General features: G+C 72.5%; 102 protein-coding genes, 1 pseudogene and 1 riboswitch (2 of these 104 running past the window's edge). Of the genes and pseudogenes, 45 read left to right on the forward strand and 58 right to left on the reverse strand.

Features of this window, described 5'->3' with window-relative positions; translation table 11 throughout:
- Window positions 1-757: the 5' portion of an alpha/beta hydrolase gene (locus ACH4UK_RS00285; RefSeq protein ID WP_398353843.1), read on the reverse strand. The gene continues 371 nt to the left of window position 1, outside the view; 757 of the gene's 1128 nt are visible here — the first part of the coding sequence; its start codon is at window positions 755-757; the stop codon falls past the left edge of the window.
- 311 nt (window positions 758-1068) lie between these two features.
- Entirely contained in the window at window positions 1069-1728 is a 660-nt protein-coding gene (locus ACH4UK_RS00290; RefSeq protein WP_398353844.1) for a class II aldolase/adducin family protein, read from the reverse strand.
- Between the two features lie 277 nt (window positions 1729-2005).
- Between ACH4UK_RS00290 and ACH4UK_RS00295 the strand changes: the two genes are divergently transcribed.
- From ACH4UK_RS00295 to ACH4UK_RS00325, 7 genes are all read left to right on the forward strand, one after another.
- Window positions 2006-3271, forward strand: a complete 1266-nt coding sequence (locus tag ACH4UK_RS00295; protein WP_398353845.1) for an anion permease — start codon at window positions 2006-2008, stop codon at window positions 3269-3271.
- Between the two features lie 12 nt (window positions 3272-3283).
- A complete protein-coding gene (locus tag ACH4UK_RS00300) occupies window positions 3284-3514 on the forward strand; it encodes a hypothetical protein (RefSeq protein WP_398353846.1) in 231 nt (76 codons plus the stop codon).
- A 149-nt stretch (window positions 3515-3663) separates the two neighbouring features.
- A riboswitch (cobalamin riboswitch) is annotated at window positions 3664-3796 on the forward strand.
- 137 nt (window positions 3797-3933) lie between these two features.
- A complete protein-coding gene (locus ACH4UK_RS00305; RefSeq protein ID WP_398353847.1) occupies window positions 3934-4899 on the forward strand; it encodes a cobalamin biosynthesis protein in 966 nt (321 codons plus the stop codon).
- A 40-nt stretch (window positions 4900-4939) separates the two neighbouring features.
- On the forward strand, window positions 4940-6721 hold the full coding sequence (locus tag ACH4UK_RS00310; RefSeq protein WP_398353848.1) for a cobyric acid synthase: 1782 nt from the start codon (window positions 4940-4942) through the stop codon (window positions 6719-6721).
- Window positions 6718-8808 (forward strand): putative cobaltochelatase, encoded by a 2091-nt coding sequence (locus ACH4UK_RS00315; protein ID WP_398353849.1) that lies wholly within the window; start codon window positions 6718-6720, stop codon window positions 8806-8808. The genes ACH4UK_RS00310 and ACH4UK_RS00315 overlap by 4 nt, the downstream gene beginning before the upstream one ends.
- Window positions 8808-9407: a cob(I)yrinic acid a,c-diamide adenosyltransferase gene (gene cobO, locus ACH4UK_RS00320; RefSeq protein ID WP_398353850.1), complete on the forward strand. Its 600-nt coding sequence runs from the start codon at window positions 8808-8810 to the stop codon at window positions 9405-9407. Before ACH4UK_RS00315 ends, cobO begins: the two co-directional genes overlap by 1 nt.
- Window positions 9401-10753: a cobyrinate a,c-diamide synthase gene (locus ACH4UK_RS00325; RefSeq protein ID WP_398353851.1), complete on the forward strand. Its 1353-nt coding sequence runs from the start codon at window positions 9401-9403 to the stop codon at window positions 10751-10753. Before cobO ends, ACH4UK_RS00325 begins: the two co-directional genes overlap by 7 nt.
- 55 nt (window positions 10754-10808) lie before the next feature.
- Here the strand turns inward: ACH4UK_RS00325 and ACH4UK_RS00330 are convergent, their stop codons facing one another.
- Window positions 10809-11531: a ZIP family metal transporter gene (locus tag ACH4UK_RS00330; protein WP_398353852.1), complete on the reverse strand. Its 723-nt coding sequence runs from the start codon at window positions 11529-11531 to the stop codon at window positions 10809-10811.
- Window positions 11532-11697: 166 nt separating this feature from the next.
- Between ACH4UK_RS00330 and cobC the strand changes: the two genes are divergently transcribed.
- Window positions 11698-13299: an Rv2231c family pyridoxal phosphate-dependent protein CobC gene (gene cobC / locus ACH4UK_RS00335; RefSeq protein WP_398353853.1), complete on the forward strand. Its 1602-nt coding sequence runs from the start codon at window positions 11698-11700 to the stop codon at window positions 13297-13299.
- A gap of 72 nt (window positions 13300-13371) precedes the next feature.
- Here the strand turns inward: cobC and ACH4UK_RS00340 are convergent, their stop codons facing one another.
- Window positions 13372-14355, reverse strand: coding sequence for an SCO1860 family LAETG-anchored protein (locus ACH4UK_RS00340; RefSeq protein ID WP_398353854.1), 984 nt, complete (start codon window positions 14353-14355; stop codon window positions 13372-13374).
- 338 nt (window positions 14356-14693) lie between these two features.
- Window positions 14694-15794, reverse strand: coding sequence for an amidohydrolase family protein (locus tag ACH4UK_RS00345; protein WP_398353855.1), 1101 nt, complete (start codon window positions 15792-15794; stop codon window positions 14694-14696).
- Between the two features lie 117 nt (window positions 15795-15911).
- On the opposite strand from ACH4UK_RS00345, the gene ACH4UK_RS00350 reads away from it, so the two are divergent.
- From ACH4UK_RS00350 to ACH4UK_RS00375, 6 genes are all read left to right on the forward strand, one after another.
- Window positions 15912-17018 (forward strand): pyridoxal-phosphate-dependent aminotransferase family protein, encoded by a 1107-nt coding sequence (locus ACH4UK_RS00350; RefSeq protein WP_398353856.1) that lies wholly within the window; start codon window positions 15912-15914, stop codon window positions 17016-17018.
- Window positions 17019-17327: 309 nt separating this feature from the next.
- Window positions 17328-17858: a diaminobutyrate acetyltransferase gene (ectA, locus tag ACH4UK_RS00355; protein WP_398353857.1), complete on the forward strand. Its 531-nt coding sequence runs from the start codon at window positions 17328-17330 to the stop codon at window positions 17856-17858.
- Between the two features lie 152 nt (window positions 17859-18010).
- The gene (gene ectB, locus ACH4UK_RS00360; RefSeq protein WP_398353858.1) at window positions 18011-19273 is read left to right on the forward strand and encodes a diaminobutyrate--2-oxoglutarate transaminase; all 1263 of its coding nucleotides are present in this window, start codon (window positions 18011-18013) and stop codon (window positions 19271-19273) included.
- Between the two features lie 86 nt (window positions 19274-19359).
- Complete coding sequence (locus ACH4UK_RS00365) at window positions 19360-19758, forward strand: ectoine synthase (protein ID WP_398353859.1); 399 nt, start codon at window positions 19360-19362, stop codon at window positions 19756-19758.
- A gap of 6 nt (window positions 19759-19764) precedes the next feature.
- Window positions 19765-20658, forward strand: coding sequence for an ectoine hydroxylase (gene thpD / locus ACH4UK_RS00370; RefSeq protein ID WP_398353860.1), 894 nt, complete (start codon window positions 19765-19767; stop codon window positions 20656-20658).
- Window positions 20659-20747: 89 nt separating this feature from the next.
- On the forward strand, window positions 20748-21782 hold the full coding sequence (locus ACH4UK_RS00375; RefSeq protein WP_398353861.1) for a VOC family protein: 1035 nt from the start codon (window positions 20748-20750) through the stop codon (window positions 21780-21782).
- Here the strand turns inward: ACH4UK_RS00375 and ACH4UK_RS00380 are convergent.
- A complete protein-coding gene (locus tag ACH4UK_RS00380) occupies window positions 21758-22828 on the reverse strand; it encodes an alkene reductase (protein WP_398353862.1) in 1071 nt (356 codons plus the stop codon). The two genes, ACH4UK_RS00375 and ACH4UK_RS00380, sit on opposite strands and share 25 nt — an antisense overlap.
- A 152-nt stretch (window positions 22829-22980) precedes the next feature.
- Between ACH4UK_RS00380 and ACH4UK_RS00385 the strand changes: the two genes are divergently transcribed.
- On the forward strand, window positions 22981-23487 hold the full coding sequence (locus ACH4UK_RS00385) for a MarR family winged helix-turn-helix transcriptional regulator (RefSeq protein WP_398353863.1): 507 nt from the start codon (window positions 22981-22983) through the stop codon (window positions 23485-23487).
- Window positions 23488-23565: 78 nt separating this feature from the next.
- Here the strand turns inward: ACH4UK_RS00385 and ACH4UK_RS00390 are convergent, their stop codons facing one another.
- The 3 genes from ACH4UK_RS00390 to ACH4UK_RS00400 all read right to left on the reverse strand — a co-directional run bounded on the left by ACH4UK_RS00390 (window position 23566) and on the right by ACH4UK_RS00400 (window position 27079).
- A complete protein-coding gene (locus tag ACH4UK_RS00390) occupies window positions 23566-24624 on the reverse strand; it encodes an aminotransferase class V-fold PLP-dependent enzyme (protein ID WP_398353864.1) in 1059 nt (352 codons plus the stop codon).
- A 92-nt stretch (window positions 24625-24716) separates the two neighbouring features.
- The gene (locus tag ACH4UK_RS00395; protein ID WP_398353865.1) at window positions 24717-25433 is read right to left on the reverse strand and encodes a DsbA family oxidoreductase; all 717 of its coding nucleotides are present in this window, start codon (window positions 25431-25433) and stop codon (window positions 24717-24719) included.
- A gap of 125 nt (window positions 25434-25558) precedes the next feature.
- Window positions 25559-27079, reverse strand: a complete 1521-nt coding sequence (locus ACH4UK_RS00400) for an aldehyde dehydrogenase (NADP(+)) (protein ID WP_398353866.1) — start codon at window positions 27077-27079, stop codon at window positions 25559-25561.
- 193 nt (window positions 27080-27272) lie between these two features.
- Here ACH4UK_RS00400 and ACH4UK_RS00405 point away from each other — a divergent pair, with 193 nt between their 5' ends.
- From ACH4UK_RS00405 to ACH4UK_RS00430, 6 genes are all read left to right on the forward strand, one after another.
- Window positions 27273-28043: an IclR family transcriptional regulator gene (locus ACH4UK_RS00405; RefSeq protein WP_398354900.1), complete on the forward strand. Its 771-nt coding sequence runs from the start codon at window positions 27273-27275 to the stop codon at window positions 28041-28043.
- A gap of 172 nt (window positions 28044-28215) precedes the next feature.
- On the forward strand, window positions 28216-29301 hold the full coding sequence (locus tag ACH4UK_RS00410; protein ID WP_398353867.1) for a hypothetical protein: 1086 nt from the start codon (window positions 28216-28218) through the stop codon (window positions 29299-29301).
- Window positions 29298-30569: a sensor histidine kinase gene (locus ACH4UK_RS00415; protein WP_398353868.1), complete on the forward strand. Its 1272-nt coding sequence runs from the start codon at window positions 29298-29300 to the stop codon at window positions 30567-30569. The genes ACH4UK_RS00410 and ACH4UK_RS00415 overlap by 4 nt, the downstream gene beginning before the upstream one ends.
- A complete protein-coding gene (locus tag ACH4UK_RS00420; RefSeq protein WP_398353869.1) occupies window positions 30566-31228 on the forward strand; it encodes a response regulator in 663 nt (220 codons plus the stop codon). The genes ACH4UK_RS00415 and ACH4UK_RS00420 overlap by 4 nt, the downstream gene beginning before the upstream one ends.
- A 90-nt stretch (window positions 31229-31318) precedes the next feature.
- On the forward strand, window positions 31319-32770 hold the full coding sequence (locus ACH4UK_RS00425) for a peptidoglycan D,D-transpeptidase FtsI family protein (protein WP_398353870.1): 1452 nt from the start codon (window positions 31319-31321) through the stop codon (window positions 32768-32770).
- A gap of 128 nt (window positions 32771-32898) precedes the next feature.
- Window positions 32899-33822, forward strand: coding sequence for an alpha/beta fold hydrolase (locus tag ACH4UK_RS00430; protein ID WP_398353871.1), 924 nt, complete (start codon window positions 32899-32901; stop codon window positions 33820-33822).
- A 64-nt stretch (window positions 33823-33886) separates the two neighbouring features.
- On the opposite strand, the gene ACH4UK_RS00435 is transcribed toward ACH4UK_RS00430, so the two are convergent.
- The 5 genes from ACH4UK_RS00435 to ACH4UK_RS00455 all read right to left on the reverse strand — a co-directional run bounded on the left by ACH4UK_RS00435 (window position 33887) and on the right by ACH4UK_RS00455 (window position 38713).
- Entirely contained in the window at window positions 33887-35044 is a 1158-nt protein-coding gene (locus ACH4UK_RS00435) for an LLM class flavin-dependent oxidoreductase (RefSeq protein ID WP_398353872.1), read from the reverse strand.
- Window positions 35045-35130: 86 nt separating this feature from the next.
- Entirely contained in the window at window positions 35131-36303 is a 1173-nt protein-coding gene (locus tag ACH4UK_RS00440; protein ID WP_398354901.1) for an SfnB family sulfur acquisition oxidoreductase, read from the reverse strand.
- Between the two features lie 69 nt (window positions 36304-36372).
- Window positions 36373-36927, reverse strand: a complete 555-nt coding sequence (gene ssuE / locus ACH4UK_RS00445) for an NADPH-dependent FMN reductase (protein WP_398353873.1) — start codon at window positions 36925-36927, stop codon at window positions 36373-36375.
- A gap of 92 nt (window positions 36928-37019) precedes the next feature.
- Complete coding sequence (gene sfnG / locus ACH4UK_RS00450) at window positions 37020-38126, reverse strand: dimethylsulfone monooxygenase SfnG (RefSeq protein ID WP_398353874.1); 1107 nt, start codon at window positions 38124-38126, stop codon at window positions 37020-37022.
- A 263-nt stretch (window positions 38127-38389) separates the two neighbouring features.
- Window positions 38390-38713, reverse strand: a complete 324-nt coding sequence (locus ACH4UK_RS00455) for a putative leader peptide (protein ID WP_398353875.1) — start codon at window positions 38711-38713, stop codon at window positions 38390-38392.
- On the opposite strand from ACH4UK_RS00455, the gene ACH4UK_RS00460 reads away from it, so the two are divergent.
- Window positions 38636-39553, forward strand: a complete 918-nt coding sequence (locus ACH4UK_RS00460; protein ID WP_398353876.1) for a LysR family transcriptional regulator — start codon at window positions 38636-38638, stop codon at window positions 39551-39553. The two genes, ACH4UK_RS00455 and ACH4UK_RS00460, sit on opposite strands and share 78 nt — an antisense overlap.
- Window positions 39554-39642: 89 nt before the next feature.
- Window positions 39643-40878: an MFS transporter gene (locus ACH4UK_RS00465; RefSeq protein ID WP_398353877.1), complete on the forward strand. Its 1236-nt coding sequence runs from the start codon at window positions 39643-39645 to the stop codon at window positions 40876-40878.
- A gap of 255 nt (window positions 40879-41133) precedes the next feature.
- Here the strand turns inward: ACH4UK_RS00465 and ACH4UK_RS00470 are convergent, their stop codons facing one another.
- A complete protein-coding gene (locus tag ACH4UK_RS00470) occupies window positions 41134-42309 on the reverse strand; it encodes a hypothetical protein (RefSeq protein ID WP_398353878.1) in 1176 nt (391 codons plus the stop codon).
- A complete protein-coding gene (locus ACH4UK_RS00475) occupies window positions 42306-43280 on the reverse strand; it encodes a 5-dehydro-4-deoxyglucarate dehydratase (RefSeq protein ID WP_398353879.1) in 975 nt (324 codons plus the stop codon). The genes ACH4UK_RS00470 and ACH4UK_RS00475 overlap by 4 nt, the downstream gene beginning before the upstream one ends.
- A gap of 208 nt (window positions 43281-43488) precedes the next feature.
- Between ACH4UK_RS00475 and ACH4UK_RS00480 the strand changes: the two genes are divergently transcribed.
- From ACH4UK_RS00480 to ACH4UK_RS00490, 3 genes are all read left to right on the forward strand, one after another.
- Entirely contained in the window at window positions 43489-44298 is an 810-nt protein-coding gene (locus ACH4UK_RS00480; RefSeq protein WP_398353880.1) for an NAD-dependent epimerase/dehydratase family protein, read from the forward strand.
- 62 nt (window positions 44299-44360) lie between these two features.
- Complete coding sequence (locus tag ACH4UK_RS00485) at window positions 44361-44582, forward strand: hypothetical protein (RefSeq protein WP_398353881.1); 222 nt, start codon at window positions 44361-44363, stop codon at window positions 44580-44582.
- A 106-nt stretch (window positions 44583-44688) separates the two neighbouring features.
- On the forward strand, window positions 44689-45921 hold the full coding sequence (locus ACH4UK_RS00490; protein ID WP_398353882.1) for a TerD family protein: 1233 nt from the start codon (window positions 44689-44691) through the stop codon (window positions 45919-45921).
- Window positions 45922-46029: 108 nt separating this feature from the next.
- On the opposite strand, the gene ACH4UK_RS00495 is transcribed toward ACH4UK_RS00490, so the two are convergent.
- Together ACH4UK_RS00495 and ACH4UK_RS00500 are read right to left on the reverse strand one after the other, a co-directional pair.
- The gene (locus ACH4UK_RS00495; protein WP_003969918.1) at window positions 46030-46260 is read right to left on the reverse strand and encodes a hypothetical protein; all 231 of its coding nucleotides are present in this window, start codon (window positions 46258-46260) and stop codon (window positions 46030-46032) included.
- Window positions 46261-46344: 84 nt separating this feature from the next.
- Window positions 46345-46569, reverse strand: a pseudogene (locus ACH4UK_RS00500) (TROVE domain-containing protein); the annotation flags it as partial.
- A gap of 124 nt (window positions 46570-46693) precedes the next feature.
- Between ACH4UK_RS00500 and ACH4UK_RS00505 the strand changes: the two are divergent.
- Together ACH4UK_RS00505 and ACH4UK_RS00510 are read left to right on the forward strand one after the other, a co-directional pair.
- Window positions 46694-49267: a PQQ-binding-like beta-propeller repeat protein gene (locus ACH4UK_RS00505; protein WP_398353883.1), complete on the forward strand. Its 2574-nt coding sequence runs from the start codon at window positions 46694-46696 to the stop codon at window positions 49265-49267.
- Complete coding sequence (locus ACH4UK_RS00510; protein WP_398353884.1) at window positions 49264-51834, forward strand: protein kinase; 2571 nt, start codon at window positions 49264-49266, stop codon at window positions 51832-51834. The genes ACH4UK_RS00505 and ACH4UK_RS00510 overlap by 4 nt, the downstream gene beginning before the upstream one ends.
- Before the next feature lie 13 nt (window positions 51835-51847).
- Here ACH4UK_RS00510 and ACH4UK_RS00515 read toward each other — a convergent pair whose 3' ends face one another.
- From ACH4UK_RS00515 to ACH4UK_RS00525, 3 genes are all read right to left on the reverse strand, one after another.
- Window positions 51848-53377 (reverse strand): hypothetical protein, encoded by a 1530-nt coding sequence (locus tag ACH4UK_RS00515; RefSeq protein ID WP_398353885.1) that lies wholly within the window; start codon window positions 53375-53377, stop codon window positions 51848-51850.
- A 317-nt stretch (window positions 53378-53694) separates the two neighbouring features.
- Window positions 53695-54417 carry an antibiotic biosynthesis monooxygenase gene (locus tag ACH4UK_RS00520; RefSeq protein WP_398353886.1) on the reverse strand — a complete coding sequence of 241 codons (723 nt, stop codon included), beginning with the start codon at window positions 54415-54417 and terminating at the stop codon, window positions 53695-53697.
- Window positions 54418-54521: 104 nt separating this feature from the next.
- A complete protein-coding gene (locus ACH4UK_RS00525; protein WP_398353887.1) occupies window positions 54522-55172 on the reverse strand; it encodes a DUF4232 domain-containing protein in 651 nt (216 codons plus the stop codon).
- A gap of 160 nt (window positions 55173-55332) precedes the next feature.
- On the opposite strand from ACH4UK_RS00525, the gene ACH4UK_RS00530 reads away from it, so the two are divergent.
- Window positions 55333-56214 carry a 4-hydroxy-tetrahydrodipicolinate synthase family protein gene (locus ACH4UK_RS00530; RefSeq protein WP_398353888.1) on the forward strand — a complete coding sequence of 294 codons (882 nt, stop codon included), beginning with the start codon at window positions 55333-55335 and terminating at the stop codon, window positions 56212-56214.
- Between the two features lie 97 nt (window positions 56215-56311).
- Here the strand turns inward: ACH4UK_RS00530 and dapD are convergent, their stop codons facing one another.
- Window positions 56312-57310, reverse strand: a complete 999-nt coding sequence (gene dapD / locus ACH4UK_RS00535) for a 2,3,4,5-tetrahydropyridine-2,6-dicarboxylate N-succinyltransferase (RefSeq protein ID WP_398353889.1) — start codon at window positions 57308-57310, stop codon at window positions 56312-56314.
- A 10-nt stretch (window positions 57311-57320) separates the two neighbouring features.
- On the reverse strand, window positions 57321-58559 hold the full coding sequence (locus tag ACH4UK_RS00540; RefSeq protein ID WP_398354902.1) for an MFS transporter: 1239 nt from the start codon (window positions 58557-58559) through the stop codon (window positions 57321-57323).
- Between the two features lie 132 nt (window positions 58560-58691).
- Here ACH4UK_RS00540 and ACH4UK_RS00545 point away from each other — a divergent pair, with 132 nt between their 5' ends.
- On the forward strand, window positions 58692-59570 hold the full coding sequence (locus ACH4UK_RS00545; protein WP_398353890.1) for a winged helix-turn-helix transcriptional regulator: 879 nt from the start codon (window positions 58692-58694) through the stop codon (window positions 59568-59570).
- Between the two features lie 85 nt (window positions 59571-59655).
- Here the strand turns inward: ACH4UK_RS00545 and ACH4UK_RS00550 are convergent, their stop codons facing one another.
- Both ACH4UK_RS00550 and ACH4UK_RS00555 read right to left on the reverse strand, forming a co-directional pair.
- Window positions 59656-60234, reverse strand: a complete 579-nt coding sequence (locus ACH4UK_RS00550; RefSeq protein ID WP_398353891.1) for a TetR/AcrR family transcriptional regulator — start codon at window positions 60232-60234, stop codon at window positions 59656-59658.
- Window positions 60234-60560 carry a multidrug efflux SMR transporter gene (locus tag ACH4UK_RS00555; RefSeq protein WP_097967761.1) on the reverse strand — a complete coding sequence of 109 codons (327 nt, stop codon included), beginning with the start codon at window positions 60558-60560 and terminating at the stop codon, window positions 60234-60236. Before ACH4UK_RS00555 ends, ACH4UK_RS00550 begins: the two co-directional genes overlap by 1 nt.
- Window positions 60561-60861: 301 nt before the next feature.
- On the opposite strand from ACH4UK_RS00555, the gene ACH4UK_RS00560 reads away from it, so the two are divergent.
- Window positions 60862-61851, forward strand: a complete 990-nt coding sequence (locus tag ACH4UK_RS00560) for a hypothetical protein (protein WP_398353892.1) — start codon at window positions 60862-60864, stop codon at window positions 61849-61851.
- A 21-nt stretch (window positions 61852-61872) separates the two neighbouring features.
- On the opposite strand, the gene ACH4UK_RS00565 is transcribed toward ACH4UK_RS00560, so the two are convergent.
- The 9 genes from ACH4UK_RS00565 to ACH4UK_RS00605 form a co-directional block, all read right to left on the reverse strand.
- Window positions 61873-62238, reverse strand: a complete 366-nt coding sequence (locus ACH4UK_RS00565) for a VOC family protein (protein ID WP_398353893.1) — start codon at window positions 62236-62238, stop codon at window positions 61873-61875.
- Window positions 62239-62291: 53 nt separating this feature from the next.
- On the reverse strand, window positions 62292-62630 hold the full coding sequence (locus ACH4UK_RS00570) for a metal-sulfur cluster assembly factor (protein WP_007448467.1): 339 nt from the start codon (window positions 62628-62630) through the stop codon (window positions 62292-62294).
- The gene (gene sufU / locus ACH4UK_RS00575) at window positions 62627-63082 is read right to left on the reverse strand and encodes a Fe-S cluster assembly sulfur transfer protein SufU (RefSeq protein WP_063886126.1); all 456 of its coding nucleotides are present in this window, start codon (window positions 63080-63082) and stop codon (window positions 62627-62629) included. Before sufU ends, ACH4UK_RS00570 begins: the two co-directional genes overlap by 4 nt.
- Before the next feature lie 10 nt (window positions 63083-63092).
- Window positions 63093-64361, reverse strand: a complete 1269-nt coding sequence (locus ACH4UK_RS00580) for a cysteine desulfurase (protein ID WP_398353894.1) — start codon at window positions 64359-64361, stop codon at window positions 63093-63095.
- Window positions 64358-65149, reverse strand: a complete 792-nt coding sequence (gene sufC, locus ACH4UK_RS00585; protein ID WP_398353895.1) for a Fe-S cluster assembly ATPase SufC — start codon at window positions 65147-65149, stop codon at window positions 64358-64360. The genes ACH4UK_RS00580 and sufC overlap by 4 nt, the downstream gene beginning before the upstream one ends.
- A gap of 7 nt (window positions 65150-65156) precedes the next feature.
- Window positions 65157-65474: a bifunctional 3-phenylpropionate/cinnamic acid dioxygenase ferredoxin subunit gene (locus ACH4UK_RS00590; RefSeq protein ID WP_018555702.1), complete on the reverse strand. Its 318-nt coding sequence runs from the start codon at window positions 65472-65474 to the stop codon at window positions 65157-65159.
- A complete protein-coding gene (gene sufD / locus ACH4UK_RS00595) occupies window positions 65474-66655 on the reverse strand; it encodes a Fe-S cluster assembly protein SufD (RefSeq protein ID WP_398353896.1) in 1182 nt (393 codons plus the stop codon). Before sufD ends, ACH4UK_RS00590 begins: the two co-directional genes overlap by 1 nt.
- A 98-nt stretch (window positions 66656-66753) precedes the next feature.
- Window positions 66754-68175: a Fe-S cluster assembly protein SufB gene (gene sufB / locus ACH4UK_RS00600; protein ID WP_030568051.1), complete on the reverse strand. Its 1422-nt coding sequence runs from the start codon at window positions 68173-68175 to the stop codon at window positions 66754-66756.
- A complete protein-coding gene (locus ACH4UK_RS00605; RefSeq protein ID WP_398353897.1) occupies window positions 68172-68915 on the reverse strand; it encodes a helix-turn-helix transcriptional regulator in 744 nt (247 codons plus the stop codon). Before ACH4UK_RS00605 ends, sufB begins: the two co-directional genes overlap by 4 nt.
- A 136-nt stretch (window positions 68916-69051) precedes the next feature.
- On the opposite strand from ACH4UK_RS00605, the gene ACH4UK_RS00610 reads away from it, so the two are divergent.
- The 3 genes from ACH4UK_RS00610 to ACH4UK_RS00620 all read left to right on the forward strand — a co-directional run bounded on the left by ACH4UK_RS00610 (window position 69052) and on the right by ACH4UK_RS00620 (window position 71807).
- Window positions 69052-69978: an ABC transporter ATP-binding protein gene (locus ACH4UK_RS00610; protein WP_398353898.1), complete on the forward strand. Its 927-nt coding sequence runs from the start codon at window positions 69052-69054 to the stop codon at window positions 69976-69978.
- Entirely contained in the window at window positions 69975-70742 is a 768-nt protein-coding gene (locus ACH4UK_RS00615) for an ABC transporter permease (RefSeq protein WP_398353899.1), read from the forward strand. Before ACH4UK_RS00610 ends, ACH4UK_RS00615 begins: the two co-directional genes overlap by 4 nt.
- 78 nt (window positions 70743-70820) lie before the next feature.
- Window positions 70821-71807, forward strand: a complete 987-nt coding sequence (locus ACH4UK_RS00620) for a heme A synthase (RefSeq protein WP_398353900.1) — start codon at window positions 70821-70823, stop codon at window positions 71805-71807.
- 67 nt (window positions 71808-71874) lie between these two features.
- Here the strand turns inward: ACH4UK_RS00620 and ACH4UK_RS00625 are convergent, their stop codons facing one another.
- From ACH4UK_RS00625 to ACH4UK_RS00635, 3 genes are all read right to left on the reverse strand, one after another.
- Window positions 71875-73002, reverse strand: coding sequence for an amidohydrolase family protein (locus ACH4UK_RS00625; protein WP_398353901.1), 1128 nt, complete (start codon window positions 73000-73002; stop codon window positions 71875-71877).
- Between the two features lie 90 nt (window positions 73003-73092).
- Window positions 73093-73470 carry a hypothetical protein gene (locus ACH4UK_RS00630; protein ID WP_398353902.1) on the reverse strand — a complete coding sequence of 126 codons (378 nt, stop codon included), beginning with the start codon at window positions 73468-73470 and terminating at the stop codon, window positions 73093-73095.
- Window positions 73471-73565: 95 nt separating this feature from the next.
- Entirely contained in the window at window positions 73566-74519 is a 954-nt protein-coding gene (locus ACH4UK_RS00635) for a heme o synthase (protein WP_398353903.1), read from the reverse strand.
- 285 nt (window positions 74520-74804) lie between these two features.
- On the opposite strand from ACH4UK_RS00635, the gene tkt reads away from it, so the two are divergent.
- The 6 genes from tkt to ACH4UK_RS00665 all read left to right on the forward strand — a co-directional run bounded on the left by tkt (window position 74805) and on the right by ACH4UK_RS00665 (window position 81880).
- Window positions 74805-76907, forward strand: coding sequence for a transketolase (gene tkt / locus ACH4UK_RS00640; RefSeq protein ID WP_398353904.1), 2103 nt, complete (start codon window positions 74805-74807; stop codon window positions 76905-76907).
- A 34-nt stretch (window positions 76908-76941) separates the two neighbouring features.
- Complete coding sequence (gene tal, locus ACH4UK_RS00645) at window positions 76942-78060, forward strand: transaldolase (protein WP_398353905.1); 1119 nt, start codon at window positions 76942-76944, stop codon at window positions 78058-78060.
- A 5-nt stretch (window positions 78061-78065) separates the two neighbouring features.
- Window positions 78066-79598, forward strand: a complete 1533-nt coding sequence (gene zwf / locus ACH4UK_RS00650; protein WP_398353906.1) for a glucose-6-phosphate dehydrogenase — start codon at window positions 78066-78068, stop codon at window positions 79596-79598.
- Window positions 79595-80635 carry a glucose-6-phosphate dehydrogenase assembly protein OpcA gene (gene opcA / locus ACH4UK_RS00655; RefSeq protein WP_398353907.1) on the forward strand — a complete coding sequence of 347 codons (1041 nt, stop codon included), beginning with the start codon at window positions 79595-79597 and terminating at the stop codon, window positions 80633-80635. The genes zwf and opcA overlap by 4 nt, the downstream gene beginning before the upstream one ends.
- The gene (gene pgl / locus ACH4UK_RS00660) at window positions 80632-81414 is read left to right on the forward strand and encodes a 6-phosphogluconolactonase (RefSeq protein WP_398353908.1); all 783 of its coding nucleotides are present in this window, start codon (window positions 80632-80634) and stop codon (window positions 81412-81414) included. The genes opcA and pgl overlap by 4 nt, the downstream gene beginning before the upstream one ends.
- A 103-nt stretch (window positions 81415-81517) precedes the next feature.
- Window positions 81518-81880 (forward strand): VOC family protein, encoded by a 363-nt coding sequence (locus tag ACH4UK_RS00665; RefSeq protein ID WP_398353909.1) that lies wholly within the window; start codon window positions 81518-81520, stop codon window positions 81878-81880.
- A 27-nt stretch (window positions 81881-81907) separates the two neighbouring features.
- On the opposite strand, the gene ACH4UK_RS00670 is transcribed toward ACH4UK_RS00665, so the two are convergent.
- The 14 genes from ACH4UK_RS00670 to ACH4UK_RS00735 form a co-directional block, all read right to left on the reverse strand.
- On the reverse strand, window positions 81908-83419 hold the full coding sequence (locus tag ACH4UK_RS00670; protein WP_398353910.1) for a PH domain-containing protein: 1512 nt from the start codon (window positions 83417-83419) through the stop codon (window positions 81908-81910).
- Window positions 83416-83922, reverse strand: a complete 507-nt coding sequence (locus ACH4UK_RS00675; protein WP_398353911.1) for a PH domain-containing protein — start codon at window positions 83920-83922, stop codon at window positions 83416-83418. Before ACH4UK_RS00675 ends, ACH4UK_RS00670 begins: the two co-directional genes overlap by 4 nt.
- A 4-nt stretch (window positions 83923-83926) precedes the next feature.
- Window positions 83927-85594, reverse strand: coding sequence for a glucose-6-phosphate isomerase (gene pgi / locus ACH4UK_RS00680; RefSeq protein WP_398353912.1), 1668 nt, complete (start codon window positions 85592-85594; stop codon window positions 83927-83929).
- Window positions 85595-85802: 208 nt separating this feature from the next.
- Window positions 85803-86138 (reverse strand): RNA polymerase-binding protein RbpA, encoded by a 336-nt coding sequence (locus tag ACH4UK_RS00685; RefSeq protein ID WP_073217477.1) that lies wholly within the window; start codon window positions 86136-86138, stop codon window positions 85803-85805.
- Between the two features lie 110 nt (window positions 86139-86248).
- Window positions 86249-86485, reverse strand: a complete 237-nt coding sequence (secG, locus tag ACH4UK_RS00690; RefSeq protein ID WP_398353913.1) for a preprotein translocase subunit SecG — start codon at window positions 86483-86485, stop codon at window positions 86249-86251.
- Window positions 86486-86600: 115 nt separating this feature from the next.
- Complete coding sequence (gene tpiA / locus ACH4UK_RS00695; protein ID WP_398353914.1) at window positions 86601-87377, reverse strand: triose-phosphate isomerase; 777 nt, start codon at window positions 87375-87377, stop codon at window positions 86601-86603.
- A 6-nt stretch (window positions 87378-87383) separates the two neighbouring features.
- Window positions 87384-88595, reverse strand: coding sequence for a phosphoglycerate kinase (locus tag ACH4UK_RS00700; protein WP_398353915.1), 1212 nt, complete (start codon window positions 88593-88595; stop codon window positions 87384-87386).
- Window positions 88596-88772: 177 nt separating this feature from the next.
- Complete coding sequence (gap, locus tag ACH4UK_RS00705; RefSeq protein WP_398353916.1) at window positions 88773-89783, reverse strand: type I glyceraldehyde-3-phosphate dehydrogenase; 1011 nt, start codon at window positions 89781-89783, stop codon at window positions 88773-88775.
- Between the two features lie 262 nt (window positions 89784-90045).
- A complete protein-coding gene (gene whiA, locus ACH4UK_RS00710) occupies window positions 90046-91035 on the reverse strand; it encodes a DNA-binding protein WhiA (RefSeq protein WP_032790781.1) in 990 nt (329 codons plus the stop codon).
- Window positions 91026-92060 (reverse strand): uridine diphosphate-N-acetylglucosamine-binding protein YvcK, encoded by a 1035-nt coding sequence (yvcK, locus tag ACH4UK_RS00715; RefSeq protein ID WP_398353917.1) that lies wholly within the window; start codon window positions 92058-92060, stop codon window positions 91026-91028. The genes whiA and yvcK overlap by 10 nt, the downstream gene beginning before the upstream one ends.
- Window positions 92057-93052 carry an RNase adapter RapZ gene (rapZ, locus tag ACH4UK_RS00720; protein ID WP_398353918.1) on the reverse strand — a complete coding sequence of 332 codons (996 nt, stop codon included), beginning with the start codon at window positions 93050-93052 and terminating at the stop codon, window positions 92057-92059. The genes yvcK and rapZ overlap by 4 nt, the downstream gene beginning before the upstream one ends.
- On the reverse strand, window positions 93049-95097 hold the full coding sequence (uvrC, locus tag ACH4UK_RS00725; protein WP_398353919.1) for an excinuclease ABC subunit UvrC: 2049 nt from the start codon (window positions 95095-95097) through the stop codon (window positions 93049-93051). Before uvrC ends, rapZ begins: the two co-directional genes overlap by 4 nt.
- A 121-nt stretch (window positions 95098-95218) precedes the next feature.
- A complete protein-coding gene (locus tag ACH4UK_RS00730; RefSeq protein WP_398353920.1) occupies window positions 95219-96136 on the reverse strand; it encodes a hypothetical protein in 918 nt (305 codons plus the stop codon).
- Between the two features lie 4 nt (window positions 96137-96140).
- Complete coding sequence (locus ACH4UK_RS00735; RefSeq protein WP_398353921.1) at window positions 96141-96749, reverse strand: papain-like cysteine protease family protein; 609 nt, start codon at window positions 96747-96749, stop codon at window positions 96141-96143.
- 228 nt (window positions 96750-96977) lie between these two features.
- Here ACH4UK_RS00735 and ACH4UK_RS00740 point away from each other — a divergent pair, with 228 nt between their 5' ends.
- Window positions 96978-97904 (forward strand): hypothetical protein, encoded by a 927-nt coding sequence (locus tag ACH4UK_RS00740; protein WP_398353922.1) that lies wholly within the window; start codon window positions 96978-96980, stop codon window positions 97902-97904.
- Between the two features lie 79 nt (window positions 97905-97983).
- Here ACH4UK_RS00740 and ACH4UK_RS00745 read toward each other — a convergent pair whose 3' ends face one another.
- Both ACH4UK_RS00745 and uvrA read right to left on the reverse strand, forming a co-directional pair.
- On the reverse strand, window positions 97984-98412 hold the full coding sequence (locus ACH4UK_RS00745) for a Rieske (2Fe-2S) protein (protein ID WP_398353923.1): 429 nt from the start codon (window positions 98410-98412) through the stop codon (window positions 97984-97986).
- A gap of 272 nt (window positions 98413-98684) precedes the next feature.
- The gene (uvrA, locus tag ACH4UK_RS00750) at window positions 98685-101717 is read right to left on the reverse strand and encodes an excinuclease ABC subunit UvrA (protein WP_398353924.1); all 3033 of its coding nucleotides are present in this window, start codon (window positions 101715-101717) and stop codon (window positions 98685-98687) included.
- Window positions 101718-101892: 175 nt separating this feature from the next.
- Between uvrA and ACH4UK_RS00755 the strand changes: the two genes are divergently transcribed.
- Window positions 101893-102582, forward strand: coding sequence for a maleylpyruvate isomerase family mycothiol-dependent enzyme (locus ACH4UK_RS00755; RefSeq protein ID WP_398353925.1), 690 nt, complete (start codon window positions 101893-101895; stop codon window positions 102580-102582).
- Between the two features lie 10 nt (window positions 102583-102592).
- A complete protein-coding gene (locus tag ACH4UK_RS00760) occupies window positions 102593-103249 on the forward strand; it encodes an MBL fold metallo-hydrolase (RefSeq protein WP_398353926.1) in 657 nt (218 codons plus the stop codon).
- A 114-nt stretch (window positions 103250-103363) separates the two neighbouring features.
- Here ACH4UK_RS00760 and ACH4UK_RS00765 read toward each other — a convergent pair whose 3' ends face one another.
- From ACH4UK_RS00765 to ACH4UK_RS00785, 5 genes are all read right to left on the reverse strand, one after another.
- A complete protein-coding gene (locus tag ACH4UK_RS00765; RefSeq protein WP_398353927.1) occupies window positions 103364-104383 on the reverse strand; it encodes a TerC family protein in 1020 nt (339 codons plus the stop codon).
- Window positions 104384-104622: 239 nt separating this feature from the next.
- Entirely contained in the window at window positions 104623-106584 is a 1962-nt protein-coding gene (locus ACH4UK_RS00770; RefSeq protein WP_398353928.1) for a TerD family protein, read from the reverse strand.
- Between the two features lie 197 nt (window positions 106585-106781).
- Window positions 106782-107360, reverse strand: coding sequence for a TerD family protein (locus ACH4UK_RS00775; RefSeq protein WP_398353929.1), 579 nt, complete (start codon window positions 107358-107360; stop codon window positions 106782-106784).
- A gap of 213 nt (window positions 107361-107573) precedes the next feature.
- The gene (uvrB, locus tag ACH4UK_RS00780) at window positions 107574-109703 is read right to left on the reverse strand and encodes an excinuclease ABC subunit UvrB (protein WP_398353930.1); all 2130 of its coding nucleotides are present in this window, start codon (window positions 109701-109703) and stop codon (window positions 107574-107576) included.
- A gap of 39 nt (window positions 109704-109742) precedes the next feature.
- The gene (locus ACH4UK_RS00785; RefSeq protein ID WP_398353931.1) at window positions 109743-110573 is read right to left on the reverse strand and encodes an MHYT domain-containing protein; all 831 of its coding nucleotides are present in this window, start codon (window positions 110571-110573) and stop codon (window positions 109743-109745) included.
- Window positions 110574-110804: 231 nt separating this feature from the next.
- Here ACH4UK_RS00785 and ACH4UK_RS00790 point away from each other — a divergent pair, with 231 nt between their 5' ends.
- Together ACH4UK_RS00790 and ACH4UK_RS00795 are read left to right on the forward strand one after the other, a co-directional pair.
- Window positions 110805-111680, forward strand: coding sequence for a glycerophosphodiester phosphodiesterase (locus tag ACH4UK_RS00790; protein WP_398353932.1), 876 nt, complete (start codon window positions 110805-110807; stop codon window positions 111678-111680).
- A gap of 75 nt (window positions 111681-111755) precedes the next feature.
- A protein-coding gene (locus tag ACH4UK_RS00795; protein ID WP_398353933.1) for a methylated-DNA--[protein]-cysteine S-methyltransferase crosses the window boundary here: on the forward strand, window positions 111756-111924 show its 5' portion. Its footprint extends 389 nt past the window's final position; the window shows 169 of its 558 coding nt (coding positions 1-169); its start codon is at window positions 111756-111758; its stop codon lies beyond the right edge, outside the window.

Below are 111924 nucleotides of genomic sequence, written 5' to 3' on the forward strand. Positions count from 1 at the left end.
GGTCGCGGAGCGGGGATTCGACCGCGGCGTACAGGGCCATGGTGGCGCCGGTGGACCAGCCGTGGACGATCACGTTCCGGGCGCCGTTGCGCAGTGCGTGGCGGAGGGCGGCGTCGAGGTCGCGCCACTCGGCGGCGCCGAAGTGGCCGAGGCCGTCGGCGGGGCGGGGGGCTCCGTGGTCGCCCCGGTAGGCGAGGTCGAGCACGGGGAAGCGCTGTTCGCGCAGGAACGCCATCAGGTTCATCGGGTGGGCCCGGGTGGTGCCGAGGCCGTGCACGGTGATGACCCAGGTGTCGCGCGCGCCGGGGACGTACCAGGCGGGCAGGGTCCCCAGTTCGCCGGGGATCTCGACCTCCTGATGGTCGAGGCCCAGGTCGCCGGCCGGGTCGCCGCCGTACAGCGCGGGGGTGAGCCGGACCTTCATGCCCGGTTCGAGGAGCCCCTGGCCGACGCTCTCCAGCCTGCGGACGACGGTGTCGGCGGCCGGGGACGCCCCTTCGACGACGGGTCCGACGACCGCGTGGACGCCGGGGCCGGCCAGCCCGTAGACGCCGGGCCGGAGCGCCGAGAGGGAGCGGGTCAGGGTGACCTGTCCGGCCGCCGTGGCGTGCACGGTGAGTCGGCGGTCGGCGGGGAGGGGACGTCCGGGCGCCGCCTTGAGGGCGACGTCGCTGGCGTACCGGCCGGCCGCGACCGCTGCCGCGCCGACGCCGAGGATCGAGGTGACGGCCGCTGCCGTCGCGGTTACCGGGCGCACCGCTTCAGTGTCGTGGGGCGGGAGACGGACGGCCAGTGGGCGGGGGCCGTCCGGGGCGGAGGGGGCGGGGCCACGGGCCCGGGGCCGGAAGCTGGGAGCCGGGGCCGGGAGCCGGGAGCCGGGATCCAGGGCCGGGAGCCGGGGCCGGGAGCCGGGAGCCGGGATCCAGGGCCGGGAGCCGGGGCCGGGAGCCGGGAGCCGGGATCCAGGGCCGGGAGCCGGGGCCCCGGGGCTCGGTCCGGCGGTTCCGGGCGCGGCTGGGGAGCCGGGAGCGGTTGGGGAGCCCGGAGCGGCGATGTGCGGGCGCACGGTCAGCCGGGCTGGCCGTATCCCTTGAGCGCTTCGGTCACTTCGTCCAGCTGGGCCGCGTCGAGCAGGGCCGGGGTGCGGCCGGGCACGGAGCTCGCGGTGAGCCAGAGGCGGCACAGCCACTCCAGTTGGGCGGTGCGCTCGTAGGCCTGGTCGAGCGTGTCGCCGTAGGTGACGGTGCCGTGGTTGGCGAGCAGGCAGCCGGTGCGGCCCCGGAGGGCCCCGAGCATGGACTCGGCCAGTTCCGGGGTGCCGTAGCGGGCGTAGGCGGCGGTGCGGACGGGGCCGCCGAGAACGGCCGCCGCGTAGTGGACCAGCGGCACCTCGGTGACGAGGGTGGAGACGGCGGTGGCGTGCACCGCGTGGGTGTGGACCACGGCGGCGGCGTCGGTGCGGCGGTAGACCGCCAGGTGGAGCGGGAGTTCGCTGGTGGGCCGGAGGTCTCCGAGCACCTGGCGGCCGTCCAGGTCGACGCCGACCGCGTCATGGGGTCCGAGCCGGTCGTAGGGCACCCCGCTGGGCGTCACCAGAACCAGGTCGCCGACGCGGGCCGACACATTGCCCGAGGTGCCGACGACCAGGCCGTCGGCCGCGCTGCGGCGGGCCGTCGCGACGACGTCCCGCCAGGTCTCTCCGACAGATTCCGGGTGCTGCTCGCTCATGGGGCGAGCGTAGGTGTGAAGGCGCGCAACCGGAACGTCACACAGGGAGTGACGGGGATCTCTTCCGGGTGCCGAACGGCCGGTCAAAATGTTCGCCAACGGGCGGCAAAGGGCAGTCCACGCCGCACCCCACGAGCATCGCGCGGCCTCTCCCGCACACAAGCGGAAGGAGGTCACTCCGCTTGGGGTCACCGCAACGCCCTGCCCAGTTCATCTTCCGTTCACTCAGGTTGCCTACGGTCCACGAGCCACTGCCGTCGAACGATTGCCTGGGTAAATGGAACACATCACGCTGCTGCTTGCGATTGTGGTCGTAACAGCTCTCGTGTTCGATTTCACGAACGGTTTCCACGACACCGCCAACGCGATGGCTACCACCATCTCGACCGGCGCCCTGAAGCCCAAGACAGCGGTGGCGATGTCCGCCGTTCTCAACCTGATCGGCGCGTTCCTGTCGGTGGAGGTCGCCAAGACGATCTCCGGCGGGATCGTCAATGAGGACGGTCTCAGAACCGAGGTCATCTTCGCGGCGCTCGTCGGCGCCATCCTGTGGAATCTCCTGACCTGGCTGGTCGGACTGCCCTCCAGTTCCTCCCACGCCCTGTTCGGCGGTCTGATCGGCGCCGCGGTCATGTCGGCCGGCTGGTCCTCGATCAACGGCGGCACCGTCGTCACCAAGGTGCTGCTCCCGGCGATCGCCGCCCCGCTGGTGGCCGGGCTCGCCGCGATGCTGGCCACGCGGCTGACGTACCGGATCAACCGGAAGGTCACCGACGAGAACCAGCTGAAGTCGACGGCCAAGGGCTACCGGGCCGGACAGATCGCCTCCGCCGGTCTCGTCTCGCTCGCCCACGGCACCAACGACGCCCAGAAGACGATGGGCATCATCACCCTGGCCCTGGTCACCGGCGGCGTCCTCGCCCCCGGCTCCAACCCGCCGCTGTGGGTCATCGTCTCCGCCGGCATCGCCATCGCGCTCGGCACCTACCTCGGCGGCTGGCGCATCATCCGCACCATGGGCAGCGGCCTGACCGAGCTCAAGCCGCCGCAGGGCTTCGCCGCCCAGACCAGTGCGGCGACCGTCATCCTGGCCTCCTCGCACCTCGGCTTCTCGCTCTCCACCACGCAGTCCTGCTCCGGCGCCGTGATGGGCGCGGGCCTCGGCCGCAAGGGGGGCGTGGTCCGCTGGTCGACCGCCACCCGGATGTTCATCGCCTGGGGTCTGACGCTGCCGGCCGCGGGTCTGGTCGGCGCGGGCGCCGAGTTCCTGACCAAGCAGGGCACCTGGGGCATCACCGTCACCGCGATCCTGCTGGTGGGCGGCTCCTTCGCGATCTGGCTGGCCTCGCGCCGGCAGCCGGTCGACCACAACAACGTCAACGACACGGCCGGCGGTGACGACGAGCCCCAGGGCATCGTCACCACCGCCATCGCCGCGGTGTCGCCGCCGCCCGTCGGCGGTCCGGCCTCCGACCTCATGACCACCATCCCGGCCCCGGCCTCGGCGCCCGACGACCCGGCCCGGCCGCCGGCCAAGGTGTAAGGACAGATCCGCATGAAAATCGACTGGGCAGCTCTCGCCTCCGTCTTCGGTGTCAGTCTCGTGGTCACCATCGCGCTGGTCGGCCTCTTCACCGTGGGCATCGTCGCCCTCTCCAAGCAGTCCGCCACGGCCGGAAGCAGCGCCTCCGGCGGATCGGTCGCGCTGGCGCGCACCGGCGCGTACGCCTGCTTCGCGCTGTGCCTGGCGGCCGTCTCGTACGGGATCTATCTGATCGTCGCCTGACCCCGTATCCCCGCACTCCCTCGGGCCGGACACACCTCGTGTGTCCGGCCCGATGTGCGTCTGCGCACAGTGGAGCCCCGTAGGTCAACAGCAAGTTGACGGCTGTTCTCGCAGCGTGGTGGACTGCCGGAGCCATTTACGGCGACAGCAGAGGAAGCCGGTGCGAATCCGGCGCGGTCCCGCCACTGTCACCGGGGAGCACTCCCCCACACCGGACGTCACGGCCCGCGATACGCGGGCTGGAAGGCCGGGGGAACTGCGGATCCGGAAGCCAGGAGACTCTCGTCGCCGGTCACGTCGAACCAGGGCGCGGACCCTGAGTGAGGACCTACACCATGCCCGGCCGCCCTGCGCCGCCTTCCCTGACCCCCCGAACAGGCCCCGGTGCCGGAACGCCCTCTCCCACGACGGGCTGAGCCGTGCGTGCCGACCGCATCTTCGCGTACGGCGCCACGGCCGGGCTGATCGCCGACGCACTGCTCGGCGACCCCCGGCGCGGCCACCCCGTCGCCGGCTTCGGCCGCGCCGCCGCGCGGGCCGAGTCGCTCCTGTGGCGTGACGACCGGGGCGCGGGCGCCCTGCACACCCTCGTGTGCGCCGGAGGCGCCGTGGGGGCCGCCGCGCTGGCGGCCCGCGCCGTCCGGGGACGCCCCGCGCTCGCCGTCGCGCTGACCGCCGCCACCGCCTGGTCCGTCGTCGGCGGTACGTCGCTGGGCCGGGAGGCCCGCGCCGTCGGCGGTGCGCTGGTGGCCGGGGACCTGGCGGCGGCCCGGCAGCGGCTGCCGCATCTGTGCGGGCGCGATCCGCACTCCCTGGACGGTCCCGGGATCGCCCGCGCGGTCGTCGAGTCCGTCGCCGAGAACACCTCGGACGCCGTCGTCGGCGCGCTGGTGTGGGGCGCGATCGGCGGAGTGCCGGGGCTCGTCGGATTCCGGGCCGTGAACACGCTCGACGCGATGGTCGGCCACAAGTCGCCCCGCTACCGCCGTTACGGCTGGGCCTCGGCCCGCCTGGACGACCTCGCGGGGTGGCCCGGCGCCCGGCTGACGGCCGCGCTGGCCGTGGCGGCGGGCGGGCGGCCCCGGGAGGCCGCCCGCGCCTGGAAGGCCGACGCGGAACGTCACCCGAGCCCGAACGCGGGGCCGGTGGAGGCCGCGTTCGCGGGGGCGCTCGGCGTACGGCTGGGCGGAACGCTGGCGTACGCGGGGCGCGTCGAGCACCGGCCGGTGCTCAACGGGGCGGCCGGGCGGGACGTACGGAGCACGGACATCGAGCGCGCGGTACGGCTGTCGCGCCGGGTGAGCGTCCTGGCCCTCGGTGTGTGCGTGGCGGGCCGGACGGTCGCGGGGCGGCTGGCCACGGGGCGGAAGCGGGGGCGGTCATGAACGGTCCGGCACGGAGCGCGGTACGGGAACGGGAGCGGGCATGAGCGGCGGGCTGCTGGTCGCGGGGACCACATCGGACGCGGGCAAGAGCGTCGTCACGGCGGGCATCTGCCGGTGGCTGGTGCGCCGGGGCGTGAAGGTCGCGCCGTTCAAGGCCCAGAACATGTCCCTGAACTCCTTCGTGACCCGGGAGGGCGCGGAGATCGGGCGGGCCCAGGCGATGCAGGCGCAGGCCGCCCGGGTGGAACCGACGGCCCTGATGAACCCGGTGCTGCTGAAACCCGGCAGCGACCGGTCCAGCCAGGTGGTCCTGATGGGGAAGCCGGTCGGCGAGATGAGCGCCCGGGGGTATCACGGGGGGCGTCAGGAGGCGCTGCTCGGGACGGTGACGGACTGTCTGGAGCAGCTGCGGGCCACGTACGACGCGGTGATCTGTGAGGGGGCCGGGTCCCCCGCCGAGATCAATCTGCGGCGCACCGACATCGTGAACATGGGGATCGCGCGCGCCGCGCGGTTTCCCGTACTGGTGGTCGGGGACATCGACCGGGGCGGGGTCTTCGCGTCGTTCTTCGGGACCACGGCGCTGCTGAGTCCCGAGGACCAGTCGCTGGTCGCGGGCTATCTGGTGAACAAGTTCCGGGGCGATGTCTCGCTGCTGGAGCCGGGCCTGGACATGCTGTACGGGCTGACCGGGCGGCGGACATACGGGGTGCTGCCGTACGCCCACGGGCTCGGCATCGACGAGGAGGACGGCCTGCGGGTGTCCCTGCGGGGTGCGGTGCGGGAGTCGGTCGTGGCTCCCCCGCAAGGTGAGGACGTCCTGCGGGTGGCGGTCTGCGCGGTCCCGCTGATGTCGAACTTCACGGACGTGGACGCGCTGGCCGCCGAACCGGGCGTCGTCGTGCGGTTCGTGGACCGGGCGGAGGAGCTGGCCGACGCGGACCTGGTGATCGTGCCCGGGACGCGCGGCACGGTGAAGGCGCTGGCCTGGCTGCGGGAGCGGGGGCTCGCGGACGCGCTGGCACGGCGGGCGGCGGAGGGCCGGCCGGTGCTGGGGATCTGCGGCGGGTTCCAGGTGCTCGGTGAGCGGATCGAGGACGAGGTGGAGTCGCGGGCCGGGGTCGTGGACGGGCTCGGGTTGCTGCCGGTGCGGGTGCGCTTCGACCGGGCCAAGACGCTGGCGCGGCCGGTCGGTTCGGCGCTGGGCGAGCCGGTGGAGGGGTATGAGATCCACCACGGGGTGGCCGATGTGCGGGGCGGGGAGCCGTTCCTCGACGGGTGCCGGGTGGGGGCGGTGTGGGGGACGCACTGGCACGGGTCGCTGGAGAGCGACGGGTTCCGGCGGCGGTTCCTGGTGGAGGTGGCCCGCGCCGCGGGGCGGCGGTTCGTGCCGGCGCCGGACACGAGTTTCGGGGTGCTGCGGGAGGAGCAGCTGGATCGGCTGGGGGATCTGGTGGAGGAGCACGCGGACACGGAGGGGTTGTGGCGGTTGATCGAGGGGGGTGCGCCGGGGGGGTTGCCGTTCGTGCCGCCGGGGGCGCCGTCCGCGGTGGCGGGGGTGGGCGCTGGTGCGGCGGGCAGCCGGGGCGCTGACGCGACGCCCCAAGGGCTTGAATTCGCCGGGTCCGCTGAGTCAACGGACGAGGGGCTTGAGACGGGCCGGTCCGCTGGCGCGACGCCCCAGGGGCTTGATTTCGCCGGGTCCGCCGGGTCAAGGGACGGGGGGCTTGAGACGGGACGGTCCGCTGACGCGACGCCCCAAGGGCTTGATGTGGGCGGACACCCAGAAGCTGATGTTCATGTCGCCCAGGAGGCCAAGTGAGTACGCCGTATCCCTTCACCGCGATCGTCGGGCAGGACGACCTGCGGCTCGGGTTGTTGCTGAACGCGGTCAGTCCGGCTGTCGGCGGGGTGCTCGTGCGGGGGGAGAAGGGGACCGCCAAGTCCACCGCCGTCCGCGCGCTGGCCGCGCTCGTGCCCGAGGTTCCGGTCGTGCCGGGGTGCCGGTTCTCCTGTGACCCGGTCTCCCCCGACCCGGCGTGTCCCGACGGGCCGCACGCGGTGACGGGCGGGGTGTCGCGGGCCGCGCGGACCGTGGAGTTGCCCGTCGGCGCGTCCGAGGACCGGCTCGTGGGGGCGCTGGACATCGAGCGGGCGCTCTCGGAGGGCGTGAAGGCGTTCGAGCCGGGGCTGCTGGCCGACGCGCACCGCGGGATCCTCTACGTCGACGAGGTCAACCTGCTCCACGACCACCTGGTGGACCTGCTGCTGGACGCGGCGGCCATGGGCGCCTCGTACGTCGAGCGCGAGGGTGTCTCCGTACGGCATGCGGCGCGGTTCCTGCTGGTCGGGACGATGAACCCGGAAGAGGGCGAGCTGCGGCCGCAGTTGCTGGACCGGTTCGGGCTGACCGTCGAGGTAGCCGCGTCCCGGGAGACCGACGAGCGGGTGGAGGTCGTGCGGCGCAGGCTCGCCTACGACGACGACCCCGAGGGATTCGCCGCGCGCTGGGCCGAGGAGGAGTCCGCTCTGCGGGAGCGCATCGCCGCCGCGCGTGTCCTGCTGCCCCGTGTCGTGCTGGGCGACGGCGTGTTGCGGCAGATCGCCGCGACCTGCGCCGCGTTCGAGGTCGACGGGATGCGGGCCGACATCGTGATGGCGCGTACCGGCACCGCGCTCGCCGCCTGGGCGGGGCGCGAGGAGGTCACCGCCGACGATGTCCGGCAGGCCGCGCTGCTGGCGCTCCCCCACCGGCGTCGCCGTAACCCCTTCGACGCGCCGGGCCTGGACGAGGACAAGCTGGACCAGACCCTGGACGAGGCCGCCGGGGACCAGGGGCGGAGCGACGGGGGGTCGAACGACGGCGATCCCGATCCTGATCCCGATCCCGATCCTGATCCTGATCCTGATCCCGATCCCGATGGGGGTGGGAACGACGACGGCGGTGGTGGGGGCGGTGGCGTGCCGCCGCAGGCCGATGGCGACCGCACTCCGCCGGCCTCGGAGGGCGGCGACACGCCGTCCGGGGCCCCCGAGGACGGACCCGACGCGCCCGGCCGGTCCGCCGGGGCCGAGCAGCAGCCGGTGGCGTCCGCCGAGCCGTTCCGTACGAAGATGCTCAGCGTGCCGGGGCTGGGCGAGGGGGCTGCCGGGCGGCGCTCCCGGGCCCGTACCGAGCACGGGCGTACGACCGGCGCGCGTCGGCCGCAGGGTGCGCTGACCAAGCTGCATCTGGCCGCCACCGTGCAGGCCGCCGCCCCGCACCAGCGGGCGCGCGGGCGTTCCGGGCGCGGGCTCGTGGTGCGCCGGGACGATCTGCGGCAGGCGACCCGGGAGGGGCGGGAGGGCAACCTCGTGCTGTTCGTCGTGGACGCCTCCGGGTCGATGGCGGCCCGGCAGCGGATGAGCGCGGTCAAGGGGGCCGTGCTGTCGCTGCTGCTCGACGCCTACCAGCGGCGGGACAAGGTCGGCCTGGTCACCTTCCGGGGCAAGGAGGCGCAGGTGGCGCTGCCGCCGACCTCCTCCGTGGACGCGGCGGCTTCCCGTCTGGAGTCGCTGCCCACCGGGGGGCGCACCCCGCTCGCCGCCGGGCTGCTCAAGGCCCATGACGTGCTGCGGGTGGAGCGGCTGCGCGATCCCTCGCGGCGGCCGCTGCTCGTCGTGGTGACGGACGGCCGGGCGACCGGCGGTCCCGAGCCGGTGGCGCTCGCGGGACGGGCCGGCCGGCTGCACCGCTCCGAGGGGACGGCCTCGGTCGTCGTGGACTGCGAGTCGGGGTACGTACGCCTCGGTCTCGCCGGGGAACTCGCCCGGGAACTGGGAGGCACCGCCGTCACGCTCGACGAGCTGCGGGCCGACTCGATCGCCGGGCTCGTCAAGAATGTCACCGCAACCGGGAGGGCCGCTTAATGCCACAGGGACAGCCGACATCGGTGCCGGACGACGGGCTCACCACCCGTCAGCGGCGCAACCGCCCGCTCCTGTTCGTCCACACGGGCATCGGGAAGGGCAAGTCGACAGCGGCGTTCGGGCTCGCACTGCGGGCCTGGAACCAGGGCTGGCCGATCGGGGTGTTCCAGTTCGTGAAGTCGGCGAAGTGGAAGGTCGGCGAGGAGAAGGCGCTGAAGGTACTGGGCGCGAGCGGCGAGGGCGGCACCGTCGACTGGCACAAGATGGGCGAGGGCTGGTCCTGGGTCCAGCGCGACGGTCAGCTCGACAACGAGGAGAAGGCCCGCGAGGGCTGGGAGCAGGTCAAGCGCGACCTGGCGGCCGAGACGTACAAGCTGTACGTGCTCGATGAGTTCGCCTATCCGATGCACTGGGGCTGGATCGACACCGACGAGGTCGTCGAGGTGATGCGGAACCGGCCCGGCACCCAGCATGTGGTGATCACCGGCCGCAACGCGCCCGACAGGCTCGTCGAGGCGGCCGACCTGGTGACCGACATGTCGAAGGTCAAGCACCCGATGGACGCGGGGCAGAAGGGACAGAGGGGCATCGAGTGGTGAACGTCCCTCGCCTGGTCATCGCCGCTCCGGCCTCCAACAGCGGCAAGACCACCGTCGCCACCGGCCTGATGGCCGCCTTCGCCTCGCGCGGGCTCGCCGTCTCGCCGCACAAGGTGGGCCCGGACTACATCGACCCGGGCTACCACTCGCTGGCGACGGGGCGTCCCGGCCGCAACCTCGACGCGTACATGTGCGGGACGGATCTCATCGCCCCGCTGTTCGCGCACGGGTCCGCCGGGTGCGACCTCGCCGTGGTCGAGGGCGTGATGGGACTGTACGACGGCGCCTCGGGGCAGGGGGAGCTGGCGTCGACCGCGCAGGTCGCGAAGCTGCTCAAGGCCCCCGTGGTGCTGGTGGTGGACGCCTCGTCGCAGTCCCGGTCGGTGGCGGCCCTGGTGCACGGCTTCGCCTCCTGGGACCCGCAGGTGCGGATCGGCGGGGTGATCCTGAACAAGGTGGCGTCCGACCGGCACGAGGCGCTCCTGCGGGACGCGTTGGACGAGTCGGGCCTGCCGGTGCTCGGCGTGCTGCGCCGGGCCCCGGAGGTGGCCACGCCCTCGCGTCATCTGGGTCTGGTCCCGGTGGCCGAGCGGCAGGGCGACGCGGTGGACGCCGTGGCGGCGATGGGCGAGCGGGTGCGCGCCGGGTGCGATCTGGACGCGCTGATGGCGCTGGCCCGGACCTCGCCGGCGCTGCCGGACGAGGCGTGGGAGCCGCCTACGGCCCCGGCGGCGGGACCGGAGAGGCCCGTCGTCGCCGTGGCGGGCGGGGCGGCGTTCACCTTCGCGTACGCGGAGCACACCGAGTTGCTGACGGCGGCCGGTGCGGAGGTCGTGGTCTTCGACCCGCTGCGGGACGAGAAGCTGCCGGTCGGCACGGCGGGGCTCGTGATCGGCGGCGGGTTCCCGGAGATGTACGCCCCCGAGCTGTCGGCGAACGATCCGCTGCGCCGGGCGGTGACGGAGCTGGCCCTGAGCGGCGCCCCGGTGGCGGCCGAGTGCGCGGGGCTGCTGTATCTGGCGCGGGAGCTGGACGGGCGGCCGATGTGCGGGGTGCTGGACGCCGAGGCCCGGATGTCGGACCGGCTCACGCTCGGCTACCGGCAGGCGGTGGCGGTCTCGGACAGTGCGCTGGCGGTGGCGGGGACCCGGATGCGCGGCCACGAGTTCCACCGCACGGTGCTGGAGCCGGCGGCGGGGACCACACCGGCCTGGGGGATGCACCAGCCGGAGCGGCGGGTCGAGGGGTACGTCCAGCGGGGCGTGCACGCGAGCTATCTGCACACCCACTGGGCCGCGTCGCCCGGGGTGGCCCGGCGGTTCGTCGAGCACTGCGGGGCGCGGTGAGCCGCTCTCCCGGGGGCGCGTCCGTCGTGACGCGGCGTGCGGGCGTACGCACGGCTCACTCGGCGATGCCCACGACCAGCCAGATGAAGCCCACGCCCCCGATGGTGCAGAGAAGGGTGGAGCGGGCGGGATGGGTGTGGTGCGCCTCGGGAAGGATCTCCGCAGCGGCCAGGTAGAGCAGCGCTCCGCCGAAGAAGCCGAGATAGCCGCCGAGCAGTTCCTCCGGAAGGGTGAACAGCAGCGTCGTCGCGGCGCCCACGACCGGTGCCGCGGCAGCCGCGAACAGCATCAGGAGCGCCCTGCGGCGGGCGTTCCCGTACAGACTGGTGAGGGTGTACGTGTTGAATCCGTCGGCGAAGTCATGACTGATCACCGCCAGCGCGACGGCCACGCCCATGGCTCCGCTCACCTGGAAGGCGGCGCCGAGCGCGATGCCGTCCATCAGGCTGTGGGCGACCATCGCGGCCGCCGCCGTCAGCCCCACCTGCGGTACGCGTTCACCGCTCGCCCCGTGTGCCACCTGGCGTACGGCGAGCAGGCCCTCGACCAGATGGGCCACCAGGAAGCCGCCGACGAACAGCAGCAGCGCGGCCGGCACCCCGAACACCGGGGCGCCCGCGGCCTCGATCGCCTCCGGCAGCAGGTCGAGGCCGACCACGCCGAGCATCAGCCCGCCCGCGAAGCCGAGCACCAGGTGACGGCGGTCGGTGACGCGTTGTGCGACCCAGCCGCCGGCCAGAGTCATCAGGAACGCGCCGAGCGCGACGAACACCGCCATGGGGCCTTGCTAGCCGATCGGGCCCTCTCCGCGCATCTCAGGGTGTCCTTACCGGCGGCCTCCGCCGTACGCCTCCCGCCGCCCGGGTCCGTGCTTCGTCTACCGAACGGCCCCGCCTCTCCCCCGTACCACCGAGACGTTTGACCTGAAAGGCAGGACTCCGCCCATGACCGGAGCATCCGTCGGCCCCGGACCGGAGTCCGGCGCCCGCAGTCTGGTGGTCGGCATCGGCGCGCGCCGCGGCGTCCCCGGCGATGTGGTGTTCGCCCTGATCGAGGCGGTGTTGAGCGGGGCGGGGCTGGACGTGGCGGATGTCGCGGAGGTGGCGACGGTGGAGGCCAAGGGGGACGAGCCGGGGATCGTGGGGGCGGCGGCCCGCCTCGGGGTGCCGGTGCGGACCCATCCGGCCGGGGCGCTGGCCGCGGTCCACGTGCCGCACCCCTCGGGCGCGGTGGGCGCGGCGGTGGGAACGCCGTCGGTCGCGGAGGCCGCGGCGCTGATCGAGGCGGACGAACTGGTGGTGCCGAAGACCCGCGGGCCGGGCGGGAACGCCGCGGCCAAGGGGGCGGCGACCTGTGCGGTGGCCCGTCGGCTTCCGGCCGTCACCGGGACTTTCGATGTTTCCGGCAGGAAAACTTCCACCTCACCGGTGACGGCGGGCTCCCGCCCGTTCACCATGGCTGCCATGACTCCCCCCACACGGAACATCGAGAGCGCCGGGCCCGACCTGCGCCACCACGGCGACGCGGAGGTGCGCGGCGAGAATCTGACCGATCTCGCCGTGAACGTCCGTACCCACACTCCCCCGGAGTGGCTGCGCGAGCGGATAGCCGCGTCGCTCACCTCGCTGGCCGCCTATCCGGACGGGTCCTCCGCCCGCGCCGCGGTCGCCGGCCGGCACGGACTGCCGGTGGAGCGGGTGCTGCTGACGGCGGGCGCGGCCGAGGCCTTCGTGCTGGTCGCCCGCGCGCTTCCGGCCCGGTATCCGGTCGTGGTGCATCCGCAGTTCACCGAACCGGAGGCGGCGCTCCGGGCGGCCGGGCACGGAGTGGGGCGGGTGCTGCTGCGCGCCGAGGACGGCTTCCGGCTCGATCCGGCGGCGGTGCCCGAGGAGGCGGACCTCGTGGTGATCGGCAATCCGACGAACCCGACGTCCGTGCTGCACCCGGCGGCGCTGCTGGAGCGGCTGGCGCGACCGGGGCGGACCTTGGTGGTCGACGAGGCGTTCATGGACGTCGTGCCGGGCGAGCGCGAGGCGCTGTGCGACCGGACGGACATCCCGGGGCTCGTGGTGCTGCGCAGTCTGACCAAGACATGGGGGCTGGCCGGGCTGCGGATCGGTTATGTCCTGGCCGCTCCGGAGACCGTGGCGCTGCTGGCCGAGGCGCAGCCGCTGTGGCCGGTGTCGTCCCCGGCGCTGGCGGCGGCGGAGGCGTGCATGGAGCCGCGGGCGCTGGTGGAGGCGGCCGAGGCGGCGGACCGGATCACGGTGGACCGGGCCCATCTGCTCGCCGGGCTGGCCGAGTTCAGCGAGGTGGAGGCGGTGGAGACGGCCCGGGGGCCGTTCGTCCTGGTGCGTCTGGAGCGGGCGGCGGAGGTTCGGGAGCGGTTGCGGCTGCTGGGCTTCGCGGCCCGGCGCGGGGATACGTTCCCGGGGCTGGGGCCGCAGTGGCTGCGGCTCGCGGTCCGCGACCGGGCCACGACCAACCGATTCCTCCAGGCCCTGGACCAGGCCGTGCAGGCGCTGCCCACGAGATCGGCGCGCTGAGGAGTCCTGCGCGGAGGGGCGGCGTTCGTCGTACGAGCGCCGCCCCTCCGTTCCCCCCTCGGGCCGGGCGGGTCAGGCCTGGCTGCCGCGCCTGCGCGCCACCACCGTGGCGCCCGCGCCGACGGCCAGCAGCAGGGCCGCTCCGCCCGCGATGTACGGGGTGGTGGAGCTGCCGCCGGTCTCGGCGAGGTTCGGTGGGGTGGGGGCGGTGTCGGAGCCGGTCTGCGGCTTCACGTCGCCGCCGCTCGTGCCGTTGCCCTGGTCTCCGGTGGTGCCTCCGTCGCCCTGGTCGCCGCCTGTGGAGCCGCCGTCCGTGGTGCCCGGCTTCTCCGGGGTCTTCGGCTTCTTGGGGGTCTCGCAGGTCGCCTCGGCGAGGGTGACCTCGCCCTCCACCTCGGCGACGTTGAGCTTGAGGGGGTTGACCGACACCTTGAGCTGAAGTGCCGTCGCGGCCGCCGTGCGCTCGGTGGTGACCGTCTTGGAGAGGTCGAGGGAGACCTCGCCGACGCCCGGCACCGACACCCGCGTCGGACCGCCCGCGGTGAGGGTCACCTTCTTGCCGAGCACCGAGACATGGCCCAGCACGTTCGACTCGGCGACGGGCTTCCTGCCGGTCTCGCAGACCGCCTTGGAGGTGACCTTCTCGACCTCGACGAGCGAGAGCAGGGGCAGTCCGGGCACATGGATCCGGGCCTTGACCAGGTTCGTGTACCCCTCGGCCCGGTGCTCGTCGACGGTCGCGTTCGCGGTGGCCACGTCGGCGCGCAGGACGCTGACCGGGGCGCCGCCCTCCACTCCGTCCACGTTCACGCTGAGCGCGGTCTTCTCGGCGCTGGCCGGGGCCTTCACCTCGTTGAGGGTGACCTTGAGAGGGACCTGGACGGTCTTGTTGAGGAGCGAGACGTCGAGTCCGGTACGGAGCACGACCGCGCTCGCCCTGCCCTCGCCGCCGGTGGTGGGCGTCGCCGGGGCTGCGTGCGCGGGGACGGCGGCAAGCAGCGCGACGGGAGCGGCGGCGACCGCCAGGGCAGCGAGACGGAAGGTGTTGCTGTTCAAGATGGTGGAACCCCCACAAGAGACATGGAGCCACCGGCACAGTCCAATGGGGGACATCGCCCGTGCCGGCGGCCTCGACTCCGTGAATCTTTACGCACTGAGGGTGAACTGGCGGATACCTGACGTGAGTTCACCCCAAAGGGGGGTTTCCGTGCGCATATTCGAATCTTTCGGCACGCGCGTTCCCTCCGGTGCCCTTCTGTCACCCGTTTCACCGAGCGCGAGCCGTACGGCGGCCGATCGCGCCAGGGCATGTCCGGTGCGTGCGCAGAAGTGCTTCAACGAGCCGGGGACCTCATCGGTCACCGCCCGTCAACACCGTGCCCGCGCGGCCCGCCTCAGCCCACGAGCCGCCCGTTCAGCACGACGTGCCGAGGGGCCGCCAGCACCCGGACGTCCGCGCGCGGGTCCTCGTCGTACACGACGAGATCCGCCGGGGCGCCCTCCTCCAGCGCGGGCCGCCCCAGCCAGCGCCTGGCTCCCCACGCGGTGGCGGACAGCGCCTCCAGGGGCCCGATGCCCGCCTTGACCAGCTCGGCGACCTCGCCCGCGACGAGGCCGTGCGCCAGGGAGCCGCCCGCGTCGGTGCCGACGTAGACCGGGATGCCTGCGTCGTATGCGGCGCGGACGGTGTCGTAGCGGCGTTCGTACAGCCGCCGCATACGGGCCGACCAGCGGGGGAACTTGGCCTCGCCGCCCGCCGCGAGGTCGGGGAAGGTGGCGATGTTGACCAGCGTCGGGACGATCGCCACCCCTCGTTCGGCGAAGAGCGGGATGGTGTCCTCGGTCAGCCCGGTGGCGTGCTCGATGCAGTCGATGCCCGCCTCCACCAGGTCGCGGAGCGACTCCTCGGCGAAGCAGTGCGCGGTGACGCGGGCGCCGAGCCGGTGCGCCTCGGCGATGGCCGCCACCAGCTCACCGCGCGGCCAGCAGGCGGTCAGGTCCCCGGCGTCGCGGTCGATCCAGTCCCCCACCAGCTTGACCCAGCCGTCCCCGCGCCGGGCCTCCCGCGCCACGTACGCGACGAGGTCGCCGGGCTCGATCTCATGAGCGTAGTTGCGGATGTAGCGGCGGGTCCTGGCGATGTGCCGGCCGGCCCTGATGATCTTCGGCAGGTCCTCCCGGTCGTCGATCCAGCGGGTGTCGGAGGGCGATCCGGCGTCGCGGACGAGCAGGGCGCCGGCCTTCCGGTCGGTGAGCGCCTGTTCCTCGGCGGTCGCCGCGTCGACCGGGCCGTGCCGGTCCAGACCCACATGGCAGTGCGCGTCGACCAGACCGGGCAGCGCCCAGCCGGTGAGCGTCACCGCGCCGTCGGCGCCGGGTGGCCGCTCGTAGGTGATCCGCCCGCCCACGGCCCAGAGTTCGTCCCGCACCTCGTCCGGGCCCACGAGCACCCGGCCCTTCACCCGCAGCACCCGCTGCTCCTCCTGATCACTCATACGCGGCACTGTACGAGGCCGTCGGTAGGCTGCCGACGGGGCGTCGGCCGCGGGCAGGGCCCGCCGCCCGGCCGCCGGAAGCCCGACCGACCACGAACCCGAAGAGAGCACCGAACCGTGACGCACCCCTTCCTCGACCTCCCCCCGCTCACCGCCGCCCACTTCGCGGCGATCGAGCGACGCGTGGCCCGGCTCCTCGCCACGGAGCAGGACGTCGTCATCACCCAGGGCGAGGCGCTGCTGCCGCTGGAGGGCTGTATCCGCAGCGGCGCGCGGCCCGGCTCGACCGCGCTGAACGTGGTCACGGGTCCCTACGGACAGACCTTCGGCAACTGGCTGCGGGACTGCGGCGCCGAAGTCATCGATCTCACGGTGCCCTTCCACACCGCCGTGACGGCCGGCCAGGTCGCCGAGGCGCTCGCCGAGCACCCCGGGATCGACTTCGTCTCGCTGGTGCACGCGGAGGCGGCGACCGGCAACACCAACCCGGTCGCGGAGATCGGCGAGGTGGTCCGGGCGCACGGCGCGCTGTTCATGCTGGACGCGGTCGCCTCGGTGGGCGCCGAACCGCTGCTGCCGGACGCCTGGGGCGTCGACCTGTGCGTGATCGGCGCACAGAAGGCCATGGGCGGACCCGCCGGGGTGTCGGCGGTGTCGGTGAGCGCGCGGGCCTGGGAGCGGATCGCCGCCAACCCGGCCGCCCCGCGGCGCTCCTACCTCTCCCTCCTGGACTGGAAGGAGCGCTGGATCGACGGCGGCCGTACGGCGCTGCCGCACGCCCCGGCGCAGCTGGAGATGCTGGGGCTGGAAGCCTGCGTGGCGCGGATCGAGGAGGAGGGCCTGGACACGGTGATGGCCCGCCACGCCTCGGCCGCCGCGGCGACCCGGGCCGGAGCGGTGGCCCTGGGCGGCGGACTGGAGGGTTACGTCCACGAGGCGCGGGACGCGGCTCCGGTGGCGACGACGCTGCGGGCCCCGGCGGGGACGGACGCGGCCGCGCTGGTGGCGCGGGCACTGGCGGCGGACCCCGCGCTGCCTCTCGTCGCGGGCGGCGGGGCGCTGTCCAAGGAGATGATCCGGGTCAACCACTACGGGGCGGATGCGACGCGGGGCGCGGTGCTGTCCTCGCTCGCGGCTCTGGGGGCGGCGCTGGCCGAGGCGGGCCGGCGGGTCGATATCGAGGCTGCCCGCCGGGCCGTATCGGAAACCTGGCCGAGTCTCTAGATATCCATAATGCGGGGAGCTGCTTTACCGAAAGCAGCTCCCCGCATTCTTCTGCCCGCTTTCCCGCCCCCTAAACGCGGAAGTTTTCGCGGGCATCGAACCTCGTGATTCGGACACGTCTCACGAGAGTTACAACCCTGTGACCGACTCCACACGGGCGGCGTTATGCCCGAAAAATTCAGGACAAACAGCGGCAAATAGTACCTGGATCATGGTGAATCTCGCGCACGCCTGATAACACACAGGGCCTCTCCACCCAACCCTTCGCGTCGATGCAATTTCGAAATTTGCTGGGTAAATTCAATTCCCATGACCGCCGCACCAGCAGATTTTGCCCGTGCCCGAAGCGAATTCCTCAGTATCGATGCCCCACGAGTGGAGGACGGAGCCGCGATCTGGCGCATCGCCCGCGACTCCCAGGTTCTGGACCTGAACTCCTCGTACAGCTACCTGCTGTGGTGCCGTGATTTCGCCGCGACCTCCGCCGTCGCCCGTGGCGAGAAGGGCGAGCCCATCGCCTTCGTGACGGGCTACCTCAGGCCCGACCGTCCCCAGACCCTCGTCGTCTGGCAGGTGGCCGTCGACCAGGCCCACCGGGGCAAGGGACTGGCCGCCACCCTGCTGGACGCGCTGACCGCCCGGGTCGCCGCCGACCAGGGCCTGTCGTCCGTCGAGACGACGATCACCCCGGACAACACCGCCTCCGACCGGCTGTTCACGTCCTACGCCCAGCGTCACGACGTCGCGCTGGAGCAGGAGGTCCTCTTCGACGGCGGGCTGTTCCCCGAGGGAACGCACCTGCCCGAGGTGCTCTACCGGATCGGCCCGTTCTCCACCTGAGCCGTCCCGGCCACCACCCGGCGTACCCGACCCCTACGCCGGGACCCACGATCTTGCGCGCCGGCCGACCACCCGGTGCGATCCCGGCCGCCGTCGCGCGGCGGGAGCACGCGACCACCGCCCGTCACACCCCCTCACGCAGGAGATCCGCTGTGACCATCACCCCGCCCGCACTGAGCGTCTTCGAGACCCTGGAGTCGGAGGTGCGCAGCTACTGCCGCGGCTGGCCCGCCGTGTTCGACCGCGCGCAGGGCGCGCGGCTGACCGACGAGGACGGCCACTCCTACCTCGACTTCTTCGCCGGGGCCGGCTCGCTCAACTACGGCCACAACAACCCCGTGCTGAAACGAGCGCTGATCGACTACATCGAGCGCGACGGCATCACCCACGGCCTGGACATGGCGACCACCGCCAAGCGCGCGTTCCTGGAGACGTTCCAGAACGTGATCCTGCGCCCGCGCGACCTGCCGTACAAGGTGATGTTCCCCGGCCCGACCGGCACCAACGCCGTCGAGTCGGCGCTGAAGCTGGCCCGTAAGGTCAAGGGCCGCGAGTCCGTCGTCTCGTTCACCAACGCCTTCCACGGGATGTCGCTGGGCTCGCTGGCCGTCACCGGCAACGCCTTCAAGCGTGCCGGGGCCGGAATCCCGCTGGTGCACGGCACCCCGATGCCGTTCGACAACTACTTCGACGGCCAGGTCCCGGACTTCCTGTGGTTCGAGCGGCTCCTGGAGGACCAGGGCTCCGGACTGAACAAGCCCGCCGCCGTGATCGTGGAGACGGTCCAGGGCGAGGGCGGCATCAACGTCGCCCGCGCCGAGTGGCTGCGCGCGCTCCAGGACCTGTGCCACCGCCAGGACATGCTGCTGATCGTCGACGACATCCAGATGGGCTGCGGCCGTACCGGCGGCTTCTTCTCCTTCGAGGAGGCCGGCATCGTCCCGGACATCGTCACGCTGTCGAAGTCCATCAGCGGCTACGGCATGCCGATGGCGCTCTGCCTGTTCAAGCCGGAGCTGGACATCTGGGAGCCGGGCGAGCACAACGGCACCTTCCGCGGCAACAACCCGGCCTTCGTCACGGCCGCCGCCGCGCTGGACGCCTACTGGGCGGACGGCCAGATGGAGAAGCAGACCCTGGCCCGCGGCGAGCAGGTCGAGCAGGCGCTGCTGGCCATCTGCGCCGAGGAGCCGACCGCGCAGTTCCGCGGCCGTGGCCTGGTCTGGGGCATGGAGTTCGAGGACCCGGCGCGCGCCTCGGCGGTCTGCGCCCGCGCCTTCGAGCTGGGGCTCCTGCTGGAGACCTCGGGCCCGCAGAGCGAGGTCGTCAAGCTGCTGCCGTCCCTGACCATCACCACCGAGGAACTGGACGAGGGCCTGCGCACGCTGGCCCGCTGCGTCCGCGAGACGGCCTGACCCGGCACTGCCGGGGCAGGTGGAGAAGAGAGGTCCCGGGCCGCGAGGCCCGGGACGCTGCACCGAGAGAAAGGCAACCGCTCACCGTGATCGTCCGATCGTTCAGTGACATCGAGAACACCGACCGGCATGTGAAGTCCGCGTCCGGCACCTGGGAGAGCAAGCGCATCGTGCTCGCCAAGGAGAAGGTGGGCTTCTCGCTCCACGAGACCGTGCTGTACGCCGGCACGGAGACCTCGATGTGGTACGCCAACCACATCGAGGCGGTGCTGTGCACCGAGGGCGAGGCCGAGCTCACCAACGACGAGACCGGCGAGAAGCACTGGATCACGCCCGGCACCATGTATCTGCTGGACGGGCATGAGCGGCACACCATGCGGCCCAAGACCGACTTCCGCTGCGTGTGCGTCTTCAATCCCCCCGTCACCGGACGGGAGGATCATGACGAGAACGGTGTCTACCCACTGCTGACCGAGGAGGCCTGAACCACTATGACCACCGAAGTACGCGCCGATCTGTACCCATCGCGCGGCGCCGCCGAGATGACCACTCCCCGCCAGGACCCGGTCATCTGGTCCGCGCCGGGCGCACCGGGTCCGATCGCCGCCAAGGATCTCCAGGGGTATGAGCACGACGGGTTCCTCACCGTCGGCCAGCTGATCACCCCGGACGAGGTCGCCGTCTACGAGGCGGAGCTGAACCGGCTGATCTCCGACCCGGCGGTCCGCGACGACGACCGCTCCATCATCGAGTCGCAGTCGCAGAACGTACGGTCCGTCTTCGAGGTCCACAAGATCAGCGAGGTCTTCGCCGCTCTGGTCCGTGACGAGCGGGTGGTGGGCCGGGCCCGCCAGATCCTCGGCTCGGACGTGTACGTCCACCAGTCGCGGATCAACGTGAAGCCGGGCTTCGGGGCCTCGGGCTTCTACTGGCACTCGGACTTCGAGACCTGGCACGCGGAGGACGGTCTGCCGAACATGCGGACGGTGTCCGTGTCGATCGCGCTGACCGAGAACTTCGACACCAACGGCGGGCTGATGATCATGCCCGGTTCGCACAAGACGTTCCTCGGCTGCGCGGGCGAGACGCCGAAGGACAACTACAAGAAGTCGCTCCAGATGCAGGACGCCGGCACCCCGTCCGACGAGGCGCTGACGAAGATGGCCGACCGCCACGGCATCAAGCTCTTCACGGGCCCGGCCGGTTCGGCGACCTGGTTCGACTGCAACGCCATGCATGGTTCGGGCGACAACATCACCCCGTACGCGCGCAGCAACGTCTTCATCGTCTTCAACAGCGTGGAGAACGAGGCGCGGGAGCCCTTCGCGGCTCCGATCCGCCGCCCGGAGTTCATCGGGGCGCGGGACTTCACCCCGGTGAAGTAGCGGACGCACGGGCCGGGACGGGATGCCGTCCCGGCCCTGCGCGGGTAACTCGCTGGACCTGGGCGGGGTCACCGGGGAGGGTGTCCGCCATGAGTTCCCACGTGCGCCACATCACGATCGACTGCGCCGACGCCTACGCGCTCGGCAGCTTCTGGGCCCAGGTGCTGGACGCCCCGCTCTCCGACGAGGACCAGCCCGGCGATCCGGAGGCGCTGGTCGAGACCCCCGGCGCGGCGATCCTCTTCGTGCAGGTGGCCGAGGACAAGCAGACGAAGAACCGCGTCCATCTGGACGTCCAGCCGCAGGACCGCTCCCGGGACGAGGAGGTCGAGCGGCTGCTCGCGCTCGGGGCCACGCTGGTGGGCGACCACCGCAAGCCGAACGGGCGCGGCTGGGCGACGCTCGCCGATCCCGAGGGCAACGAGTTCTGCGTGGAGTGCGGCGCGGCCGAACGGGCGGCGCTGACCGGCGCCCGGCTGCCGGTGACCGCCGACGATGTCACCGCGTCCGTGCGGCTCGCCGTGGACGTGCTGGCCGGAGCCCCGGCGGAGCGCTGGGAGACGCCCGCGGGGAGCCTGACGTGGACCTGCTGGGAGACGGTGGAGCACCTGAGCGACGATCTGTTCGCGTACGCCGTGCAGTTGGGGCCGCGTACGCCGCCGCTGGACCACGACGTGCCCTACCGGTGGGCGCCCGATCGGCAGGGCGGGCCGTACAACGCGATCTTCGCCGACCGTGCCGCCGGGCCCGGCGGGCTGCTGGCCACGCTCGAGGCGAGCGGGGCGCTGCTGGCCTCGATGGTGCGGACGACGGGGCCCGAGGTGCGCTCGTACCACGGGTTCGGGATCTCCGACCCGGAGGGCTTCGCCGCGATGGGCGTGGTGGAGACCCTGGTGCACACCCATGACCTCGCCGAGGGCCTGGGGCTGGAGTGGTCGCCGTCCCCCGCGCTCTGCGACCGGGTGCTGGCCCGGCTCTTCCCCGACGCCCCGGCGGGCGGCGACCGGTGGACCGTGCTGCTGTGGGCCACCGGCCGCGCCGAGCTGCCGGACCATCCGCGCCGCACGTCGTGGCGGTGGGACGGGCGGCCGGTGAGCGTTCAGACGGCGTCGAGCGCCGGGTAGTCGGTGTAGCCCTTGGCGTCGCCGCCGAAGAAGGTCGAGGGGTCGGGGGTGTTGAACGGGCCCCCGGCCTTGAGCCGGGCGGGCAGGTCGGGGTTGGCGAGGAAGAGCGCCCCGTAGGAGATCAGGTCGGCGATGCCGTCGTCGATCACCGTGTGGTCCTCGGGTCCGGTGACGCCCTCGGAGTGCACGTTGATGACGAGGGTCCCGGAGAAGGCCTTGCGCAGCGCGAGGGTCAGCTCGCGGATCGGGGTGGCCTCCAGGATGTGCAGGTAGGCGAGGCCGAGCGGCTCGATCTCCCGGACCAGCGCGGTGTAGACGGCGTCCGGCGCGGGCTCGTCGATGTCGTTGTACGGGTTGCCGGGCGAGACGCGCAGCGCGGTGCGCTCCGGGCCGATCTCGGCGGCGACGGCCTTGACGACCTCGACGGCGAAGCGGATGCGGGCCTCGTCGGAGCCGCCCCACGCGTCGGTGCGCAGGTTGGTGTTGGGGGCGAGGAACTGGTGGATGAGGTAGCCGTTGGCGCCGTGCAGCTCGACGCCGTCGAACCCGGCGTCCACCGCGTTGCGGGAGGCGGCCACGAAGTCGGCGACGGTCGCGCGGACCTCGGCGTCGGTCAGCTCGTGCGGCTCGACGAAGTCCTTCGGGCCGACGTGGGTGTAGACCTGCCCCGCGGCCCTGACCGGGGAGGCGCTGACCGGGACCAGGCCGTCGGGCAGCAGGACCGGGTGGCCGATGCGGCCCGCGTGCATGATCTGGGCGAAGATCCGGCCGCCCTCGGCGTGCACCGCGTCGGTGACCGTGCGCCAGGAGGCGACCTGCTCGGCGCTGTGCAGACCGGGCGTGGTCGGGTAGCCCTGGCCCACCACGGAGGGCTGGATGCCCTCGGTGATCACGAGGCCGGCCGAGGCACGCTGGGCGTAGTAGGTGGCGGTGAGCTCGGTGGCGGTGCCGCCCTCACCGGCCCGGCTGCGGGTCATCGGGGCCAGCGCGATGCGGTTGGCCAGCGGGGTGCCGGACAGGTCGATCGGGTCGAAAGCGGTGGTCATGAAGGCTCCCAAGAAAGTATGTGGTCGGCCAAGCATCGGCGCCGACGGCAACTGTAACCCATTGATTGGCCGACCAAGGTAAAGTCGTGGGAAACCGTCGGGCATCATCGAAAGCCGCCGAACACAGCCCCGAGGACCCCCAGGAGCCCGTCATGATCACCGGCCACGCCACCCCCGCGGAAGACGCCTGTACCGACGCGCTGCCCACGGCGGCGCTCAGCGGGCCGGTGAGCCACGCCGTCTCCCGGGTGGCCCGGCTGCACCGGACCGCGGCGGGCAAGGCGCTCAAGGGGGTGGACCTCTACCCGGGGCAGGAACTGCTGATGATGCATCTGTGGGACCGGGGGGCGGTGCGTCAGACGGAGCTGATCAGGGCCCTGGACCTGGACCCGTCCACGGTCACCAAGATGCTCCAGCGGCTGGAGCAGACCGGGCATGTGCGCCGTCGCCCCGACCCGGCCGACCGGCGGGCCGTGCTGGTCGAGGCGACGGACGAGAGCTGCGCGCTGCACACCGCGGTCCAGGCCGCCTGGGGCAGCCTGGAGGAGCACACGCTCGCGGGTCTGGGCCCGGCCGAGCGCACGGAGCTGATCCGGCTGCTGGCGAAGGTCGAGGAGAACCTCTGCCGGGAGACCGCGGACTGCCCCGACCGGCACTGACGCACGGGCTCCGAAGCACGGGCTGCGACGCACGGGCACTGACGTACGGGCGCTGATCCCAGGCGTACGCGGGAGACCTCAGGCCAGGAACTCCAGCACCCGGTCCACGTCGGCCTCGGTGTTGTAGAGGTGGCAGGAGATCCGCAGATTCCCGGCCGGGGCCGAGACGGCGATCCCGGCCTTCACCAGCTCCGGCCGACGGCCGTCCAGTCCCGGCACGGCGACGATCGCCGACTCCCCGGGGACGGCTGCGTGCCCGAGCTCGGCGAGCCCCGCGCGCAGCCGGGCCGCGAGCCCGGTGGCGTGGGCGTACAGGGCGTCGGCGCCGACCTCCGCGAGCAGGTCCAGGGAGTGCTCGGCCCCGTGGTACGAGAGGAAGGCGGGCGGCTCGTCGAAGCCGCGGGCGGTGGGGGCGAGGCGCTCCAGCGGGCCGTAGTTGCTGTTCCAGGGGCGGCCCGCGGAGACCCAGCCGGCGAAGAGCGGCGGCAGGGTGTCCTGCGCCTCCTCGGTGACGGTCAGGAACGACGTGCCGCGCGGGCAGAGCAGGAACTTGAAGCCGCCGGTGACGGTGTAGTCGTACGCCCCGGCGTCCAGCGGGAACCAGCCGGCCGCCTGGGTGGCGTCCAGCAGGGTCCGGGCCCCGTGCGCGGCGGCGGCCGCGCGGACGGCGGCGAGGTCGGCGACCCGGCCGTCGGCCGACTGCACGGCGGAGAAGGCGACCAGCGCGGTCGAGGGGCGTACGGCCCCGGCGAGTTCCGCGAGCGGCGCGTACCGCATGCGCAGATCGCCGCGGAGCGCGAACGGGCTGACCACGGAGGAGAACTCACCCTCGGGGCAGAGGACTTCGGCGCCGGGCGGCAGCGAGGCCGCGATCAGCCCGACGTGGACGGTGACGGAGCTGCCGGTGGCGACCCGGTCGGGGTGGACCCCGGCGAGCCGGGCGAAGCCGACCCGGGCGGCCTCCACCGCGTCGAAGCTGCCCGCCCCCTCCCGCCGGCCGACGGCGTTCTCGTCGGCCAGGGCCTTGACGGCGGCGATCGTCCGACGGGGCAACAGACCCCAGCTGGAGGTGTTGAGGTAGGTGACCTCGGGGGCGAATTCGACGGCTGCCGCTTGGATGGGCGCGAGGATCGTCATACGCCCACCCTGGAGCCCCCTTAACCCAAAGTCAATTACGAAGAGTTAAGGGGTGCACCAAAGGATTACTTATGATCCGCGACGGGTGGGGCTCAGCTCCCCGGAACCTCGCAGGCCCCGTCCGCGTCGCAGGCCGCCGCGTCCCCGCCGACGGTGGTCAGCGCGGTGGCGGGGCGGTCCTTCCAGGCCTGCTCCAGCGCCTGCACGAAGACCTCCGACGGCTGGCCGCCGGAGATCCCGTACCGCCGGTCGAGAACGAAGAACGGCACGGCGTTGGCGCCCAGTTCGGCCGCCTCGCGCTCGTCGGTGCGGACGTCGTCCGCGTACGCCTCGGGGTCGGCGAGCACCGTACGGGCCTCGTCGGCGTCGAGTCCGGCCGCCACGGCGAGGGCGAGCAGCACCTCGTCGTCGAAGACGGAACGGTCCTCGGCGAAGTTCGCCCGGTAGGCGAGGGTCAGCAGCTCGTCCTGGCGGCCGCGGGCCTTGGCCAGGTGCAGCAGCCGGTGGATGTCGAAGGTGCTGCCGTGGTCACGGCCCTCGGTGCGATAACCGAGCCCCTCCGCCTGCGCGTTGGCCGCGACGTTGGCCTCCATCGCGGCGGCTTCCTCGCGGCTGCGGCCGTACTTCTCGGCCAGCATGTCGATCACGAGCGCGGTGTCGCCCTTGGCCCGCGAGGGGTCGAGCTCGAAGGAGCGGTGCACCACCTCGACCTCGTCCCGGTGGGGGAACTCCGCGAGGCCCTTCTCGAAGCGGGCCTTGCCGATGTAGCACCAGGGACAAGCGATGTCGCTCCAGATCTCGACGCGCATGACTCTTCTTCTCTCCAGGGGTCGCGGGGGTGTGCGGAGGGTCGCTCCGCACCGCAGGTCACCGGTGCGAACACGCCGGGGAGCCGGAGGATTCCCGTATCCCCGTCACCGCCCGTCGCGCGGGCTCATGCGCGGCGTCCGTCCACCCGGCGGGGCAGGCCGAGCGGGTTGTCCTCGCGCAGCTCCGGCGGGAGGAGCGCCTCGGGGGTGGACTGGTAGGTGACCGGGCGCAGCCAGCGTTCGACCGCCGTCGCTCCGACCGAGGTGGAGGTGGAGGTGGTGGCGGGATAGGGGCCGCCGTGGTGCTGGGCCGGGGCGACGGCGACGCCGGTCGGCCAGCCGTTGACCAGGATCCGCCCGGCGAGCGGGGTGAGGGCGGCCAGCAGGCGCGCCGCGTCGGGGTCGGCGTCCTCGGTGGCGATCTGGAGGGTCGCGGTGAGGTTCCCGGGCAGCCGGGCCAGGACGGCGGCGATCTCGTCGACGGAGGCGTACCGGGCGACCACGGTGACCGGGCCGAAGCACTCCTCCAGCAGGGCGTCGTGCGGGCCCTTCGCGGTCAGCCGGGCGGCCGGCACGGTGAGGAAGCCGGCGGAGACGGTGTGCTCGCCGGCCGCGCCGGGGGTGACGGGGGCCCCGACGTCCGGCAGCGCGGCCCGCTCCCGTACGCCCGCGACGAAGGCGTCGCGCATGCGGTGGTCCAGCAGGACGCCGGAGCCGGTGGAGCTGACCGCCTCGGTGAGGGTCTTCAGGAGCTGGTCGCCCGCCGCGCCCTCGGGGACGAGGACGAAGCCGGGCTTGGTGCAGAACTGGCCGACGCCCAGGGTCATCGAGCCGCCGAGCCCCGCGCCGATCTCCCCGGCGCGCTCGGCGGCGGCCGCCCCGGTGACGACCACCGGGTTGAGGGAGCCGAGTTCGCCGTGGAAGGGGATGGGGGCGGGGCGGGCGGCCGCCGCGTCGAACAGGGCGCGTCCGCCGCGTACCGAGCCGGTGAAACCCGCCGCGCTCACCAGCGGATGGCGGATCAGCTCGACGCCCGCGTCGAAGCCGTGCACCAGGGTGACCACGTCCTCGGGCAGGCCGGCGCGGGCGGCGGCCCGGCGCAGGACGGAGGCGCAGAGTTCGGAGGTGGCCGGGTGGTCGGGGTGCGCCTTGACGACGACCGGGCAGCCGGCCGCGAGTGCGCTGGCCGTGTCGCCGCCGGGGACGGAGAAGGCGAGCGGGAAGTTGCTGGCCGCGTAGACGGCGACGACCCCGAGCGGAATCTTGTAGCGGCGCAGATCGGGCCAGGGCGGGGTCCGGGAGCCGTCCTCGTGGTCGATGTGGATATCGAGATGGGCCCCTTCGTCGACGACCTCCGCGAAGGCCCTCAACTGGGCTGTGGTGCGGGCGAGTTCACCGGTGAGCCGGGCCGGGCCGAGAGCGGTCTCGGCGTCGGCGGCCTCGATGATGTGCTCGCCGGACTCCTCCAGCAGCTCCGCCGCCGTCCGCAGGAACGCGGCGCGCACCGCCCGGTCGGCGAGGGCGTCGCGGACGGCGTGGGCCGCCCGGACCGCGCGGCCCACCTCCTCGGCGGTAGCCTCCACGGCAACCTGCTCGCGCGGGTTCCCGGTTCGGGGGTCGACGCTCCAGACTGGTGCTGCGCTCACCGTGATTCCCTCCCATCGCCTGACCGTATCCGGCCGCACATCAGCAAGTGTTCGGTATTCTGAACAGAGTTCCTGATGGTGAATGTGCTGGGACTCTATTTCCGGGCGTTCCGTGTTGGCAATCGTGGTGGCGGGCTTTTCGGACGACGTGTCGGCCGAGGAGCCGAAGAGGCTGGAGAAGGGGGCGTGGGCGATGTCGGTCGCCGAGTCCGGTGGAGCACAGGTCAAGTCCGCGGTACGGACGGTGGAGCTCCTCGAATACTTCGCGGGGCGGCCCGGTATGCACTCGCTCGCCGCCGTCCAGGAGGCTGTCGGCTATCCCAAGTCCAGCCTCTACATGCTGTTGCGCACCCTGGTGGAGCTGGGGTGGGTGGAGACGGACGCGACGGGCACCCGGTACGGGATCGGCGTCCGCGCCCTGCTGGTCGGCACGTCGTACATCGACGGCGACGAGGTCGTGGCCGCCGCCCGGCCGACCCTGGACCGGCTGTCCGACGACACCACGGAGACCATCCACCTGGCCCGCCTCGACGGGACGAACGTGGTCTACCTCGCCACCCGGCAGTCCCAGCACTATCTGCGCCCGTTCACCCGGGTCGGCCGCCGGCTGCCCGCGCACTCCACCTCGCTCGGCAAGGCGCTGCTGGCCACGCACAGCGACGAGCAGGTCCGCAAGATGCTTCCCGCGGCGCTGCCCGCGCTGACCGAGCACACCATCACGGACCGCGAGAAGCTCATCGAGGAGCTGCGGCTGGTCCGCGAGCAGGGCTACGCGGTGGACCGCGAGGAGAACACCCTCGGGCTGCGCTGCTTCGGCGTGGCGATCCCCTACCGGACGCCCGCGCGCGACGCGATCAGCTGCTCGGTGCCGGTCGCCCGGCTCACCCCCGGGCACGAGCAGATGGTGAAGGACGCCCTGTTCGACGCCCGGGACCGGCTCACCCTGGCGACCCGGCGGCTCTGATGGCCACGGCCGCCGCCCGCGGGTCGGCCCGGGTGCGCGGCAAGGAGACCGACGAGGTCCCTCGCACGCCGCGGGACACCCCCGGGAGGCGGGGGCCTCTCCCCCGCGCGGCGGAGACGCATCGTCACCGGGCAGGACGTGCGGGGGCGGCCGGTACGGAAGGCTGAGTGCCATGACAGCGAACCGGCCCCCCGCGACGCCCCCGCCCGCACCGCACCGCACCGAATCGCCCGCGGCGCGCCCCGACCGCCTCGGCCGGGCGCGGTCCGTGCTGCGGGCGGTCGCCATGGTGTCCTGTCTGCCCTACATCGCCCTCAAGACGGCCTGGCTGGCGGGCAGCCATCTCGGCATCCCGGACGGCAGCGGACTGCTGGACGGCGGCACCGTGCTGCGCGTCACCAACGCGGCCGGGGTGCTGATGGACGGCGGCGTCATCGTCCTCGCCCTGCTGCTCACCCAGCCCTGGGGCAAGCGGGTGCCCTCCTGGCTGCTGGTGCTGCCGATGTGGGCGGCGAGCGGTCTGCTGCTGCCGATCATGACGGCCTTCCCGCTCCAGCTGGTCGTGCGGCTCCTCGGCGGTGACGGCGGGCAGCCGGCCGCCGATGGGGGCGCCGAGCCGTTCCTGGACCCGTGGGTCTTCGGCGTCGTCTACGGCGGCTTCATCGTCCAGGGCCTCACCCTGGGCATCCTCTTCGCGCTGTACGCCAGGGAGCGCTGGGGCCATCTGTGGCAGGGGCGGCTGCGGGATCTGCCGGACAGCCCGACCATGCCCGCCCAGCGCGTGACCGCCGTCGCCGTCGCACTGGTGGCCCTTCTCCCCGGCGTCGCGCACCTGCTGTGGGCCACCGGTTCGACCGTCGGACTCAACACGGGCCGGGCGGCGGACCGCACCAGCGACTTCTTCGTGGTGGAAGCCGTCAGCATGCTCTTCGTGGTGGTCACCGTGGCCGGGGTGCTCCTGCTCGTCTTCCGGCGCAACGGCCGCCTCTCCCTGCGGCTGCCGCTCGTTCTGGCCTGGGCCGGTTCGGCGGAGGTGGCCTGTTGGGGCGGCTGGTTGACCGCCGCCGCGCTGATGAGCACGGGCGACGCGGCGGATCGGCCGACGACGGCGATGGTGGTGACCTACGCTGTCCAGATGCTGGCCGGGGCGCTCGTCGTGACGCTGGGTGCGTACTTCTTCGCGGAGCGCGCGGCGGCTTCCACGCTGCCCGCGTCCGCCGGCGCTCCGGTCTCCGCCCCCGGCGACCGGGCGTCATGAGGCCGGTCGCCGCGCTGTTCGGACGGCAGGCGCGGCGGCGCTGGCTGCATCTGATCATCGGCGGCGCCCTGCTGATGCCGTACTTCCTGGCCGGCTCGGCCCTGGTCAGCATGGCGGGCGGCGGGATACCGCTCTTCTCCTCGCTGTCCGCCCAGTTCATCGCGTTCGCCATCGCCCTGCCGATCGCGGCTGCCACCGGCTTCTTCGCCCTCGTCCGGCCGCTGTGTGTGGCGGCCGCCCGCGCCCTGTGCGGGGTCCCGCCCGCCCTGCTGGCCGACGGGCCCGCCCGGACCGGGCAGGCCCGGGTGCGTACCGCCCTCTGGTACACCACGCATCTGGCGCTCGGCGGGATCGTCAGCGGGGCCACCCTGTCGGTGCCGCCGTTCGCGGTGGCGGTGGCCGCCCTGCCGTTCTCGGTGGCGGTGCGCGACTCCTGGCCGATGGAGGACCCCGGTGTGCTGCGGGAGCCGTGGGCCCTGGCCCTCGCGCCGTTCGCGGGGCTCGCGATGCTGACGGCGCTGGCGCTGGTCGCGGCGGGGGCCGGGGAGCTGCTGGCCCGGCGGGCCCCGGTGCTGCTGGGGCCGACGCCCGAGGACCGGCTGGCGGCCGCCGAGCGCCGTGCGGCGGATCTGGCGGTGCGCAACCGGCTCGCCCGTGAACTGCACGACTCGGTGGGGCACGCGCTGAGCGCCGTGACCCTGCAGGCGGGGGCGGCACGCCGGGTCCTGGACCGCGATCCGGAGTTCGTCCGCGAGGCGCTGACCGCCATCGAGGAGACGACGCGGCGGACGGTCGGCGAGCTGGACTCGGTGCTGGGGCTGCTGCGGCAGGACGGGGAGCCGGGCGAGGACACGGAGTACGGGCCGGGGCTGGATGCGCTCGGCGGACTGCTGGCGCACTGCGGGACGCCGGTGGCGTACGAGCGGGAGGGCGATCCGGGTGACCCGGGCGTGGTGGCTCCGGTGGTCTCGCGGGAGGCGTACCGGATCGTCCAGGAGGGGCTGAGCAACGCGTCGCGGCACGGCGGGGGCGCGTCCCCGGTGCGGCTGCTGATCGCGGTACGGGACGGGGAGCTGGAGATCGTGATGGAGAATCCGCTGGGCGAGCGGCCCGCCGTGGCGCGGCCCGGAGGCGGCCGCGGACTGCGCGGCATCGCGGAGCGGGCCGTCCTGCTGGGCGGCCGGACCGAGGCGGGGCCGGACGACGGCGTCTGGCGGCTGACGGCCCGGCTGCCGCTGGCGGCCGGGCGGACGGAGGAGCGGCGATGAGCGGGGCCCCGGTACGGGTGGTGCTCGCGGACGACGAGCGGATGGTGCGTACGGCGCTGCGCGTGATCCTGGAGGCCGAGGAGGGCATCGAGGTCGTCGGGGAGGCCGCCACCGGGGCGGAGGCCGTCTCCGTGGTGCGGGAGCTGCGGCCCGACGTGGTGCTGATGGACGTGCGGATGCCGGAGATCGACGGGATCCGGGCCACGGAGCAGATCCTCGCCACGCTGCGGGACCCGCCGCGGATCGTCGTCGTGACGACCTTCGAGAACGACGCGTACGTGTACGCGGCCCTGCGCGCCGGGGCGGCCGGGTTCCTGCTGAAGCGGTCGGCGGCCGAGGAGCTGGTGCAGGCGGTGCGGCTGGTGGCGTGCGGCGACTCGCTCCTGTATCCGGCGGCCGTGCGCACCCTGGCCGCCGAGCACGCCGGGCGGCGGGCGGCCGGGGCCCCGGCGTGGGTGGCGCGGCTGACCGGGCGGGAGGCGGACGTGCTGCGGCTGATGGCGGCGGGGCTGACCAACGCGGAGATCGCGGGGCGGCTCGCGGTGGGTCCGGCGACGGTGAAGACGCATGTGGCGGCGGTCCTCGCCAAGACCGGCGCCCGGGACCGCACCCAGGCGGTCATCGCGGCGTACGAGTCCGGTTTCATCACCCCGGGCTGAGCGTCACAGCAGGGTGGGCCGGGTGAGAAATCGGTGAGAAGCGGCACAACCGGGAACGGCCGGAGCGGGCCCGCTCGTCCCTCCAGCGGGATGAACAAGACAATCAGGCGCGCTTCGGTCTTCTGTCTGCTCATGGTGCTCGCCCTGCTGGTGCGGGCGACATGGGTGCAGGGCTACGAGGCCAAGGCGCTCGCAGACGACGAGAACAACCGGCGGAACACCATCGCGCAGTACGCGCAGCCGCTCGGGGACATCATCGTGGCCGGTTCGCCGGTCACCGGATCGAAGGGGACCAGTGGCGGCGACCTCCGGTACAAGCGCACGTACACCCAGGGCGAGCTGTACGCGGCCGTCACCGGCTACAGCTCCCAGGCCTACGGGGCGACCCAGCTCGAAGGCATCCACAGCGATGTGCTGGACGGCACGGACGACCGGCTGAAGAACCCGAAGGACCTGATCACCGGCGGGCAGGCCGCCCCGGGCAACGTGTTGACGACGATCGACCCGGACGTCCAGAAGGCGGCCTACGAGGCGCTCGGCGACGACAAGGGCGCGGCGGTGGCCCTCGACCCGAAGACCGGGCGGATCCTCGGCATGGTCTCCACGCCTTCGTACGACCCCTCGAAGATCAGCGGGACGGCGGACGGGGAGGCCTGGCAGGCCCTGCTGGACGACGAGGACAAGCCGCTGGTGAACCGGGCGCTGCGGCAGCCGCTGGCGCCGGGCTCCACCTTCAAGCTGGTGGTGGCGGCGGCCGCGCTGGAGAACGGGCTGTACGGCTCGGTCGACGAGCGCACCGACAGCCCCGACCCGTACACCCTGCCCGGCACCAGCACCGTGCTCCGCAACGAGAACGCGTCCGCCCCCTGCGAGAACGCGACCCTGCGCACCGCCCTCCAGTACTCCTGCAACAACGTCTTCGCGAAGGCCGCCGCCGACCTCGGCCAGGACGAGGTCAAGGCGATGGCGGACGCGTTCGGGTTCGACACCGAGAAGCTGGACGTCCCGGTGCGGGCGGCGAAGAGCGTCTATCCGACCGGGATGGACAAGGCGCAGACGGCGCTGACGGGGATCGGCCAGTTCGAGGTCACCGCGACCCCGCTCCAGATGGCGATGGTCACCTCGGCGCTGGCCAACGGCGGTGAGCTGGCCGCGCCGCACATGGTCTCCCAGGTGACCGACGGGGACGGCACGGCGCTGGAGGAGACCGGCGACGGCGACACGAAGCGCGTGGTGGAGGAGTCGACCGCCGAGCAGCTGCGGAGCGCGATGGTGACGGTCGTCGAGGAGGGCACCGGCGCCAACGCCCGGATCGACGGGGCCGAGGTGGGCGGGAAGACGGGCACCGCGCAGAACGGCGTGGACAACAGCAACACCCCGTATGCCTGGTTCACCTCGTACGCGAAGGACCGCGGGAGCGGCAAGGAGGTCGCGGTCGCGGTGATCGTCGAGGACTCCGGCTCGGCGCGCTCCGAGGTCAGCGGCAACGGGCTGGCCGCGCCGATCGCCCAGAAGATGATGAAGGCGGCGCTGGAGCGGTGAGCGCGGGGGCCGGCGGCCGGACGCGCACCGGCCCCGCCGATGAACCGCCACCCCGTTCAACTTAGGTTACCCTTCCCTTACTTGAGGCCCTTGGGGCTGCGTCCACGACCGAGTGCGGGAGGCGCGGGATGGATCCGGAAGAACGCGGAGCGGAGCGCGGTGGAGCCGCCGCCTCCGCCCACAGCCAGGGCGAGACGGACCGCGCCCGGACCCGCGACGGGCGGGAGCTGTACTACCAGCGGCTGGCGGGACCCGACGGATGGGACGGCCGTCCCACCGTGGTCTTCGAGGGCGGGCTCGCCGCCGGACGCTCCTACTGGGCCGGCGTCCAGGCCGCGCTGGCCGATGTCGCGACGACGGTGGTGTACGACCGCAGCGGGCTGGGACGCAGCCCGGCCGCCCCGGCCGGGGCCTCCCGCCGGCTGCCCGCGCTCGCCGACGATCTGGGCGACCTGCTGGACCACCTCGACCGGCTGGGCCCGCCGGGCCCGTACCTCCTGGTCGGTCACAGCTGGGGCGGGCCGCTGGTGCGGCTGGCGGCCGCCGCGCAGCCCGCCCGTGTGGCGGGCCTGGTGCTCGTCGATCCCACCGACGAGGCGTGCGAGCTGCTGTTCAAGCCCTCGATGCGGCGGGCCGAGCGGATCGGGCAGCTGGCGACGGTCGCGCTGGCCCGGCTCGGACTGCTGGGCCGCGCCTACCGCTCGCTCACCGCCGCGCTGCCGCCCGACGCCGCGGCCGACCTGCGGGCCGAGGGGTACTCCGTCGCCATGACCCGCACCCGGGGCCGGGAGCTGACGGACGCGGCGGGCGACCTGCGGGCCCTGAAGGAGAACCCGCCGGGCCTGGCGGGGCTGCCGGTGACCGTGGTGTCGGCGGGACGGGTGTCCCCCGGCATGCCGAAGTCCGTCCGGGAGCGGGCGACCCTCTCGCACGCGCATCGGGCCCGGCAGTCGCCGCACGGGCGGCATGTGGTGCTGCCGGAGGCGGACCACATGGTGCTGACCACCTCGGCGGCGGAACTCGCGGAGGAGATCCGGCGGTTGGTGGGCTGAGCCCGCCGGGCGGGGCGCCGGCGGGCTCCCTTGCCGCCCGGGGCCCCGCGGACTCCGCACGGAGTCACCGCGCGGCTCCGACGGCGAACGGGACGTCCGCGCCGCCGCCCGTGCGCACGGGGCCCGCCGGGTGCGTCCAGAGTCCCGCCTCGGCCAGCCGGGGCAGGACACCCTCGCCGAACCAGTACGCCTCCTCCAGGTGCGGGTAGCCGGAGAGCACGAACTCGTCGATGCCCAGGGCGTGGTACTCCCGGATCCGCTCGGCCACCTCGGTGTGGCTGCCGACCAGCGCGGTGCCCGCGCCGCCCCGGACGAGCCCGATGCCGGCCCACAGGTTGGGGTGGATCTCCAGACCGTCCCGGCCGCCGCCGTGCAGCTCCAGCATCCGCCGCTGCCCCTCGGACTCGCTGCGGGCCAGGCCCTCCTGGACCGCCCGCACGGTGGCCGGGTCGAAGCCCGCGAGCAGCCGGTCGGCCTCGGCCCAGGCCGCCTCGGAGGTGTCCCGGGTGATCACATGGAGCCGGATGCCGAACCGTACGGTACGGCCCTGTTCGGCGGCGAGGGACCGGATGCGGGCGATCTTCCCGGCGACCTGGGCGGGCGGCTCCCCCCAGGTGAGGTAGACGTCCGCGTGACGGGCCGCGACGCGACCGGCGGCCGGGGACGAGCCGCCGAAGTAGACCTCCGGCACGGGGTCGGGGAGCTGGGTCAGCCGGGCCTGCTCGACGTGCAGGTGCTCGCCCGCCAGGTCGACGGTCCGGCCGTCCCACAACTGCCGGACGATCTCCAGGAACTCGCCGGTGCGGGCGTAGCGGGCGTCCTTGTCGAGGAAGTCCCCGTACGCGCGCTGCTCATGGCTCTCGCCGCCGGTGACGACGTTCAGCAGCAGCCGTCCGCCGCTCTGCCGCTGGAAGGTGGAGGCCATCTGGGCGGCGAGGGTGGGCGAGACGAAGCCGGGGCGGAAGGCCACGAGGAACTTCAGCCGCTCGGTGTGCTGGCTGACCATCGCGGTGGTCAGCCAGGCGTCCTCGCACCACGCCCCGGTGGGGGTGAGCGCTCCGGCGAAGCCCAGGTCCTCGGCGGCGCGGGCGATCTGGGCGAGGTAGCGGACCGTCGGCGGGCGGTCGCCGCCGGCCGCCGTGACCGGGGTGCCGTGGCCGCCGCCGACGACATGGCGGCTGTCGCCGTTGGTGGGCAGGAACCAGTGGAAGGTCAGGGACATCGTTTCTCCGAAGGAATCCGTACGCGGGACAGAAGGGGAGGCCGGGCGGGAGGGGGGTCGGTCGGGAGGCCGGGCGGGCGGAGAGGTCAGAGCAGGCCGTGGCGGGGCGGCCGGGTTCCGTTCAGGACGTACCGCCCCAGGTGCTGGATCTTCCAGCGCGCCGGGTCGTGCAGGGTGTGGGTGCGGGCGTCGCGCCAGTGCCGGTGCAGGTTGAGGCCGTCGAGGGCGGCGCGCGTCCCGGACACCTCGAACAGCGCGTCGGCGATCTCCAGCGCCGCGCTCCCCGCGTACGCCTTCGCCGCCGCCACCGCGATCGACGCCTCGGCCGCGCTGTCGTCGTCCAGGTCGGCCCGCGCGGCGTCCACGGCCCGTGCGGCGGCGGTCAGCAGCGCGTCGGCGGCCCGGCGGCGCAGGGCCAGTTCGCCGAAGCGCTGGATGAGCAGCGGGTCCTCGGCGGCGCTCTCGTATCCGCTCTCGAACCAGGGCCTGCTGCGGGTCCTGACGAAGTCCACCGCCGCGTCCAGGGCGCCCGCCGCGATCCCGGCGTCGATGGCGGCGTGCAGCAACTGGGCGAGTGCGCCGTGGAGTTGGGGGCCGGTGAAGGTGAGGTGATGCGGCACCACCCGCACGGCGGGTACGGGCACGGCCTCCAGCGTCACGGTGCCGCTCGCGGTGGTGCGCTGCCCCATGCCGTCCCAGTCGTCGGTCACGGTGAGGCCCGGGGCGTCGGCGGGGACGTACGCGACATGGAGCAGGTCGTCCTCGGCACGGGCCAGGACGGGGATCCAGTCCGCGAAGAGGGCCCCGGTGGAGTAGTTCTTCACCCCGGTGAGGAGGTACGAGCCGTCTCCGGCGGCCGCCAGCCGGGTGCGGATGTCCTGGAGGTGCCTGGTCCCCGCCTCGGACTGGGCGTTGCCGAAGCGCCGCCCGGCCAGCACCTCCGCGAAGAAGAAGGCCCGCTGCTCCGGACTGCCCTGCTGCCGCAGCACGTTGACGTACGCGAAGTGGCTCTGCGGGATCTGCGCCAGGCTGGCGTCGGCCGAGGCGAGCAGCCGGAAGACCTCCGCCAGGGTGGCCGCGGAGACGTCCGCGCCACCGTGCTCGGCCGGCACCGTGACGGCGAGGAGCCCGGTGGCGGTGAGGCGGTCGAGCTCGGCGCGCGGCAGTTCACGGCGGGCATCGCGCCCGGAGGCCCCCGGACGGAATTCCTCGGCGAGTTCGGCGGCCGTGCGCAGCGCGTCGGCGTCGTCGCGGATCACCCGGGCGGTGATGAGTGGTCGTCGGGTCGGCGCGGTCACGGCCTGCCTCCAGTGGGGTGCGGAGAGGGGTCAGCGGTTGGCGGGGACGGGGGCGGTCCGGTCCAGGGCCGCGGCGAACTGGGCGACGACCTGGTCGAGCGGGGCGGCGGACGCGGGGTCGAGGACCACCGATCCGTCGTCGCCGGTCGTGATGTGCCGGTCGAGGACGAACCAGCCCTGGACGATGTGGGCCGCGCCCATCGAGGAGAGCACCGGGCGCAACGCGTAGTCGAGGGCGAGGACATGGGCGGTGGTGCCGCCGGTCGCGAGCGGGAGGACGGTCTTGCCGGTCAGCGCGTACTGGGGCAGCAGGTCCAGGAGCGACTTCAGCAGCCCGGAGTATGCGGCCTTGTAGACGGGCGTGCCGATGACGATGCCGTCGGCGCGGGCGAACAGCTCGGTGGCGCGGACGATCTCGGGATGCGCGAAGTCCGCGCCGAGCAGGGCGTCGGCGGGCAGGGTGCGGACGTCGAGCGGTAGCACCTCGTGGCCCTGGGCGACCAGGTCGGCGTCGAGGCGGCGGAGCAGGCGGGCGGTGCGGGAGGTGGCGGAGGGACTGCCGGAGACGGACAGGACGGTGGCCATGGGGACCTCATCTCTTGGGGCGGGCCGGGAGCACCCGGTGGGCTGCCGGACCTCTCGAAGACGGTTCGACGGTTGCCGGAGGGCGGGCGGGTCTACGGAAGCGGGGCCCGTTCCTCCAGCTCGCGGACGAGCGGCAGCACCTTCTTGCCGAAGTACTCGACCTCCTCGTGGTAGTGCAGGAAGCCGAGCAGCAGCAGGTCCACGCCGAGCCGCTTGTAGGCGACGATGCGCTCCGCGATCTGTTCCGGGGTGCCGATCAGCCCCGTGCGGAAGCCGTCGTTGTACTGGACCAGGTCCTCGAAGGAGGAGTCCTGCCACATGCCCTTGCCGTCCCCGGTGGACCGTCCGGCCTGCTGGACGGCCGAGCCGAAACCGCGGACGGCCTCCGTGTCGGCCTTGGCGACGATCTCGCGCAGGGTGTCGCGGGCCTCCGCCTCGGTGTCGCGGGCGATGAGGAAGCCGTTGAGGCCGAAGCGGGGCGGGGTGCGCCCGGCGGCCCCGGCGGCGGCGCGCACGTCCTGGATCTGTTCGGTGACGCCGTCGAAGTCCTTCCCGTTGGAGAAGTACCAGTCCGAGACCCGTCCGGCCATCTGCCGGGCGGCGGTGGAGTTGCCACCCTGGAAGATCTCCGGGTGCGGGCGCCCGGCCGAGGCGATCGGCTTGGGCTTCAGGGTGAAGTCGCGGATGCGGTAGAAGTCCCCGGCGAGTTCGGCGTGGTCCTCGGTCCAGACGGCGCGCAGGGCCCGGATGAACTCCTCGGAGCGGCGGTAGCGCTCGTCGTGTTCCAGCCAGGGCTCTCCGAGGGCGGTGAACTCGTCCTTGAACCAGCCGCTGACCACGTTGACGGCGAAGCGTCCGTTGCTCAGGTGGTCGGTGGTGGCGCCGAGTTTGGCGAGGACCGCGGGGTGCCAGAGGCCGGGGTGGACGGCGGCGATGACCTTCAGCCGCTGGGTGGCGAGCAGCAGGGCGAGGCTGAAGGAGGTGGACTCGTGCTGGTACTCGGCGCCGTAGCCGGCCATGTAGCGGACCTGGGTGAGGGCGTAGTCGAAGCCGTTGTTCTCGGCCAGGACGGCGAGTTCGCGGTTGTAGTCGTACCCCCAGTCGGTGCGCTGTTCGATCGTGCTGGTGACGAGGCCACCGCTGACGTTGGGGACCCAGTACGCGAAGCGCACCGGATCGGCGGAGGGCGGAGGGGGCATGGGGTTCTCCCGGAACAGGAAGGCGGGTGGTGGCGCGGTGGGGTGGGGTGGGCACGGCGCGGGGCCCGGTGATCGTGAAACCCGATCAGCGGCGGCGCGTACGGAAGGAGGTGCGGCGATCGGCGCGTGCGAGGTGCTCCCGCACGGAGGGATGCGCAGACACACTCGGACCGGCGCACATGCGTACGGAGGTACGCAGACGTGTGCGGGACCGCGCGGGAGCGCGAGGATCGCGAAGGAGGAGGTCTCTCCTCAGACTCCGCTCAGACTCCGCGACAACAGAAGGCGCTGGAAACGCGGCCGAGGTCGATGTGGCGGCGACGGGTCAGGCGGCGCACATCCCTCTCCTTACGCGTTCCGTGACGCGTGCCCGGCTGCTCCGGGCGCGTCCTCGGGATCCAGAGTAGGGCGGCGGGGCCCCGCGGGTCGAGAAGGCATCCGCGAAGGAGCGATAGGGTTTCCCTTTCACCGAGTCGAGGCGGGGAACCGCGGGAGGACGGTCCGGCGGCATGCGCATCGAGCAGCTGGAGTACATCGAGGCCGTCACCCGGCTGGGCTCGCTGCGCCGGGCGGCGGACGAACTGCACCTGTCCCAGCCCGCGTTGAGCGAGACCGTACGGAATCTGGAGCGTGAGCTGGGCGTCGCCGTGCTGGACCGGAAGCGGTCGGGGGCGACCATCAGCGAGGCGGGCCGCGAACTGCTGCCGCACATCATCGGGGTGCTGGACGCGGTCGACCGGCTGCGCCGGGCCGCCGACGAGCAGCACCGCACCAGCCGCACGGTGCGGCTCGGCACGGTGTTCGCGGCGACGGTTCCGCTGCTGGTCCCGGCGATCCGGGAGTTCCGCGCGCTGCACTCGGCCACCGAGGTGGAGGTGATCGCGGCCCAGCAGTCCGTGATCCACCGCTCCCTGCTGGAGGGCGGGGTCGACCTCGGACTGGTGAACTACCTGGACGGCGACGACATCGCGCCCGACCTGGACACCACGGAGCTGATCCGGGGCCGTCCGGTCGTCTGTCTGCGCCCCGACAACCCGCTGGCCGCGCGGGAGTCGGTCGGCGTGGACGATCTCTTGGGCGAGCCGCTGATCGTCATGCGTTCGGGCTATCTGATGCACCGCTTCACCCACCGGCTGCTGAAGGGCCGGGTGCCCTCGTTCTCGTACTCCGCCGACGGTGCGGAGATGGGCAAGCTGATGGTGGCGGAGGGGCTGGGGGTCACGGTGCTCCCGGACTACAGCGTCGTCGGGGATCCGCTGGAGCGCACCGGGGCGATCACCTGCCGGCCGCTGACGAACGATGCCACCACGGTGCTGCTGGTGGTGCAGCGCAGCCGTACGGGCTCGGTGTCCCGGGCCGCCCGCGACCTGCACCGGATCTTCGTGGGGCGCGCCGAGGCGCACCGCACCGGCGACCGGAGGCCCTAAGGCATCCGCCCGATGCCGCCGGACCGCCTTACTCCGCAGCATGGGCCGCACGGCACGGATGCGGAGCACGGGGCGGGGAGCGGGGCGGCATGGGCGGTTCGGCGGCGGTGCGGGTCCTGCGGGACCGGACGGCGGGGCGATATCTGGCGGGGGTGGTCGTCTCCGGGTTCGGTACGTCGGCGATGTGGCTCACGGCGGGGATCTGGGTCAAGTCGCTGACCGGGTCGAACAGTCTGGCGGCGCTGACGGTGTGCGCGATGTGGGCCCCGGTGCTGGCCGGGCCGTTGCTCGGCGCGCTCGCGGACCGGATGGGCCGCAAGGCGCTGCTGGTCCGGGTGAATCTGGCGATGGCCTGCCTGCTGGCCACGCTGACGCTGGTGGACTCGAGCACCATGGTGTGGCTGGTCTTCGTGGTGCTGGTGCTCTACGGGGCGAGCGGCGTCCTGCTCGACGCGGCGGAGTCGGCGCTCGTCGCGGGGACCGTGGACGCCTCGCTCCTTGCGGACTTCAACGGGCTGCGGATGACGGCCAACGAGGGCATGAAGCTGGTCGCCCCGCTGGCGGGCGCGGGACTGTACGCGCGCTACGGCGGGCCTGCCGTGGCACTGCTGGACGCGGCGACGTGCGCCCTGGCAGCCCTGATCTTCGCCCGTCTACGGGTACGGGAGGCTCCCCGGCCCCCGGCGGGTGCGCGTCGCGGCGAACTCACCGCCGGGCTGCGCCGGATACGCGCATCGGCCGTGCTGCGCCCGCTGGTGACGGCCGGGGCGGCGACGATGCTGCTGGCGGGGGTGAACGGGGCCGCGACCTTCGCGTACGTCGATGATGTGCTCGGCCGGGCGCCGGCCTACGCGGGAGTGCTGTACGCGGTGCAGGGCGCGGGTTCGGTGGCGGTGGGGCTGCTGGTGGGGCCGCTGCTGCGCCGGCTGCCCGAGCGGGTGTTCGCGGCGGGCGGGACGGCCTTGTTCGCGCTGGCGTTGGGGGCGCGGACGCTGCCGCTGGAGCCGGTGGCCCTGGCGGCGAGCGCGGCGATCGGGTTCGGTCTGCCGTGCGTGCTGATCGCGGCGATGACGGCGGTGCAGCGGGAGACGCCGGACGCGGAGCTGGGGCGGACGGCGGCGACGGCGAGCTCGCTGATGACGGCCCCCAACGCAGTGGCCCTGGCGGTGGGGGCGGGGCTCGTCGCGGTGGTGGACGTGCGGGTGCTGACGGCGGGGGCCGGGGCGGCGGGGGTGCTGGTCGCGGTGGCGCTGGTGACGGGGGCGCGGGGCCGCCGCGACACCCCCGCGAGCCCGGCGTCCGACGCCGGGCCGCACCGGTCGTGAGGCCGCCGTTCCGCCCGGCTGTGATGCCTCCGCGCCGCACCGGCCGTGAGACCGCCGTTCCGCCCCGGCCGTGATGCCTCCGTTCCACCCCGGCCGTGAGACCGCCGCTCCACCCCAGCTGTGATGCCGCCGTTCCACCCCGGCCGTGAGGCCTCCGCCCCGCCCCGGCCGTGAGACCGCCGCTCCACCCCAGCTGTGATGCCGCCGCTCCGCCCCGCCGTCGGGCTTCGGCCACGCCCCCCGGAGCCCTGCTCCTCAGCCCGTCCGGGAGAGCGCGGCGGCGACCGCCTCCAGGTCCGGGCCCGAGGCGAGTCCCGCGTGGTACAGGCGCAGTTGGTTCGCCCCGAGCGAGGCGGCGTGGGCCGCATCGCGCGCCAGGGTGCGGGGGCTGCCGCCCATCCCGGTGACGATCCCGAAGGTGGCGGCGCGCACTCCGCCCCGGCCGGCGAACGGCCCGAGGACCGCCTCCCGGGCGCTGTCGGACCCGGTGCAGGGCAGGACCACGCCGTCGGCCACGGCGAGGATGTGGTCCGGCTCGACACCGGCGTTGGCCCCGGTGCGGTACGGGGCGGGGTCGGCGTGCAGCAGGACCTGGAAGCCGGGCGGGGCCGCGGCCCGCACGGCGGCGACCGCCGCTTCCTGGAACGTACGGGCGACGCTGCCGCGCCGGCGCAGGGTGGCGTCCGCCGCTGCGGGCCCGAGCAGCTTCTCGATGCCGTCGCGGCCCGACTCGGCGGATCCGGCCCCGGACCAGGCGGGTTCCAGGGCGCGACGGACGGTGGCGGCCAGTTCGCCGGGGTCGACGCCCGCCTGCCCGTACCCCTCGCGGCAGTCGGCGCAGAAGCACAGCGACATCAGGAACTGCGCCGCGTCGCCGAGGCCCACGCCGGCGACCTTGTCGTGGGCGTGCAGATGGGCGAAGCCGTACCAGCCGCAGGACTCCAGTTCGACGCCGCGCGTTCCGGGCCGGGCGGCGGCCTCCGCCGCCAGGTCCACGAGGTAGGCGCGCACGGCGGGCCGGGCGATGCAGGGGGCCCAGGGGTAGCGGTCCCCGTAGGCGTTGACCACCGAGGTGTCCGGGTGCTCCGCGCCGAGCCGGGAGCTGTGCGCGAGGACCACCCAGCTGTGCACCTCGAGTCCGGCGGCGGTCAGCGCCCCGGCGGCCTCCCCGAAGGGATCGTCGCCGGCCACCCAGCTCTGGCGGTACGGGGCGAGGGCCCGCCCCGCCCAGCGGGCCGGGTCCGGCGGGTAGAGCACGGCGGCGTGCTCGGCGGTGACGACGCGGTGGGCGGGGTGGCGGGGGGTGAGGGCCCGGGTGGAGTGGTAGGCGGAGGCCAGGGTGACCTGCCGGACGCCGAGGTCTGCGATCCGGGCGGCGGCGTCCGGGTCCCCGACGACGTCCCACGGGTAGAGGAAGACCCCTGCCTTCACGCCCGCTCACCCGCCGCCCGCTGCTCCGTCGCCTGCTCTGCCAGCAGGGAGCGGCCGCTCGCGATGATCTCGATGAGGTCCTTGACGTGTGCGGCAGGCGGTTCGGTGAGCGGGGTGCGCACCTCGCCGACGTCCAGGCCCTGGAGCCGGACTCCGGCCTTGACCAGGGAGACGGCGTACCCGCGGCCCTTGGCGCGCAGTTCGACGAGCGGCCGGTAGAAGTGGTCGAGCAGCGCGTTGACCAGGGCGTCGTCGCCGGAGTCCAGGGCCCGGTAGAAGGCGAGGGCGATGTCCGGGGCGAAGGCGAAGACGGCGGAGGAGTAGAGGGTGACGCCGATGCCCCGGTAGGCGAGGCCGGTGAGCTCGGCGGTGGGCAGTCCGTTGAAGTAGAGGAAGTCGTCGGCGGGCCGGTGGGTGCGGACCGCGCTGACGATGCGCTGCATGAGGTCGAGGTCTCCGCAGCCGTCCTTGAGCCCGATGATTCCGGGGGTGCGGGCGAGGGCCACGACGGTTTCCGGGGTGAAGACGGCGTTGTCGCGCTGGTAGACGATCGTCTCCAGGCCGGTGGCCGCCGCGAGGGCCGCGTAGTGGTTCAGCAGTCCTTCCTGGTCGGCGACGACGAGGTAGGGCGGCATGGCGAGGAGCCCGTCCGCACCGGCCTCCTCGGCCGCCCGCGCGAACTGGACGGCGAGCGCCGTGCCATAGCCGGCCCCGGCGACGACCGGGATCTGTCCGGCGGTCTCCTCGACGGCGGCGGCGACCGCGAGGCGGAACTCCTCGAGGGTCAGCGCATGGAACTCGCCCGTGCCGCAGCAGGCGAACACCGCGGCGGCTCCGGCGTCGATCCCGGCCCGCACATGGGCCCGGAAGACGTCGAGGTCGACGGCGCCGTCCGGCCCGAACGCGGTCACGGGGAAGAAGAGCGGCCCGGCGACTTCGCTGAGCCGGGCGGCAAGGGGGGCTGAGGTCACGGGCGCTCCCTGAGCAGATTCAGGCGTGCACAACTCTGATCGGTGTCCATATTTCTGAACACCGCAACGCTAAGGCAGCCTCCAAGGGCAGGTCAAGGCAGACGGGGCCTCTTGACGCACCCGATCTCCCCTCCCTAGCTTGTCCATGCATGTGAATGCCAGCCAGGATTTGGCACAGCGCCCGCGTACGCCCCGAGGAGACCCCCGTATGACCGCTCCCCGTACCGTCCTGCTCACCGGCGCCGCAGGCGGCCTCGGCACCCTGATGCGGGGGCTGCTGCCCGCGTACGGATACGACCTGCGGCTGTTCGACCTGGTCCCGGTGGACGGCGCGCCCGACGCGGTCACCGCCGATCTGAACGACCGGGAGGCGCTGCGCGAGGCCGTGCGCGGGGTGGACGCGGTCGTCCACCTGGCGGGCATCTCCCTGGAGTCCACGTTCGACAAGATCCTGCACGCCAACATCCAGGGCACCCACCACCTCTACGAGGCCGCCCGCGAGGAGGGCGTCCGGCGCATCGTGTCCGCCTCCTCCAACCACGTCATCGGCCACACCCCGCGTCCGACCGCCGGTGATCCGCTGATCCCGCTGGACACACCGCGCCGCCCCGACACCTTCTACGGGCTCTCGAAGTGCTTCGGCGAGGACCTGGCCCAGCTCTACTGGGACCGGTACGGGCTGGAGACGGTCTCGGTACGGATCGGATCCTGCTTCCCCGAGCCCACCTCGGTGCGGATGCTGTCGGTCTGGATGAGCCCCGGCGACGGCGCCCGGCTGCTGCACGCGGCCCTCACCGCCGAGGACGTGGGGCACACCGTCGTCTACGGCTCCTCCGCCAACACCCGGCTGTGGTGGGACCTCGCCCCGGCGAGGGCACTGGGCTACCGGCCGCTGGACGACTCGGAGCCGTACGCGGCGAAGCTCGTCGCCGAACAGGGCGAGCTGGCCCCGGACAATCCGGCGCACGCCCGCGTGGGCGGCCACTTCGTGACCGACCCGCCGATCTGGCCGCACTGAGAGCCGGCGGCCGGCGGAAATCGGGGCGACGCGGGAGCGACCGGGCGGGCAGGATGGCCGCCATGCCGAGACCTTCCGGATTCCAGTACGAACAGCACGGCGACCAGAGCGTCACCATCACCCACCAGGGCCGCCCGGCGGGCACCCTGCGCGGCGGGCGGGCGGAGAAGTTCCTGGCCGAGGTGGCGTCGGGCGACGCCCAACTGGTGATGGCGCGCTGGACCGGCGCGTACAAGCACGGCAACGAGCGCACCGCCCGCAACCACCCGCGCAACCGGCGCTGAGGCGCTGCCGAACCGCGGCCGAGCGCGTGCCGGGGGCCGCGAAAGCGGCGTTCCGGACAGCCGAGGGTAAGGGAACGGCAAAGCGGGGTCGTTCGTTACCCCGTGCATGACCGCAATGACCCCCGGCTCGAACATCCCTCTCTCCGTCGCCCGCGTGGCGGTGGACGTCGCCGCTCCGGTGCGGCTCGACGTCTCGGGCCTGCTGCTCACCGCCGACGGCAAGGTGCGCTCCGACGACGACTTCATCTTCTACAACCAGCCCTCGGGCCCCGGCGTGACCTACCGCGCCGGCGGCGGCTCCGCGCCCGACGCGATCGTGGTGGACACCGCCGCCGTCCCGCCCGGCATCGAGAAGATCGTCGTCACCGCGAGCCCGGACGCCGCGGGCCAGACCTTCCAGGGCGTCGAGCCCACCGCCACCGTGCGCAACGCGGACGACGGCAGCGCGCTCGCCACCTTCACCCCGCCGCAGCTGGGCGCCGAGACGGCGCTCGTGGTCATCGAGGTCTACCGGCGCAACGGCGCCTGGAAGGCCCGCGCGGTCGGCCAGGGGTACGCGAACGGGCTGGCCGGGATCGCCACGGACTTCGGCGTCTCGGTCGAGGAGCCCGCGGCCCCCGCCGCCGCGCCGGTGCCGGTCGCGGCTCCGGTCGCCCCGGTGGCGCCGCCGGTCGCCGCCCCCGTCGACCCCCGGATCGCCCCGCCGGCCCCGCCCGCACCGCCCGCTCCCCCGGCGGCCCCCGCCGCGCCCGCCGGCTCGGGGAAGATCAACCTGGACAAGGGCCGGGTCACCCTCCAGAAGAACCAGACCGTGTCCCTCGTCAAGGGCGGCGCCCCGCTGCTCTCGCGGGTCAGGATGGGGCTGGGCTGGGAGCCCGCGTTCCGGGGCAAGGACATCGATCTGGACGCGTCGGTGATCGCGTACGGCCCCAACCGCAACCACCTGGACAGCTGCTACTTCGGCAAGCTGACCATCCTGAACGGGGCGATCAAGCACTCCGGCGACAACCTCACCGGTGAGGGCGCGGGCGACGACGAGGTGATCGTCGTGGACCTGGGCCGGATCCCCGCCGATGCGACGGGCCTGGTCTTCACGGTGAACTCGTTCACCGGTCAGAAGTTCAACGAGGTCGCCAAGGCCTACTGCCGGCTGATCGACGACGCGTCCGGGGAGGAGCTGGTCCGCTTCGACCTCACCGGCGCCGAGCCGCAGACCGGCGTGATGATGGCCAAGCTCATCAAGCAGTTCACCGGCGAGTGGGAGATGACCGCGATGGGCGAGTTCGTGAAGTCACGCACCGTGCGGGGCATGGTCAAGCCCGCCGCCCAGTCCCTGTAGCCGCCGTGGGCCCCCGCCCGGGGGCCACAACGGATTCCGGGGCGCCTGAAGTGATTCAGGCGCCCCGGGTCCGGAGAAGGCGGACGCTGCTCGTGCTCGTCTCGCGTCTCAGAGCTTGGTCAACTTGGAGTACGGGCTCAGGATCCTTCCCTGACGCCCCGAGAAGTCGATGAGGACTGCGTCGTTGTCGCCCTCGACAGCAAGGATCCTGCCGAGCCCGAACTGGTCGTGCGACACCCTGTCGCCCACATCGAAGCATTCGACCGGTGGGGCCTCCTGGGCCGGGCGGTTGAAGGGACTGGAAGGCAGGTGACGCCGGGATCCGGCTGACTGTTTCATTACGTCGAGTATGCGCCCTGTGAAGGCCCGACGCCATGCCCGCCGGGGCCGGGGCCCCAGAAGTGCCGGATTCGTAATCAGCGCTCACCACGGCCGGTCAGCGCTTCCTCCCGCCCCCAGCAGCGGAACCACGCGGAACGCCGCGTCGGAAAGACCCCCGAACGTGTGGCGGTTTCCGCCACCGGACGGGGCGTGGCCGAGCCGGTGTCCGGTCGGATTCCCGGTGCGGACGGGCACCGTGCCCGAAACGCTCCGGGTCGCGTCGCCACGGCGCGTGTACGGGGTGTCCTCGTCGGTGACGACGAGGACACCGAAACGCGAGGGGGCGCAACCGAAACGGTGGGCGGGGGCGTCGCACAGAAGGGTCCCGGGGTGATCGTCCCCCGGCCCGGACAAGGCCCGGCGCGGCGGCACGAGGGGGGACGCACACGGTATGGAGCAGCTCGCGGAGTACCGGCTCGTGGCGCTGCTCGGCGAGGGCGGCATGGGCCGGGTCCATCTCGCCCGGACGGCGTCGGGCCGGCTGGCGGCGGTGAAGACCGTCCACGCCCATCTCGCCGCCGACCCGCAGTTCCGGGAGCGGTTCCGGCGCGAGACGCTGGCGGCGCGGGCGGTCGCCGGTCCGTTCACGGCGGCGGTGCTGGACGCCGACCCCGATGCCGTACGGCCGTGGCTGGCGACCGAGTTCTGCGCCGGGCCGACGCTCGCCGAGACCGCCGGGGCGCTCGGGCCGCTGGGCGCGGGGCCGCTGGCCGGGCTGGGGGCGGCGCTCGCGGAGGCGCTGGCGAGCATCCACCGGGCCGGGCTGATCCACCGCGACCTGAAGCCGGCGAACGTGGTGCTCACCCGGGGCGGCCCGAAGGTCCTGGACTTCGGCATCGCCCGGCGGGCGGCCGACGAGACGCTCACGGACACCGGGGAGGTCATCGGCTCGCCGGGCTTCATCGCACCCGAACTGCTGACGGCCGACGACGAGCCGTCCCCCGCCACCGATGTGTTCGCCCTCGCGGCCCTGCTGGCACGGATGGCGACGGGCCGGGCTCCCTTCGGCTCCGGCCCCGCGCACCAGGTGCTGTACCGGACGGTGCGGGGCGAAGCCGATCTGGACGGGGCGCCGACCGACGAGTGGCGCACGTTCCTCGCCGCCGCGCTGACGGGCGACCCGGCGGACCGTCCCACGGTGGCCGAGGTACTGAGCTGGTGCGCGGAGCGGTCCCCGGCCGACACGTGGTGGGAGCGGGACCCGGTGTCCGGCCTGGTCCACGCCCACGAGAACAGGGTCGCGGCGCTGGTGGCGGGCGAGGCGGGCGGCCGGGGCGGCGCGGGTGGCCGGGGCGGCACGGGTGACGCGGGTGCCCCGGGCGGCGCGGATGACGCGGGTGCCCCGGCCGGCACGGGTGACACGGGCATCCCGGCAGGCACGGGTGACACGGGCATCCCGGCAGGCACGGGTGACGCGGACGACGCGGGTGCCCCAGCCAGTGCGGATGCCGCGGGCATCCGGGTCGACGCGGGCACCCCGGCCGGCACGAGTGCTCCGCCCAGCGCCGCCGGCGCGAGTGCCCCGCCCGGCGCGGCGGACGCCGGTCCCGCTCCGGCCGATGCCGTACCCGCCCTCACCCGCGCCACCCGCACCCCGGCGGACGCCGTCCCGTACCGGGCCCGTCCCGTGGTCGCGCCGCGGGATGCCGTCCCGGACGACGGGGAGCGGGGCCGGGGCCCGACCAGGCGGCGGCTGCTCGCGTTCGGCGGGGCCGCGCTCGTGGCGGGGACCGGCATCGCCGGGGTGACCGTGCTCGGCCTCACCGAGAAGGACCGCCCGACCGGCTCCCCCGCCACCACGCCGCCGAAGACCCGCTGGACCCGGGGACGGCTTCAGTGGACCCGGACCGTCGGCGACCTCGGCCCCTCCGGCCGGGTGCTGCGCCACGGCAGCGCGCTCCTCGTCACGGACGCGGCCGCGGTGACCGCGCTCGACGCGGCCACCGGTGCGGTGCGCTGGCGGCATCCCGCGCAGGACGTCACGGCCGTCCGGCCGCTCGGGGACCAGGTGCACCTGCTGCTCTCCGGGCTGCTCTTCGCACCGGAACTCCTCACCCTCGACGCCCGTACGGGCAACCGGCGCTGGTCGGCCGTGCCGGTCCGGCCGCCCGGCGCCGGGACGTCCACCGCTCCCGACGGCCAGTCGGCGTTCTTCACGGTCGACGGCGCGACGACGGCCCTGGTCACCTACGCCTCGGACGCCAGCCTGTGGGCGAAGCGGACCCTGGGCGAACGCCCCTGGCGCGCCTACGGGTTCGATTCCCGTACGGGGAAGGCTCTCTGGTTCCACGAGGGGACACGGGCCGCGGTGACCGGCATCGACGCGGCGGGCGGGCGGCTGGCCGTCGGGCTCCGCCTCCCCACCCCTTACGGGGCACCCCCCGAGGAGCCGTTGTTCGTGCTGCGGACCTCCGGCGCGGCACCGTGGCCGGAGCCGGAGATACCCGGCGGCGCCCCCTATCCGCACGCCCACCCCGGCGCCTCCGGCACCCGCTACTACACGCGTGGCGGCCGGATCCTCGCGGTCGATCTGGCGACCCGGCGCACCGCCTGGCGCCGGAAGCTCGAAGGTTCGCCCACGGTCACGCCCGTGGCGACCGGTGGCGTGGTGCACGCCGCGTCGGCGGGCGGGGTCACCGCGCTCGACGCCCGGAGCGGGCGGGTCCGCTGGAGCCGTACGGACGTCGGGCGGCTCGCCTCCGACGACGGCAGCGTCATCGCCCCCGGGCCGCCGCTGGTGACGGACGGCACGCTGTACGCCACCGGGCCGCAGCCGAGCAGCGGCGAGGAGGCCGGGGAGGGGGCGCTCTGGGGGGTGCACGCCCTCGACGCCCTCCGCGAGCGCCGCCTGTGGTCGGCCCCCGTCGAGGCCGACGGGGCTCTGCTGGCCGCCGCGGGCGGAGGCCTCCTCCATGTCTGCGCCGACGGGACCGTGCAGACGTTCACCGGACCGGACTCCGCGTGACGGGCCCCCTGCTTCCCGGCGATCCCGAACGGCTCGGCTCCATCCGCCTGCTGGGCCGGCTCGGGGCGGGCGGCATGGGCACCGTCTACCTGGGGCGGACGCCCGGTGGGCTGACCGTCGCGGTGAAGACGGTGCACGAACACCTGGCGGCCGACCCGCACTTCCGTGAACGGTTCCGCCGCGAGGCCGCCGCCGCCCGCGCGGTGACCGGCGCGCACACGGCCGCGGTGCTCGACGCGGACCCGGAGTCGCCCCGGCCGTGGCTCGCCACCGCGTATCTGCCGGGCGTCACGCTGCGGCACGCGGTGGCGGCGACCGGACCACTGGCGCCCTCCGCCGTACGGTCCCTGGGCGCGGCCCTCGCCGAGGCCCTGGCGGCCGTCCACCGGGCGGGGCTCGTCCACCGCGACCTGAAGCCGTCGAACGTGCTGATCACCGCCGACGGGCCCCGGGTCATCGACTTCGGGATCGCCCGCGCGATCGGCGACCACGGGCTGACCGGCGCGGGCGACGTCATCGGCACCCCGGGGTTCATCGCCCCGGAACAGATCACCGGGGCCATCGTCACCGGGGTCGCGGTGACCCGGGGATCGGTCACCGGGGCGGCCGACGTGTTCGCCCTCGGGGCGGTGCTGGTGTTCGCCGCCACCGGAGGCAGCCCCTTCGGCTCGGCGACCCCGGCGGTGCTGCTCTACCGGGCCGTCCACGAGGACCCTGACCTCTCGGACGTGCCCGAGGACGTACGGGAGGTGGTGACGGCCTGCCTGGAGAAGGACCCCGGCCTGCGGCCGACGGTGGACCAGGTCCTGCGGGCCACCGCGGATCCGCATCCGGCGCTGTGGTGGCGCACGGAGCCGCTGCGCTCGCTGGTCCTGGGCGAGGCGGCGGGGCACGCCCCCGAGGAGCCACCCGAGGACGACGGCACGCCCGCCACCGACCGGACCACGGACCGGGACCCCGGGCAGAGCGCCGGGCGCGCCACCAGCCCGACCACGGACCAGGACACCCCGCCCAGCGCCGGGCACGCCACCAGCCCGACCAGAGACCGGGACCCTGGCCCCAGCACCGGGCACGCCACCGTCCCAACCAGAGACCAGGACCCCGGACCCAGCGCCACGCCCGCCGCCACCAGCCCCGCCGAGGCTCCCCGTGCAGGCACCGCGACCCGTCCGGCCCCCGCGCCCGGCCGCACCCGCCCCCTGCCCTCCCCGCCCGCGCCGCCCACGCCGAGGGGGCCGGCGCGGCGCGGGGAGCTCGCCCGACGCGGTCTTCTGCTGGCCGGAGGCGGCGGGCTCGCCTCGCTCGTCACGTATGCCTTCCTCCGGGGCGGCGGGGCCGGCGGTCGGGAGGAGCGGGGCGAGGATCCTCTGAAGCTCCGGGCGGGGAGCGCCCAGCCGGGCGACCTGCGCTGGACCCTGTCCCCCGCCCGCGACAGCACCACCGTCGACGCCCTGCGGCCCACCGGGAGTTCACTGCTGGTGCACGGTGTCGCCGTGCCCGATGTCGGGGACGCCGGCAGCGGCGGCGGATACGTCACCGCGCGGCGGAGCCTCGACGCCGGGCGCCGGTGGCTGGTCGGCGCCGCGGAGGACACCCCGGCGCAGTGGGGCGTGTCCGGTTCCGTGCTCGTGGCGGCCGACCTGGGGCTCGACGCCCTCGATCTGGCGACGGGCGAACCGCGCGGCAAGCCCGCGGAGCACCCGGTCCCCCTCTGGTTCGCCGTCGCCGCGGGCACCCTGGTCTCCGGTTTCGCGGCGGACGGCGACGCGCCGACGCTGACCGCCGTGGACCTGCGCACGGGTGCGAAGCGCTGGAGCGGGGGCACGGCGGAGGTCCGGTCGCCTGCCGTGCTGGACCGGTCGGTGCTGCTGGCCGACGAGGACGGCGAGAACATCCGGTGCGTCGACGCGGTCAGCGGTGAAATCCGTTGGGCGTACGAGGAGTTCGAGGGTCCGGTGGCCGCTCTGGCGGCGGTCCCGGAGGCGGGCTGTTTCGCCCTGCTCGGCGTCGGGGGCGACCTGCGCTTCCTCCGGGCACGGGACGGCGGCGGCCTGGCATCCGCCGTGCTGGAGGGCGGGCCGAGTTCCGGATCCAGTGCGCTGGCCGCCGTCGGCTCCACCGTGCTGCTGACCACCGGGGGCCGGGTCCACGCCTACGCACCCGCCACCGGCCGGAAGCTCTGGTCGGCGGGGACGGTGGGACTGGACACCAGCTGGCCCGCGGGCACGGGCGGTGTCCGGACCCCGGTGACGGTCGGCGGATCGCTGCTCCACTGGGCGCGGGCGGGGGTCCTCCAGTCCCTCGACCTCCGCAGCGGCGAGGAGCGCTGGGCCGCCACGCTCGGCGGGGTCGGCCAGGTGCCGCCGACGGTGACGGGGGGCACGGTGTACGCGGCGACCGGTGAGCTGTGCCGGGCCCTGGGCGTGAACGGGGGTGCGGTGCAGCGCGGTTGGGCGGTCACCGACGTCCGGGACCTCGCCGCGGACCCCTCCGGCTGGTACGCCCGCATCGGCACGAAGGCGATACGGGCGTACAACCACACGGCTGCGCCGGTGCGGGGCTCCTGAGCGGCCCGGCCGTTCAGGCCCCTCGGCCGCCCGCGCGCGAACGGGCCTTGAACGCCGCCTTGCGGGCGTCCTTGGCGGCCCTCTTGTCGCTGTGCAGCCGGCCGATGGCCTCCAGCACATCGGCGGTGGCCGGGTGGTCGACGCGCCAGACCTCGTCGAAGAAGCCGCTGTGCTGCGCGGAGAGCCCCTCGACCAGGCCCTGGAGCTCGTCCAGCTCGCCGTCCGCGTCCAGTTGGGCGGCGATGGTGTCGATGGCCAGCCAGAAGATCATGTCCTCCGGCGGGGCGGGGACGTCGGCCGCGCCGCGCTCCGCGAGCCAGACGCGGGCCAGGCCGCCGAGTTCCGGGTCGCCGAGCACCCCGCGTACGGCGGGTTCCGCCTCGGGGCCGGCCAGGGCGAGGGCCTGCTGACAGTGGAGGCGGCGCAGCGGCGCACCCTCGTCCGCGCCGTGGGCGGCGGCCAGCAGCTCGGCCGCCGCCGCCACCGCGCCCTCGGCGCCGTACCCCGCGAGCCAGAGCTGGATCTCGGCGCGGGCGGCGGACTCCGCGTAGTGGGCGATGCCGTCGAGGAGGACGTCGGCGCCCTTGCCCGCGAGGTCGCCGACGGCGGGGGCGTCCACCCCGGCCTCCAGCATCCGGGCCCGGATGCCGTACAGGCCGAGGGGGGTGAGCTTGACCATGCCGTAGCGGGTGACGTCCTCGTCGTCGGCCCCGGCGACGGAGCCGTCGGCGGCTTCGCCCTCCTCGACCAGCAACGCCTCGTCGACCGGCCGGTATTCGACGATCCCGATGGGTTCGAGGAGCCGGAACTGGTCGTCGAGGCGCATCATCGCCTCCGACACCTGCTCCAGGATGTCGTCGGTGGGCTCGCCCATGTCGTCGGGGACGATCATCGACGCGGCGAGGGCGGGCAGCGGAACGGGTTCCTCGCCCGCGCCGGTGCCCGCGAGGGTGAGCAGATAGAGGTTGCCGAGGACCCCGTCGAGGAACTCCGCCTCGGCCTCCGGGTCCCACTCCAGGGCGTCGAAGTCGATCGAGCCGTCCTCGCCGACGAGATCCGCGAAGTCGTCCAGGACGGGCGCGGTGGCATCGGCGTGCACGGCGTCCAGGCCGTCGAGCCAGATGCCCAGGACGTCCTGCGGGGAGCCACCGGTGAGCAGGGCCAGGTTCTCGCCCGCGGCGACGGTGCCCCCGGCCTCCGAACCGTCCGAACCGTCCGAACCGTCCGAGCCCTCCGCGTCGTCCGCCTCCTCGTCCCCCTCCTCGGGGTCCGTGACGTCGAGGAGGCCGGTGTCGACGGCCAGCCGCCAGGCCTCGCTGGCGTACGCGGCGCCGTCCTCGTCCGCCGGGAGCCCCAGGTACTCGGCGGCCGCGGGCAGCTGCGCCTCGACGAGCTCGCCGCCGGCCCCGACACGGGTGTCCGGCCCGGCCCAGCGGGCGAGCTTCACGGCACGGACGAACAGCGGAGCGGCGAGCGCGTCCCGTGCCAGTTCGGCCTCGGAGTTGAGCCGCACCGGCGGCAGGGAGGGGCGCTCTGCGGACATCGGGGGTTCTCCTCGGTGCGTGCTCGGGGGCGTACGGAGTACGGACGCGGTTCAGCCGCCCAAGCCTAGACGCATTTCGCCGCATGCCGCCCGCCGCTCTGGCCGCACGCCGCTGGCCCCGCACACAACCCTCGCGCACGCCGCCCGTCTCTGGCCCCGCACGCAACCCTCGCGCACGCCGCCCGCCGCTGGCCCCGCACGCAACCCCTCGCGCACGCCGCCCGCCGCTGGCCCCGCACGCAACCCCTCGCGCATGCCGCCCGCCGCTGGCCCCGCACGCAACCCCTCGCCTGCGCCGCCCGCCGCCCCTCGCGCCCCTACCCGCCCCGGACGCCCGCGCCCGGTTCCAGGCTGAGCGCGGGGGTGTAGCGGTTCACGCCGCCGCCGGTCATGCCCGGGTACTTCTGGACGCGTTCCCAGAGCGGGGACGGGGACCCGACGCCCTCCCCGGGGGCGGCGAGGGCCGCGATGTGGTGCTCGGCGCTCTCCCACTCCGCGTAGTTGAGGACCCGGGTGCCGTCGGTGCTCGCGTGGAAGTGTGCGGCGATGCCGCCGGCGGGCATCTGGACGTCGTCGCCGAGCGCCGCGAACACGGCGTCCACCCAGTCGCGTTGGCGGTCCGGGTCGGGCCCCTCGAACACGACGTCCACAATCACGACGCAGCCGGGTTCCCGGGTGTCGCCCTCGGCCCGGAGTCCGGAGCGGTAGAGCTCGTAACTGTGCAGCCCGAGGCGTTCGATGCCGGGGACGGCGGCGTCGATCTCGGCGTTGCGGGCGTCGCGGCCCTCCGCCACGAAGCTCTGGTAGGCCTGCTCGCCGGTCCACTGGGAGTAGTGCAGCAGGGTCGCGCCGTCCTCCCCCGCGTAGACGCTGTAGGAGAGCAGCCCGGGGTGCGGCCAGTCCCGGCTCTCCCAGGCCTTCCGGATGGCGTCGACGGCCTCCCGCTGCCGCTGCGGTGTCCCGGCGTTCCAGGTGGAGGCCTTGACGATCCGGGCATCGGCGCGGGCCGGGTCGGGGCGGTCGGTGACGTGCGTGGTCATGGCGGTGTTCCCCTCTCACGCGCGCCGGTCGGCGCGTCGCGGTCACCACGGTGACACCTCAAGTCCGGTCGAGGTCAAGGCCGTTCCGCCGGAGGACGCCCGCGTCAGGTGGCGAGTTCGGTGCGCCAGGCCGTCGTGTCGAGCTCGTCCATCAGCCGGATGTCGTGGCCCTCGAGCGGAAAGACCCGTACCGGGAGTCCGGGGGCGGCGGAGATCGCCAGGGCGTCGCCCTCGATGAGGTCGCCGCCCTCCGGGGTGGAGACCCAGGCGAGGATCGACTTCACCGTGCCGCCGGGGTCCAGCAGAAGCTTCTTCGGGCCCGGGTCGTTGCCGAAGTACGAGCCGTCCTCGTTGACCTCGACGGGGAGAGGGCGGCGGGCCTCGTCGAGGACCCTGATCCAGGGGTAGCCGTCCACGGCGTACGGCTTGCGGCCGCAGTTGGTGAGGGTCAGCACGACGGCCCGGTGCATCATCGCGGTCTCCACCGGGCCCATGTCCACCACGACCCCGGAGGCGGGACATTTCCCGGGCGGGGCGGAGGTCGGGCCGGTGGGCGCGTCCGCTCCCGGTGCGGGGGTCGGGGGCAGCGTCTCGGCACGGACACCCCCGGAGGGGGGCGCGGAGGCGGCCGGAGCGGGGTCCACCTCCCCCTCGCCGGCCGGGACGAGGAAGCCGGAGCAGCCGGTCAGCGCGGTCAGCGTCGCCGTCAGCAGAAGGACCGGCACCCGTCTCCGCAGCCGTACGCGCCCACCCATGCCGCCCACCCCTCGCCACCCGCTGTCGCCTGCCTGTCGCCTGTCTGTTCGATCATGTCAGAAGCAGGCGCCGTCCTTTCGGACTCTTCAGCATCTCTTGCCGGTCACCCCAAGCAGATCTAAGTGGACCTTCATGGTTCCGGGAGCGGACACTTCGGGCATGACCGCCACCGCATCGCGCCCCTTCGGCCGCACGCTCTGCGCCATGATCACGCCCTTCACCGCCACCGGGGCCCTGGACCCGGACGCCGCCCGTGCGCACGCCGCCCGACTGGTGGCGGAGGGCTGCGACGGGATCGTCCTCAGCGGCACCACGGGCGAGTCCCCCACCACGACGGACGCCGAGAAGTCCGCTCTGCTGCGGGCCGTCCGGGCGGAGGTCGGCGACGGGGTGCCGCTGCTCTCCGGCGTCGGGGGCCCGGACACCGCACACACCCTGCGCCTGGCCCGGGAGGCCGAGGAGGCGGGCGCGGACGGGCTGCTGGTGGTGTCCCCGTACTACAGCCGCCCGCCGCAGGCCGCCGTCGAGGCGTACTTCCTGCGGGTCGCGGAGTCCTCCGGGCTGCCGCTGATGCTGTACGACATCCCCGGCCGCACCGGCACCCGGATCGAGCCGGAGACCCTGCTGCGGCTGGCGGCGCACCCGCGTGTGGTGGCGGTGAAGGACTGCGCCTACGACCTGCTCGGCTCGACGAAGGTGATGGCCCGCACCTCGCTGGCGTACTACTCGGGCTGCGAGGAGCTGAACCTGCCGCTGTACGCGGTGGGCGGCACGGGCTATGTCAGTACGGTCGCGAACGTGGCGCCCGCCGCGATGCGGGCGCCGCTGGACGCGTTCGACGCGGGCCGCACCGACGAGGCGGCCCGGCTCAACGGGCTGACGAACCGGCTGGTCGAGCTGATGATGGCGAGCGGCCTGCCCGGAACCGTCACGGCGAAGGCGCTGCTGGACGCGGGACCGGTCCGGGAACCGCTGCAGCCCGCCGGGCGCGGGGCGTCCGACGGGCTGCGGAAGGCGTACGAGGAACTCCTCGCGGCCTGATCTGCTGCGGCCTGATCTTCTTGTGGCCCGTATCTCTACGCGACCTGATCTTCTTGTGGCCCGATCTCTACGCGGCCCGATCTCCTTGCGGAGGGGCCTAGTTGTGGGCGTGCAGGACCTCGTTCAGCCCGCCCCACACCGCGTTGTTCGGACGGGCCTCGACCGTGCCGGTGACCGAGTTGCGGCGGAAGAGGATGTTCGAGGCGCCGGACAGCTCGCGGGCCTTGACGACCTGGCCGTCCGGCAGCGTGACGCGCGTGCCGGCGGTGACGTACAGACCGGCCTCGACGACGCACTCGTCGCCGAGCGCGATCCCGACGCCCGCCTCCGCGCCGACCAGGCAGCGCTCACCGATGATGATGCGCTCCTTGCCGCCGCCGGAGAGGGTGCCCATGGTGGAGGCGCCGCCGCCGATGTCGGAGCCGTCGCCGATGACGACGCCCGCGGAGATCCGGCCCTCGACCATGGAGGTGCCGAGCGTGCCCGCGTTGAAGTTGACGAAGCCCTCGTGCATGACGGTGGTCCCGGCGGCCAGGTGCGCGCCGAGCCGGACGCGGTCGGCGTCCGCGATGCGCACGCCCTTGGGGGCGACGTAGTCCGTCATCCGCGGGAACTTGTCGACCGAGGTGACCTGGAGGTGCAGGCCCTCCGCGCGGGCGTTGAGCCGCACGCGCTCCAGGTCGTCGACGGCGACCGGGCCGAGCGAGGTCCAGGCGACGTTCGACAGCAGCCCGAAGAGGCCGTCGAGGTTCTGGCCGTGCGGCTGGACGAGCCGGTGCGAGAGCAGGTGCAGGCGCAGGTAGGCGTCGTGCGCGTCGAGGGGCTTGTCGTCGAGCGAGGAGATGACCGTGGACACGGCGACGACCTCGACGCCGCGCCGGGCATCCACGCCGAGAGCCTTGGCGGCGCCCTCGCCGAGCCGGTTCACGGCCTCGTCCGGAGTGAGGCGCTGCGTACCGGCCGGGCCGGGGTCGGAGGTCAGCTCGGGGGCGGGGAACCAGGTGTCGAGGACGGTGCCGTCACCGGCGACGGTGGCGAGGCCGGCGGCGACGGCGCCGGTGGTGCGGGCAGAACCCTGGGAAGTCGTGTCGGTCATGGACAGCAACCTAACCGGCCGGGGCCCGCTCGGGCGAACCGGTCTCAGCGTGCGGCCCCTGCCCCGCAGGCCGCGCCCGCTCCCCCGGTCCGGGCAGCCGCCGCGCCGCCAGCACCGCTCCCCCCGCACCCGCCGCGAGCAGGGCGCAGAGCGGCCAGAGCAGGGCGGGAGCGGCGGCGTACAGGGCGGCTCCCAGCGGCGGGGCGAGCACCTGCCCGCTGATCGACGCGCCGGCGTACAGGCTCTGGAAGCGGCCCTGCGCGTGGCCCGGGGCCTGGTCGGCGACGTAGGCGGTGGCGGGGGTTTTGTACAGGATCTCGCCGAGGGTCAGCGAGAGCATCATGGTGACGGCGAAGAGCACGCCCGCGCCGGGGATCAGGACGGCGTAGCCGAGCCCGACGAGCAGGAGCCCCGCGCCGACGAGGCCGAGCGGCGCACGTCGGCGCAGGGCGTGGGCGGCGGGCAGTTCGAGGCAGAGGATGACGCCGCCGTTGATGGCGAGCAGCCAGCCGTAGAGCTGGGTGGAGTGCCCGTGGTCGGCGAGGAAGACCGGCAGCGTCGAGTACTGCTGCCGGTAGACGAGGTCGACCAGGACGATCGCGGCGAGCAGCACCAGGACGGCGGGCCTGGCCCGCAGTTCGCGCCAGAGGCCCGGGGCGTCCGGGTCATGGGCGGGTGCGGAGTGGACGCCGCCGCGGGCCGGCAGGATCCGGGCGGCGTAGAGGGCGAAGAGCAGGGTGCCGACGCCGTCGGCGACGAAGAGCCAGTCGTACGAGAACCGGGTGGCGATCAGCGCGCCGAGCGGCGGGCCGACGGCGAAGCCCCCGTTGGAGGCGAAGCGGGTGAGGGCGAAGCTCTGGCGGCGGCTTCCGCCCTCGGGGACGGACACCGCGACGAGGGCCGCGTTGGCGGCGCGGACGACGCCCGCGGCGTACTGGGCGAGGGGGAGCACCGCGTACAGGGCGGCGACCGGCAGGGTGGGCAGGACGACGAGCGCCGCCCCGCTGACGCAGGCGCCGGTCAGCAGGGCGCGGCGATGGCCGAAGCGGTCGCCGAACCAGCCGCCGGTGAAGTTCCCCGCGACCAGGCCGAGGCCGCCGACGCCGCTGATCACTCCGGCCTGGGTGACGGTCAGACCGCGTGGCCCCACGAGGTACACGAAGAGATAGACGAAGGTGAAACTGACGACGGCGTTGAGGAACGCCCCGAGCGCCAGCAGCCGTACCGTCCGCGGTACGCCGCGCACCATTCCCGTCCCCGCCACTCCCACGCCCCCCGGTGAGTTCCTTATGGGAACGGACTATGGCAGCATGATCGCATCGAGGTCAACCGCATGGCCGCCGCGGCGGGACGGGCAGCGGCCGCAACCGGAGGGACGACCATGCCCCAGCGCATCAGCCTGGCCGACGCCGACTGCTCGATCGCCCAGGCCCTCGACGTCGTGGGCGACTGGTGGACCCTGCTGATCGTGCGGGACACCGCGCGGGGGGTGCACCGGTTCGACGCGCTCCAGCGGGAGCTGGGGGTTTCGCGCAAGGTGCTGACCGAGCGGCTGCGGCTGCTGGTCGACGCGGGCGTGCTCGCGCGGGAGCCCTACCAGGACCGCCCAGTCCGGTACGAGTACCTCCTCACCCCGCGCGGCCGGGCGCTGCTGCCCGTACTGATCGCGCTCCAGGACTGGGGCGACACCTGGGTGCTGGGAGAAGGGGAGACGACGGCCACGGCGGCGGAGGCCTCGCAGGAGGCGGCCCGGGTGCGGGCACTGAGAGGGACGCGGCTGCCGGAGCTGCTGCTGACGGGGACCGACGGCGAGCCGCGCGACCCGGTCGCCGACACCCCGTACACCGTCCTGTACTGCTTCCCCGGCGCCTACGCCCGCCCCGATGCCTACCCGCCGGGCTGGGCGGGGATCCCGGGGGCGAGCGGCTGCACCCTCGAATCGTGCACGTATCGCGACCAGTTGGCCGATTTCGCGGCGGCGGGCTCGACCGTGCACGGGGTGTCCGTGCAACGCCCGGACGAGCAGCGCGCGTTCGCGGAGAAGGAGGGGCTGCGCTTCCCGCTGCTCTCGGACGCGGACCTGACGCTGACGGCGGCGCTGCGGCTGCCGACGTTCCGGACGGCGGGCGTGAGCCGGCTCAAGCGGCTGACGCTGGTGGTGGACCGGGAACGGACGATCCGGGAGGTGCTGTACCCGGTCACGGACATCGGGGCGAGCGTGCGCGAGGCCCTGGAAGCGGTCCGCCGCCCGGTGGCCTGAGAGCGGAGCCCCGGGAGCGGGCCGGGGCGGACCCCCGCGCGGGGCGTCCCCGGTCGGCCCGCCCCGGGTGCCCCGCGGCGTCGGCTCAGGCCCCGCCGTCGACGATCCGGGCCAGCATCTCGCGGGTGCCGGGCGCGTCGAACGCACCCCCGGTCAGCAGGACCTGGAGGCAGATGCCGTCCATCAGCGCGACGAGGGCCCGCGCGGTCTCCGGGTCGGTGCGCCGGGACAGCAGCTCGGCGGCCTCCTCGGTCCACTCGGCGGCGACGGGGCGCAGCACGGGGCGGCGCAGGGCGGCGAGGTACAGCTCGTACTCCAGCTCGATCGCCCCGCGGTCGCCCGCGAACCATCGGCCCAGCAGCCGGGTCAACTCGTCCGCGAGGCCGCCGGAACCGGCGGGTCCGTCCGGCCCGGGGCCCGCGGCCGGTCCGGCGAGGACCTCGCTGCCGCGCAGGGCCTGGACGAAGTTCTCGTTGCACCGGCGCAGGGCGGCGACCAGGAGTTCGTCGAGGGAGCCGAAGTGGTACGTGGTCGAGCCGAGCGGCACATCGGCCTCGGCGGCCACGGTGCGATGGCTGAGCCCGGCTATGCCGTCGGCCGCGATCACACGCAGCGCCGCGTCGATGATCCGCGTCCGCCGCTCGGGGTCGTACCGCCGGGCCATCAGTGCGCCCCACCCAGGTTGAGGACGACGACCCCGGCCACGATCAGGGCGATGCCCGCGATCTTGACCAGGCCGCTGGACTCCCCCAGGAACAGGATCCCGATGAGGGCCACGGCCGCGGTGCCGACGCCCGCCCAGATGGCGTACGCGGTGCCCACGGAGAGCGTCTTGAGGGTCTGGGCGAGCAGGGTGAAGGCGATGAGGTAGCCCACCACGGTGCCGAGCGAGGGCCAGAGCCGGGTGAAGCCCTCGCTGTACTTCATGGCCGTCGTCCCGGCCACCTCCGCCGCGATGGCGGCGGCCAGCAGTCCGTATGCGTATCCCATGTGGACGACTGTACCCAACGTTGCGTACGGCCGTACATATCATCGGCCCACGTCATGGGCGCTACGGTGTGGCGATCGACAACACGGCCGGCGGTACGCGGGCCGACGACACGACGGAGACGCAGTGGCGCAGGACGCAGGGTGGGGCGGCGGCCCGTACGGGGGCGCACCTCACGGTGGGGGGCCCTTCCACGGAGGCGCGCAGAGACCGGACGGCGGCTGGCACGGCGGCTGGAACGGCGGGTGGGCCGCACCGCCCAAGCCCGGGGTGATACCCCTGGCGCCGCTGAGGGTCTCGGACATGCTCAGCGGCGCCTTCTCGACGCTCGGGCGGTACTGGAAGCCGCTGATCGGCATGGCGCTGACCCTGTTCGGCGCGGCGACGCTCGTGATGATCGTCGCCCTGGTGGTCGCCGCCTCCGCCGTCGCGACCCACTGGGACGAGCTGACGTCCGACTCCCCGGGGTCCCCGGACGCGGCGGAACTGGTCCCGCTGGGCATCGCGTTCGGCGTGCTGATGATCGTCGGCCTGATCACCTACATGCTGGCGTCGGCCGTGGTGCAGGCGGCGGTCCCCGTCGTCCTCCAGGAGGCCGTCCTGGGCCGCCCGATCCGCTTCGGGGCCGTCTGGAAGCGGGCGTGGGCGCGGGTCTGGTCGATCATCGGCACGGTGTTCCTGACCGGGCTGATCATGCTCGTCCCGATGGCGCTCTTCCTGGCCGGCTTCGCCGGACTGATGATCTACACCATCTCGCTGGGCGACGAGGACGGCGTCGCCCCGCTCATCGCGATCGGCCTCATCGGCGCGCTGGTCATCGGCCCGTTCGCGGTCTGGCTCTGGGTGCGGTTCTCCCTGGCCCCGACCGTCGTGGTCTTCGAGAACCAGCGCCCGGTCGCGGCCCTGCGCCGCTCGGCCCAGCTGGTGCGCGGAACATGGTGGCGGGTCTTCGGCATCGGACTGCTCGCCTATGTGCTGGCGTCCACGATGGGCTTCATGATCCAGATGCCGTTCCAGATGGCCGGCGCGCTCCCCGGTGTGTTCGACCCCGCGGACATGGACGCCGACCCGAGCGACGGAATGATCATCGCCGTGATCGGCAGCGTGATGCTGCTGTCCTTCCTCAGCCAGATGATCTCCCAGCTGATCACGGCGATCTTCCCGCCGCTGGTGGTGGGCCTGCTCTACGTCGACCTCCGGATGCGCACGGAGAACCTGGGCCCGGTCCTGGCCGAGGCGGCGGCGACGACGCTGCCCGAGCAGTACGGCCCGCCGCCGCCCGCCCACGTCTGAGCACGCGGGGGTCGGACCGGCTCAGTCGGTCAGGGTCCGCTTGGGGCGCAGCACACAGAACTCGTTGCCCTCCGGGTCGGCCATCACCACGAAGGTGGCGTCCGGCCCCTGCCCGACGTCCACCCGCCGGGCGCCGAGTGCGAGGATCCGCTCGACCTCGGCGTCCTGGTCGTCCGGTGTCAGGTCGATGTGCAGCCGGTTCTTGACGGTCTTCCCCTCGGGCACGGGGAGGAAGCACATGCCCGGCAGCGCGGTCTCGTGCGCGCCGATGATGATCTCCTCCTCGTGCTCGAAGAGCACCTGCCAGTCCAGCACCGCGCTCCAGAAGCGGGCCATGAGCGGCAGATCGTGGGAGTCGACGGCGATGTGGTACATGGAGACGGCCATGCCCGCCAGTCTGCCTGGCGGGCATGGCCGTTCGTCATGTCTCGGGGAGCGTGTCAGACGTTGAACCCCAGCGCGCGGAGCTGCTCGCGTCCGTCGTCGGTGATCTTGTCCGGGCCCCACGGCGGCATCCAGACCCAGTTGATCCGCAACTCGTTGACGATGCCGTCCGTGGCGGACTTCGCCTGGTCCTCGATGACATCGGTCAGCGGACAGGCCGCGGACGTCAGGGTCATGTCGAGGGTGGCGATGTTGGCGTCGTCGACGTGGATGCCGTAGATCAGCCCCAGGTTGACGACGTCGATGCCCAGCTCGGGGTCGACGACGTCGTAGAGCGCCTCGCGGACCTCCTCCTCGGAGGCCGGCTTCATGGTCACGGTCTCGTTGTCGCTCATGCGGTCTTCCCTTCGGACAGCGCCTTGGCCGTCGCGTCCTTCCACGCCATCCAGCTCAGCAGCGCGCACTTGACCCGGGCGGGGTACTTGGAGACGCCGGCGAACGCGACCGCGTCCTCCAGCACCTCCTCCATCGCGTCGTCGGGCTCCAGCTGGCCCTTGGACTGCATCAGCTCCAGGAACGCGTCCTGGATCTTCTGCGCCTGGGACAGCTCCTTGCCGACGAGCAGCTCGTTCAGCACGGAGGCGCTGGCCTGGCTGATGGAGCAGCCCTGGCCCTCGTAGCTCACGTCGGCGATGGTCTCGCCGTCGTACTTCACCCGGAGTGTGATCTCGTCACCGCACGTCGGATTGACGTGGTGCACCTCGGCGTCGCCGTCCCGCAGGCCGCGCCCGTGGGGGTGCTTGTAGTGGTCCAGGATCACTTCCTGGTACATGGATTCAAGCTTCACCAGTCAGCCCTCAGCCGAAGAAGTTCCGGACGTGCTCCAGACCGTCCACCAGGGCGTCGACCTCGGCGGGCGTGGAGTACAGATAGAACGACGCTCGCGTCGTCGCGGGAATTCCGTACCGCAGGCACACCGGGCGCGCGCAGTGGTGGCCGACCCGGACGCAGATGCCCAACTCGTCGAGGACCTGGCCCACGTCGTGCGGGTGGATGTCGCCGAGCGTGAAGGAGATCGTCGCCCCGCGGTCCTCGGCCGTCGCCGGACCGATGATCCGCAGGTCGGGAACGCTCAGAAGACGCTTCACCGCGTACTCGGTGATGGCCTTCTCGTGCTGGTGGATCTTCTCCATGCCGATCGAGGAGAGGTAGTCCACGGCCGCGCCGAGGCCGACGGCCTGGGCGATCGGGGGCGTACCGGCCTCGAACTTGTGCGGCGCGGGGGCATACGTCGACGAGTGCATCGACACGGTCTCGATCATCTCGCCGCCGCCGAGGAACGGAGGCAGGTCCTCCAGGAGCTCCTGCCGTCCCCACAGCACGCCGATGCCCGTCGGGCCGACCATCTTGTGGCCGGTGAAGGCCACGAAGTCGGCCTGGAGCGCCTGCACGTCGAGCACCATGTGCGGGGCCGCCTGGGAGGCGTCGATGCAGACCAGCGCGCCGACCTGCTGGGCGCGGCGGATGATCTGCTCGACCGGGTTGACCGTGCCGAGGATGTTGGAGACCAGCGTGAAGGAGACGATCTTCGTCTTCTCGGTGATGATCTCGTCGATGTTCGACAGGTCGAGCCGGCCGTCGTCGGTGATGCCGAACCACTTCAGCTTCGCGCCGGTGCGCTGCGAGAGCAGCTGCCACGGCACGATGTTGGAGTGGTGTTCCATCTCCGTGGTGACGATCTCGGTCTCACGGTCCACCCGATAGGGCTCGTCCGCCCAGCCGAGCATGTTCGCCACGAGGTTCAGCGACTCCGAGGCGTTCTTCGTGAAGATCACCTCGTCGCGGCTGGGTGCGTTGATGAAGGCCGCGACCTTGTCGCGAGCGCCCTCGTACAACGCGGTGGCCTCCTCGGCGATCGTGTAGACGCCGCGGTGCACATTCGCGTTGTGCCGCTCGTAGTACTCGTTGAGCGCGTCGAGGACCTGCCGCGGCTTCTGCGAAGTCGCCGCGGAGTCCAGGTAAACGACCTTCTTGCCGTCGTGGACCGTGCGGTCCAGGATCGGGAAGTCCTTGCGGATCGCCTCGGTGTCGAGGAGGCCGGTGAGCCCCTGTCGGGCGTCAGTCACGCGGCTGCACCTCCTGAGTTCCCTCCGGTCACGGGGCCACCCTTCGTGTAGGCCTCGTAGCCCTCGTTCTCCAGCTGGTCCGCCAGCTCGGCACCGCCGGAGGCGGCGATGCGGCCGTTGGCGAAGACATGCACGAAGTCGGGCTTGATGTACTTCAGGATGCGCGTGTAGTGCGTGATCAGCAGGGTGCCGACCTCGCCGCTCTCGCGGACCCGGTTGACGCCCTCGGAGACGGTCTTGAGCGCGTCGACGTCCAGGCCGGAGTCGGTCTCGTCCAGCACGGCGATCTTCGGCTTGAGGAGCTCCAGCTGGAGGATCTCGTGGCGCTTCTTCTCACCGCCGGAGAAGCCCTCGTTGACGTTGCGCTCGGCGAAGGCGGGGTCCATCTGGAGCCCGGCCATCGTCTCCTTGACCTCCTTCACCCACGTACGCAGCTTGGGGGCCTCGCCGCGGATGGCGGTGGCGGAGGTGCGCAGGAAGTTGGAGACCGAGACACCGGGGATCTCGACCGGGTACTGCATGGCGAGGAACAGGCCGGCGCGGGCCCGCTCGTCGACGGACATCTCCAGGACGTCCTCGCCGTCCAGGGTGACCGTGCCACCGGTGATCGTGTACTTGGGGTGACCCGCGAGCGAGTACGCGAGGGTGGACTTGCCGGACCCGTTGGGGCCCATGATGGCGTGGGTCTCGCCCTGCTTCACGGTCAGGTCGACGCCCTTGAGGATCTCCTTCGTGGCGTTGTCGGCCTCGACGGAAACGTGCAGGTCGCGGATTTCAAGCGTTGCCATGGGTGACTCAGGACTCCTGGGTGACGGAGACGAGCACATCGTCCCCTTCGATCTTTACGGGGTATACGGGGACGGGGCGCGTCGCGGGAAGGCCGGACGGCTTGCCGGTGCGGAGGTCGAACGACGAGCCGTGCAGCCAGCACTCGATCGAACAGTCCTCCACCTCGCCCTCCGAGAGGGAGACGTTCGCGTGCGAGCAGATGTCGTTGATCGCGAACACCTCGCCCTCGGTGCGGACGACGGAGACCGGTGTGCCGTCGAGCTCGACCCGCTTGGGGGTGTCGTCCTCCAGCTCACTCAGCGCACAGGCTTTGACGAAGGCCATCAGACGGACGCCTTCAGCTCGGTCTCGATCTTGTCGAGCAGACGCGCCTCCACGTCCGGCAGACCGATCTGCTGGACCAGCTCGGCGAAGAAGCCGCGCACGACGAGGCGGCGGGCCTCCTCGGCCGGGATGCCGCGGGACTGGAGGTAGAAGAGCTGCTCGTCGTCGAAGCGGCCGGTCGCGGAGGCGTGGCCGGCGCCGACGATCTCGCCGGTCTCGATCTCCAGGTTGGGCACGGAGTCGACCCGGGCGCCGTCGGTGAGGACGAGGTTCCGGTTCATCTCGTAGGTGTCGGTGCCCTCGGCCGCGGCCTGGATGAGGACGTCGCCGATCCAGACGGCGTGCGCGCCGTCGCCCTGGAGGGCTCCCTTGTACACCGCGTTGGACTTGCAGTGCGGGGTGTTGTGGTCGACCAGGAGGCGGTGCTCCTGGTGCTGGCCCTTGTCGGTGAAGTACAGACCGAAGAGCTCCGCCTCGCCGCCGGTGGCCGCGTACGCCACCCGGGGGTGCAGGCGCACGACGTCGCCGCCGAAGGTGACGACGATCGACTTGAAGGAGGCGTCCCGGCCGATCAGCGCGTTGTGCTGGCCGACGTGGACGGCCGTGTCGTCCCAGTCCTGGACGGAGACGACGGTCAGCTTCGCGCCGTCGCCCAGCACGTAGTCGACGTTGGCGGCGAGCACCGCGTCACCGGTGTGGTCGAGGACGACGACGGCCTCGGCGAAGGCGCCCAGCTCGATGAGCTGGTGGCCGTAGGCGACGCCGCCCTCGCCGTGCACGGCGATCCGGATCGGTTCGGTGAGCACGGCTTCCTTGGCGACCGTGACGACCGAGGCCTGCTCGAAGGAGCTGTACGCCTGGGCGGCGACCCGGTCCACCGGGGTGCCGGCCTTGCCGAGCCGGGTGTCGTCGCGGCCGACGGTCTCGACCGTGACGCCCTCGGGGGCCTCGATCGCGACCTTCACGCCTCCGCCGTTCGCGACGGCGGTGCCGTTGTGCAGCCCGCGGAGCCGCTCCAGCGGCGTGAAGCGCCACTCCTCCTCGCGGCCGTGCGGGACGGGGAAGTCCGCGACGTCGAAGGACGGGGGTGCGCTCATGCGGGTGGCGACGGTCGACTCGGCGGCCACCGCGATGGAGCCGGCGGTGGTGGAGCCCGCCGGAGTGTTCTGAGCCTCAGCCATGGCTGTCGTAGTGCTCGCTTTCTTAAGTCAAGAAGTCGGGGGATTCGGTGGGGCGGGGACGGCCGCGGACGGCCGTCCCGGTGGTCCTCGGTGAGGACCTAGCCGACCGAACCCTCCATCTGCAGCTCGATCAGCCGGTTGAGCTCCAGGGCGTACTCCATGGGCAGCTCCTTGGCGATCGGCTCGACGAAGCCGCGCACGATCATCGCCATGGCCTCGAACTCGGTGAGTCCGCGGCTCATGAGGTAGAAGAGCTGGTCCTCGGAGACCTTGGAGACGGTCGCCTCGTGGCCCATCGACACGTCGTCCTCGCGGACGTCGACGTAGGGGTAGGTGTCCGAGCGGGAGATCGTGTCGACGAGCAGAGCGTCGCAGAGGACGTTGGACTTCGCGCCCGGCGCGCCCTCGCCGATCTCGATCAGACCGCGGTAGGACGTACGGCCGCCGCCTCGCGCCACCGACTTGGAGACGATGTTGGAGGAGGTGTTCGGGGCCATGTGGACCATCTTGGCGCCGGCGTCCTGGTGCTGGCCCTCGCCCGCGAAGGCGATGGACAGGGTCTCGCCCTTGGCATGCTCGCCCATCAGGTAGATGGCCGGGTACTTCATGGTCACCTTGGAGCCGATGTTGCCGTCGACCCACTCCATGGTCGCGCCCTCGTAGGCCACGGCCCGCTTGGTGACCAGGTTGTAGACGTTGTTCGACCAGTTCTGGATGGTCGTGTAGCGGCAGCGGCCGCCCTTCTTCACGATGATCTCGACCACGGCGCTGTGCAGCGAGTCCGAGGAGTAGATCGGGGCGGTGCAGCCCTCGACGTAGTGGACGTAGGCGTCCTCGTCGACGATGATCAGCGTCCGCTCGAACTGGCCCATGTTCTCCGTGTTGATACGGAAGTAGGCCTGGAGCGGGATCTCGACGTGGACGCCCTTGGGCACGTAGATGAACGAGCCGCCGGACCACACGGCCGAGTTCAGCGAGGCGAACTTGTTGTCACCGACGGGGATGACGGTGCCGAAGTACTCCTTGAAGAGCTCCGGGTGCTCCTTCAGCGCGGTGTCGGTGTCCATGAAGATGACACCCTGCGCCTCCAGCTCCTCGTTGATCTGGTGGTAGACGACCTCGGACTCGTACTGCGCGGCGACGCCGGCGACGAGGCGCTGCTTCTCCGCCTCGGGGATGCCGAGCTTGTCGTACGTGTTCTTGATGTCCTCGGGCAGTTCCTCCCAGGAGGCCGCCTGCTTCTCCGTGGACCGCACGAAGTACTTGATGTTGTCGAAGTCGATGCCCGACAGGTCGGAGCCCCAGTTCGGCATGGGCTTCTTGCCGAAGAGCTTGAGGCCCTTGAGCCGCAGCTTCAGCATCCACTCGGGCTCGTTCTTCTTCTCCGAGATGTCGCGGACGACAGCCTCGGAGAGACCGCGCTTCGCCGCCGCGCCTGCCGCGTCGGAGTCGGCCCAGCCGAATTCGTACGTACCCAGACCCTCGAGCTCAGGGTGGGCAGTCTCCGTGGGGAGCGTCATGCGGGGTTCCTCCCGGCCGTGCTTGCAGATGCTGAATGGGTGGTCTGTAGGGGTGCCGTGTGGCCACTGCGCGGCACGTATGTCGTGCACACACCGTCGCCGTGAGCGAGGGTGGCCAGACGCTGCACATGGGTTCCGAGGAGGCTGGAGAAGAATTCCGTCTCCGCCTCGCACAGCTGTGGGAACTGCTCGGCGACATGCGCCACCGGGCAGTGGTGCTGGCACAGCTGCTCGCCCTGCTGCGGGCCAGGCGCGCTTCGCGCCGTAGCAGCGTACCCGTCGGCGGTCAGGGCCTTGGCCAGTGCCTCGGTGCGCCGCTCGGGCTCCGCGGCCTCGACCGCGGTGCGGTACGCCTCGCCCATCGCTGCCATCCGGGCGCGGGCGAAGGCGATGATCGCCTCGTCGCCCCCGGACTCGGCGATGAAGCGCAGGGCGTCGGCGGCCAGCTTGTCGTAGGACTGGTCGAAGGCGTCGCGGCCACAGTCCGTCAGGGCGAACACCTTGGCGGGCCTGCCACGGGTCCGCGCCCCGTAGACCCGCTGTTCACGGGCCTCGACGACATCGTCGGACACGAGGGCGTCCAGGTGGCGGCGGACGGCGGCCTGGGTCAGGCCCACGCGCCCCGCGAGATCCGCGACGGTGGAGGGACCGTGGTCCAGGATGGAGCGCGCGACCCGGTTGCGCGTCGAGCGCTCACCGGTCGCGAGTTCCTCCTGAGGAGCCCGTCCGTCGTATTTCACAACACCATTGTTGCGTAATTCATTCGACCCTGACAACTGCGGTCCGGAATGATCTACGGTGGGGTTCGTCACTTAGGGTTACCTAATCTGGCCCCGGGAGACGTCCGTCTCGCGACCCTGCCTAGACTTACGCGCCATGGAGAACGAGCCCGTCGTACAGGTCAGGGGCCTGGTGAAGCGGTACGGCGCGAAGACCGCGGTGAACGGCCTCGATCTGGTGGTCGCGACCGGCGTGGTGACCGCCGTCCTCGGCCCGAACGGCGCCGGGAAGACCACCACCCTCGAGACCTGCGAGGGCTACCGCCGCCCCGACGAGGGCAGCGTCAGGGTCCTCGGCCTGGACCCGGTGGCCGACGCCGACCGGCTGCGCCCGCGGATCGGGGTGATGCTCCAGTCCGGCGGGATCTACTCCGGAGCGCGCGCCGACGAGATGCTCCGCCACATGGCGAAGCTGTACGCCCACCCCCTCGACGTCGACGCCCTGATCGAGCGCCTCGGCCTCGCCGGCTGTGGCCGCACCTCCTACCGACGGCTCTCCGGCGGCCAGCAGCAGCGCCTCTCGCTGGCGATGGCGGTCGTCGGCCGGCCCGAGCTGGTCTTCCTGGACGAGCCGACCGCGGGCCTGGATCCACAGGCCCGCCGCTCCACCTGGGACCTGGTGCGCGAACTGCGCGCCGACGGGGTCTCCACCGTGCTGACCACCCACTTCATGGACGAGGCCGAGGCGCTCGCCGACGACGTCGCGATCATCGACGCGGGCCGGGTCATCGCCCGGGGCAGCCCGGAGGAACTCTGCCGGGGCGGAGCCGAGAACACCCTGCGCTTCACCGGCCGCCCGGGGCTCGACCTCGGCTCCCTGGTCAAGGCGCTGCCCGACGGATCGGGGGCCGCCGAGCCGCTGCCGGGGACGTACCGCATCACCGGGACCATCGACCCGCAGCTGCTGGCCACCGTGACCTCCTGGTGCGCCCAGCACGGCGTGATGCCGGAGGGCATCTCCGTGGAGCGGCACACCCTGGAGGACGTCTTCCTCGAACTGACCGGCAAGGAGCTGCGCGCATGAGCGCCGGTACGTACACCCCGCGCCCCGGCGCGGCCCCGCTCCCCCGGATGATCGCCGCGCAGACCGTGCTGGAGACCCGGATGCTGCTGCGCAACGGCGAGCAGCTGCTGCTGACGGTGATCATCCCGACGCTGCTGCTGGTGCTGTTCAGCGCGGTCGACATCATCGACACCGGATCGGGCGCATCGGTCGACTTCCTGGCCCCGGGCATCCTGGCGCTCGCCGTGATGTCCACCGCCTTCACCGGCCAGGCCATCGCCACCGGCTTCGAACGCCGCTACGGGGTCCTCAAGCGGCTCGGGGTCTCTCCGCTGCCCCGCTGGGCCCTGATGACGGCGAAGACGCTCTCGGTGCTGGTCACCGAGGTGCTCCAGATCGTGCTGCTGACCGCCATCGCCCTCGCGCTCGGCTGGTCGCCGCAGGGCAATCCGCTCGCCGTGCTGCTGCTCCTGGTGCTGGGGACCGCCGCGTTCTCCGGGCTCGGGCTGCTGATGGCGGGGACCTTGAGGGCCGAGGCGACGCTCGCCGCGGCCAACCTGGTCTTCCTGCTGCTGCTGGTCGGCGGCGGGGTCATCGTGCCGCTGGACAAGTTCCCGGACGCGGTGCAGTCGGTGCTGGGCCTGCTGCCCGTGTCGGCGCTCTCCGAGGGCCTGCGGGACGTCCTCCAGCACGGTGCGGCGATGCCGTGGGCCGAGGCCGGGATCCTGGCGGTGTGGGCGGTGCTGGGGCTCGGCGCGGCGGCGAGGTTCTTCCGCTGGGAGTAGGGCCGGCCGCGGGGACTTGTCCGGGCAAGCGGGTACGAACCCACCCCTCGTGAAATCATGCACAAGCCCCGTCCTACGATGGTCCGCGTGGAAACCCCCATCTCCCTCATCGCCAAGCGCTGGACGCCGTCCACCCAGGTGGTGAAGCGCGCCGCGCTCTCCGCCGTCATGATGAGCGTCTTCATCATCGTCACCGGCGGGGCCGTCCGGCTCACCGGTTCGGGCCTCGGCTGCGACACCTGGCCCAAGTGCACCGACGACAGCCTGTTCGCGACGCCCGAGCAGGGACTGCACGGCGCGATCGAGTTCGGCAACCGGATGCTGACCTATGTGCTGTCGGCCGCGGTCGGCTGGGCGATCATCGCCGTCAGCTCGATGAAGCCCCGCCGCCGCAAGCTGACCCGGCTGGCCTGGTCGCAGTTCTGGATCGTGCTGGGGAACGCCGTCCTCGGCGGGATCACGGTCTGGGCGGGCCTCAACCCCTGGACGGTGGCCGGGCACTTCCTGCTCGCCAACGCGCTCCTGGCGGTCACCGTGATCACCTGGGTGCGGGTCGGCGAGGGCGACGGCCCGCCGCGCCCCCGGACTCCGCTGCCGGTGCGCCGTCTGGCTCGGGCGATCCTGGCGGCCACTGTGGTCCTGATCGTGCTGGGCACCTCGGTGACCGGTTCCGGCAAGCACGCCGGCGACAGCAGCGACGTACCGCGCATGCCCTGGGACTGGTCGGCCGCCGCCCATGTCCACGCCATCGCCGCCTGGGTGGTCTGCGCCCTGGCCATCGCGATGTGGCTGGCCCTGCGGGTGGTCGACGCCCCGGCCGACACCCGGGCCCGCGCCCGCGACCTGCTGCTCGTGCTGCTCGCCCAGGGTGCGATCGGGTACGTCCAGTACTTCAGCGATGTCCCCGAGGTCCTGGTCGGCGTCCACATGTTCGGCTCGGCCATCATGTGGATCGCCGTGATCCGCCTGGTGCTGAGCATGCGCGAGCGCGGCGACGACGCGCCGGCCCCGCTGCCCGGCCCGTCCGCCGAGCAGCCTCGGACGGCGCCCGCGACGGCCGCCTGAGGGGGATACGTACGCCCCTGAGGGGCGGTGGGCCGAGGCCCGCCGCCCCTCACGCGTGCCCGGCGCCTCACTCCAGTCCGTACACCCGGCGCGCGTTGCCCGACCCGATCATCGCGGCGACCCGCGCCGCGTCCTGGCGGGTCCAGGCGCCGTCCGCGACCCAGCCGCCCAGCACCCGCCCGAGCGCCTCGCGGAACTGGCGCGCGCCCACCAGATGCAGCTCCGGCAGCCCCCGCGCCCCGCTGGAGAACAGCAGCTTGCCGAACGGCGCGAGCTCCATGATCTCCGCCAGGACGCCCGCCGCCCGCGCCCCGGTCCGCGCCGGCACGCCCCCCAGGTCGGCGTAGACGTGCGGGTGCCGCCCGGCCAGCGCGGCGGTCTGCCGGTGGTGCGGGTAGCCGTGCAGGAGGACGAGGTCGCAGCCGTGTCCCTCGGTCGCGGCGGCGAAGTCCGCGAGGCGGGCCGGGTCCGCGGCGCCCAGGCGCAGTTGCAGCGGCAGCCCGCAGGCCACCGCGCTCCAGCGCAGATGGTCCAGCAGCTCCGGCTCGACGGGCGCCCTGCTGCCGCCCCGGTCCCCCGCGCCCCGGCGGGCGGCCCGGCGCTCCGCCTCCCGCCGGGCCAGCCAGCGCCCGGCCGCCGCCCGCACCCGGACCGGCCCCGGCGGCTCGGGCGCGGCGAACGGGGCGGGTCCGGTGACGGAGGTGAACGCGACGGCGGAGGACGCGGCGGTGTGCACGGCCTCGCCGAGGTTGACGAGGAAGGCGTCGACGGTGCCCGAGGTGTCGGCGACCTGTCCGGCGAGGACTTCCAGCCGGACGATCTCGCGGGCCCGGGACCCGGCCGCCGAGGCCATCTCGGCCGGCCCCGTGAGGTCGCCGGGGAGGCCGGTGTCGACGAGGTGGGCGGCGACCCCGGAGGCCCGCAGCAGGCGACGGGAGGTCTCGGCGACGCCCAGTTCGCGGCGTCTGGCCAGATAGCGGGCGGGCGGGCAGTGCGCCTCGAGCCCGAGCAGCGGCGGGCACCAGCGGCGCACGGCGAACCCGGTCTGGGTGTCGAAGAAGGTGGTGCCGGGGGCGGCCGGGGCGCCGGCGGCGGCACCGAGCTGGGCCTCGAAGGTGCCGAGGCCCAGCTCGGTGCGCAGGACGCCGTGGCAGTTCTGGTCGACCAGGTCGGCCACGGGCACGGGGTCGGTCATCCGGGGCTCCCTGGGACGGCGTGCGTATGCACACGGCCTAACGGGTGAGCCCCGGGTCAGGTGTTGCCCGAGGGGGTGGAAAGAGCCCCGTCAGCGGTCGTTGGAGGGGCCGCCGATCTGCATCCCGGCCATCCGGGACCACTCGTAGGGGCCGGTGCGGACCTTGAGCGCGAACTCGCCGTCGAAGTCCTCGTGCAGGGTGATGCCGGACTTCTCCGCCGCGCTCTCGGCCACCGCGTAGGTCGGGGCCACGAGGTCGCCCCAGGCGCCGTCCTCGCCGACCAGGACGATGCGGGCGCCCGCCTGGCCGATGTAGGCGAGCTGTCCCTCCGCGCCGCCGTGCTGCTTGGCGAAGGCGCCGATCTGGTGGGCGATCTTCGCCGCCCTGCGCTCGGCGCGGGCCGCCTTCCTGGCGTCCGTGCGCGAGGCCTGCCCGGTGTCTGCTGCGTCTGTTGCCGTCTCTGCCATGAACAGGATGCTACCGACGGGTAGATGAACTGGCGACGGGCGGGTCGCGTGGCCTGTGCCACGCGACCCGCCCGTACGGCCGTGGGATGAGCGGTTCAGCGGAGGAAGGGGTCCACCGCCACGGCGAGGAAGAGCAGCGACACATAGGTGATCGACCAGTGGAAGAGCCGCATCTCTTTCAGCTTGGCCCCGGCCACCCCGGCCTTGGCCCGGTTCTGCAGGCCGTGGGCCTCCCAGAGCCAGGCGACGCCGGACAGCAGCGCCACCACGGTGTAGAACCAGCCGGTGTAGCCGAGCGGGGTGAGCAGCAGCGACACCACGACCATCACCCAGCTGTAGAGGACGATCTGCCGGGCGACCACCCGGTTGGAGGCGACGACCGGGAGCATCGGGACACCGACCCGGGCGTAGTCCTCCTTGACCTTCATCGACAGCGGCCAGTAGTGCGGCGGCGTCCAGAAGAAGATGACGGCGAAGAGGATGACGGCCGCCCAGGAGAGCGAGTTCGTCACGGAGGACCAGCCGATGAGGACCGGCATGCAGCCCGCGATGCCGCCCCAGACGATGTTCTGCGAGGTGCGGCGCTTCAGCAGCATCGTGTAGACGACGACGTAGAAGAGCAGCGCGCCGAACGCGAGAGCGGCCGAGAGCCAGTTGACGAGCAGTCCGAACCAGAGCGTGGAGACCACCGCGAGGGCGATGCCGAAGGCGAGGCACTCGCGGGGGCTGACCACGCCGGTGACCAGCGGGCGCTGGGACGTACGGTCCATCAGCGCGTCGATGTCCCGGTCGATGTACATGTTCAGCGCGTTGGCGCCACCGGCGGAGAGAAATCCCCCGATGGTGGTAGTGAGAACGAGCCACAGGTCGGGTACACCCTGGGCAGCGAGGAACATCACCGGAACGGTGGTGATGAGCAACAGCTCGATGATCCGTGGCTTGGTAAGCGCCACGAATGCCTTGACGCGGGCCCCGAACGGGCGATGACCCCTCGGGCTGGAAGTCAAGGCGACCCCCGCGGGTCGGGACTCGACGGCCGTCACGCACACCCCTGACAGAGAAATCCCAGCAAGCTCCGGGCGAGTGGGCCCGGTGAAGACTTGCGCGAACCCGTTCACTCTAGACGCTGCGGATACGCCGTCCTTCGCGGGGGTGGGGTCGTGTTGGGGGTGACTGTTCGCCGGATGCGCATTCCGCCGGGAGGCGAACTCCACGGGTCGCCCACACCCTGGAAAGTGCTCGGAAAGTGTGCCTGTCAACGGGGGTAGGCTCGACAGCGCCCGGTGCGGTAACAGTCACCGGTTTACGACAGTGGAGAGGAGCCCTGACTCAGGGTGAGCATCAAGCCGACCACCACAGACCTCCAGTGGACCGATTTGGACCAGCGGGCCGTGGACACCGCCCGCGTTCTCGCCGCGGACGCCGTACAGAAAGTCGGAAACGGCCACCCGGGCACGGCGATGAGCCTGGCTCCTGCCGCGTACACCCTTTTCCAGAAGGTGATGCGGCACGACCCGGCGGATGCCGAGTGGACCGGTCGCGACCGGTTCGTCCTCTCCGCGGGCCACTCCAGCCTGACCCTCTACATCCAGCTCTACCTGGCCGGCTACGGCCTGGAGCTGGATGACCTGAAGGCTTTCCGCACCTGGGGCTCGAAGACCCCGGGCCACCCGGAGTACGGCCACACCACCGGTGTCGAGACGACGACCGGGCCGCTGGGCCAGGGTGTCGCCAACGCGGTGGGCATGGCGATGGCCGCCCGCTACGAGCGCGGTCTCTTCGACCCCGAGGCGGCCCCCGGCGCATCCCCGTTCGACCACATGGTGTGGATCGTCGCGGGTGACGGCTGCCTCCAGGAGGGCATCTCGGCCGAGGCGTCCTCGCTGGCCGGGCACCAGAAGCTGGGCAACCTGGTCCTGCTCTGGGACGACAACCACATCTCCATCGAGGGCGACACGGAGACCGCGGTCTCCGAGGACACCCTCAAGCGGTACGAGGCGTACGGCTGGCACGTCCAGCGCGTCGAGCAGCTGCCCAGCGGCGACCTGGACCCGGCGGGTCTGTACGCGGCGCTGCAGGCGGCCAAGGCCGAGACCGAGCGCCCCTCGTTCATCGCGGCCCGTTCGATCATCGCCTGGCCCGCCCCGAACGCCCAGAACACCGAGGCCGCGCACGGCTCGGCGCTCGGCGACGACGAGGTCGCGGCGACCAAGCGGGTCCTCGGCTTCGACCCGGAGCAGACCTTCGAGGTCTCCGACGCGGTCATCGGCCACACCCGCGAGGCGCTGGACCGCGGCCGCGAGGCCCGCGCCGCTTGGGACAAGGCCTTCGCCGCGTGGCGCACGGCCAACCCGGAGCGCGCCGCCTCCTTCGACCGGATCGCCGCGGGCGAGCTGCCGGAGGGCTGGGAGGACAGGCTTCCGGCGTTCGAGACCGGCAAGAGCCTGGCGACGCGTGCGGCTTCCGGCAAGGTGCTCCAGGCGCTCGGCGAGTTCGTGCCCGAGCTGTGGGGCGGCTCCGCCGACCTCGCGGGCTCGAACAACACGACGATCGACAAGACGTCGTCGTTCCTCCCGGCGGGCAACCCGCTGCCGGAGGCCGACCCGTACGGCCGCACGATCCACTTCGGGATCCGCGAGCACGCGATGGCCGCCGCGATGAACGGCATCGCGCTGCACGGCAACACCCGCATCTACGGCGGCACCTTCCTGGTGTTCTCCGACTACATGCGCAACGCGGTGCGGCTGTCCGCGCTGATGCACCTGCCGGTGACGTATGTGTGGACGCACGACTCGATCGGCCTCGGCGAGGACGGTCCCACCCACCAGCCGGTCGAGCACCTGGCCGCGCTGCGCGCCATCCCGGGCCTGAACATCGTGCGCCCGGCCGACGCGAACGAGACCGTCATCGCCTGGCGCGAGATCCTGCGCCGCTACACCAAGGTGTTCGGCAAGGGCGCGCCGCACGGTCTGGCGCTGACCCGGCAGGGCGTGCCGACGTACGAGGCGAACGAGGACGCGGCCAAGGGCGGTTACGTCCTGTTCGAGGCCGAAGGCTCCTCCGGGCAGGACGCCGAGCCGCAGGTGCTGCTGATCGCGACCGGTTCCGAGGTCCACGTCGCCGTCGGGGCGCGCGAGCAGCTCCAGGCGGCCGGGGTGCCGACCCGGGTGGTCTCGATGCCGTCGGTCGAGTGGTTCGAGGAGCAGGACCAGGCGTACAAGGACAGCGTGCTGCCGCCGTCGGTGAAGGCCCGGGTCGCCGTCGAGGCGGGCATCGGCCTGACCTGGCACCGGTATGTGGGCGACGCCGGCCGGATCGTCTCGCTGGAGCACTTCGGGGCCTCGGCCGACGCGAAGGTGCTGTTCCGCGAGTTCGGCTTCACCGCCGAGAACGTGGCCGCCGCCGCCCGGGAATCTCTCGCCGCCGCCACGCGCTGACGCCGGTACAGACCACTAGTAGGAGATGCAACCCATGACAGACGCACTCAAGCGCCTCTCCGACGAGGGCGTGGCGATCTGGCTCGACGACCTGTCGCGCAAGCGGATCACGTCCGGCAACCTGGCCGAGCTGATCGACCAGAGCCATGTCGTCGGCGTCACCACCAACCCCTCGATCTTCCAGAAGGCGATCTCCTCGGGCGACGGTTACGAGCAGCAGCTCACCGACCTCGCCGCCCGCAAGGTCACCGTCGAGGAAGCGCTCCGCATGATCACGACGGCGGACGTCCGCGACGCCGCCGACATCCTGCGCCCGGTCTTCGACGCGACGGGCGGCCAGGACGGCCGGGTCTCCATCGAGGTCGACCCGCGCCTGGCGCACAACACCGTGGCCACCGTCGCCGAGGCCAAGCAGCTGGCCTGGCTGGTGGACCGGCCGAACACGCTCATCAAGATCCCGGCGACCGAGGCGGGTCTGCCGGCGATCACCGAGACGATCGGCCGGGGCATCAGCGTGAACGTGACGCTGATCTTCTCGCTGGAGCGCTACCGCGCGGTCATGGACGCCTACCTGGCGGGCCTGGAGAAGGCGAAGGCCGCGGGCCTGGACCTCTCCAAGATCCACTCGGTGGCCTCCTTCTTCGTGTCCCGGGTGGACACCGAGATCGACAAGCGGCTGGACGCCATCGGCTCCGACGAGGCGAAGGCGGCCAAGGGCAAGTCCGCGCTGGCCAACGCCCGCCTGGCCTACGAGGCGTACGAGGAGGTCTTCTCCGCCGACCGCTGGAGCGCCCTGGACAAGGCGCAGGCCAACAAGCAGCGTCCGCTGTGGGCCTCCACCGGCGTCAAGGACCCGGCGCTGAAGGACACGCTGTACGTCGACGACCTGGTGGCGCCGAACACGGTGAACACCATGCCGGAGGCGACGCTGGACGCGGTGGCCGACCACGGCGAGATCACCGGCGACACCGTCACCGGCGGCTACGACCAGGCGCGCGCCGACCTCGACGCGGTCAAGAAGCTCGGCATCTCGTACGACGACGTCGTCCAGGTGCTGGAGGACGAGGGCGTCGAGAAGTTCGAGGCGTCCTGGAACGACCTGCTCAAGTCGACCGAGGCGGAGCTTTCGCGCCTCGCCCCCTCGGAGGGCTGACCACTTTGTCTGCTGTTCCCGGAGCCAACCCGCTCCGTGACGCACAGGACCGACGGCTCCCGCGTATCGCGGGGCCGTCGGGCCTGGTCATCTTTGGCGTCACGGGCGATTTGTCCCGTAAAAAGCTGATGCCCGCCGTCTACGACCTGGCCAATCGCGGCCTGCTGCCGCCGGGCTTCTCGCTCATCGGCTTCGCGCGCCGCGACTGGGAGGACGAGGACTTCGCCCAGGTCGTCCACGACGCCGTCAAGGAGCACGCCCGTACGCCGTTCCGCGAGGAGGTCTGGCAGCAGCTCATCCAGGGGATGCGCTTCGTCCAGGGCAACTTCGACGACGACCAGGCGTTCGAGACGCTGAAGGCGACCATCCAGGAGCTCGACCAGGCACAGGGCACCGGAGGCAACTTCGCCTTCTACCTGTCCGTGCCGCCGAAGTTCTTCCCCAAGGTCGTCCAGCAGCTGAAGAAGCACGGCCTGGCCGACCAGAGCGAGGGCTCCTGGCGGCGTGCCGTCATCGAGAAGCCGTTCGGCCACGACCTGGCCAGCGCGCAGGAGCTCAACCAGCTCGTGCACGCCGTCTTCCCGCCCAACGAGGTCTTCCGGATCGACCACTACCTCGGCAAGGAGACGGTCCAGAACATCCTGGCGCTGCGGTTCGCCAACACGATGTTCGAGCCGATCTGGAACCGGTCCTACGTCGACCACGTACAGATCACGATGGCCGAGGACATCGGCATCGGCGGCCGGGCCGGCTACTACGACGGCATCGGCGCCGCCCGTGACGTCATCCAGAACCACCTGCTCCAGCTGCTGGCGCTGACCGCGATGGAGGAGCCCGGCTCCTTCCACCCGAAGGCGCTCGTCGCCGAGAAGCTCAAGGTGCTCACCGCGGTCGAGCTGCCCGAGGACCTCGGCAAGCACACCGTGCGCGGCCAGTACGCGCACGCCTGGCAGGGCGGCGAAGAGGTCCCCGGCTATCTGGAGGAGGACGGCATCGACCCCAAGTCGACGACCGACACCTTCGCCGCGATCAAGCTGACGATCAACAACCGCCGCTGGGCGGGCGTGCCGTTCTACCTCCGGACCGGAAAGCGGCTCGGCCGCCGGGTGACGGAGATCGCGGTCGTCTTCAAGCGCGCCCCGTATCTGCCGTTCGAGTCGGGCGCGACCGAGGAGCTGGGCGGCAACGCCCTGGTCATCCGGGTCCAGCCGGACGAGGGCGTCACCGTGCGCTTCGGCTCCAAGGTGCCCGGCACCTCGATGGAGGTCCGGGACGTCACGATGGACTTCGCGTACGGCGAGTCGTTCACGGAGTCCAGCCCGGAGGCGTACGAGCGGCTCCTCCTGGACGTCCTGCTCGGCGACGCCAACCTCTTCCCCCGCCACCAGGAGGTCGAACTCTCCTGGACCATCCTCGACCCGATCGAGGAGTACTGGGACAAGCACGGCAAGCCCGCGCAGTACGCGGCCGGCACCTGGGGTCCGGCCGAGGCCGACGAGATGCTCGCACGTGACGGACGGAGCTGGAGGCGGCCATGAAGATCGATCTCACGGAAACCACGTCCAGCAAGATCAACCAGGCGCTGGTCTCGGCCCGCCGGGCCATCGGCACCCCCGCCATCGGCATGGTGCTCACGCTGGTCATCGTCACCGACGAGGAGAACGCGTACGACGCGCTCAAGTCGGCCGGTGACGCCTCCCGCGAGCACCCCTCGCGGATCATCGCGGTGATCAAGCGGCTCAGCCGCTCGCCGCGCGCCCGCCGGGACGCCCGCCTCGACGCCGAGGTCCGGGTCGGTTCCGACGCGGGCACCGGCGAGACCGTCGTCCTGCGGCTGCACGGCGAACTGGCCAACCACGCCCAGTCGGTGGTCCTTCCGCTGCTGCTGCCGGACGCCCCGGTCGTGGTGTGGTGGCCCGAGGGCGCGCCCGCCGACCCGGCGAAGGACCCGCTCGGGGCCCTCGCCCAGCGCCGGATCACCGACACCTACTCCGCCGAGCGTCCGCTCGACGAGCTGGCGGTGCGGGCGGCGACGTACAGCCCCGGCGACACCGATCTGGCCTGGACCCGGATCACGCCGTGGCGCTCGATGCTGGCCGCCGCGCTGGACCAGCAACCGGCCGAGGTCATCGGCGCGACGGTCGAGGGCGAGAGCGACAACCCGAGCTGCGAACTGCTGGCCATGTGGCTCGCGGACCGGCTCGGCGTCCCGGTGGAGCGCACGCACTCCGGGGGGCCCGGTCTCACCGCGGTCCGGATGGAGACGAAGAACGGCGTCATCGTCCTGGACCGGGCCGACGGCTCGCTGGCCACGCTCTCCATGCAGAACCAGCCGGACCGCGCGGTGGCGCTCAAGCGGCGGGAGACCGCCGAGCTGCTGGCGGAGGAGCTGCGCCGGCTCGACCCGGACAACACCTACGCGTCCGCGGTGAAGTTCGGCGTCGGCCGACTGCACGCGGGCGGCGAGGTAGAGGCGGTTCCCGCCGGGAGCACCGCGGACACGACGGACCGGGCCGCCGGGCCGAAGGCTCCCGCCGCGAAGAAGGCCCCGGCCAAGAAGGCGGCGTCCAAGTGACACCTCCTCAACTGGTCGTGCACCGCGACAAGGAGCTGATGGCCCAGGCCGCGGCGGCCCGGCTGATCACGAGGATCGTGGACGCCCAGGCCTCCCGGGGCCACGCCTCGGTGGTGCTGACCGGCGGGCGCAACGGCAACGGCCTGCTGGCCGCGCTCGCCGCCGCGCCCGCCCGGGACGCGGTCGACTGGGCTCGTCTTGACCTGTGGTGGGGCGACGAGCGGTTCCTGCCCGAGGGCGACCCGGAGCGCAATGTCACCCAGGCCCGTGAGGCGCTGCTCGACGCGGTGCCGCTGGACCCGGCGCGGGTGCACGCGATGCCCGCGTCGGACGGCCCGTACGGCAAGGACGTGGACGCGGCGGCCGCCGGTTACGCCGCCGAACTGGCCGCCGCCGCGCGTCCGGAGGACCACGGCCCGGTGCCCGCGTTCGACGTGCTGATGCTGGGCGTCGGCCCGGACACGCATGTGGCCTCGCTCTTCCCGGAGCTGCCCGCGGTGCGGGAGACCGAGCGCACCGTCGTCGGCGTGCACGGGGCTCCCAAGCCGCCGCCGGTGCGCGTCTCGCTCACGCTGCCCGCGATCCGCGCGGCGCGTGAGGTGTGGCTGCTGGCGGCGGGCGAGGACAAGGCGGAGGCCGCGGCCATCGCACTGTCCGGGGCCGGCGAGATCCAGGCCCCGGCGGCGGGCGCCCACGGACGCAGCCGCACGCTGTGGCTGCTGGACGCCGCGGCGGCCTCGCAGCTGCCGCGCGCCTTGTATCCGCCCGCTTCTCCCTGAGCGCTTGCCGGGCACTTCCCGAGCGCTTCCCGTGCGCGGCACGCCGCAGGCCCGGACCGTTTCTCCTTGGCGGTCCGGGCCTGCGGCGTGAAAGCCTCGGCCCATGGTGCATATCGGAACTGTGGTGATGGGCGCGTCCGACGTACGGCGGGCCGCCGCCTTCTGGCAGGCGGCGCTGGAGTACACCGAGCGGGAGCCGGGGACGGACGACTGGGTCGTGCTGGTCCCGGTGAGCGGGTCCGGTGTGGGGCTGTCGCTGGGGCGCTCCGCCTCCCCCGTGCAGGAGGTCCCCCGGGTCCACCTCGACCTCTACTCCGACACCCAGGAGGCCGAGGTGGAGCGGCTGGTGGGGCTGGGCGCGGTGCGGGTGGAGTGGGACCTGTACCCGCCGGACCCGGACTTCGTGGTGCTCGCCGACCCCGAGGGCAACCGCTTCTGCGTCATCGACACGACGCACGGCGGCTGAAGGGCGTACCGCCGTGCGGGCTCGGCGTCAGCGCTCGGCGCGCTCCAGGAAGGGTTCCAGCAGCCCCGGCACGGCCTCGGCGGCGAAGGTCAGGCCCTCGGCCGCGTCGGTGTCGTACGCCGTGTACGCGCCCCCGCCGGCGGCCGTGGTGGCCGTGATGCTCAGCAGCCCTGCGCGCCGCTGGAAGACCGACTGCTTGACCGTCCAGCCGATCACCCCGGCCCGCTCCAGGGCGGCGGTGGAGCGGCGGAGCGTGCCGGAGCGGGTGACCAGATAGCGGCCCGAGAGCGCGTGCCCGAGACCCCGGTAGGCGTCCAGGGCGAGCGCGACCGTCACGGGCAGGAGGACCACCGTGCAGCCGAGCGCGATCCACAGCAGCACGGGCGTGAGCAGGACCCCGAGGACGCTCAGGACGAGGGCCGGGGCGAGGACCGCGGCGAGCGCCCAGCGCAGTCGGCGGCCCCGGGCGGCGCGCGGGTGGCGGACGAGAGCGGCGCCGGTCGGGGTGGCCGGCTCGCGCAGCACGTCGGCGGCGACGGTGTCGGCGCGTTCGCGGGGCGCGACCGGCAGCAGGGTGTTGTGGTCGGCGTTCTTGGCCTCGTGGTCCTTGGCGAGGCCGGTGGTGATGGCGTCCAGCCGGGCCGCGCCGAGCAGTCGGACGCCCAGCGGCTCGACCAGGTCGACGCCGCGCAGCCGGGCCTCCTCGACGGAGATGGACCGGGAGGTGAACAGTCCGCGCCGGACCCGCAGCGTGCCGCCGGGCTCGCGCTCCAGGCGGTAGTTCCACCACATCTCGATCCAGAGGCCGAGCGCCCCGACGACGCCCGCGACCAGGGCGGCCAGGACCAGGACGACGATCGTCCAGATCAGCGGGGTCTCGCGGAAGCGGTCGCCGACCCAGGCGATGACATCGCCCTGGGCCCCGACCCAGTCGCTGACCTGGAGCGTGGCCCCGGCGGCCGCGCCGCCGAGCATGGGGGCGACGAAGGAGACCGGGGCGTAACGGATCCAGCGGGGGTCCAGGACGGCCAGTTCCCCTTCGCGGTGGATGCCGCCGGGCGCTGCGGCGGCCGCGCGTTCCAGCAGGAGGCGGCGCAGCCGTTCGCCCTCGGCGCGGGTGACCGGGTCCAGTTCGAGGGTGGAGTCGGAGCCCTGTTCACCGGTGCCGATCCTGACGGTGACCAGGCCGAGGAGGCGCAGCATCAGGTTGGCGGTGAGGTCGACCGTGCGGATCCGCTCCCGGGCCAGGGAGCGGCGCTTGACCAGCAGGAGGCCGGTGTGGAGGTCGACGCGCTCCTCGCCGATCCGGTAGCGGGTGCGGTGCCAGCGGACGCGGTCGGCGCCCGCCGCGGTCCCGATGACCAGGACGGCTCCGGCGAGCGCCTGGAGCACGGCGACCGGGAGGCTGGACCATCGGGTGAGCCCGAGTGTGACGGGGATGGCGGCGCCCGCGACGACGCCCGCCACGACGAGTGCGGTGACCAGGACCGTACGGGGGTCGAGGCGGCGCCAGTCGCCTTCCGGGGCGGCGGTGCTCATGTGGCGTCGCCGGGAGTGTCGCGGGTGATGCGGGTGAGCTGTCCGGCCAGGTCGGCCGCCACCTCGTGGTCCAGCCCCTGGATCCGTACCGCGCCCTTGGCGGAGGCCGTGGTGACCGTGACGGTGGCGAGCCGGCAGAGCTGCTCCAGCGGGCCGCGCACCGTGTCCACCGTCTGGATCCGGGACATCGGGGCGATCCGCCACTCCTGCCAGAAGAACCCGGTGCGGACGTACACCGCGTCCTCGGTGATCTCCCAGCGGTGGGTACGGAACCACCACAGGGGGAAGAGGACGGTGGCCGCCGCCCCCGCCGCGGCCAGGACCGCGGCGGACAGCAGCAGCCAGAAACGGGCAGGCCCGATCAGCGCGCCCAGCACCGCGAGCGGCACGACGGGCACGGCGGTCGTCAGCAGCCACTGGGCCCGCCACCAGCCGACGGCACGCTCGTCCAGCGTGTTGCGCGGCGGCCGCAGCCGTACCGGCGTCCCCTCCCCCTGCGTCATCGGCTCAGCGCCCCCGCAGGGTGCGGTAGGCGTCGACCAGGGCGGCCGTGGAGCTGTCCAGCTGCCCGGCGTCCGCGGCCCCGCTCTCGGTCAGGAGCGGTTCGATCTTCTTGGCGAGGACCTTGCCGAGCTCGACGCCCCACTGGTCGAAGGAGTCGATGTTCCAGATGGCGCCCTGGACGAAGACCTTGTGCTCGTAGAGCGCGATGAGCTGGCCGAGGACCGAGGGGGTCAGCTTGTCGGCGAGGATCGTGGTCGTGGGGTGGTTGCCCCGGAAGGTCTTGTGCGGGACGAGCTCCTCGGGCACCCCCTCCGCGCGGACCTCCTCGGGCGTCTTGCCGAAGGCCAGGGCCTGGGTCTGGGCGAAGAAGTTGGCCATCAGCAGGTCGTGCTGGGCGATCAGTCCGGGCAGCAGGTCGTGCACCGGGGCGGCGAAGCCGATGAAGTCCGCCGGGATCAGCTTGGTGCCCTGGTGGATCAACTGGTAGTACGCGTGCTGCCCGTTGGTTCCGGGCGTGCCCCAGACGACCGGGCCGGTCTGCCAGTCCACGGGGTTGCCGTCGCGGTCGACGGACTTGCCGTTGGACTCCATGTCGAGCTGCTGGAGGTACGCGGTGAACTTGGACAGGTAGTGGCTGTACGGCAGCACCGCGTGCGACTGGGCGTCGAAGAAGTTGCCGTACCAGACGCCGAGCAGGCCCAGCAGGAGCGGGACGTTCTCCTCGGCCGGGGCGGTGCGGAAGTGCTCGTCGACGAGGTGGAAGCCGTCGAGCATCTCGCGGAAGCGGTCGGGTCCGATGGCGGTCATCAGCGAGAGGCCGATCGCCGAGTCGAAGCTGTACCGGCCGCCGACCCAGTCCCAGAACTCGAACATGTTGGCCGTGTCGATACCGAACTCCTCGACCTTCGCGGCGTTGGTCGACAGCGCCACGAAGTGCCGGGCAACGGCGTCCTGACCGGCCTTCAGCTCGGTCAGCAGCCAGTCCCGGGCGGAGGTGGCGTTGGTGATGGTCTCGATCGTCGTGAACGTCTTCGAGGCGATGACGAACAGCGTCTCGGCCGGGTCGAGGTCACGGACGGCCTCGTGCAGGTCGGCGCCGTCGACGTTGGAGACGAAGCGGACCGTGAGCGCGCGGTCCGTGAAGGAGCGCAGCACCTCGTACGCCATGGCAGGGCCGAGGTCGGAGCCGCCGATGCCGATGTTGACGATGTTCTTGACGGGCTTGCCGGTGTGGCCGGTCCACTGCCCCGACCGGACCTTCTCGGCGAAGCCGGCCATCTTGTCCAGGACGGCGTGCACGGCGGGCACGACGTTCTCACCCGGCTCGCCGCCGACCTCGATCACCGCGTCGCGCGGGGCGCGGAGCGCGGTGTGCAGGACCGCCCGGTCCTCGGTGGTGTTGATCTTCTCGCCGCGGAACATCGCGTCCCGCAGCTCCGCGACCCCGGTGGCGGCGGCGAGGTCGCGCAGGAGGCGCAGCGTCTCGTCGGTGACCAGGTGCTTGGAGTAGTCGAGGTGGAGGTCGCCGACCCGGAGGGTGTAGGCGGTGCCCCGGTCCGGCCGGCGCGCGAACAGCTCGCGCAGCTGGGGTGCGCCGAGCTCCTCACGGTGCTTGGCGAGAGCCGTCCACTCGGGCGTCTGGTCGAGCTTGGTTCGGCTTGCTGCGTTCATCCCGGATATCAGCCCACTTCTTCTCGTCATCAGCATCCCCGCTGCCCCTCCAACCTAATTGATCGAGGTGGCCGGCGGCGCGGAGGAGGGCGGTGGCGCGGGAACGCGATACGGCCGGACACCCGTGGGGTGTCCGGCCGGTGTACGACTGGGGTCCGTGGAGCCGATCCGGGATGAACCGGACCGTGGAGCTGGGCCGGCAGGACGCTCAGATCTCGCCGCGGAGTTTGGCCAGTGCCTCGGCGAGGATCGCCTCGCCGTCCTCGTCGCTCCGCCGCTCGCGTACGTACGCCAGGTGCGTCTTGTACGGCTCGGTGCGGGGCGGGTCCGGCGGGCTGTCCTTGTCCTGGCCGGCCGGGAAGCCGCAGCGCGGGCAGTCCCAGGTGTCCGGCACCTGCGCGTCATGGGCGAAGCTCGGCTGCGTCTCGTGCCCGTTCGAGCACCAGAAGGAGATGCGGAGGCGCGGCGCGGACTCGCCTCGCTCGGCCTCCCCCATCGGCCCCGCTCCGACCCGGCTTCCCCGGATCGCGTTGCCACTTGCCACGGTCGTAACTCCCTGCGTGATGGTGCTCGAGCGATGCCCCAGTCTACGTAAGGCCCAACGCGCGTCCAGTGAAAGGAGTTACACCCTTACCGGGAATCGCGGTCGACGGGTCAGTTGTCCAGCTTGATGAGCAGACCGAGGACGACGACGCAGGCGAACCAGGACAGTCCGACCACCACGGTGATCCGGTCGAGGTTGCGCTCGGCCACGGAGGAGCCGCCGACGGAGGACTGCATGCCGCCACCGAACATGTCGGAGAGGCCGCCGCCCTTGCCCTTGTGCATGAGCACCAGCAGCATCAGCAGCAGGCTGAAGACGATCAGAGCGATCTGGAACGCCAAAACCACGGCTGGTCCCTACTTTCCGGAATTCTTGACTACTGCCTGTACGTACAGCGGGGGCCGGAGGGTGGCAACCCCCTCGGCCCCCGCAAGGGTACGACGGATCCGCGCTACCGCATACTCACTGGTCGCGGAAGCGGACGATCTTGACGAACTCGTCGGCGTCCAGCGCGGCGCCGCCGATGAGGGCGCCGTCCACGTCGGGCTGGGCCATGATGGCCGCGACGTTGCCGGACTTCACCGAGCCGCCGTACTGGATGCGGACGGCGTCGGCCAGCTCCTGCGAGTACAGCTCGGCCAGCCGTCCGCGGATCGCGCCGCAGACCTCCTGGGCGTCCTCGGGGGTGGCGACCTCGCCGGTTCCGATGGCCCAGACCGGCTCGTAGGCGATCACGATCGTCTCGGCCTGCTCGGCCGGGATGTCCTTCAGGCCGCCGTCGAGCTGCGCGAGGGTGTAGGAGACCTGGTCACCGGCCTTGCGGATGTCCAGGCCCTCACCGACGCAGAGGATCGGGGTCAGGCCGTGCTGGTAGGCGGCCTTCACCTTGGCGTTGCAGATCTCGTCGCTCTCGGCGTGGTACTGGCGGCGCTCGCTGTGGCCGACGGCCACGTAGGTGCAGCGCAGCTTGGCCAGCATCGAGCCGGAGATCTCTCCGGTGTACGCGCCGGAGTCGTGCGCCGAGATGTCCTGGGCGCCGTACTTGATCTTCAGCTTGTCGCCGTCGACCAGGGTCTGCACCGAGCGCAGGTCGGTGAACGGCGGCAGGACGGCGACCTCGACGTCCTCGTAGTCCTTGTCGGCCAGCGCGAAGGAGAGCTTCTGAACGTGGGCGATGGCCTCGAGGTGGTTGAGGTTCATCTTCCAGTTGCCCGCCATCAGCGGGGTGCGGGTGGTCATGAAAGGTCAGTCCTCCAGTGCGGCGAGCCCGGGAAGCGTCTTGCCCTCGAGGTACTCGAGGCTCGCGCCGCCACCGGTCGAAATGTGTCCGAAAGCGTTCTCGTCGAAGCCCAGGATGCGAACGGCCGCGGCGGAGTCGCCACCGCCGACGACGCTGAAGGCCGACGAGTCGACGAGCGCCTGGGCGACCGCGCGGGTGCCGTCGGCGAAGTCGGGGTGTTCGAAGACGCCCATCGGGCCGTTCCAGAAGACGGTGGCCGCGTCGGCGAGCTTCGATGCGTAGAGCTTGTTGGTCTCCGGTCCGTTGTCCAGCCCCATCTGGCCGGCCGGGATGGCGTCGGCGGCGACGGTGGTGGGGTGGGCCGGGGCCTTGGTCTTCAGGTCGGGGAAGGCGGGGGCGACCACGACGTCGACGGGGAGGACGAACTCCACGCCCTTCTTCTCGGCGCGCCGCAGGTACTCCTGGACGGCCGGGATCTGGTCCTCCTGGAGCAGCGAGCTGCCGACCTCGTGGCCCTGAGCCTTGAGGAAGGTGTACGCCATGCCGCCGCCGATCAGGATGCGGTCGGCCCGCTCCAGCAGGTGGTCGATCACTCCGAGCTTGTCGGAGACCTTCGCACCGCCGAGCACGACCGCGTACGGGCGCTTGACGTCGGTGGTGAGCTTCTTCAGGACGCCGACCTCGGTGGCGATGAGGTAGCCCGCGTAGTGCGGGAGCCGCGCCGGGAGGTCGAAGACCGAGGCGTGCTTGCGGTGCACCGCGCCGAAGCCGTCGCCCACGTAGACGTCGGCGAGTTCGGCCAGCTGATCGGCGAAGGCGCCGCGCTCGGCGTCGTCCTTGGACGTCTCGCCGGCGTTGAAGCGGAGGTTCTCGACGACGGCGACCCGGCCGTCGGCGAGGCCGGCGACCGCGGCGCGGGCGGAATCGCCGACCGTGTCGGTGGCGAAGGCGACGTCGGCGCCGAGCAGTTCGCCCAGACGTGCGGCGGCGGGCGCCAGCGAGAAGGCCGGGTCCGGGGCGCCCTTGGGGCGGCCGAGGTGCGAGGCGACGACGACGCGCGCGCCGGCCTCGGCGAGCTTGGCGACCGTCGGGACGACGGCGCGGATACGGCCGTCGTCGGTGATCGTGGTGCCGTCCAGCGGCACATTGAGGTCGGCGCGGACGAATACCCGCTTACCCGCGACCCCTTCGGCGAGAAGTTCGTCGATCGTCTTCATCTGTTCCGTTTACTCCTTGGAAGGACCGATGAGCATGCTAGGCCGTGTCGACAAACCGCCGTTGCCCGGCCACCGGCCGGGCCGCGCGTTCGTCGACACGGCTTAGGGGCTCGACCCGCGCTTCGTTGCGCCGGTCGAGCCCCTTCGCTTACATCGATGTGCCTGCCGATCCGAGGATCAGAGCTGCTCGCCGACGAAGACCGTGAGGTCGACGAGGCGGTTGGAGTAGCCCCACTCGTTGTCGTACCAGCCGAGGATCTTCACCGTGTTGCCCTCCTGGACCATGGTCAGGGAGGAGTCGAAGGTGCAGGACGACGGGTCGCCGACGATGTCCGAGGAGACGATCGGGTCCTCGGTGTACGTCAGGAAGCCCTTGAGGGCGCCGTCGTCGGAGGCCTTCTTGAACGCGGCGTTGACCTCGTCCTTGGTGACCTCGCGCGTGAGCGTCACGACGAGGTCGGTGGCGGAGCCGGTCGGAACCGGGACGCGCATCGCGATGCCGTCGAGCTTGCCCTTGAGCTGCGGGAGCACCAGGGCGGTGGCCTTGGCGGCACCGGTGGTGGTCGGGATGATGTTCTCGGCGGCGGCGCGGGCGCGACGCAGGTCCGAGTGCGGGAAGTCCAGGATCCGCTGGTCGTTCGTGTACGCGTGGACCGTCGTCATCAGGCCCTTGACGATGCCGAAGTTCTCGTCGAGAACCTTGGCCATCGGCGCCACACAGTTGGTGGTGCAGGAGGCGTTGGAGATGATGTTGTGGTTGGCCGCGTCGTACTGGTCCTGGTTGACGCCCATCACGATGGTGATGTCCTCGTCCTTGGCCGGAGCCGAGATGAGGACCTTCTTGGCGCCGCCCGCGATGTGCTTCTCGGCGTCGGCCTTCTTGGTGAAGATGCCGGTCGACTCGATGACGATGTCGACGCCCAGCTCACCCCAGGGGATGTCGGCCGGGTTGCGCTCGGAGAGCACCTTGATGGTGTGACCATCGACGGTGATGGTGTCGGCGGTGTGGCTGACCTCTGCCTTGAGACGACCCAGAATGGTGTCGTACTTCAGCAGGTGAGCCGTGGTCGCAGTGTCACCCAGGTCGTTGACAGCCACGATCTCGATGTCCGCACCCTGCTCGAGCAGCGCGCGGAAGTAGTTGCGACCGATGCGGCCGAAGCCGTTGATGCCTACGCGGATCGTCACGAACCGATCTCCTCGTTAGGTACGCCGGTTTTCGACGCCGGCGAGTTGTATAGGGATGTCCCCGACCGCTTCCGACCCTACCTCTCCCAGGGCCCGGGAGTGACATCGAGAGGGCCACCGCACGCCACCGGATACGACCGGAGGCCCGTACTCGCCAGTAGGAGTACGGACCTCCGTTTCGCCGGTCAGGACCTGGGTCCCGGTGGCCCCGGGACCCCGGACCCGGTCGCCCGGGACCGAACGTCCCCCGCTCGCCGCCGGGTCAGCCGACGAGGCCGTCGGCGAGCTCCTCGCTGAGGGTCGACTCGGTCCCCGGGATGCCCAGGTCCTGGGCCCGCTTGTCGGCCATCGCCAGCAGCCGGCGGATCCGGCCGGCGACCGCGTCCTTGGTCAGCGGCGGGTCGGCGAGCGCGCCCAGCTCCTCAAGGGAGGCCTGCTTGTGCTCCATGCGCAGCCGTCCCGCGGCGGCGAGGTGCTCGGGAACCTCCTCGCCGAGGATCTCCAGCGCGCGCCCCACCCGGGCCCCGGCGGCGACCGCCGCGCGGGCCGAGCGGCGCAGGTTCGCGTCGTCGAAGTTGGCGAGCCGGTTGGCCGTGGCGCGGACCTCGCGCCGCATCCGCCGCTCCTCCCAGGCGAGCACCGCGTCGTGGGCGCCGAGCCGGGTCAGCAGGGCGCCGATCGCGTCGCCGTCGCGGACCACCACCCGGTCCACGCCGCGCACCTCCCGGGCCTTGGCGGCGATGGAGAGCCGACGGGCCGCCCCGACCAGGGCGAGGGCCGCCTCGGGCCCCGGGCAGGTGACCTCCAGCGAGGAGGAGCGGCCGGGCTCGGTGAGCGAGCCGTGGGCGAGGAAGGCTCCGCGCCAGGCCGCCTCGGCGTCGCAGGTGGCCCCCGAGACCACCTGCGGGGGCAGCCCCCGGATCGGCCGGCCGCGGCCGTCCACCAGGCCGGTCTGGCGGGCCAGCTGGTCGCCGCCCGCCACCACCCGTACGACATAGCGCGAGCCGCGCCGCAGTCCGCCGGGGGCCATCACGATCAGCTCCGAGCTGTGCCCGAAGATCTCCAGGATGTCGCGCTTGAGCCGGCGGGCGGCGTTCCCGGTGTCCAGCTCCGCCTCGATCACAATCCGGCCACTCACCAGGTGCAGCCCGCCCGCGAACCGAAGAATCGCCGAGACCTCTGCTTTCCTGCAGCAGGTCCGGGTGACGGGAAGATGAGAGATTTCGTTCTTCACCGCTGGCGTCATCGCCATGGGCCGATCCTTCCATGCATCCGAAAAATACGGTCGTACGCGGCGGCCAGCAGCTCCTGATCATGGACCGGAACGCCGTCGGGCGATGCCACCGGCGCCAGCTCGACCGCGGCTCCGAGCCGTTGTGCGGCATCGGCGAGGGACTCACGGTCGGGCACGGCGGCCTCATCGGCCAGCACCACGTCCAAGGCGAGTTTAGGGGCGTGTCGCCCCAAAACCTCCAAATGACGCTGCGGTGAGAAGCCTTCTGTTTCACCGGGCTGAGGTGCGAGGTTCAACGAGAGGACCTTGCGGGCCTTCGTGGTGACCAGGGCGTCGAGCAGTTCCGGCACGAGCAGATGCGGGATCACCGAGGAGAACCAGGAGCCGGGACCGAGCACCACCCAGTCGGCGTCCAGGACCGCTGCCACGGCTTCCGGGACGGCCGGCGGGTCGGGCGGGACGACGTGCACGGACTGCACCTCGCCGGGGGTGAGCGCCACGGTGGCCTGACCGCGCACGGTGACGATCGCGTCCGGCAGGTCCGGGTCATGGCCCTTGACCAGCGCCTGGAGCTCCAGCGGGACGGCCGACATCGGCAACACCCGCCCGTGCGCGCCGAGCAGCTTGCCGACCAGGTCGAGCGCCTGGACGGGGTCGCCGAGCTGCTCCCAGAGGGCCACGATCAGCAGATTGCCGACCGCGTGCTCGTGGAGGTCGCCCTTGGACTCGAAGCGGTGCTGGATGACGCGGGACCAGGTGCGGCCCCAGTCGTCGTCGCCGCACAGCGCGGCGAGCGCCTTGCGCAGGTCGCCGGGCGGCAGCACGCCCAGCTCCTCGCGCAGCCGGCCGCTGGAGCCGCCGTCGTCGGCGACGGTGACCACGGCCGTGAGATCGCCGGTGATCCGGCGCAGCGCCGCCAGCGAGGCCGAGAGGCCCATGCCGCCGCCGAGCGCGACGACCTTGGGCTGAGCACCGCGCTTGCGGCCGGAGAGCGCCGAGGTGGCGCGGCTCAGGCGCCGCATCCGCAGAGTGCGTCCGGTCACTCTCGCCCCATGTCACGGTGGACCAGGACGGTCTCGACGCCTTCGGTGGCCAGGCGGGCCGAGAGCTTCTCCGACATGGCGACGGAACGGTGCTTGCCGCCGGTGCAGCCCACCGCGATGGTGACGTACCGCTTGCCCTCGCGGCGGTAGCCGGCGGCGATCAGCTGGAGCAGCTCCGTGTACTGGTTGAGGAACTCCTTGGCGCCCGGCTGGTCGAAGACGTAGTCGGACACCTCCTCGTTGACGCCGGTGAAGGGGCGCAGCTCGGGGACCCAGTGCGGGTTGGGCAGGAAGCGGCAGTCGACGACCAGGTCGGCGTCGACGGGCAGGCCGTACTTGTAGCCGAAGGACATCACCGTGGCCCGCAGCTCCGGCTCCGACTCGCCCGCGAACTGGGCGTCCATCTTGGCCCGCAGCTCGTGCACGTTGAGGCTGGAGGTGTCGATGACCAGGTCGGCGTCGCCGCGCAGCTCGCGCAGCAGGTCGCGCTCGGCCGCGATGCCGTCCACGATGCGACCGTCGCCCTGGAGGGGGTGCGGGCGGCGGACGGACTCGAAGCGGCGCACGAGGGCGTCGTCGGAGGACTCCAGGAAGACGATGCGCCGGGTGACCTGCTTGGACTCCAGGTCCGCGAGGGACTCACGGAGGTTGTCGAAGAAGCGCCGGCCGCGCACGTCGACGACGACGGCGATCCGGGCCACGTTGCCCTGGGAGCGGGCGCCGAGCTCCACCATGGTGGGGATCAGCGCGGGCGGCAGGTTGTCGACGACGAACCAGCCGAGGTCCTCCAGGCACTTGGCGGCGGTGCTGCGGCCGGCGCCAGACATCCCGGAAATGATCACCAGCTCGGGGATGGCCGCGTCACCCGTCTCGTTCGGGGTGTTCGTACTCACGTCTGCTGCTCCGTCTGCTCGGTCTGCGGTGTCTGCCGGTTCCGCGGTGTCTGCTGATTCCGCGGTGTTCGGTGCGGTCTCGTTGCTGTTCTCGGTCATGAGCTGTCCCCGTCGTCCTCTTCAATGATCTCTCCTGTGGCCGTATTCACGGCAGGCGCCGCGGGGGCGGTCGAGGCGAGGGCCACGGCCACCGATTCCGCCGTCCGTCGCCCTATCCCGGGGACCTCGCAGATCTCGTCGATTGTCGCCTGCCGGAGCTTCTTCACGGAGCCGAAATGCTTGATCAGGGCCTGCTTCCGGGTCTCGCCGAGGCCGGTCACGTCGTCGAGGGGGCTGGCGCGGATGCGCTTGGCGCGTTTGGCGCGCTGGTAGGTGATGGCGAAGCGGTGGGCCTCGTCCCGGACGCGCTGGAGGAGGTAGAGGCCCTCGCTGGAGCGGGGCAGGACGACGGGATCGTCGTCCTCGGGGAGCCAGACCTCTTCCAGGCGCTTGGCGAGGCCGCAGACGGCGATGTCGTCGATGCCCAGCTCGTCCAGGGCGCGCTTGGCGGCGGCGACCTGGGGCTGCCCGCCGTCGACGACGACGAGCTGCGGCGGGTAGGCGAACCGCTTGGGCCGGCCGTCGTCCTCGCGGGGCTCGCCCTCGTCGTCGGCGGCCGCCGGGGCGACGGCGGGGACGGGGCCGGTGGCGGCGGGCCCGGCCGCCGGGGCGTCCACCGGCTGCTCCTCCCACTCCCCCGTGCGCTCCTTGTCCTGGAGGTAGCGCTTGAAGCGGCGGCCGATCACCTCGTGCATCGAGCGGACGTCGTCCTGGCCCTCGAAGCCCTTGATCTGGAAGCGGCGGTACTCGCTCTTGCGGGCGAGGCCGTCCTCGAAGACCACCATGGAGGCCACCACGTCGTCGCCCTGGAGGTGGGAGATGTCGTAGCACTCGATGCGCAGCGGCGCGGTGTCCAGGCCCAGCGCCTCGGCGATCTCCTCCAGGGCGCGGGAGCGGGTGGTCAGGTCGGAGGCCCGCTTGGTCTTGTGCAGTCCGAGCGCCTGCTGGGCGTTGCGCTGGACGGTGGTCATGAGGTCCTTCTTGTCGCCGCGCTGCGGGATGCGCAGGCTGACCTGGGAGCCCCGGCGCTCGGCGAGCCACTGGGCGACCGCTTCGGTGTCCTCGGGCAGGGCGGGGACCAGGACCTCCTTGGGGACGGCGTCGCCGCGCTCCTCCCCGTACAGCTGCTGGAGGGCGTGTTCGACGAGGCCGGAGGTGTCGACCGCCTCGACCTTGTCGGTGACCCAGCCGCGCTGGCCGCGCACCCGGCCGCCGCGGACGTGGAAGATCTGGAGGGCGGCCTCCAGCTCGTCCTCGGCGACGGCGATCAGATCGGCGTCGGTGGCGTCGGCGAGGACGACGGCGCTCTTCTCCATGGCCCGTCTGAGGGCCTCGGCGTCGTCGCGGAGGCGGGCGGCCCGCTCGTACTCCAGCTCCTCGGCCGCCTGCGCCATGTCCTTCTCCAGGCGGCGGATGTAGGTGCCCGTGCGGCCGGCCATGAAGTCGCAGAAGTCCTCGGCGAGGTCCCGGTGTTCCTCGGGGGTGACCCGGCCGACGCAGGGGGCCGAGCACTTGCCGATATAGCCCAGCAGGCAGGGGCGGCCGGTGCGCGCGGCGTTCTTGAAGACCCCGGCGGAACAGGTGCGGACGGGGAAGACCCGCAGCATCAGGTCGACCGTCTCGCGGATCGCCCAGGCGTGGCCGTACGGACCGAAGTAGCGCACGCCCTTCTTCTTGGCGCCGCGCATGACCTGGACGCGGGGGAACTCCTCGTTGAGCGTGACCGCGAGATACGGATAGCTCTTGTCGTCGCGGTACTTGACGTTGAACCGGGGGTCGTACTCCTTGATCCAGGAGTACTCCAGCTGGAGCGCCTCGACCTCGGTGGAGACGACCGTCCACTCGACGGATGCGGCGGTGGTGACCATCGTGCGCGTACGCGGATGGAGGCCGGCGAGGTCCTGGAAGTAGTTGGCCACGCGCTGGCGCAGGTTCTTGGCCTTCCCGACGTAGATCACCCGGCGGTGCTCGTCGCGGAATTTGTAGACCCCCGGGGAGTCGGGGATCTGTCCCGGCTTGGGGCGGTAGCTGGAGGGGTCTGCCATGTCTCACACCCTACTTGCGGGCGCTGACAGTGCGTCGCTCTCGGGTGGTGCCGCGCTCCGGAGTGCCGTGGGGTGTTCGCACCCCGGAGCGCGGGTCTCGTGGGACCGGTGGAGCCGCTGCTCAGGCGTCCGCGGCCGGGGAGCGCCCGGTACGGCTCCGGCGGCGCAGGGCGGCCGCGCCGCACAGCACCAGCGCGAGCAGCGCCCCGGCCCCGGCGGTCGTGGAGACGGCGGTCAGCGCCGTCTCCTGGCCCGCTGCCGCGCCGGCGAGCGCGGGGCTCCCGGCGGTGTCCGCCGCCTGATCGGCGGCCGGGCCCGGGACCGGGCCGGGAGCGGGGGCCGCTCCGGTGACCGCCTCGGGGCCGTAACCGCCCGCCTTGCCGGACCGGGCGTATCCGGAGCCGGGGAGCTTGTCGCCGTACGCCTCCTGGACCCGGGTCCGGTAGGCGCCGAGCGCGGTGCCGCGGGCGCCCACGGCGGCCTTCGCCTCCTCGTCCAGCGGGAGCACCCGGGAGCCGTCGTGGACGTACCAGGCGTCGATCTGCGGTTCGCGGAACACGGTGCCGCCGGGGAGGGCGCGAGCGCCGAGGGAGGTGTAGCGGGCCTCGTCGTCGCCGGTGGCGATGTTCACCACCTGCCAGTCGGCGCTGCCGCCGGATCCGGCGGGAACGGTCCACAGCGAGGCCTTCTGGCCGTCGGAGGAGACGGCGGTGCTGGCGAGGTAGTCCAGGGTGCTCGGGGCCGCGCCGGGTTCGCCGGCGACGAAGGCGGCCGAGAGCGTACGGACCGGGACGGCCTTGGCCTCGATCCGCGGTGCGGCCGCCGCCTTGCTCACCGCGCCTTCCCGGGCGAAGAACCGGGACAGCGTGTCCAGCGTGGCCGGCTCCGTCGCGGCCTCGTGGGCGGCTTCGAGGGTCGCGGCGGTCAGCTTCGGCGGGGCCGTCCGGCCGTCGTCGGCGAGGGCGGGGGCGGCGGCGGTGAACAGGGCGACGCCGGTGAGGGCGGTGGCGACGGCGACGCGTCGGGTGGTGGAGTTCATGTCCTCACGCCCCGATCCGGTAGAGCGAGTGGGTCCAGGAGAACTCGTTGTTGTTCACGTACCAGGCGTGGGACGCCCAGTTGTAGCGGTCGCTGGAGGGCCACGGGTCGCCCCAGTAGACCCAGCTGTTGGCGTCGTCGTACCCGTAGATGACGTGCATGTGCCCGCCGCCGGACGACCACTGGATTCGGGTCTCGATGGGTCGCTGGGCGGATATCTCGGCCTGCACGGTCGGGTAGCGCAGCCAGCCGGTGACGTAACTGCCGGGCCTGACCCCGGCCCAGGACAGACCGGTCTGGACGTTGCCGAGGGTGGCCTGCGAGTTGGGGCACTGGGAGTTCTGGCTGCGGTTGAAGGCGGCGTTGCAGAACTGGTTCTGGGAGTAGTTGCGGCCGAACCAGGCGGCGATGGTGTTGCCGCCGGCCGCCCAGCACCAGTTGCTCTGCTGTTGGGCCTGCATGGTGATGTCGAGCCGCTGGGCGGCGGCGACGGTGAAGCCCGCCCCGTCCGGGGACTGGGCGGCGGTGGCGGTGCCCGCGGGGACGGCGAGCAGGACGGCGGCCAGGAGGGCGGTGAACGAGAACCTTCCGGGCCTGACTCTTCGGTTGCGCATGGCGTTCCTCCCAAGGCGGGGGGTGGGGATCGGAGGAGCGCGTCCGGACGCTGATGAGGAGCATCCGGCGTTGTCCGGAGCAGGTCAACACGCTTCAATGCGAGGTGACATCGCGGTGTGAACGGCACGGCGTCCGTGTGAACGGCCCCGGCCCCGGTCACCTGCTCCCCCGCATCCCCCGGGGGCGGTGTCGCCACTCCCCACGTGAACGTTCACCGGAGGCCCGCCATGCGGCAGACCGAGACCGAACTGGCGCAGGTACTGCGGACCGGACCGTTCCATCTGGCGTTGCGCACCGCTCTGTCGGTGCGCGGGCTGCCGCTCCAGCGGGTGCAGCACCATCTGGCGCACCGGGGCGTCAAGCTCGGAGTGACCAGCCTCAGTTACTGGCAGCAAGGGGTGCGCCGCCCCCGGCGGGCCGAGTCGCTGCGGGCGGTGCGGGCGCTGGAGGAGGTGCTCGCCCTGCCGGACGACTCGCTGCTGCGGCTGCTGCGCGACGGCGACGCCCCGGCGGAGGGGGACCGTCCGGCAGCCCGTTCGTACCGCTCCCTGATGGAGGCGTCGGGCTCGGTGGAGCGGCTCCTCACGGCCATGGAGTCACCTGTGGACGGCGGTCTGCACACCGTGGGGCACCAGGAGCGGGTACGGATAGGGGCGCGGCGCGAGCTGGCGGACCGCACCTCCCGGCATCTGGTGCGCGCGCACCGGGACGGCGTCGACCGCTATCTCGCGGTGCACCGGGGCGACCCCGGCTGCGACCCGTCGCGGATCGCGGTGCGGGCCCTGGAGAACTGCCGGACGGGCCGGGTCCGCTGGGACCGGGACGCGGGGGTCCTGGTGGCGGAGCTGCTCTTCGACACCCGGCTGCGGACCGGCGAGACGTACCTCTTCGGTTACGGCTTCGAGGACGGTACGGGCGGGGCGAGCGGCGAATACGTGCGCGGCTTCACCTTCGGGGGCGGCCAGTACGTGCTCCAGGTCGGCTTCGACGAGGCGGCGCTCCCGGTGCGGTGCCACCGGTTCGCCCAGGCGTCGGCGGGGGCGCCGCGCGGGGCCCGCGGCGACCTCACGCTGACCGGCCGGCACCGGACCGTGCACCTGGTGGAGGAGGGGGTACGGCCGGGCCTGATCGGGATCGACTGGGACTGGGAGTGAGGGACCCTGCCGTACGCGCTGCCGTACGCCCTGCGGGCCCCTCGGCTCCTCGTCGGGCGTCGGCGCCCGGGTCCTCGCGTCAGGCGTCGGGGCCCGCGACGAGCTTGCCGCCCTCGGCGGTGACCGGGACGGCGGGCAGCGGCACGGTGGCCGGGCCCTTCACCGGCCGGCCGGTGGTCACATCGAAGCGGCTGCCGTGGCAGGGGCAGTGGCCCTCGATGCCCTCGATCTTGTCCAGGACACAGCCCCCGTGGGTGCACTGGGCGCTGAACGCCTTGTACTCGCCCTTCGCCGGGCAGACGACGACGAGGCGCTGCTCGCGGTAGAGCTTGGCGCCACCGACGGGCACCGCCGAGGCGGCCCCGAGGTCGACGGGCGCGGTGGGCGTGGGGTTCTTGGCGTGGCCGAGCTTGGACTCGGTGGAGCAGGCGGCCGCTCCCAGCCCGGCGGCGCCGGCGAGCGCGGCGCCCTTCAGCACGGTGCGACGGGCGGCGGGCAGGCCGGGCATGCGGACTCCACGGGTCGTTGTTCGGGGTGGATCACGGTGGATCACGGTGCATCGGGTCGCCGGACAGGGCGGGGCGGCGACGGCGGCCCTGCGTGCCGGTGACAGAACCGACGATACCGGCGGGGATCAAAGGCTCTGCGACCGGGCCGGAACGCCCGCCTCGACGGGCGACGGCGGCCCCCTTCGTGCCGCGGGGGCCGCCGTCGTCGGCGAGGGGCGAGCGGCTGAGCGGGGGCCCGGCCGGGCCCCCGCTCAGCCCTTGCGGGCTCCGCTCAGGCCTTGCGGGCGCGGGTGGCCTTCTTCGCCACGGCCGTCTTGGTGGCTGCCGCCTTGGTCGTACCGGCCTTGGCCGTCGTGGCCTTCTTGGCCGCGGCGGCCGTCTTCTTCGCCGGGGCGGTCTTGCGGGCGGCCGTCTTGCGGGCCGTCCCCCGCCCGGAGGGCACCGCGGCCTCGCTGATGCGGTCCGCGTCCAGGATTCCCTGGAGGAACTTCCCGGTGTGGCTGGCGGGCACCCCGGCGACCTGCTCCGGCGTTCCCTCGGCGACCACCAGGCCACCGCCGTTGCCGCCCTCGGGGCCCATGTCGACGACCCAGTCGGCGGTCTTGATGACATCGAGGTTGTGCTCGATGACGATCACCGTGTTGCCCTTGTCCACGAGTCCGGAGAGCACGGTGATCAGCTTGCTGATGTCCTCGAAGTGCAGACCGGTGGTCGGCTCGTCCAGGACGTAGACCGTGCGGCCGGTGGAGCGCTTCTGGAGCTCACTCGCCAGCTTGACGCGCTGCGCCTCACCGCCGGAGAGGGTCGGCGCGGACTGGCCCAGCCGCACATACCCGAGGCCGACCTCGTTGAGCGTACGGAGGTGGCGGGCGATCGTCGGGACGGCCTCGAAGAACGCCAGGCCCTCCTCGATCGGCATGTCCAGCACCTCGGCGATGGACTTGCCCTTGTAGTGGACCTCCAGGGTCTCCCGGTTGTAGCGCGCTCCGTGGCAGACCTCGCACGGGACGTACACGTCGGGCAGGAAGTTCATCTCGATCTTGATCGTGCCGTCGCCGGAGCAGTTCTCGCAGCGGCCGCCCTTGACGTTGAAGGAGAAGCGGCCCGGCAGATAGCCGCGCACCTTCGCCTCCATGGTCTCGGCGAAGAGCCGGCGGACGTGGTCGAAGACTCCGGTGTAGGTGGCCGGGTTCGACCGGGGCGTCCGGCCGATGGGCGACTGGTCGACGTGCACGACCTTGTCGACGAGGTCGTCGCCGTCGACCCGGGTGTGGCGGCCGGGGACCGACTTGGCGCCGTTCAGCTCGCGGGCCAGGTGGGTGTAGAGGATGTCGTTGACCAGGGTCGACTTCCCGGACCCGGAGACGCCGGTGACGGCGGTGAGAACGCCGAGCGGGAAGGAGACGTCGATGTCCTGGAGGTTGTTCTCGCGGGCGCCGTGCACGGTGAGACCCCGGGCCGGGTCGACCGGGCGGCGGATCTCGGGGGTCGGGATCGACCGCTTGCCCGCCAGGTACTGGCCGGTGATCGACTCCTTGTTGGCCAGGAGCTCCTTGAGCGAACCGGAGTGGACGACCTTGCCGCCGTGCTCTCCGGCGCCGGGGCCGATGTCGACGACCCAGTCGGCGACCTTGATGGTGTCCTCGTCGTGCTCGACGACGATGAGCGTGTTGCCCATGTCGCGGAGCCGGACCAGGGTCTCGATGAGCCGGTGGTTGTCGCGCTGGTGCAGGCCGATGGACGGCTCGTCCAGGACGTAGAGCACGCCGACGAGGCCGGAGCCGATCTGGGTGGCCAGCCGGATGCGCTGGGCCTCGCCGCCGGACAGGGTGCCGGCCGCGCGGTTCAGCGAGAGGTAGTCGAGGCCGACGTCGACGAGGAACTTCAGCCGCTCGTTGACCTCCTTGAGGACCCGCTCGGCGATCTTCTTGTCGCGGGCGTTCAGCTTGAGGCGGCCGAGGAACTCGGCGCACTCGCTGATCGACATCGCGGCGACCTCGGCGATGGACTTCTCCATCACCGTCACCGCGAGCACGATCGGCTTGAGCCGGGTGCCCTCGCAGGTCGGGCAGGGCACCTCGCGCATGTAGCCCTCGAAGCGCTCCCGGCTGGAGTCGCTCTCGGCCTCGGTGTGGCGCCGCTTGACGAACTGCACCGCGCCCTCGAAGGCGGGGGTGGTGTAGGCGCGCTCGCGCCCGTACCGGTTGCGGTAGCGGACCTCGGTCTGGATCTTGTGGCCGAAGAGCAGGGCCTTCTTGGCCCGCTGCGGCAGCCCTGCCCAGGGGATGTCCGTACGGAAGCCGAGAGCTTCGGAGAGCGCGCCGATCAGGCGGCCGAAGTACTCCTTGGTGTGGCCGTGGGACCAGGGGTGGATCGCGCCCTCGTCGAGGGACTTCTCCTCGTCCGGGACGATCAGCTCCGGGTCGACCTCCATGCGCGTGCCGATGCCGGTGCAGTCGGGGCAGGCGCCGAAGGGCGAGTTGAAGGAGAAGGAGCGCGGCTCCAGCTCCTCGAAGGAGAGGTCGTCGTACGGGCAGTAGAGGTGCTCGGAGAACATCCGCTCGCGCTCGGGGTCGTCCTCGGGGAGGTCGACGAAGTCGAGCACGACCATGCCGCCGGAGAGGCCGAGCGCGGTCTCGACCGAGTCGGTCAGCCGGCGCTTGGCGCTGTCCTTGACGGTGAGGCGGTCGACGACCACCTCGATGGTGTGCTTCTCCTGCTTCTTGAGCGTGGGCGGCTCGGCGAGCTGGATGGTGGCGCCGTCGACCCTGGCCCGGCTGTAGCCCTTGGTCTGGAGGTCGGCGAAGAGGTCGACGAACTCGCCCTTGCGCTCGCGCACCAGCGGCGAGAGGACCTGGAAGCGGCTCCCCTCGGGCAGACCGAGGACCTTGTCCACGATGGCCTGCGGCGACTGGCGCGAGATGGGGCGGTGGCACTCGGGGCAGTGCGGCTTGCCGATCCGGGCGAAGAGCAGCCGGAGGTAGTCGTAGACCTCGGTGATGGTGCCGACCGTCGAGCGCGGGTTGCGCGAGGTCGACTTCTGGTCGATGGAGACGGCGGGAGAGAGACCTTCGATGAAGTCGACGTCCGGCTTGTCCATCTGGCCGAGGAACTGCCGGGCGTACGAGGAGAGCGACTCCACGTAGCGGCGCTGCCCCTCGGCGAAGATCGTGTCGAACGCGAGGGACGACTTGCCCGACCCGGAGAGCCCGGTGAAGACGATGAGGGAGTCGCGGGGCAGGTCGAGCGAGACGTTCTTCAGGTTGTGCTCGCGCGCGCCACGGACGATGAGACGGTCGGCCACGCCGGTCCGCACCTTTCTAGAGAGAAGCGGGGGAACTGAGCCCCTCTCCCAGGGTATGGGGGGCGCCACAGCGGTGTTGGAAGCTTTCAAATCCGAGCGTATAGCACGCACATTCGATTTACGGCCACCCTTCGACTCCTTCACCCGAATGAGTGGCAGAGCTAGGCTCGGCCGCATGATTGATCATGCGCACGACCTGGGAGCTGTACGCGGGGCGACCGAACGGCTGCTCGACGCAGTCGGCAAACTGGACAACGCCTCGGTCGCCGGGGCGTCACGGTTGCCCGGATGGAGTCGGGGCCATGTACTGGCCCACCTGTCACGTAACGCCGACGCGCTCGGAAATGTTCTCCGGGGCCTCCCGATGTACGCGAGCAGCGAAACCCGGGACGCCGACATCGCCGACGGCGCCCCCCGCACGGCGGCCGAGCAGCTGACCGACCTGCGGCAGAGCGCGGACGGCTTCCTGGCGGTCGCCGCCGAACCGGCCGACTGGTCCCGCACGGTCACCCTGCGCAACGGCGTGACCGACTCCGCGGCCCGGATCCCCTTCCGCCGCCGGGTCGAGGTGGAGCTGCACCACGTCGACCTCGACGTCGGCTACGAGCTGGAGGACCTGCCCGCGGAATTCGTGGAGCGGGAGATCGCCTTCCTCGCCGACCGCTTCCTGGGCAACGAGGGCGTGCCCGCCACCGGGCTGACCGACCTCGACGGCCGCACCTGGAGCACCGGCGGCGGTCCGCCGAGCGACCTGGTGACGGTGCAGGGGCCCGCCGTGGAGCTGCTGGGCTGGCTCTGCGGACGCCGTGACGGCTCCGCCCTGACCGTGGCCGGGGGCCTCCTTCCCGCGCTGCCCCCGCTATAGGCTGAGCCGTATGACGTACAGCGGAGCGGTGAAGGTCGGCGGACCGGCGAGCGTGCACGAACTGGCGGATCTGATGATCTCCAAGGTGGCCGTCGGCGCGATGAACAACAACGCCTATCTGCTGCGCTGCCGGGCGACCGGCGAGCAGCTGCTGATCGACGCGGCCGCCGAGCCGGAGACCCTGCTCGCGCTGATCGGTGACGACGGCATCGCCTCCGTCGTCACCACCCACCAGCACGGGGACCACTGGCAGGCGCTGGCCGAGGTGGTCGGGGCCACCGGCGCCCGGACGTACGCGGGCCGTTACGACGCCGAGGGCATCCCGGTCCCGACCGCGGTCCTGGTCGAGGACGGCGACACCGTCACCGTCGGCCGGGTCGAGCTGACCGCCCGCCATCTGACCGGTCACACCCCGGGCTCCATCGCCCTGGTCTACGACGACCCGCACGGCGCCCCGCACCTGTTCACCGGGGACTGCCTCTTCCCGGGCGGGGTCGGGAACACGAACCGGAACCCCGAGGCGTTCGCGAGCCTCCTGCACGACGTCGAGACGAAGCTGTTCGACCGGCTGCCCGACGAGACGTGGGTCTACCCGGGCCACGGGCACGACACGACGCTCGGCGACGAGCGGCCCCAGCTGCCCGAGTGGCGCGCCCGCGGCTGGTAGCCGGGCGCCCGCACCTTCCGCGTACACACGCGAGAGCGGCCGGGGCGGACGGCTTTCGCCGTTCCGCCCCGGCCGCTGCCGGTCTGTCCCTGTGCCGCTCGGGGCGGCCCCGGGTCAGCTGCTGATGCTCTTGCTCTCCTCGTCGGACGGGCCGGCGGCCTCCGTCTTGCGGGCCTCCTCCGCCTCGGCCGCCGCCAGCTTCTTGCTGGCGACGAGGCTGGTGATCGTGGTGATCACCAGGACACCGCCGATGACGGCGAGGGAGAACGGGATGGAGACGACGGGCACGTGCACGCCGTTCTCGTGCAGGGCGTGCAGCACCAGCTTGACGCCGATGAAGCCGAGGATCACCGACAGGCCGTAGCTGAGGTGGACCAGCTTCTTCAGCAGACCGCCGATGAGGAAGTACAGCTGGCGCAGCCCCATCAGGGCGAACGCGTTGGCCGTGAAGACGATGTACGGGTCCTGGGTCAGGCCGAAGATCGCCGGGATCGAGTCCACCGCGAACAGCACGTCGGTCATACCGATGGCGAGCATGACCACCATCAGCGGAGTCATGACGCGCTTGCCGTTGTTGCGGATGAAGAGCTTGGTGCCGTGGTACTTGTCGGCGACACCGAAGCGGTGCTCGATCGACTTCAGGAGGCGGTTCTCCTCCCAGTCGTCGTCGTCCTCGTCGGCCCGCGCCTCCTGGATGAGCTTCCAGGCGGTGTAGATCAGGAACGCGCCGAAGATGTAGAACACCCACGAGAAGTTCGCGATCACGGCGGCGCCGGCGGCGATGAAGATCGCCCGGAGCACCAGGGCGATGAGCACGCCGATGAGCAGCACGCGCTGCTGGAGCTGTGAGGGCACCGAGAACTTCGCCATGATCAGGACGAAGACGAAGAGATTGTCGACACTCAGCGACTTCTCGGTGATGAATCCCGCGAAGAACTCGCCGGAGGCCTGGCTCTCGCCGAAGACCGCGAGGCCGGCTCCGAAGAGGACGGCGAGCGCGATCCAGACGATCGTCCAGATTCCGGCTTCCTTGGTCGACACGTCATGGGGCTTGCGCCCGATGAAGAAGTCGACGGCGATCAAGGCTGACAGACCAAAGATGGTCAGGACCCAAAGAGTCCATGAAACGTCCACTGCGCCTCCGGCAGTTCGCTACGGCTACTGATCAGCGTCGTCGCTGCCGGAGGTCTCTTCCGCCCCTGCGCACGGTGTGCGCCTGGACCGGCGCCCCGGGACCGATAACGGTCCGTATTGACGGGACGTCGCGTAAGGAGTACTCCCCTCCGTTCCCCGAACAGTACAGGCATCACCAAGAAAAGGTAAAGGGAAGGGTAAAGAACTCGTCAAAACCGCAGTTCAGAGCGGTGACTGTCTCAACGGCCAGCAGCTCGGCGGGCGGCGGCCACCGCCGCGAGCACCTGTTCCAGGACGTGGCTGCCCGGCGGGATCACCAACGGCTCGTAGGTCCAGGCATGCCCGACCCAGGGGTCGGCGAGATGGCTGTCGGCGACCGGTGTGATCCGCAACAGCGAACGCCACAGCGGATCAAGAATCGGCCCGTACGCACTCGCCTCCTCCCGATCCGCGACCATCAGGAGATGCACCCCGACCGAGGGGCCCTCGTCGGCGAGATAGCGGAGCTGGGTGACGGCCCGGTCGTCGAAACCGTGCGGGAAGTCGTTGACCACCAAGAGCTGCTCCCCGGTGTCCAGGTCCGGCGGGAGCGAGTCGGCCGCCCCGGCCCGCACCGCCATCTGCACCAGGTCCACCCGCCGGGTGAGGTGGGCCAGGACCGAGGCAACTCCCCCGGGTCCGGCGGCGGGCGGTCCGGCGAGGACGCCCGCCCGGACCAGCGGCGCGAGCGGACCGGCCGCCGCGCCCGCCGGGTCGATGACGTGCACCGCGAACTCACCGGGTGGATACACCGCGAGCAGCCGGGCCGCGTGGGCGACCGCGGTCTCCATGGCCAGCCGGCGCAGCCGGTCCGTGTCCATCAGGGCGGCCGCCTCGGACGCGGTCCGACCACTGTCGACCCAGATCCCGCGCTCCAGCGGCAGCCGGACGAGCAGGGGGATGCGCAGATCGGTGCGCTCGGGCAGATGGAGGTCGCCGATGCGCAGGGCCATCGGTATCTCCATCGGGACGCGGTGGGCGTGCCAGACGGGATTGCCCCAGCCCGCGTACGCGGCGGGGAGCGCGGGCTCGACGACGGCCGCCTCGGCGGTCAGCTGGGCCAGGTCGCGGTCGAGGGCCTCGCGGGCCCGGGAGGTCAGCTCGTCGCACTTGGCGCGGGCCTCCTCGCGGGCGCGGTCGCCCGCCCCGCCGATCCGGTTGCGCGGGTCGGACAGGGACCGGTCGAGCTCCTGACCCATCCGGGACTCGGCGAAGTCAACGGCGCTGCGGTAGGCGGCGACGGCGCGGGCCAGATCCTCGAACATCCCCCAGATCTGGTTGTAGAGGCGCTCGTCCATCGACCAGCCGGTGGCGTCGCCGGCGACCGGCTGCGCGGGCTGTCCCGGCTGGGCCGGGGGCGCGGTGGGCGGAGGCGTCGGAGGCGCGGCGTGCTGCCGTCGCGGGTGCGCGTAGTTGATGGGGCCGTCGGCGGGGCTCCCCGCGGCCTGCCCCTGGGCGGTGTGCGGCTGGGCGGTGTGCGCCGGGTCGGTCAGCGGCTCGGGGGGCTGCGGGGCCGGGGGCGGTGTGGGCGGGCGGTGGTCCGCGGGGCCCGTCGCGTGCCGTACGCGGTCGCCCTCCGGGGTCCGGGGCGGCGGGGCCACCGAGCGGGCCAGTCCCCGGGTGACGGCCTCGTTGATGGATCCGGCCAGCCCGGCGGCCTCGGCCACGCCCTGGTCGGCGAGCATCTCGGCGAGCCCGCCGGCATACCCCTGGCCCACGGCGCGGACCTTCCAGGCGTCCTGGCGGCGGTAGAGCTCCAGGGCGCTGACCGCGGACTCGGCGTCCAGGTCGGTGAGCGTGAAGGTGGCGATCTCGGCGCCGTCGAGCCCGGTGACGGCGACGAAGGGGGCGGGGACTGCGCCGAACCGCGCCGGGCCGCCGGTGCCCACGGGGAGCGCGAGCAGCACGGTGACCCGGTGGGCGCCGGCGGGCAGGGCCTCCAGGTCGACGGCGAGCCGGTGGTCGGCCGCCGCCTGCTGGGAGACCTCGAGCCCGGGGAGCTGGGGCGAGCCGGGGTGGGCGATCCACTCGACGCCGCGTACCGTGCCCCGTTCGTCGCCGAGGGTGGCTCCGGCCACGACGGGCGTGCCCGCCGATACCCGGATCTCCAGACGGGTCTGGGGCAAGGTGTGGTTCTGCCCCCGGACCAGTTCGGCCGTCATGCCCTGTCCCCCTCGACGATGGCCCGCGCGCCGGTGGCTGCGGTGCCGTGCGATGCCGTGTTCGTGCTGTGCCGTGCGCGACGGTCCGCCGTGCGCGGCCGTCTGCGCTCTGTGCCGTGCGTGGGGCAGCTCCCGGCGGCCGGTGCCGCCGGGAGCTGCCCCTGCCCGCTTTCGTGCCGGCCCGTGCCGGACAGGACCTAGAGGTGCGGCAGGATCGACGGCATCAGGTCCTGGAAGGTCCGGCCGTTGGCCGGGTTCCCGAGGGCCGTCATCTGCCATCCGCTGCCCGCGCGGTGCACCTTCGCCATGATCTGGGCGGTGTACTGGCCGCCGCCGTCGAGCGTGTACCGGGCGAGCTCCTGGCCGTTGGTCTCGTCGACGATGCGGCAGAAGGCGTTCTGGACCTCCTGGAACGTCTGCCCGGTGAAGGAGTTCACCGTGAAGACGATCTGGTCGATGTGGACCGGCACGCGCTGGAGGTCGACGAGGATCGCCTCGTCGTCGCCGCCGGAGCCCGCGCCGCCGACCAGGTTGTCGCCGGTGTGCTTGACCGAGCCGTCATCGCTGACGAGGTGGCGGAAGAACACGACGTCGACCGGCTGCTTGTCGGCGAAGAGCACCGCCGAGGCGTCCAGGTCGACCTCGCGGGTGCGGGAGCCGAACAGGCCGCGACGCGGAGCCGCCTGCCATCCGAGCCCCATCCGTACCGCGGTCAGGGTCCCCCCGTCGCTCTTCTGCAGGTTGATGGCCTGACCCTTGGTCATGTTGACCGTCACGCGCTGTCCCCTCTCGGCATTGCCCCGCAACCGTCCGTGTGCGGTTTCCCCGCACCCTACGCATTCCACCCCGGGCGGCAGCAGGTGCGGTCGTCTTTTGTGTCGCTCTTGCAACACACCGGGCGTGGCCTGCCCGGTGCGGCGGAATCGGTGCCTGGAGCCGTGCCGGAACCGGTGCCGGAACCGGCAGCGAAGCCGGCCGCGGCACCGGAATCAGGCGAGGCCGGCTTCCTTCATCTGACGCAGTTCCTTCTTCAGCTCGCCGACCTCGTCGCGCAGCCGTGCCGCCACCTCGAACTGCAGGTCCGCCGCGGCGGCCCGCATCCGCTCGGTCATCTCCTCGATGATCCCGGCCAGTTCGGTCGCGGGGCGATCGCTGAGCACGGCGCCGTTCGAGGCGGCCCGGCCCTTCGCCCCGCCCTTGGCGGCCTTGCCGCCGAGTGCGGGCACCGGGGCCTTGGCTTCCTTGCCCTGCCGGTAGCCGGTGCCGAGGAGCTGCTCGGTGTCGACCTCCTCGCGGGCGATGGTCGCGACGATGTCGTTGATCTTCTTGCGCAGCGGCTGCGGGTCGATGCCTCGCTCGGTGTTGTACGCGATCTGCTTCTCGCGGCGGCGGTTCGTCTCGTCGATCGCCTGCGCCATGGCCGGGGTGATCTTGTCGGCGTACATGTGGACCTGGCCGGAGACGTTACGGGCGGCGCGGCCGATGGTCTGGATGAGCGAGGTGCCGGACCGCAGGAAGCCCTGCTTGTCGGCGTCGAGGATGGCCACGAGGGACACCTCGGGAAGGTCGAGGCCCTCGCGCAGGAGGTTGATGCCGACGAGCACGTCGTACTCGCCGGAGCGCAGCTCGCGCAGCAGCTCGATGCGGCGCAGGGTGTCGACGTCGCTGTGCAGATAGCGGACCTGGATGCCGAGCTCCAGGAAGTAGTCGGTGAGGTCCTCCGACATCTTCTTGGTGAGCGTGGTGACCAGGACCCGCTCGTCGCGCTCGGTGCGCTTGCGGATCTCGTGGACCAGGTCGTCGATCTGGCCCTCGGTGGGCTTGACCACGACCTCGGGGTCGACGAGTCCGGTGGGGCGGATGATCTGCTCGACGAACCCGTCGCCGCGCGAGAGCTCGTACTTCCCCGGAGTGGCGGAGAGGTACACCGTCTGGTCGATCCGCTTCAGGAACTCCTCCCACTTCAGCGGCCGGTTGTCCATCGCGGACGGCAGCCGGAAGCCGTGGTCGACGAGGGTCCGCTTGCGGGAGGCGTCGCCCTCGTACATCGCGCCGATCTGCGGGACCGTGACGTGGGACTCGTCCAGGACGAGCAGGAAGTCGTCCGGGAAGTAGTCGAGGAGGGTGTTGGGGGCGGTGCCCGGCGCACGGTCGTCGAAGTGCATCGAGTAGTTCTCGATGCCGGAGCAGGTGCCGATCTGGTGGAGCATCTCGATGTCGTACGTGGTGCGCATGCGCAGCCGCTGGGCCTCCAGCATCTTGCCCTGCTTCTCCAGCTCGGCCAGGCGCTGCTCCAGCTCCTGCTCGATGCCGCCGACGGCCTTCTGCAGCCGCTCGGGACCGGCGACATAGTGGCTGGCGGGGAAGACGTGGACGATGGGGTCCTCGCTGATGATCTCACCCGTCAGCGGGTGGAGCGTGGACAGGGCCTCGATCTCGTCGCCGAACATCTCGATGCGGACGGCGAGCTCCTCGTAGACCGGGAAGATCTCGATGGTGTCGCCGCGAACCCGGAAGGTGCCGCGGGTGAACGCCAGGTCGTTGCGGGTGTACTGCATCTCGACGAAGCGCCGCAGCAGCTGGTCGCGGTCGATCTCCTCGCCGACCTCGAGCCGGACCATGCGGTCCACGTACTCCTGGGGCGTACCGAGGCCGTAGATGCAGGAGACGGAGGCGACCACGATGACGTCGCGCCGGGTGAGCAGCGAATTCGTCGCCGAGTGGCGCAGCCGCTCGACCTCCTCGTTGATGGAGGAGTCCTTCTCGATGTAGGTGTCCGACTGCGGGACGTACGCCTCGGGCTGGTAATAGTCGTAGTACGAGACGAAATACTCCACCGCGTTGTTCGGGAAGAGCTCACGGAACTCGTTGGCCAGCTGGGCGGCGAGGGTCTTGTTCGGCGCCATCACCAGGGTGGGGCGCTGCAGCTTCTCGATCATCCAGGCGGTGGTCGCCGACTTGCCGGTGCCGGTCGCGCCGAGCAGGACGACGTCCTTCTCATCGGCGCGGATACGCCGCTCCAGCTCGGCGATGGCCGCCGGCTGGTCGCCGCTGGGCTGGTAGGGACTGACGACCTCGAAGGGCGCCACCGAACGTTCGATCTTGGAAACGGGCCGCATGCAACCACCGTACGGCTCGCCACTGACAACGGCCCCGGATCAGCGGTACCGGGCCCCTCCCGCGCCCTCGCGAGCGGTGCTCCGCGGGCTCCGCCCGGCCCACGGGTCCGGGTCACGTTCGCCCATCACGGCCCTGGGGTCGAACAGGATCACCACGGCGGCGAGGAGCAGGAAGCAGGCGGGGCCGGCCAGCATCGGGCCGATCATCTCGGCGGGCCGGTCGCCGGGCAGGACGGCGGACAGGTCGGACGGCAGGGTGGGCGGCAGGTGCAGGTGCACGTCGAGCGCGGCCATTCCGGTGTAGTGCATCCCGGTCACCGCCACGGCCATCAGGATGCTCGCGCCGAGGCCGGAGAGAGCCCCCCGGACGGCGACGGCCGCCCACAGCGCGCCCGTGGCGGCGCACCCGGCGATCAGGACCGAGAGGACGACGAGGGGCGTGTTGTAGGCGAACTGCGCGTCCATCCGCATGCCCGCCATGCCGAGGTAGTGCATCGAGGCGATGCCGAGGCCGGTGATGGTGCCGCCGGTGATCAACGCCATGCGGGTCGCGCCCCGGTACCCGACAATGAAGATGCCGATGCCGACCATCACGACGGCGATGGCCAGGCCGGCGAAGGTGAGGGGCTTGTCGTAGGAGATCGGAGCCTCCGCGACGGTGAAGCCCGTCATCGCGACGAAGTGCATCGTCCACACACCGGAGCCGATGGACAGCGAGCCCAGCGCCAGCCAGCCGGCCCGGTGGGAGCGTGCCGCGTGGAGGGACCGGGTGGTGCAGCGGAGTCCGAGGGCGGCTCCCAGGGCGGCCATGAGGAACGCCGCGACCGGAGTCACCAGGCCGTAGGTGAATCCGTCGACTGTTCCCTGCATGTGAGCACGCGCCCTTCGAGAAAGCCCGGGGTCGAGGGGCGTCCCCAAGGGGCGAGTCCCGGCAGGCAGACAAAGAAAGCCCATTTTATCGCCACGGCCTTCCGCCGTGCTCAGGGGTGCTCCCCGGGACCGAAGGTTCCGTTCATTCCGCGGCCATCGCCTCCCCGCCGGGCGTTGGCGGGCCGCTGTCACTCTCTGCGTGTCCGCACTCTCCCGACGTGAGGAGTCCCCGTGTTCGTCCGCACCGCAACCGCCTCCACCACGGCCGCCGCCCTGCTCGGCGCCGGCGCCCTGCTGCTGCCCGCCGACCGGCCCGAGGCTCCGGAGCGGCAGGCGGCCCCGGTCGTCGTGGCCCACCGGGGGGCATCGGGCTACGCACCGGAGAACACCCTCGCCGCCGTCGACGCCGCGAACGCGCTCGGTATCGACTGGGTCGAGAACGACGTCCACCGCACCCGTGACGGCGTGCTCGTCGTCCTGCACGACACCGACCTGAAGCGCACGACGGACGTCGAGCAGGTCTTCCCCGACCGGGCGCCGTGGGCGGTCAAGGACTTCACCGCGGCGGAGCTCGCGAAACTCGACGCGGGCAGCTGGTTCGGCACGCAGTTCACCGGGGCCCGGGTGCCCACCCTCACGCGGTTCCTGGACCGTCTGGAGCGCAACCGGCAGAAGCTGCTCCTGGAGATCAAGAGCCCGTCGACCTACCCGGGCATCGAGCGGGACATCATCCGGGTGCTGGGCAGGTCGGGGTGGCTGGACCGCTCCCACGTGCGGAGCCGGCTGGTCATCCAGAGCTTCGGCGCCGACAGCGTGAAGGAGGTGCACCGCCTGCGCCCCGACGTCACGACCGGCTTCCTGGGCACCCCGGCGGTGGCCGACCTGCCCTCGTACGCGGCGTTCGCCGACCAGATCAACCCCTCGTACGCGACGATCGGCGCCGACTACGTGGCCGCCGTCCAGCGGCTCAAGGGCCCGCACGGCAAGCGTCTGCGCGTGAACACGTGGACGGTCAACAAGGCGGCGGACGCGGCGAAGGCCCGTGACCACGGGGTCGACGGCATCATCACCAACTTCCCCGACGTGGTGCGTGACGCGACGAGCTGACGCGGCCGGGGCGGCCCCGCCGGTCGGGCGCCGACGGGACCGCCGCTGTCAGTGGCGGGTCGTACGGTGGTCGGCATGAACAGCAACGGGGTCGGTGGCGAGCCGACCGTCGAGTGGTCCGTCCTGGACAGCGGTATCGGCCCGCTGATGCTCGCCGCGACGGAGGCGGGGCTGGTGAGCGTGTCCTTCCACGCCCGCCCCGCCGTGCGGGACACGGTCCTCGCCCAGTTGCGGACCCGGCTCG

Origin of the sequence: Streptomyces sp. NPDC020884, from assembly GCF_044333935.1 — a bacterium.
In the GTDB taxonomy this organism is placed as follows: Bacteria; Actinomycetota; Actinomycetes; order Streptomycetales; family Streptomycetaceae; genus Streptomyces.

What these genes read in the sequence shown, in the direction of transcription:
- ACH4UK_RS00290 (WP_398353844.1), bottom strand. Translation starts at nt 1,728, where the DNA reads ATGAGCGAGCAGCACCCGGAATCTGTCGGAGAGACCTGGCGGGACGTC.
- ACH4UK_RS00295 (WP_398353845.1), top strand. Translation starts at nt 2,006, where the DNA reads ATGGAACACATCACGCTGCTGCTTGCGATTGTGGTCGTAACAGCTCTC.
- ACH4UK_RS00300 (WP_398353846.1), top strand. Translation starts at nt 3,284, where the DNA reads ATGAAAATCGACTGGGCAGCTCTCGCCTCCGTCTTCGGTGTCAGTCTC.
- ACH4UK_RS00310 (WP_398353848.1), top strand. Translation starts at nt 4,940, where the DNA reads ATGAGCGGCGGGCTGCTGGTCGCGGGGACCACATCGGACGCGGGCAAG.
- cobO (WP_398353850.1), top strand. Translation starts at nt 8,808, where the DNA reads ATGCCACAGGGACAGCCGACATCGGTGCCGGACGACGGGCTCACCACC.
- ACH4UK_RS00330 (WP_398353852.1), bottom strand. Translation starts at nt 11,531, where the DNA reads ATGGCGGTGTTCGTCGCGCTCGGCGCGTTCCTGATGACTCTGGCCGGC.
- cobC (WP_398353853.1), top strand. Translation starts at nt 11,698, where the DNA reads ATGACCGGAGCATCCGTCGGCCCCGGACCGGAGTCCGGCGCCCGCAGT.
- ACH4UK_RS00345 (WP_398353855.1), bottom strand. Translation starts at nt 15,794, where the DNA reads ATGAGTGATCAGGAGGAGCAGCGGGTGCTGCGGGTGAAGGGCCGGGTG.
- ectA (WP_398353857.1), top strand. Translation starts at nt 17,328, where the DNA reads ATGACCGCCGCACCAGCAGATTTTGCCCGTGCCCGAAGCGAATTCCTC.
- thpD (WP_398353860.1), top strand. Translation starts at nt 19,765, where the DNA reads ATGACCACCGAAGTACGCGCCGATCTGTACCCATCGCGCGGCGCCGCC.
- ACH4UK_RS00375 (WP_398353861.1), top strand. Translation starts at nt 20,748, where the DNA reads ATGAGTTCCCACGTGCGCCACATCACGATCGACTGCGCCGACGCCTAC.
- ACH4UK_RS00380 (WP_398353862.1), bottom strand. Translation starts at nt 22,828, where the DNA reads ATGACCACCGCTTTCGACCCGATCGACCTGTCCGGCACCCCGCTGGCC.
- ACH4UK_RS00385 (WP_398353863.1), top strand. Translation starts at nt 22,981, where the DNA reads ATGATCACCGGCCACGCCACCCCCGCGGAAGACGCCTGTACCGACGCG.
- ACH4UK_RS00390 (WP_398353864.1), bottom strand. Translation starts at nt 24,624, where the DNA reads ATGACGATCCTCGCGCCCATCCAAGCGGCAGCCGTCGAATTCGCCCCC.
- ACH4UK_RS00395 (WP_398353865.1), bottom strand. Translation starts at nt 25,433, where the DNA reads ATGCGCGTCGAGATCTGGAGCGACATCGCTTGTCCCTGGTGCTACATC.
- ACH4UK_RS00405 (WP_398354900.1), top strand. Translation starts at nt 27,273, where the DNA reads ATGTCGGTCGCCGAGTCCGGTGGAGCACAGGTCAAGTCCGCGGTACGG.
- ACH4UK_RS00410 (WP_398353867.1), top strand. Translation starts at nt 28,216, where the DNA reads ATGACAGCGAACCGGCCCCCCGCGACGCCCCCGCCCGCACCGCACCGC.
- ACH4UK_RS00415 (WP_398353868.1), top strand. Translation starts at nt 29,298, where the DNA reads ATGAGGCCGGTCGCCGCGCTGTTCGGACGGCAGGCGCGGCGGCGCTGG.
- ACH4UK_RS00420 (WP_398353869.1), top strand. Translation starts at nt 30,566, where the DNA reads ATGAGCGGGGCCCCGGTACGGGTGGTGCTCGCGGACGACGAGCGGATG.
- ACH4UK_RS00425 (WP_398353870.1), top strand. Translation starts at nt 31,319, where the DNA reads ATGAACAAGACAATCAGGCGCGCTTCGGTCTTCTGTCTGCTCATGGTG.
- ACH4UK_RS00430 (WP_398353871.1), top strand. Translation starts at nt 32,899, where the DNA reads ATGGATCCGGAAGAACGCGGAGCGGAGCGCGGTGGAGCCGCCGCCTCC.
- ACH4UK_RS00435 (WP_398353872.1), bottom strand. Translation starts at nt 35,044, where the DNA reads ATGTCCCTGACCTTCCACTGGTTCCTGCCCACCAACGGCGACAGCCGC.
- ssuE (WP_398353873.1), bottom strand. Translation starts at nt 36,927, where the DNA reads ATGGCCACCGTCCTGTCCGTCTCCGGCAGTCCCTCCGCCACCTCCCGC.
- sfnG (WP_398353874.1), bottom strand. Translation starts at nt 38,126, where the DNA reads ATGCCCCCTCCGCCCTCCGCCGATCCGGTGCGCTTCGCGTACTGGGTC.
- ACH4UK_RS00460 (WP_398353876.1), top strand. Translation starts at nt 38,636, where the DNA reads ATGCGCATCGAGCAGCTGGAGTACATCGAGGCCGTCACCCGGCTGGGC.
- ACH4UK_RS00465 (WP_398353877.1), top strand. Translation starts at nt 39,643, where the DNA reads ATGGGCGGTTCGGCGGCGGTGCGGGTCCTGCGGGACCGGACGGCGGGG.
- ACH4UK_RS00480 (WP_398353880.1), top strand. Translation starts at nt 43,489, where the DNA reads ATGACCGCTCCCCGTACCGTCCTGCTCACCGGCGCCGCAGGCGGCCTC.
- ACH4UK_RS00485 (WP_398353881.1), top strand. Translation starts at nt 44,361, where the DNA reads ATGCCGAGACCTTCCGGATTCCAGTACGAACAGCACGGCGACCAGAGC.
- ACH4UK_RS00490 (WP_398353882.1), top strand. Translation starts at nt 44,689, where the DNA reads ATGACCGCAATGACCCCCGGCTCGAACATCCCTCTCTCCGTCGCCCGC.
- ACH4UK_RS00495 (WP_003969918.1), bottom strand. Translation starts at nt 46,260, where the DNA reads ATGAAACAGTCAGCCGGATCCCGGCGTCACCTGCCTTCCAGTCCCTTC.
- ACH4UK_RS00505 (WP_398353883.1), top strand. Translation starts at nt 46,694, where the DNA reads ATGGAGCAGCTCGCGGAGTACCGGCTCGTGGCGCTGCTCGGCGAGGGC.
- ACH4UK_RS00515 (WP_398353885.1), bottom strand. Translation starts at nt 53,377, where the DNA reads ATGTCCGCAGAGCGCCCCTCCCTGCCGCCGGTGCGGCTCAACTCCGAG.
- ACH4UK_RS00520 (WP_398353886.1), bottom strand. Translation starts at nt 54,417, where the DNA reads ATGACCACGCACGTCACCGACCGCCCCGACCCGGCCCGCGCCGATGCC.
- ACH4UK_RS00525 (WP_398353887.1), bottom strand. Translation starts at nt 55,172, where the DNA reads ATGGGTGGGCGCGTACGGCTGCGGAGACGGGTGCCGGTCCTTCTGCTG.
- ACH4UK_RS00530 (WP_398353888.1), top strand. Translation starts at nt 55,333, where the DNA reads ATGACCGCCACCGCATCGCGCCCCTTCGGCCGCACGCTCTGCGCCATG.
- dapD (WP_398353889.1), bottom strand. Translation starts at nt 57,310, where the DNA reads ATGACCGACACGACTTCCCAGGGTTCTGCCCGCACCACCGGCGCCGTC.
- ACH4UK_RS00540 (WP_398354902.1), bottom strand. Translation starts at nt 58,559, where the DNA reads ATGGTGCGCGGCGTACCGCGGACGGTACGGCTGCTGGCGCTCGGGGCG.
- ACH4UK_RS00545 (WP_398353890.1), top strand. Translation starts at nt 58,692, where the DNA reads ATGCCCCAGCGCATCAGCCTGGCCGACGCCGACTGCTCGATCGCCCAG.
- ACH4UK_RS00550 (WP_398353891.1), bottom strand. Translation starts at nt 60,234, where the DNA reads ATGGCCCGGCGGTACGACCCCGAGCGGCGGACGCGGATCATCGACGCG.
- ACH4UK_RS00555 (WP_097967761.1), bottom strand. Translation starts at nt 60,560, where the DNA reads ATGGGATACGCATACGGACTGCTGGCCGCCGCCATCGCGGCGGAGGTG.
- ACH4UK_RS00560 (WP_398353892.1), top strand. Translation starts at nt 60,862, where the DNA reads ATGCTCAGCGGCGCCTTCTCGACGCTCGGGCGGTACTGGAAGCCGCTG.
- ACH4UK_RS00565 (WP_398353893.1), bottom strand. Translation starts at nt 62,238, where the DNA reads ATGGCCGTCTCCATGTACCACATCGCCGTCGACTCCCACGATCTGCCG.
- ACH4UK_RS00570 (WP_007448467.1), bottom strand. Translation starts at nt 62,630, where the DNA reads ATGAGCGACAACGAGACCGTGACCATGAAGCCGGCCTCCGAGGAGGAG.
- sufC (WP_398353895.1), bottom strand. Translation starts at nt 65,149, where the DNA reads ATGGCAACGCTTGAAATCCGCGACCTGCACGTTTCCGTCGAGGCCGAC.
- ACH4UK_RS00590 (WP_018555702.1), bottom strand. Translation starts at nt 65,474, where the DNA reads ATGGCCTTCGTCAAAGCCTGTGCGCTGAGTGAGCTGGAGGACGACACC.
- sufD (WP_398353896.1), bottom strand. Translation starts at nt 66,655, where the DNA reads ATGGCTGAGGCTCAGAACACTCCGGCGGGCTCCACCACCGCCGGCTCC.
- sufB (WP_030568051.1), bottom strand. Translation starts at nt 68,175, where the DNA reads ATGACGCTCCCCACGGAGACTGCCCACCCTGAGCTCGAGGGTCTGGGT.
- ACH4UK_RS00610 (WP_398353898.1), top strand. Translation starts at nt 69,052, where the DNA reads ATGGAGAACGAGCCCGTCGTACAGGTCAGGGGCCTGGTGAAGCGGTAC.
- ACH4UK_RS00615 (WP_398353899.1), top strand. Translation starts at nt 69,975, where the DNA reads ATGAGCGCCGGTACGTACACCCCGCGCCCCGGCGCGGCCCCGCTCCCC.
- ACH4UK_RS00620 (WP_398353900.1), top strand. Translation starts at nt 70,821, where the DNA reads ATGGTCCGCGTGGAAACCCCCATCTCCCTCATCGCCAAGCGCTGGACG.
- ACH4UK_RS00625 (WP_398353901.1), bottom strand. Translation starts at nt 73,002, where the DNA reads ATGACCGACCCCGTGCCCGTGGCCGACCTGGTCGACCAGAACTGCCAC.
- ACH4UK_RS00630 (WP_398353902.1), bottom strand. Translation starts at nt 73,470, where the DNA reads ATGGCAGAGACGGCAACAGACGCAGCAGACACCGGGCAGGCCTCGCGC.
- tal (WP_398353905.1), top strand. Translation starts at nt 76,942, where the DNA reads ATGACAGACGCACTCAAGCGCCTCTCCGACGAGGGCGTGGCGATCTGG.
- opcA (WP_398353907.1), top strand. Translation starts at nt 79,595, where the DNA reads ATGAAGATCGATCTCACGGAAACCACGTCCAGCAAGATCAACCAGGCG.
- ACH4UK_RS00665 (WP_398353909.1), top strand. Translation starts at nt 81,518, where the DNA reads ATGGTGCATATCGGAACTGTGGTGATGGGCGCGTCCGACGTACGGCGG.
- ACH4UK_RS00670 (WP_398353910.1), bottom strand. Translation starts at nt 83,419, where the DNA reads ATGAGCACCGCCGCCCCGGAAGGCGACTGGCGCCGCCTCGACCCCCGT.
- ACH4UK_RS00675 (WP_398353911.1), bottom strand. Translation starts at nt 83,922, where the DNA reads ATGACGCAGGGGGAGGGGACGCCGGTACGGCTGCGGCCGCCGCGCAAC.
- pgi (WP_398353912.1), bottom strand. Translation starts at nt 85,594, where the DNA reads ATGAACGCAGCAAGCCGAACCAAGCTCGACCAGACGCCCGAGTGGACG.
- tpiA (WP_398353914.1), bottom strand. Translation starts at nt 87,377, where the DNA reads ATGACCACCCGCACCCCGCTGATGGCGGGCAACTGGAAGATGAACCTC.
- ACH4UK_RS00700 (WP_398353915.1), bottom strand. Translation starts at nt 88,595, where the DNA reads ATGAAGACGATCGACGAACTTCTCGCCGAAGGGGTCGCGGGTAAGCGG.
- whiA (WP_032790781.1), bottom strand. Translation starts at nt 91,035, where the DNA reads ATGGCGATGACGCCAGCGGTGAAGAACGAAATCTCTCATCTTCCCGTC.
- rapZ (WP_398353918.1), bottom strand. Translation starts at nt 93,052, where the DNA reads ATGACCGAGAACAGCAACGAGACCGCACCGAACACCGCGGAATCAGCA.
- uvrC (WP_398353919.1), bottom strand. Translation starts at nt 95,097, where the DNA reads ATGGCAGACCCCTCCAGCTACCGCCCCAAGCCGGGACAGATCCCCGAC.
- ACH4UK_RS00730 (WP_398353920.1), bottom strand. Translation starts at nt 96,136, where the DNA reads ATGAACTCCACCACCCGACGCGTCGCCGTCGCCACCGCCCTCACCGGC.
- ACH4UK_RS00735 (WP_398353921.1), bottom strand. Translation starts at nt 96,749, where the DNA reads ATGCGCAACCGAAGAGTCAGGCCCGGAAGGTTCTCGTTCACCGCCCTC.
- ACH4UK_RS00740 (WP_398353922.1), top strand. Translation starts at nt 96,978, where the DNA reads ATGCGGCAGACCGAGACCGAACTGGCGCAGGTACTGCGGACCGGACCG.
- ACH4UK_RS00745 (WP_398353923.1), bottom strand. Translation starts at nt 98,412, where the DNA reads ATGCCCGGCCTGCCCGCCGCCCGTCGCACCGTGCTGAAGGGCGCCGCG.
- ACH4UK_RS00755 (WP_398353925.1), top strand. Translation starts at nt 101,893, where the DNA reads ATGATTGATCATGCGCACGACCTGGGAGCTGTACGCGGGGCGACCGAA.
- ACH4UK_RS00760 (WP_398353926.1), top strand. Translation starts at nt 102,593, where the DNA reads ATGACGTACAGCGGAGCGGTGAAGGTCGGCGGACCGGCGAGCGTGCAC.
- ACH4UK_RS00770 (WP_398353928.1), bottom strand. Translation starts at nt 106,584, where the DNA reads ATGACGGCCGAACTGGTCCGGGGGCAGAACCACACCTTGCCCCAGACC.
- uvrB (WP_398353930.1), bottom strand. Translation starts at nt 109,703, where the DNA reads ATGCGGCCCGTTTCCAAGATCGAACGTTCGGTGGCGCCCTTCGAGGTC.
- ACH4UK_RS00785 (WP_398353931.1), bottom strand. Translation starts at nt 110,573, where the DNA reads ATGCAGGGAACAGTCGACGGATTCACCTACGGCCTGGTGACTCCGGTC.